Origin of the sequence: Pseudomonas sp. 7-41 (genome assembly GCF_021233075.1) — a bacterium.
Taxonomy (GTDB): domain Bacteria; phylum Pseudomonadota; class Gammaproteobacteria; order Pseudomonadales; family Pseudomonadaceae; genus Aquipseudomonas; species Aquipseudomonas veronii.
The window spans coordinates 1,782,420-1,897,762 of sequence record NZ_CP089551.1 but is presented as its reverse complement, the minus strand read 5'-3'; the positions used below and the strand labels follow the sequence as shown (position 1 = coordinate 1,897,762).

Genomic DNA, 115,343 nt, shown 5'->3' with positions numbered 1-115,343 from the left:
GGCACGTTTCGGCCTGGCGAACGCGGATCATGCCCTGGCGAGCCTGGGCCTGGAACTGCCGGCCGCGACCGACAGCGTCGTCCGCAGCGAACAATTGATCGCCATCCGCGTATCCCCTGGTCGCGTCGAACTCTGGGCGCCCGCCGAGCAAGCCGAAGCTGTGCGCAGCCAATTGGCCGCGCAGTTGCAAACGGCTGACTTGAATGACTGGCTGCTGGGCCAGGTGCGCGCCGGTATCGGCCAGGTCATGCCGCAGACCCGCGAGCTGTTTATCCCGCAGATGCTCAACCTGCAGGCCGTGGGCGGCGTCAGTTTCAAGAAAGGCTGCTACACCGGCCAGGAAATCGTCGCGCGCATGCAATACCTGGGCAAACTCAAGCGTCGCCTGTACCGCCTGAGCCTGAATGCCGCTGAATTGCCCGAGCCCGGCACGCCGCTGTTTTCTCCCAGCCACAACAGCTCGATCGGCGAAGTGGTGATCGCGGCAAAAGCTGACCAAATGGTGGAACTTCTGGCGGTTCTGCAAGCCGAAGCAGCCGAGAGTGGTGATGTGCATTTAGGCACCCTCGAAGGTCCCGGTTTGCAACTACTTGACCTGCCCTACCAATTGGATCGTGATCGAGAGATCCAGCACTGATCGTCGCACCCCTTTGCAACACCTTAGAGAGCATGAATGAACGAGCTGGCGGAAAAAGTCCAACAGGCTTTGATTGCGGCCATCGACAACGATGACCTGGTTCTGCCGACATTACCGGAAGTGGCCCTGAGCATTCGTCAGGCCGCCGAAGACCCGGAAATCGGCATCAGCCACTTGAGCAAAGTGATCGGTCGCGACACCGCGCTGTCGGCGCGCTTGATCAAAGTGGTCAACAGCCCGTTGTTGCGGGCGACGCAGGAAGTCACCGACCTGCACACCGCCATCACCCGGCTGGGCACCAACTACAGCAGCAACCTGGCGATCGGCCTGGTGATGGAGCAGATCTTCCACGCCCGTTCCGAAGTGATCGAACAGAAAATGCGCGACGTCTGGCGCCGCAGCCTGGAAGTGGCGGGCGTCAGCTACGCGCTGTGCCGCAGCCACAGCCAGCTCAAGCCGGACCAGGCAGCGCTCGGAGGCCTGGTGCACCAGATCGGTGTGCTGCCGATCCTGACCTATGCCGAAGACCATTACGAGTTGCTCTCTGACCCGGTCAGCCTCAACCATATGATCGAGAAAAGCCACCCAATGCTCGGCGACAAACTCCTGCGTGGCTGGGACTTCCCGGAGATGCTGGTGAAGCTGCCGGGCCAATACCTGGACCTGGAACGCGACTCCGCCAGCCTCGACTATATCGACCTGGTGCAAGTCGCCGTGCTGTATTGCCATCGCGGCACCGCGCATCCACTGGCGGATGTACCGATCACCAACCTGCCGGCAGTCAAGAAACTGCGCCTGGACCTTTACAGCGACAGCGTGCGTGCGGAACTGGATGAAGCGCGGTCGATGTTCTACTGATCAACCGGCGACAAAACTGACGCGCACTTTCAAGCCCGTCGGTTCACCATCATGCAGACTGATCTGGGCCAGATGCGCGCGACAGATTTCGCCGACAATCGCCAGGCCCAGACCGGAGCCCAGGCCCTGCTGACTGCGGCGATAGAAGCGTTCGAACACGCGGTCGCGCTCGTCCAGCGGAATGCCCGGGCCATCATCTTCCACTTCCAGCACCGCCGGTGCCGTCACGCGCAGGATCACATTGCCGCCAGGCGGCGTATGCGCCAGGGCGTTATCCACCAGGTTACTCAACAGCTCGTTGAGCAGCGTCGGTTCGCCGCGCAGCCACACCGGCTCGTCGGCTTCCAGCGCCAGCGCGACCCCACGCGCATGGGCCAACGGCGCCATGGCCATGCCCAGTTCGCGGGCCAGTTGGCTGAGGTCGAGCAATTGCGCCCCGCCTTCGGCAATCGCCCGTGCGCCGTTTTCGATGCGCGCCAAGGACAACAATTGATTGGCCAGATGGGTCAGGCGGTCGGTGCCTTGCGCGGCGGTTTCCAGGGTGCTGCGCCAGGTAGCCGGGTCTTCGGCGCGCAGGCCGAGTTCCAAGCGCGCCTTGAGCGCGGCCAGCGGCGTGCGCAGTTCGTGGGCCGCATCGGCGATAAACTGTGCCTGGCGCTCGAACTGGCCCCGCAGGCGTTCGGTGAAATGGTTGATGGAACGCACCAGCGGGCCGAACTCGAGCTGCACCTCGACCAGCGGCAACGGCCGCAGATCGTCGGGCTGGCGCTCTTCCACCGCCGTGCGCAAGCGCTCCAGCGGGCGCAACGCCGCGCTCACGGCAAACCACACCAGCAATAGCGCGCCGATGGCGAGCATGCCCAGGCGCAGCAAGGTGTCGGCCATCAGGCTGCGGGCCATGCTGACGCGGGCTTCATCGGTCTCGGCCACGCGGATTTCCGCCATGCCGTTCATGTTCGGTTCGGAAACCGCCTTGAGCAGGCTCACCACGCGCACGGCCTGGCCCTGGTACGTGGCGTTGTAAAACCGTGCCAATGCCGGGTAATCATCGGTGCGCGGCGTGCCAGGCGGCGGGCCGGGGAGGTTTTCGTAACCGGAAATCAGCTTCTGGTCGATGTCATTGACCTGGTAATAAATCCGCCCGGCGCTGTCGTAGGCAAAGGTGTCCAGGGCCACATACGGCACATTCGCGCTCAAGCTGCCGTCGACCTCGGTCAGGCCGGCGGCAATCGTGCGTGCAGAGGCCAGCAAGGTGCGGTCATAGGCGGTGTCGGCGGCTTCGCGGCCGTTCCAGTAGGCGCTCATGCCGCTGGCGACCATCAACAGCACCAGCAACAACGCCAGGTTCCACAGCAGCCGCCAGCGCAGACTGCTGGGCTTATGCATCGCGCGCTTCCAGCAGGTAGCCGAGGCCACGGAAGGTGACGATGGCGATGGGCTGGCCGTCGAGTTTCTTGCGCAGGCGGTGTATGTAGATTTCGATCGCATCCGGGCTGGCTTCTTCATCGAGGCCGAACACCTGGGCGGCCAGTTGCTCCTTGCTCATCACCCGGCCCGGGCGCGCGATCAGCGCTTCAAGCACGGCTTGCTCGCGGGACGTGAGGGTCAGCAGCTCGCCGCCGACCGTGAAGCGGCGGGTGTCGAGGTCGTAGACCAGCACGCCGCACGCCTGCTGGCGCTCGCCGCCGAGCACGCTGCGCCGCAACAGCGCCTTGACCCGCGCCTCCAGTTCCGTCAGCTCGAACGGCTTGGCCAGGTAATCGTCGGCGCCCAGGTTCAGGCCATGCACACGGTCTTTCACATCACTGCGCGCCGTCAGCATCAGCACCGGCAGATTTTTCCCACGCGCCCGCAAGCGCGCCAACACCTCGAAACCGTCCATGCGCGGCAAGCCCACATCGAGGATCGCCGCGGCGTATTCCTCACTGCCCAAGGCCAGGTCCGCGGCCACTCCGTCGTGCAGCACATCGACGGTCAGACCCGTGCTCTTGAGCGCCTGGGCGACACTTTCGGCCAGTTGCAAATGGTCTTCAACCAGGAGGACACGCATGGATTTCTACCTCATTCGGGGGTGGTCGGCGCCACGCTCTGCGAGGCAGTTTACAGGCGCGGCCTGGGCTGTGAAGCCCGAAAACATTGAAAGGCAACTGAAAGGTTAGTGAAAGCTTCACCCTTTAGCATCCAGCCACGGTAGGCCATGCCCGCCGAGCTGCCTGATCCGTAGCGCCCGAAAAACGCCTCGAAGCGTTTTCGTCAAATAAGAACAATAACGGAGTACTCAACGATGCTGTCGACACAGCCCCAGGCTTGCACGCCTGTGCGTTTTTCCCGCCTGACCCAAACCGCCCTTGCCAGCGCCGCCACCCTTGCCGGCTTTTCGCCGCTTGCCCAAGCCGCCTTCTTCGAAGACAGCAGCGCGACCCTGGAAACCCGCAACATGTACTTCAACCGCGACTTTCGCGACGGCACCAGCGCCCAGCAATCCAAGCGCGACGAATGGGCCCAGGGCTTCATGCTCAACCTGCAATCGGGCTACACCGATGGCACCGTCGGCTTTGGCGTGGATGCGCTGGGCATGCTCGGCGTCAAGCTCGACTCCAGCCCCGACCGCACCGGCACCGGCCTGCTGCCCACCCACGACGATGGCCGCGCCGCCAACGAGTATTCCAAGCTGGGCCTGACCGGCAAAGTGAAGATCTCCGCCACCGAGCTGAAAGTCGGCGCGCTGATCCCCGAGCTGCCGATCCTCAAGCCCAACGACGGCCGCATCCTGCCGCAAACCTTCAACGGCGGCCTGATCACCTCGAAAGAGTTCAAGAACCTGGTGTTCACCGGTGGCCGTCTCGACAAGGCCAAGGACCGCGACGACACCAACTACGAGGACATCGCCCTCAACAACAAGAACAGCCGTTTCCTCAGCGGCGCCACCGGCAAGCACTTCAATTTCGGCGGCGTGGACTACAAGTTCGCCGACAAGATCACCGGCAGCTATCACTTCGCCCAACTCGACGACGTGTACCGCCAGCACTTCCTCGGCCTGGTGGCTGCGCGCCCGATGGGCCCCGGCACCTTCGCCACCGATCTGCGCCTGGCGATCAGCGACGACACCGGCGCCGCCCGCGGCGGCAAGATCGACAACACCTCCCTCAACGGCCTGTTCAGCTATGCCCTCAATGGCCATAAGCTCAGCGCCGGCTACCAGCACATGTCCGGCGACAGCGCGTTTCCGTATGTGGATGGCAGCGACCCGTACCTGGTCAACTTCGTGCAGATCAACGACTTTGCCGGCGCTGAGGAACGCTCCTGGCAGGCACGCTACGACTATGACTTCGCCAAGCTGGGGATTCCCGGCCTGAGTTTCATGAGCCGTTACCTGTCGGGTGACCATATCAAGCTCAAGAACGGCGAGACCGGCAAGGAGTGGGAACGCAACAGCGAGATCAAGTACGTGGTGCAAAGCGGCACGTTCAAGGATGTCGCCGTGCGCCTGCGCAATGCGACCTATCGTTCCAACTATTCAGCGCGTGATGCGGATGAAGTACGCCTGCTGGTCAGTTACAGCGTCGCGCTCTGGTAAGCAGTGCCTGGTAATAGCCACTCATAACAACAACGATGGAGATAACCATGACCCTTTCATTGCGTAAATTCGCCCTCGCCGCCGGCTGCATGCTGTTCGCCGGCCAACTGCTGGCCGCCGACGAACCCAAGCGCCCGGAATGCATCGCCCCGGCCTCCCCTGGCGGTGGTTTTGACCTGACCTGCAAACTGGCGCAAAGCGCGCTGGTCAACCAGAAGCTGCTGAGCAAGCCGATGCGCGTGACCTACATGCCCGGCGGCGTGGGCGCAGTGGCCTACAACGCCGTGGTCGCACAGCGCCCTGCAGACGGCGGCACCTTGGTGGCCTGGTCCAGCGGTTCGCTGCTGAACCTGGCCCAGGGCAAGTTCGGGCGCTTCGATGAAAGCGCCGTGCGTTGGCTGGCGGCGGTCGGCACCAGCTACGGCGCCATCGCGGTGAAAAGCGATTCGCCTTACAAAAATCTCGACGACCTGGTGCAGGCGCTGAAGAAAGATCCGAGCAAAGTGGTCATCGGTTCCGGCGGCACCGTGGGTAGCCAGGACTGGATGCAAACCGCGCTGATCGCCAAGGCCGCCGGGATCAACCCGCGCGACCTGCGCTATGTGGCGCTGGAAGGTGGCGGTGAAATTGTCACCGCGCTGATGGGTAACCACATCCAGGTGGGCAGTACCGACATCTCCGATTCCATGCCCCATATCCAGAGTGGAGACATGCGCTTGCTCGCGGTGTTCTCCGAAGCGCGCCTGGACGAGCCGGAAATGAAGGATATTCCGACCGCCAGAGAGCAAGGCTACGACATCGTCTGGCCAGTGGTGCGCGGTTTCTACCTTGGGCCAAAAGTCAGCGATGCCGACTACGCCTGGTGGAAAGACGCCTTCGACAAACTGCTGGCCTCCGAAGACTTCGCCAAGCTGCGTGACCAGCGCGAACTGTTCCCGTTCGCCATGACCGGCCCGGAGCTGGACACCTACGTGAAGAAGCAGGTAGCGGACTACAAAGTGCTGGCCAAAGAGTTCGGCCTGATCCAGTAATCGCCCCTCTGTCGCGCGGCCACGCCCTGCTGAACCAGGGGCGTGGCCCAGGAGTTCAACATGCTCTTACAACGCATATTCGCCGCCGCGCTGCTGCTGGCCTGCGCGGGCCTGGCCTTGATGGCCTGGCCCTACCAGGCGTCGTTTTCCTACGAACCCGTGGGGCCTCGGGCCTACCCGCTGCTGATGCTCGGGCTGATGAGCCTGGCGCTGATCTACATGCTGTTTCGCCCGCAGCCGACCAAACACACTGAGGAAGAACCCGCGCTGGACCGCGCCACCCTGATCAAGATCGGCATCTGCGTGGCGCTGTTGATCGTGTTTGCCGCCACCTTCGAATCCCTCGGTTTCATTCTCAGCAGCATGTTGATCGGCATTCCGATGGCACGGCTGTATGGCGGCCGCTGGTTGCCCGGTGCGGTGATCATCACCTTGATGAGCGTCGGCCTTTATCTGCTGTTCGATAAAGCCATGGATGTTCCGCTGCCCCTCGGCCTGCTCGACGTTCTGGAGAACTGATATGGATACTTTCGGCTATTTGGGCCAGGGCTTCGGCGTGGCACTGTCCCCCTACAACCTGGTGACCGCGCTGTGCGGCACCTTGATCGGCACCGTGGTCGGCCTGCTGCCGGGCCTGGGCCCGATCAACGGCGTGGCGCTGCTGATCCCCATCGCGTTCGCCCTGGGCCTGCCGCCGGAGTCGGCGTTAATCCTGCTGGCGGCCGTGTACCTGGGCTGCGAATACGGTGGGCGTATCAGCTCGATCCTGCTGAACATCCCGGGCGAAGCCTCCACCGTGATGACCACCCTCGACGGTTACCCGATGGCCCGCAAAGGCCTGGCCGGTGTGGCCTTGTCGTTGTCGGCGTGGAGTTCGTTCATCGGCGCGTTTATCGCCACCTGCGGCATGGTGCTGTTTGCCCCGCTGCTGGCCAAGTGGGCGATTGCCTTCGGCCCGGCGGAATATTTCGTACTGATGGTGTTCGCGATTGTCTGCCTCGGCGGCATGGCCGGCGATAAACCGCTGAAGACCTTTGTCGCGGCGCTGATCGGCCTGTTCCTGTCGGCGGTGGGCATCGACGCCAACAGCGGCGTGTACCGCTTTACTGGCGATAACATCCACCTGACCGACGGCATCCAGTTCGTGGTGTTGGTGCTGGGCCTGTTCTCCATCAGCGAGATCCTGTTGCTGCTGGAAAAAACCCACCGTGGCCAGGAAGCAGTGAAAGCCACCGGGCGGATGATGTTTAACCTGAAGGAAGCCTCGTCGGTATTTGTGGTGAACATCCGGTGCGGCCTGCTGGGTTTCATCATGGGCGTATTGCCCGGCGCCGGCGCGACGTTGGCGTCAGCCGTGGCCTACATGACCGAGAAACGCCTGGCCGGGGCCAGCGGTAAATTCGGGCAGGGTGACATGCGCGGTCTGGCGGCACCGGAAACCGCCATCGGCGCCTCAGCCTGCGGCGCGCTGGTGCCGATGCTGACCCTGGGCGTGCCGGGTTCGGGCACCACCGCGGTGATGATCGGCGCCCTGTCGCTGTACAACATCACGCCGGGCCCGCTGTTGTTCCAACAGCAACCGGATATCGTCTGGGGCCTGATCGCCTCGTTGTTCATCGCCAACATCATGCTGGTGATCCTCAACATCCCGATGATCCGCATCTTCACGCGCATCCTCGCCGTGCCGAACTGGGCGCTGGTGCCGGTGATCGCGATCATTACCGCGATCGGCGTGTACGCGGTTCACGCCACCACGTTCGATCTGTTCCTGATGATCGGTATCGGCATCTTCGGCTACATCCTGCGCAAGCTCGACTTCCCGCTGTCGCCGGTGTTGCTGGGCTTTATCCTCGGCGGCCTGATGGAGCAGAACCTGCGCCGCGCGCTGTCGATCTCCAACGGTGCGCTGGAGATCCTGTGGTCCAGCCCGATCACCTTCGGTGTCTGGGTATTGACCGCCGTGATGCTGCTGTTACCGCTGGCGCGCATCTACCGCAAACGTGCGTTGCAGCGTCGTGCCGTGGCCGATGTCTGAGGCCAGCTTTAAACACTGGTGGGGAACACCGCTGGTCGGCCTGGCCGGCGGTTACCTGGCCAGCCAGATCGGCTGGCCGTTGCCGTATATGGTCGGTTCGCTACTGGCGATCATCCTCGTGCGTTGCCTCACGCCGTGGCAGTTGGCGGAGATTCCCGGCGGGCGCAAAGGCGGCCAATGGGTGGTGGGCATCGGCATCGGCCTGCACTTCACTCCGCTGGTGATCGAACAGGTGATGAGCCACTTCGGTTTGATCTTCTTCGGCGCGCTGGTCACCAGCCTGTCGAGCGTGGTCGGCGTGTGGTTGATGCGCCGCAGCGGCGAAGACCGCGCCACCGCGTTTTTCTCCAGCATGCCCGGCGGTTCCGGCGAGATGGTCAACCTCGGCGCACGCAATGGCGCGGTGCTCAGCCGGGTCGCGGCGGGGCAAAGCTTGCGGGTGTTGGTGGTGGTGCTGTGCGTACCGGCGATCTTCAAGTACGTGCTGGACGGTGGCGCGCCGCAGTTTCATCCCGCCCCCGTGAGCTGGGCCTGGCTGGCGCTGCTGTTTCCCGCCGGTGCGCTGGTGGCCTGGGGCTGGCAACGCTTGCGTCAGCCGAACCCATGGTTGTTCGGGCCCCTGTTGGTCAGTGCCACCGCCAGTGTGGCGTGGGACCTGCACATCGGCCTGCCCGACGGCGGCAGCCAGATCGGCCAGTGGCTGATCGGCAGCGGGTTGGGCTGCCACTTCAATCGTCAGTTCTTCCGCAGTGCGCCGTCGTTCATGGCGCGCACCTTGATCGGCACCGCCTTGACCATGGTGCTGGCGACGCTGGCCGCCGTGGGCTTGAGTGCGATGACCCAACTGGACCTGCGCTCATTGACCCTGGGCATGATGCCCGGTGGTATTGCCGAGATGAGCTTGACCGCGGAAACCCTGCAACTGTCGGTGCCGTTGGTGACGGCAATGCAGGTGATGCGCTTGTTGTTCGTGTTGTTTCTGGCGGAGCCGCTGTTCAGGCATTGGAACCGCCAAGGCTAGCGGCTGCCGAGGGCCGCTACCGCCTGTCGGCACTGTCATTTCTAACAGCTAGCCTGCTCGCTGCCCTTCTGCGTTCAATCCTTGTGTGCCCCGGACCTTTTCGGCTCCTTGGCCCAGCACGAGGTGAAAACCATGGCTCCAGACCGCAACGCGCCCCCTTTCGTCGCGCAGTTGTCGCCTTATATTCCCGGCCTGACGACCCCGGTCGTGGGCTTCTCCGGCGGCGTGTATCAACTGCTGCTGGAGAGCCATGGCAGCGCGGGCCTGATTTGCATCTTGCGCGCCTACGCAGGCCAGCTTGAAGGCGATTTCATCGAGTTGTTCTGTAGCGACCTGCTGGTCCCGGTCGACTTCCATACCGTAACCGAGCAAGAAGCGCGCGAAGCAAAGGCGATTACCCTGCACGTCTCCCTGGCCCGCTTGGTCGACGGCGCGGCCGGGCCCGTATTTTTCCGGGTGACGCACCTCGATCACCGCGTAGAAGAAACCCAACGCCTGACCCTCAAGATCGACACCGTGGCGCCAACCGGCAGCGACCCCGTTACCCGCCCGCCCTGGGTCAATGAACAACTGTCGCGACCGCAACCGGCGCAGGTCCTGATCGATTCGGCCGCAGCCGGGCGTGGGGTGGTGGTGAGAATCCCCTTTTACCCGCTGGACCTCAACCGGCCTCCCAGTACCTACCGGGCGGTACGCGATCGCATTCGCTTGATCATCGGCGGGCAAATCATCGAGCACATCGTCACAGAGAATGAGGCCAGCAGCCGCAACCCGATTTCAATCACGGTCTATTACGGCACCTGGCTGCGCATCGGCAGTGGCTTTCAGGCCTGCGCCTACGATGTCATCGATGAGGTCGGCAACTACGCGTCGGGGCGCTCGCCGATGCAACTGATCGAAGTGCGGCTGGATCCCAACGAACGGTTGCTGGACGCCGCCCAGATTGTCGAAGCACCGACCGGCACGCTGGATGCGGACACGCTGGCAGGCAAAGACGCAACCCTCAGGGTGGCTGTCGAGGGAAAAGGCTGGGCGTCGGGCGACGGTCTTCGACTGACCATTCGCGGGCGTTTGCCGGAAGGTGTCGATGTCGAACAGACCTACAATGCCAGTATCACATCGACCACAACGCCTTTCGTCGACGTCCCATGGCCCAATGCTGACGTGCGTATGCTTATCGGCGCCTTGATCCAACTGAGTTATGAGCGAATTCGCACAGGGCAAGTCAACCGCCCCTCGGAAAACACCTTCGTCCAAGTGAGCGGAACCCCCGAACAAACCGGCCTCGTGGCACCGCAAGTGCCGGCCGCCAGCGGCGGCGTTCTGCATCCCTTGACCGACCCGGTGACCGTTACGATCGCGGCTTACACCGGCCAAAAGCCCTTTGACCGCGTCACGCTGGTGCTGGAAGGCACCTACGCCAACGGCCACCGTTTTTATCAGGAGCACGGGTTGCCGGCCGGCGAAGGCAGCGTCGTGTTCGAACTGCACAATGGGATCGACGGTGACATCCGCCAGCTCGATGGCGGCGAGCTGATGCTCTACTACTACATCAACACCGCCGGGGGGCGCCCACCGTCGGCCATTCTGCAACTCAACATCGGCGAGCCCCAGGACGCCCTGCCCGCGCCTGAGGTGTTGCAAGCACCCGCCCCTGCCTTCAACTTCGACCCCGAGCAATCCCGAGGCAATGCCAACGTGAGGGTTGCGGCGCATGCCGCTTTCACGGAAGGCGCCACGGTCACCCTGTACGTCGAAGGCAGCGCCATGGGCGGCAGCGCCCCACCGGACCGGTTCCCTATCACCCGGCCGTGGGTCGGGCAGGACCTGGCGTTTGTCATCGCACGGGTGTTTGTCGTGGCCAACCTCAACGGCTCGGCGCGCATTTACTATCGGGTGGAGCACGCCGGCCAGCGCACCCGTTATTCCCAGGCGTTGGTGATGAGCGTCGGCAGCGGTCTGCAACTGCCGGTGCCGCATATTCTGGAAAGCACGATCAACATCGCCGACCCCTCCACCGCCCGGCTCAACCCGCAACATGTGCTGGAGCCGCCGGTCTGCACGTTTCGGGTGAGCTACAAGCCGATGCTGGCCAGCGATGATATCCAGCCCAGATTCACCGGCACCTACGGGCTCGGAACGCCCGTCATCAATCCACGGCCAGGCGACCCGATGAAAGGTTATGTCGACTTCATCATCAGTAATCGGGTGATTGCCGCCAACCTGGGCAGAGACGCTGCATTGTCCTATACCGTGACCCGTGCCGGTGCCACCAGCATCTCCCAGGTGTTGACCTTGACCATCGACCCGCTGGCCGAACAAGTGCTGGACCTGGTCAACGTGCCCCAGGCGTCGAACGGCATCATCAACGCCAACGTGGCGCATAGTGCAGTGATTCAGGCATGGCCGTTCATGCGGACCGGGCAGCCGGTGTGGCTCGAAATCAAGGCCGCGGCCAATCGGGTGCTGCGCGACGGCACGCCGCTGAGCGCCGCGGAGTTCAATGCCAAACGCGTGGAAGTCCGCTTACCCGCCGATTATCTGCAATCCTTGCCGACCCAGAGCACCCTGCGGGTTGAGGCGCGGGTATCGCTGAACGGCAGCGCCCATAAGGATTTCGCCATCGCCTTTCGCCCTGTCGACTACCGCATAAGCAACACCGTGGGCATCTTCGCCACAATCCCGGTGGGCAATTCGCCGAACGCCCTGGCGCTCAGCCCGGACGGTACGCGGCTCTACGTCGCCTGCACCTTCGGCCGCACTTCGATCTGGGTCATCGACACCCTGCGTAACCGCGTCATCGACAGCTTCGAGGTGCCGGGCTCGCCGTTGCGCCTGGCCATTCATCCAACGGCCGAGCGTCTGTATGTGACCGACAACAGCAGCGCCACCAACACCCCGATTCGCCTCTACAGCACGCGGGACTATTCGCTGATCGACACGCTGACCGGGTTCACCACCGTCCGAGGCATTCGCTTCAATGCCAACGGCTCGCGCCTGTATGTGGCCGATGAAGGTGCATCGCGCCTGGTCGTCATCGACACAAGCAACCACCAACGCGTGGCTTCGATCCCGGTGCGCGCGCCCATCGATGTCGCCGTCAGCCCTGATAACAACCGCGCACACGTGGCCACATTCTTCGACTGGTCCATCATCAATCTGCCGACCAACAGCCTGATCAACAGCGCCGACACCCGCTCCGCCCCCGTCGCCATTGCCCATAACCCCCGTGGCTCTCAGGTGTATATCAGCGCGCGCGAAGGCGGCAGCGTCACAATCGGCAACACCTCGACCCAGCGCATCGAGCAGACCTTGACCGGGTTGCTGGGCCCCTACGACATCGCCTTCGAACGCGGGCGTGATCGGGCCTACGTGTCGCAGACCGATGGCGACCTGCTGGGCATTATCGATACGCGCTCGCGACAGGTGATTGGCAGCTATGCCGGGTTTAACAAGCCGCGCGGGCTGGTGGTGGCTCCAGACGATTCCCACGGCTACGTGGCCAATATCGGCGGGGATTCAGTGTCGTTGGTGGTGTTTTAGCTGACGGACAAGTCGGGTTCACCATTCGTCGGCACTGTCATTTCTCACAGCTATCCAGCTCGATACCCACGGCGCTAAATCAGCCCTGCGACTGCCCATCCCGCGGCGGGTTCGCGTCCCTCAGGCATGACAAAGGATCTTATTTCATGAACCTGGAAAATGATCTCACCGAAAGCCAATCAACCGAGCAGTTCCCCATCGTCGCACGCTCGCAAGCGCAGGGCGACAACGATGAAAAAGACATTGATTTGGCCGCGCAACAACACCTGAACCGCGCGTACTTTTCGCCGCCGCAGCCGGGTTTAGGCTCATTGGTACCAGGCGACTTCATCAACACCCCGCTTGCCAACCTGCCCGCCTACATTCCCGGTTTGACGCAAAACGTCCAAAGCCATGACGGTGGTATTAACAAGGCTGCGCTGGACGTCCACCGGGAAGATGGGCTCCTGTTTAATCTGCTGCCTTACCTTGGCTGGGCCGCCGGAGATTTCTGCGAATTGTTTTGGGGAGACCTGATCACCCCTGTCACCCTGTACACCATTCGCCAAGATGATATCGATAACAATCGGATTGTCGCGCTGTACGTTCCCCCCGCGCGCATCATCGATGGGTCGATCAGCCCGGTATTTATCAGAGTCACTCCCGTGGGTGGGAACGCCCAGGAAACCAAGCGTTTCAACTTCAAGGTCGATACCGTTCGACCCGGTGGCCGTAACCCGGTAGCGAGCACCCTGCAAAATGAAAACCTGCCGAAGGCGATCTTCCCGCAGAACATCATCGACTTCGGGGTCAGCGAGAAAGATGCCCAAGACGGTGTGCAAGTCACTTTCAACTTCTACCCGGTCGACACCACCCAGCCCCCCGACACTCACCGCGCTGCGCGTGATCGTATTCGATTCAGCGTGGGCGGCGTGTTTGCCGACATCCCACCGATCACCGAAGGCCAGGCCGCAGGGCGCCAACCTATCACCATCACCCTCTATTACGGGTTCTGGCAGCAGGTGGGCAGCAGCTCCCGTGTATGCGAATACGAAGTCATCGACGAGTGCGGCAACGCCTCCGATGGCTGGTCGCCGGCACAGCTGTTGAATGTCCAACTGAACGATGGGGCTGAGCCGCTCTTGCCAGAGCCGTACTTTGACGAAGCTCCGGAGGACATCCTCGATCACGATAGTCTGGATGGGCAGGATGCTACGATCGTGGTCGCCATCAACCGTCTGGGTTACAACGTGGGAGACATCATTCGGGTGACTGTCAAGGGTCGCACAGTTGACGGGACGCAGATCATCACCTCTTACGACTCGGCCCCTCTCACCTCGACCACCGTTCGCCAGATCACACTGCCCTGCCCCAACGCAGACTTGCGCAAGTTGATTGGCGGCCGCCTGCAACTGTCCTATGTCCGCGTCCGCGCCAATTCGCCAGACCGCACATCAGATAGCATTCTGGTGACCGTGATCGGCACCCCTATCGAGACTGACCTTGCGCGCCCCATCATCGTCGAAGCCAACGGCGGGATACTCGACCCGCAACTGCTGACGGTCACCGTCGATATTCGGGTCTATGACGGTCGTGATCCATTTGACCTGGTGACCCTGATCCTCGACGGTACGTATCCCAACGGCGACCGCTACTACAACGAATTCGACAGAAGCGCTGGAACCGGCATCATACGGTTCCAGCTCAGAAATGGCCCCAACGGCGATATCGCCAAGCTGGAAGGCGGCTCCCTCAGGTTCCTCTACCGGGTGACCAATGCCGACGGTACACGCGTATCACTCGATGAGATCGTCCAGATCGGCAATGTCAGCGCCACGCTGCCGGAACCGCTGGTAGCGGAAGCCCCGGCACCACAATATCAATTCGACCCTACGGTCCACCTCAACGATGCCGCGGTAACGGTACCGAGCAACAGGGACTTCCTGGAAGGCGACACCGTCACCCTCTACTGCATAGGGACCGCTGCCGGTGGGACTCAGCCGGAGCAAGCCTTCCCGATTCTGCGCCACTGGGTCGGACGGGACCTGCCCTTCACCTTGGAACGCCGCTACATCACGCCCAATCTCGACAGGTCCATGAAGATCTACTACGAGCACAGCCGGCCCACCGTAGCGACACGCACATCGATCGCAGTGGACATGAAGGTCGGTTCAAGGCGCCAACTGAAGGTGCCAAGGGTAGTGGAAGCCACGGTCTATAACGAAAAGCTCTCCATCATCAACCCGCTGCACGTGTTGCCGCCCAATCGCGAAGAAGTGACGATTCGAGTAACCGTTGACGGCTTCCCGGCGAGCGCAAACATCAAAGTGTTTATCGTCGGCAAACCCGGCGTCGGCGCACCGGACATCCCGGAAAAACCGGCGCGCCCCGACCAGGGCGAAAACTACGTCAGCTTTACCGTCCCCAGCGCCTTTCTCGCCGCCTACCTGGGGGGCGAATGCACGGTGTTTTACTACCTCATTGAGTTCGGCCAGAGCACTAAATCCGATGAGCTGACGCTGGAGGTCGAGGACCTGTCGGAGCAGCATTTCGAACTGGTCAGCATCCCTGAAGCCTCAGGTGGGGCGATCAATACGACAGTGGCGAACAACGTGCGGATTGATAAATGGCCGTTTTTCAAGACTGGGGAGAAGGTATGGATTTACCTGACAGGTGCTCTCGACCTTGTGTTGCGCCCGGGCACAGGAGTGACGCCCGCTGAGTTCAGCGCCGGGAGGACAGTCGATCAGATTCCACGAACCTATCTAGACCAACTCAAGCATGGCGATGTGGTGAAGGTTAAAGCCTATGTATCGCTCGATGGAACCGGGGAAATAGATTCTGCGGTGTCCTTCAAAGAAGTCAGCTACTCAGCCAGCGCGCTAAACCTGAGGTTCGTGAACACGCCCTACATCGTCGGACCTGACGGTACTCTTAACAATGTCGAGCTGACTCTGGGCTCCGACAGTCGCAGTCCCTCCGCCATTGTGGTGACGATACCGACAGCCTTCCGCTATGCCGACGGAAGCACCGGTGCAAAGGCATTCCTGACCGACGAGAACGGCGTGCTCGCCATTCCAGGCATTCGGGGCCCCAACACGGCAGGCAGCTATACATTTACCGCCACCAGCGGTTCACACAGCGCTAACACCGATGTCCTGGTTAAACAGTTACTGCCCGCTGGCTCAGTCATCAATCTGCGAAGAGGACCTGCCGGGTTAGTATTTTTGCCGAACAACTTGTACTTTTATGCCACCCTTACGGCTGTCGGCGCAATCGTAAAAATAGACTCAAGTTCGGGAGAAGTATTAAAAGAAATAGACATGGGCATGACAGTCAGGGGCATCTATTGCTCGCACGATGGCAAAAAACTCTATCTCCCCGCAGCAAACTCTATTATCGTCGTCGATACCTCTGAAGATAAAATCACGAATACGATACCTGTCAACGGAATCACAGCAAATCACACGTTGGACTTAAGCCCAGACGGCAAGTATATATTTACCATATCACAACAATACATAATCAACAGCTCAAACATACTTAGAATCTCAACGGCATCCGAGACTTTTGACAGAGCCTATCGCATGAGCAATGTATACACAAACTTCGCACTTTGCTCTGCCGACAGTACGAGCTTTTACACCATGGATTATCAATATGGATACTTATATCGCGTCAACATCGAATCGGGGGCTGTAAGCTACATTTATTCAACTGGATCAAACGACAACAACATGATCTTGAGCCCCGACCGCAGCCTTTTGTATATCAACAATTGGACTGCGGGCAGTACCCGTTTGCTAATACTTGAGCTGCCAAACCTACGCGCAAAATCATTCACAATTAACCTCGGCTATGCCTATTGCATGAGCGGCAATAGACAAAACACCCGCTTGCTCAGTGCAAGTGACGCCACAAGAGTACTGATGGACACCCTCTCAGGTGCCAATACCAGGAGATATACTATTGCCGGCAGGGGGGCTTCACGGTTCGGCCCCGACGACGAAACCCTCTATCACTGCGAGGAGTTCGAATCTAGAATCTCCGTGACAAGCGCGCCTTGACACCCGCTACCTTCCAACTGACAGAAGTTATATAAAAAATCCCCGCCTCGATTGACGCGGGGATTTTTTCATTACCCAGAAAATTGGGTTTTACCATTTGTCGGTACTGTCATTTCTCACAGCTAGGCAGTCCCGGGTTCAGGACGTTGAATTGAGCGTGCCGACGCCTCGCGTCAGTCGTCCAATCAACTGCTCAGACAGGATTACGATCATGGCCACAGACTCCGATGATCAAGCGCTCATCCCCGCCGACAACGCTTTGCCCGTGTTGCCCTACGATCCTCCAAGCGATGAATTCAGTGCCCGCGAACCGGACGAGCCGCGATCGGAAGGTTTCACGCTGCCTCAGGTCGACGGCTCGACATTGACCCCTCAATCGTTTCGCCAGACGCCGTTCGCCGATCTTCCCCTGTACCTGCCGACGCTGAGCACCCCTGTCGTCAGTTTCGACGGCGGGCTCAACCGGGCGGCGCTGGAGGTGAATGAAAAAGGTGTCACGTGCATTTTGTTCAGCTACCTGAACCAGGCAGAAAACGACTTCATCGAGTTGATGCTCAACGACGAACGGGTTGTTTTTCACACCGTGACCGAAGACGAAGCCCTCAAAGGCACACAAATTGTCCTGTATGTGCCCAGCAAGCATTTCATCAGCGAGGCAGGCAATGCACTACAGGCATTCGTAACTCCTTTGGGAGGCAACACTCAACAGACCAAACGCTTCAACATCAAAGTTGATATCGAACACCCCGGTGGACGCGACCCGATAGCCAGCACATGGCAAAACGAAAACCTGCCCAAACCGATATTTCCCGACGACGTCATACAATTTGGCGTGGACAGCGACACCGCGGGTAAAGGCGTACCGGTGATCATCGACTATTACCCGGTGGATTCCTCGGCGCCCGTCGCCAACCGCCGCAAGGTGCGAGATCGCATTCGCCTGAGCATAGGCGGAGTCGTGGTTGAACACCGTGTCAGCGAATTTGAAGCAGCGGGTACTGCGCCCATTACCATATGGGTCTACGCGAACACCTGGGCCACCGTGGGCAGCGGGGTAAAAATCTGTGAATACAACCTATTCGACGAGGTAGGCAACGCGTCCCTCGGGTTCTCACCCGAACAAGAACTGACGGTGCGCCTTGACGATGGGGCGCAGCCGCTGCTGCGTGAAGCCTATATTGATGAGGCCGAACAGGATCCCGACGGTAACGATCAACTCGATGCCGATAGCCTCGGTGGCGAACCGGCGACCATTATTGTTCCCGTGCGCAATGAAGGTTATATCTCCGGCGATACGATTCGTGTGAGGGTCAACGGCCTCACCGCTGAGGGTATCCGGATCATCACATTTTACGATTTCCCTGTCGTATCACCGACCATCGTCACCGCGAAGATCCCCTGGCCGTTCGCAGACATCCTGCCGCTGGTCAACGGTCGCATTCAGTTGACCTATCAGCGCATACGCACAGGCGTTCTACCGCGCGACTCCAGAGGTGCCAACGTCAACATCGTCGGCACGCCTGGCGAGGTCGGCCTGGCAGCGCCCATTGTCGAGGCGGCCATGGGTGGCACGCTGCCTGATCCCACCGTCAATCCGTTTGAAGTGCTCATCAAGACCTACCCCGGCCAGCTATCCAATGATCGCGTCACGCTGGTACTGGAAGGTACCTTCGCCAATGGCAGGTCTTATTACGCCGAATACAGCGATATGGCAGGCATCGGTGACATTTACTTTGACTTGCCCAACGGACCCGGCGGGCCCATCGCCCAGTTGGAAGGTGGCTCTCTCATTACCTATTACAAAGTCAACAATCGGCCGCCGTCACGTCGACTCGAGCTGAGTATCGGCGAGACCCAGGCCTCACTGCGTGCCCCGACCACCCGGCAGGCTGTGCCGCCAAATCATGTGTTCGACCCGCTCGTCAGCAAGGCCAACCTGAACGTCACCGTTCACCACCATGCCAGTTTTGTACTGAATGCCGTAGTTACCCTGCACTTTGAAGGGAGCAAGGCGGGCGGCAGCAATCCGCCAATCGCCTTCCTGATCGATTCAAACTGGTTGGGGGCAGACCTGCCCTTCACGATTCCTCGAACTATCGTCCTGAACAACCTGAACGGCTCGGCACGCCTTTACTACACGGTCGATGCGCCTGGACAGCCACGCCAACTCATCTCCCATGATCTGGTGATTACGATAGGCAGCGCACTGGAGTTGCCAGAACCGGTCGTACTGGAGTCTACCCCGATCAAGCCGCCCAGCCTCGCCTCGATCAACCCCCTACATGTCCTGCCGCCGCGTCCTGCCGTTGTCACTGTCCGCGTGACCTATGCCATGCTCGCCAGCGATAACGTCAAAGTACATATCATCGGAGAAAGCGGCACTGGGATTGGAACACCGAATATCCCGATGAAACCCGGCATCCCTGATGCGGGGGAGGAGTACATCACGTTCACCACGTCCAACGTATTCGTGGGGGCGAACCTGGGTCGCAAGTGCCGGGTATTTTTCGAGGTGACCCGCGACAACGCCATCACCCAATCGCGGGAATTGACCCTGGAGGTCGAAGAGCTGCCAGAGCAGGAATTCGAACTGGTCAGTATCCCCGAAGCCTCGGGTGGGGCGATCAATACGGCAGTGGCGAACAACGTGCGGATTGATAAATGGCCGTTCTTCAGAGCCGGGCAACCCGTGTGGATTCAGTTACTCAGCACGACCAATCGCGACCTGCGGCTTGCGGTCGGCGTGACATCCGCGGAATTCAATGCCGGACGCACGCTCGACCTGATACCCGCCAGCTATTTGTCAGGCTTGGAGAACAACAGCGAGGTTGCGGTCAAAGCCTGGGTATCGCTGGACGGTTCCAACAGCCTGGAGACGGCCAAGTACTTCAAGGTGCCTACTTATGTGACGCGTAAGGGAAACGGGGAGATTATTCGTCATATTACAGCTGGGAATGGCCCGGCTAAAATCGTAATCAGTCGAGACGGCACAACGGCATGTGTCGCGAACTCGCGTACCAGTGCGATTTCAGTCATCAATCTTGCAACTGATGCAGTCAGAACACTGAGCACTCCCTATGCCTTTGCTATTTATAGATTGGCGTTGCACCCTACTGACTCAAGGCTCTTTATCTCGGCCTATGGCAGTTCTAGTAGCTACTCCAACATCCAAGTCTTTAATATCAGCTCTTTCAGCTTCTCTTACCCCTACAACTATGGCGCCATAACCCAGGCAATTTGCCTAAACCCCACCGGTTCGCGAGTACTTTTCGGCCCTAACACCGCATATGGTAACTATGCGCTGTTCGGCTACAATACAACAAGCAACCAGCTTTCAACTTACTATACTGGCACGTCCGCCCCTCGAGCTGCGATAGTCGACCCACAAGGCATATCGGTATTTACAACGGGCGTCAACACGGAACGATTTATTTTCAGCAGCGGGCTGCGTACCCACACCGTTGTCAACGGGGGAGTTGCTCAAGAACTTGCCCACAGCCCCCTTAACGCCCCCTTGGAACGACTCTATGTGTCGGTATCGGCCATAAACAGAGTTGAAATCTACAACACCGCCGATGAGGGTCTTACTCACGTCAAAACCCTAACCGGGCTGAGTGATCCAAGAGGAATTGCCTTCCATCCCACTCTCCCCCGGGCGTATGTAGCGGAACTTTCCGGTAACCGTGTCAGAGTCATTGATACGACCACCGAGACACTCGTTGGTACTATTACTGGTTTTGATCAACCCGATGGGGTGGCTTGCACACCCGATGGCCAATACTTGCTAGTCTGCAACTCTGGCAACACGACCGTGGCGGTGGTGAGCATTTAAAACCACCCCGCCCTGCCTTAAAGCAAAAAAATGCCCCGCCTCTTTCGAGACGGGGCATTTTCATTACCCGCACGGTTTATACCGCTACCGCGCTATACATCCAGCCCGTTAAAAATCGTAGCGCAAGCCCAGATTAACCCCATACGGCTGCTTGATGTTCTTGCCCGTGCTGTGTTCCAGATCCGCATGCAACTTCAGGTTCTGCGATACCGACATCGCCACACCCGCACCCAGCTTCAGGCGCGAACCCGACAAGTCGTTGTTGAACGAGTTGTCGTTGACGAACACTTTGTTGCTCTGATCGAACTCGTGGGCCACCGCCGCCTTCAAGTACGGCTGCAAGACGCCGCCGCTTTCCAGCTGGATATTGCGCCCCACGGTAGTACCGAGTTCACCGATCACCGTACTGGAGCGGTCACCCTTGGCGTCCAGGCCATTGTCCAGCGTGTAGCTCTGGCCCTGGGTAATCACCGCAGACAACTGGCCATATGGTTCAACGAAGAAACCGTCGTCCAGCGTGATGTGGCGACCGACTTCCGCCGACGCGCCCATTGCGTTTTGCGCATAGTTGCCCTTGCCTTTCTTGCCGTCGCTCATGGCCACATTGGACTCGTTGTGCATGCGGTTGAACTTGAGCACACCGTCAAAGTAGAACCCGCTCTCGACATCCAGCCAGGTGGCGTAACCGCCGACATAGTAGCTGTCGATAGTTGCACTGCTGCCACGGTTCAGGTCCAGGTCCGAGGTGCTGTGACCGACCATTGCACCGATCAGCCACTGGCCGTCACCACCCGATACCGGCGCGTCGGCACCGAGCGCGAAGCCGCGTTGCGACTGGCTGTAACCCAAGCCGGTCTTGTCGTTGGACACCTCATACTTGTTGCCATAGGCGCGGGTCCACAGCCCAGCCGACTGACCTTCGCTGAAGCGCAGTTCACCCATGCGGGTGCGCAGGGTGGTCATTTCGCCCAGCAATACAGTGGGGGCTGCGTTGAACAATGCCAACACCGAGTTGGTGCTCGGGCTGATCACCTTGCTGCCTGGGTCGAGCAGCCAGTCCTTGCCGTCGTTGTCATTGATCAGGCTGTAGGAATAGGTCCCGACATCCACGCGATCGCCGATCAGGCTGAACTGGGCGCCACCGTCGGCGGTGTGTACGACATGCAGGCGGTCATCGCTCAACGGGTCGGCACCGCTGCTGGCGATCAGCAGTTTGTGGTCGCCCGACGACGTGCCGGTCACATTAAGGAAATCGCTGCTCAGGGTGGCGAAATCCGCGCTCATGATGAAGGTGCCGTTGCCCGACAGGTTGGCCACGTCCAGCTGGTAGAACGTACCGGTCTCGCCGAACTTGACGTTGCCGCCGCTCAGGGACAAGTCACCCACCTGCTGATGGTCGACCATCACCCAGGTGGCGTCGCTGTTGATCGCCAGTTTATCGACGTGCTCCAGGCGCCCGGTGAGGACCGAGCCGTTGTTCAGGCCGACACTGGCGCTACCGCCATTGTTGATCACATCGCCCTTCATGATGGCGCCATCAAGGCTCAGGTCGAGGGCGCTGTCGGTGCCTACCTGGATGTTGCCGGCCAGGGCGCTGTTGTTGACACGCATGTTGGCATTGCCGCCGCCGGTCAGCTCCAGCATGTTGCCGTTGCCGCCGATCAGCGTGGAGCCGTTGTTTACATCGATCTCGGCGGTAATGGTCTGATTCACCAGAATGGCCGGGCCGCTCACGCCTTCGACACGCGAACCTTCCAGCACCAACACGGGAGATTCGTTTACCGTGCGATGCTCGCGGGTCATCGTGACGCCATTAGTCGCCCCGGTAATGGTACTGCCCACCACGGTGGCCTTGCCGCCCATCAACTTCAGGCCTTCCTGGCTGCCGCCGGTCAGCGTGGAGCCGTCGAGCAACTGCAGATGGCTGAACGCCGTGACCGTAGCGCCGTAGGTGGCACCCGTGATCTGGCTGTTGCTCACTACGGCTTCGGAGCCGATATCCTCCGACAGGCTGCGGGACATATCCAGGCCACCCTTGGAGTAGCTGGTAATCTGTGAGTTGGCAATGGTGGCGTTGCTTCGATTCAGAAGTATGGCTGCATCGAGAGTGGAGTAGCCGTCAACGCGGCCTCCATCCATGTTGAGGGTGGAGGCGCCGGTCACGAGAATCTCACGCGTGACACCACCTGGCTTCACATTCAAGACGCCTTCGCGTTGCACAATATAATTGTCGGTGTGCGAGCCAGGGACGACGTCGAAATAAGCCGGGCCAGTTTGCCCATCAATGACTTTTACGGCAAAGGCTTGCTCGCCCAACAGGCACAGAGGGGCGGCTGCAATGAGCTTGATCGCGGTGGACAAACGCGTACAACGAAAACGTGGGTGAGTAGAGGTATGGATCATGTTTTGCGACTCTCAGAAAAAAGTTCCAGTTCGAAACCGGAGCCGTATCGAGCAGGTTCCGTTTTCAAGAGCCGCAGAGACTAAAGATCCAAAAAGAAAGGATATGTAGGATATTCCTTATCTAATACCTACAAAAATCCCCTCAACGAGAGGGGACTTTTGATTACCTGGAGGCCCGAATAGGTGCGTATGAAGGCCTAGGCCAACGAGCCGTTTCTTAGGGTGATGGGGGCACAAGTCCCTGTTGAAGCGCTGCTGCGGATATCCCACTTCACCGCAACAGGGTCCGACGTTCCACTCTCTGGCGGCGGCCCCGAGCGGATGATGCTCCAACTGACTTCCAGCCAACCGCGCCGCCTTGCCGTATCGCCGTCGAAGTAAGAATTCAAGGCAAAATTATAGGTGAAACCGTTGATCCTTTCAGACGGCCCAATCCCTATAGGAGGACTGTTTATCTCACTGCCCGCCACCGGCGTTGGAGGCTTTGTCACACCTGAATAGAGATACCGCACAGCGTGAATAACGACGGTGTCACCATCCTGGAGCGTCACCGGATCAAAAATCCTGATGGGCACGCCGACCCAAGGTATTTGCTCACAGGAAATGAAGGGCGCGTCGGTGGAAGGCGGTGGCGGCGTGAACAGGTTGGTAAAGACAGGGTCCGCCAACCCGTCAAGCGAAAAGACGTTAACATTCACGTTCTGCTTACGGGACTCTTTGTAATTGTTAGCATTGCGTACCCGATACCAACAAGGAACTTCACCGTTCCCGTAGCTTTCAATGATATCCGACGCGATAGTTATCGATATCATGGTCCCTTCAGGTTCCGTACCCGTGACTCCATACGTACCGACAGCCGTCCCGTCCATGAACCCGTAATAGAGATCGATGAACTCAGTGCCCGGAGTCGTTGTACGCCCCGCATAGATGGGAAAGGTCGCACGAATCGTACCGTCCAGGTCGGACGCAATCAACGAGTTATCAACCGCCGAATCGCCTCTCACCACAGGCAATGCCAGCGCTGTATCCACCGGCCCCTCCCCGGGGATCGGCGTGCCGGGCTCCACAAAGTCGACGGGGACGTCGGTCTCCGGAGAGGGGTATGTATCCAGACCACGACGAACTTCATATTTGAAACTGGCGGTATACAGCACGCCACCTGCGCGCAGGGTGGAGTAACCAACGACAAACGGCAACGCAAATACTGGCGTGACGCCAAGGCGCTGACTACCAAACTCAATGCCGTTCATAAAGATATGTACCCAGTCGTTGGGGTGGAAGTTGTCGATGGTGGGCACAGTCACCAGCACCCCATCACGCGCCTCTTCCTTGTCGATCAGAGCGCCTGCATTGGGAACCAGCGGGGCCAGCAGCACAGGTGGATTGCTCGTTCTAACCGAGAGCGTGCGGGGTATCGACACTTGTGTGGCATTTCCTGCCCTGTCGGAGATCTGATAGCTGATTAAAAAATCGCCCTCTCCGAAGCCCTGAATTTCAAGCGTGTTATACGTGAGGGTAATCGGCCCTGTGGGCGGAACGTTAATCATCTTGCCCGTATCGTCCGTCTCGCCAAAAAACACCACAAGAGTATCCCCAGGTCTTGAATCCACTGGCCGGGGGAAGGTCAGCGTGACGCCACCATGTGCCGCCAGATACGCAGGTGTCACCCCTTCCGATGGCAAATCAACCGGCAGCGTGAGGGCACCCGGCCGGTTATTGCCATTGGGGTCGATCGCATCGACAAAGACGGTCTGCGGCAAGGAAAACTCGCCAGCGGGTAAGCCGCTTAGCGTAACGGAGTAGGTAATATCTTTCGGTCCATGGGTTCTAAGACGGCCCGACTTGATCACAATATCCACGTCAGCCGTGATAGGACCTTCGATCTCTTGAAGTTGAACTGCCTGTCCTTCAAGCGAAACCGTCAAGATATCGAACTCTCCCGGAAACTCGGCAGCATTCGGCCAGAGCCGTATCGTCGCGGGCAGCCCGTCCCTCTGTTGCTCGGCGCTGACTACAGCGAGTTGGTCATCCCCTACTACATCCGGCAGCGTATGAATATCAGCCGGCGCTGGCGGGGTCAGGATGGTGGGCCATGTGTTGGGTTTATTCGAAGACGCTTTAGACGCCTTTACATCTTTGAAACGTGCTGGGTTTGCCATTTTTACAAACTCCTGGGTAGACGGAGCCGAGGGCCCACCGCGAATGGACCTTCAGGAACTTCCGACAAATGTGTACTGCTGTTGATCAGTGCCACTCACAACGACTCAACGAACTCACACTGACAAGCGCAGTAAACTCTTTTCGAAAAGCCTTCGTAACTGTCAAACTTGACAGGTTGATATATGTAAAAATTGAGCGAAAGGCCGCCACTGGCCCCTTCGACGACAACCGTCCAAGCGGCTTTTTTTATTGCGAAATAGCGCAAAAAGGCAGGAATCCAACGTCTGAAAATGAAACCGGGAAGGCTTCATGCCCTCCCGATTGCACGTACAACATGCCAGGTTCAATCACTGATGCAGGGCGGCAGGGTGCCGAGGCGAGTCAGAGAAATGAACACCAGTTCCCGACGGGAATCCCCTATCCCCCCTCCGCCGCTTTTGATCAGCCGATACTGTATGACCGCCGAGCCATAGCGCGGATTGGTTTGCCCCTCAGGCGGCTTTACAAGTCCCGGCAGCAGGATATAGGGGTCAAACGGCACCCAAAAGTCATAGCCCTGCTCCGCCTCTTGTTGCGTCAGCGTATGGGAGAACGTATCGATCGTTTCTGGAATGACGCCATCTGAATTGCCGTTGGTATTGGCGTAGCTCGCCCAAGACAAGACAACCGTGTCCTGCTCCGACAACCGGCTGCTGTCGCCGGGAATTCTCACTCGGACGCCTCTGTCCCAAGGCCGCATGTCGCAGTTGATAAAGCCTGCATCAGGCGCAGGCCCATAGTTGACATCGGGAAATTCAGGGTCGCGCAACCCATCGATCGGTACAATATTGACCATCACATCCGTATGGGGCGAACGCTGTCTGTTGATTCCGTTAAACGTCCAATAGAACGTGGGGACAATGCCGCCCGGTGTTTGCTCGATCAGATCCCATGGGACGAAGAACGCAATCTCGTCCCCCGCCCTGTCTTCAGGCCGCACGGTATAGGTATCGGCAAGCACGGGAGGGTTGCCCCACATCAATTCCAACGACTGGTTCGCAACAGGGCCGACATAGAGTCGCACAATAACCCGCGCCGGCTGGCCCCGGTCGCTGATCGTCAACAGGTTGTCGCCGTCTCGGCCTTTGACAGTGACCCGTTCCAGCAACGGGTTCACCGGGTCAGGGTTGTTCGGGCTTACCGGCCCTGCGACGGTCAGATTGACCGGCGCAAACCTGGGAAGTGAACGTCTCGGCGTTCCGGTCCCGCGCTGCCAGGTGTAATCCGTCCTGATCGTACCGCCGATAAACTCGAAGCCGCCACTGGCCAGGGTTCCATAGTCGATCTGCACCACGATCGGCCAGACCTGGCCTACGCCGACGGTAATCGGGGGCAGAGCAATGAAGTCCCAAAATGGCTGCAGAACATCGCCGGGCGCGGCCCCGACCACTTCCAGGATGTGTATATACACACCGCCTGGAAACCCCGGGTCCCGAGCATCCTCCAGATCGATCCGCCCGTCGATCGCCAATTGGGGAACGTCGACAGCCCTGAGGGTGCCCGGCGTGGGTGTCAGGTCTATCAGCAGGACTGAAGTGCGTGAAGGCGGGCCTTCGTTGCCGCCCCTGTCGCTCAAAAAATAACGGGCATTGTATTCAGCGTTGACATGACTGCGCAGCACGTCACCGGTAAAGATCAGCTCAATGGGAGCGCCATCCAAGTGGGCCTGAGTGATCGTGGTACGGGCGATCCCGTCCGCAAGCACCCGACGCTTGCCTTTGGCCTTGCTCAGGGGCAAACGCACCAGGTCGGCCGTCACTTCATCCTCAAGCCGAATGTCCGGCCAGCGCGGAACCCGTGCCACGACGCGATCACCGTTAGACACCAGGTACGCATCCGTCACTCCGCCGCTTTCTATCTCTGATGGAAAAATCAACGGTGCCCTCCGGTTATTCTGATTAGGCGCCTCCTTGTCGATATTAATGAGAATCGGACTGGACGGGCCGGCCGTATCGCCCGGCACCAACGTCACGGTGTAGCGCAGCAAATGCAGGCCGGGTGAGTTCAGTTTTATCTGCGGCACAAGCCCGACCACCGGCAGGTCGCTCTCATCATAAAATGCGGTACGGGACGCGGTAGCGAACGGCGTCGATTCATCATCCCAATAAAATCTGATGACGGTCACCTCGCCAGGATCCAGCCCATCCCCACCGGCCCATAACGTCTGGACTTCTACCGGCAAGTCCGCCGCCTGCGCCGAACGTGGAATGGTGTACGCCGTTTCATCACTCAATAAAGGCAACGCGAAAGGTGGCGGTACCACGGGTTCAGCCGCCATTTTCGGAGTAGGAAGGCCGCTTTTGGATAAGCGCTTGTCCGATGGTGTGTTATTAGGCATTTCCACTCTCCTCAACACTGGGTTCAGTGACTGGCCGCTGGCTGCGTGCTGCTGAACAGCAGAGCGATAAGGCCGGGAGAACAGTTAATTAGGAAACGCGGTGGTTGGATACTGTCAAAAGTAACAGGTAGGGCGGACACAAGACCGTTGCCCCCCACAGACGGTGTGCTCCCGCTAACCCGGGAACACAACGCGCCGGCCCCTCAGACGGGTGGCAACACCCAATCAATCGGCGTCTCGCCATTCTGCTCAAGAAACTTGTTGGTGCGGCTGAAATGCCCGCAGCCCAGAAAGCCGCGATATGCCGACAACGGCGACGGGTGGACCGACGTCAGCACCAGATGCTTGGTCGCATCGATCAGCTTCTGCTTGCTCTGTGCATGCGCGCCCCACAGCAGGAACACCAGGTGCGGCTGGTGCTCGCTGACGACTTCGATGATCCGATCGGTAAAAAACTGCCAGCCCTTGCCCGCATGGGCGTTGGCGTTGGCGCGTTCCACGGTCATGGTGGTGTTGAGCAGCAATACGCCCTGGTCGGCCCAGCTTTGCAGGCAACCGTGGTTGGGGATGTCGATATTCAGGTCGCGCTTGAGCTCTTTATAGATATTGACCAGCGACGGCGGCGCCGGCACGCCCGGTTGCACCGAGAAACACAGACCGTGGGCCTGGCCGGGGCCGTGGTAGGGGTCCTGGCCGAGGATCACCACCTTGACCTTGTCCAGCGGCGTGGAGTTGAGCGCGTTGAAGATCAGCGGGCCAGGCGGGTAGATCTCCTTGCCGGCCGCGTGTTCCTGGCGCAGGAACTCACGCAACTGGGCCATGTAGGGCTGCTCGAACTCATCGCGCAGGGCGTGTTTCCAGCTGGGTTCGAGTTTGATACGGTCGCCTTCGCTCATGATTGACTGGTCTTGTAAAAAAGAATGAGGCGAACCCTAGGAAAGCCGACCCCGCTTGTCAATTGATCTGACACACAACCGGCACTTTCCCATGAAGGGATCATACTCAACCTTCACCTTCCCGATTGAGGTCACGATGAACCTGCACTTCGAAGAGCTGACCGGCAGCGGCGGCGCGCGCATCGGCATCGCCAGCCTGGACGCCGAAAAGGCCCTCAACGCCCTCTCCCTGCCGATGATCCTGGCCCTGGGCGATCGCCTGGACGCCTGGGCCAAAGACCCGAACATCGTCTGCGTGCTGTTGCGCGGCAAGGGCCCCAAGGCATTTTGCGCCGGCGGCGAAGTGCGCAGCCTGGCCATGGCCTGCCGTGAACAACCCGGCGTCGTGCCGGAGCTGGCCGCGCAGTTTTTTGCCGCGGAATATCGCCTCGACTATCGCCTGCACACCTACCCCAAACCTTTGATCTGCTGGGGTCACGGCTATGTGCTGGGCGGCGGCATGGGCCTGCTGCAAAGCGCCTCGGTGCGTATCGTCACCCCCAGCAGCCGCTTGGCCATGCCCGAGATCAGTATCGGCCTGTACCCGGATGTGGGCGCCAGTTGGTTCCTGTCACGCATGCCGGGCAAACTGGGGTTGTTCCTTGGCCTGACCGGGGCGCACATCAACGGCCGCGACGCGCTCGATTTGGGCCTGGCCGACCGCTTCATGCGCGACGACCAGCAAGACGAACTGCTCGAAGGCCTGTTGCAACTGAACTGGCAGGAACAGACCGCGATGCAGCTCAACAGCCTGCTCAAGGCCTTGGCCCAGGAAGCCATCGACCAGCAACCCGAAGCGCAATGGCTACCACGCCGGGCGCAGATCGATGAGTGGCTGGATGTCAGTGACGTGCGCAGTGCCTGGCGGGCCTTGAGCCCGTTGCGCGAGCACGCCGACCCGTTGCTCAGCCGCGCCGGCAAGACCCTCAGCGAAGGCTGCCCGCTGACCGCGCACCTTGTGTGGGAACAGCTCCAGCGCGCCCGCCACCTGTCGCTGGCCGAGGTGTTCCAGATGGAATACACCCTGAGCCTCAATTGCTGCCGCCACCCGGAATTCAGCGAAGGGGTCCGCGCGCGGTTGATCGACAAAGACCAGCAGCCTCATTGGCATTGGCCGGATATCAATGCCATTCCGCAGGCCGTGGTGCAGGCGCATTTCAACAAAGCCTGGGAAGGCCGCCATCCGCTCGCGGATTTTTCCTACTTTTGACAGTCAGTTTTTTGGCTTTTTAACCGTGAATGCGCAATTGTCCGGCTGACTGTCCTGGCAGATATACACCGGCAGGCCGAAGGGGTCGCTGGCAAGGTGCCAATGCAAAGTACCGGTCAGCGACATCGTCTCCACCTCTGCCGATTTGCCGTACCGCAAGTCCACTCTCTGACCGTCACCGGTCAGGTAGCTGCACTTGTCTACATAGCCGTTTTCCCGATCCTGTGCCTTGCCCGGGGTAAAAATGGCGCCAATGAATTGGTCGACAAACTCCCGATAGCCGATCTTCGGGCTTTGCCAGACGAGTGTTCCTACCGTCGCCTGGAAGTAGCCATCAACGTACTTGATTGCCGAGGGATAAGGGCAGCCTTGGTTCGCTTGCACGTGTGCAACGCCGCCGACCATGAGGAGTAAAACGCACATCAATTGTCTGATCATCGGGGGTTCCTTCGCTCACTGGGCGGTCGAAGAGACACAACGGCCGCTCCCAGTTGAATACACTAGAAACCCAAACGATAGCTGTTAAATCTGACAGTACTGCTAAATGCTACGAAAAAGCGGCGCTGCCTGCGCCGCTTGCCTTCAAGAGCGGTCAACGATGACCGCCGCGACCAGCGCCACGATCGCCACCGCGACCGTGCCCGCCATTGCCCCAGCGATCCCCCCAACCCTGGTTTGGATAAGGCCGGTAACCCATGCGGGGCGCCGGCTGGTAATAACGCGGCGCCGGCGCGTAGTAACGCGGCGCCGGGTAATAGTCACGCCGATATTGATACGCCGGGCCGCCGCCGTAGTAATACACCGGCGCGGGCGCGGTATAGACCTCGGAACGGTAATAACCTGGGCCCCCATCGTAATAGGGCACGCACGCAGAAAGGGACAGACCGAGCACAGCGATAAGAAGCAGTCGTCGATACATGGCGGCCTCCTGGACCGCGAAAGAGCACCGCCAGCGACGCTGGCGGGCGGCATTCAACTTTTGCTGAATGACGAAATATCTGACATCAAAAAGCGAAACTGGTGCGATTTCGACACAGACTGAAACATCTGTTTCAGACGAACCGAATGCCTCATTGCAGTGCGACGGCGCACCAGTGCAACGCAGCCGCACGCACTCGAGCGTCGGGCGTTGCGCGCAAACCCGCGACCTACACGCCCGCGCCCTACTTGGCATGACTCTCGCTTAACCTCTTGCGTGCAGGATTCATCACAGGTTCGCGGCACCACAATTTGCAATGGCTGACTAGGGTTCCGGCTCGCGAAACGCGAGTGGCTGGTCCGAGAGTCGGCGACCTCCAGTTGAGGTTACACGGCGGGATAAAAGCCCGGGAGACAAGCCACCGTTCACGGTGCCGCGTTGCTCCTGCTCGCCCTCGATCAACTGGAGAAGCCCCATGCCCTCAATCCGTTTACCCGCCCTGCTCGCCGCCGCCTTTGCTGCTGTGCTGAGCGTCCAGACCCAGGCCGCCGTCAAAGACCACTTCAGCGTGTGCTGGACGATCTATGCCGGCTGGATGCCGTGGGAGTATGCCGGCAGCCAAGGCATCCTCGACAAGTGGGCCAAGAAGTACGGCATCACCATCGACGTGGTGCAACTCAATGACTACGTCGAGTCCATCAACCAGTACACCGCCGGCCAGTTCGACGGCTGCACCATGACCAACATGGACGCCCTGACCATCCCCGCCGCCGGTGGCGTCGACAGCACCGCGCTGGTGGTCAGCGACTTCTCCAACGGCAACGATGGCGTGGTGATCAAAGGCAGCGGCAAGACCGTCGCCGACCTCAAGGGCATGAACGTCAACCTGGTGGAACTGTCGGTGTCGCACTACCTGCTGGCCCGCGCGCTGGAGTCGGCCGACCTCACCGAAAAAGACCTGAAAGTGGTCAACACCTCCGACGCCGACATCGCCGCTGCCTTCAACACCGACCAGGTGCAAGCGGTGACGACCTGGAACCCGATGCTCTCTGCGATCAACGCCAAACCCGGCGTCACCCAGGTGTTCGACTCCAGCAAAGTACCCGGCGAAATCATGGACATGATGGTGGTCAACACCCAGACCCTCAAAGACAACCCGGCCCTGGGCAAAGCCCTCACCGGCGCCTGGTTCGAAGTGGTCGCCCTGATGAACGCCAAAGGCGCCGCCAGCAGCGAAGCCCTGGAACACATGGCCAAGGCCTCGGGCACCGACCTCAAGGGGTTCCAGTCGCAACTGGACACCACCAAGTTGTTCGCCACGCCCAAGGAAGCCCTGGCCTTCGCCACCAGCACGCAGTTGCCAGCGACCATGCGCAAGGTCGCCGAGTTCTCCTTCCAACACGGCCTGTTGGGTGAAGGGGCCAAGGACACCAGCGCCGTGGGCATGAGCTTCGCCAATGGCGTGACCAGCGGCGACAAGGCCAACCTCAAGCTGCAGTTCGACCCCCGCTACGTGCAGATGGCCGCCGACGGCACGTTGTAAGAGGACCCGGCCATGCGCCTGATCAACCGTCACCCGGACCGCTCCAGCCGCCTGTTGTTGGTGCTGCTGCCGTTCGCCCTGCTGCTGTTCGCCTACTTCGTGGGCTCGGCCGAGCGCCTGGCGGATAACCCCAACGACAAACTGCTGCCCAGCGCCGGGCAAATGCTCGAGGCGGTCAAGCGCCTGGCGTTGAGCGCCGACAGCCGCACCGGCGAATACGTGCTGTGGCAGGACAGCGCGTCGAGCCTGCGCCGCCTCGCGCTCGGCCTGGGCATCAGTGCCCTCGCCGGCCTGTGCCTGGGCATCGCCGCCGGCACGTTGCCATTGTTCGGCGCGCCGTTGTCGCCGTTGCTGACGGTACTGTCGATGGTGCCGCCGCTGGCGATCCTGCCGATCCTGTTCATCGTGTTCGGCCTGGGGGAATTGTCCAAGGTGATGCTCATCGTCATCGGCGTCACCCCGTGCCTGGCCCGCGACCTGGAACAGCGCGCACGCGAAATTCCTGTGGAACTGCTGGTGAAGGCACAGACCCTCGGCGCGTCGACCTGGACCCTGATGCTGCGCGTGGTGTTGCCGCAATTGCTGCCGCGCCTGCTGATCTCGCTGCGGCTGATGCTGGGCTCGGCGTGGTTGTTCCTGATCGCCGCCGAAGCCATCGCCTCCACCGACGGCCTGGGCTACCGGATCTTCCTGGTGCGCCGCTACCTGGCGATGGACGTGATCCTGCCCTACGTGGTGTGGATCACCCTGCTCGCCTGGCTGATGGACTGGGGCCTCAAGGCCCTGACCCGGCGCGCGTTCCCCTGGTATGAAGGAGCGCGGGCATGAGCTTTATCAGCGTCAACAATGTGTGGCAGCGCTACGGCGATCAGGTGGTGCTGGAGGGTTTGAATCTGCAGGTCGCCGAGGGCGAATTCTGCACCCTGGTCGGCACCTCCGGCTGCGGCAAATCGACGTTTCTGCGCCTGCTGCTGGGCCAGGAAACCGCGAGCAAGGGCCACATCCTGCTCGACGGCCAACCGCTGGCCGGCGAACCGGATGCCAGCCGTGGCGTGGTGTTCCAGCGCTACTCGGTGTTCCCGCACCTGAGCGTGCTCGACAACGTCGCCCTCGGCCTCGAACTGCCGCGCGCGCCGTTGCTCGGACGGCTGTTCGGCAAAGCCAAAAAAGCCGCGCGCGAACAGGCCGCCGCGCTGTTGCACAAAGTCGGCCTCGGCCACGCGTTGGACAAGTACCCGGCGCAACTCTCCGGCGGCATGCAACAACGCCTGGCCATCGCCCAGGCCCTGATCATGAAACCGCGCGTCTTGCTGCTGGACGAACCCTTCGGCGCCCTCGACCCGGGCATCCGCAAAGACATGCACCAGTTGCTGCTGGAGCTGTGGCGCGAAACCCGGCTGACGGTGTTCATGGTCACCCACGACCTCAGCGAAGGCTTCAGCCTCGGCACGCGCCTGCTGGTGTTCGACAAGGTCCGCGTCGACCCCCACGCCCCCGGCGCCTATGGCGCGCGTATCACCTACGACATCCCTTTGAACAGCGCACGCCGCAAGGCGCTCGCTGCCGAACTTGGAGCGACTTCCCAATGACCGATTCGACTCAACTGTTCCCGCCGTTCGCCGAAGAAATGCTGCCCGGCGGCGGCCACCGCTCCTTCGTGCTCAAGCGCGGTCAACTGCTGCGCCTCACCGACCTGCGCGGTGGCGCCAACGTCAGCCTGACCCTGCTCAACGCGAACGAAAAAACCGAACGCCTGAACCTGCCCGACAGCCTCAAATGCCAACACACCGCCAAGCTCACCCGCGGCCATTGCCTGTACTCGGACATGGGCCGCGTGCTGGCCGCCATCACCGCCGACACCTGCGGCTGGAGTGACAGCATCGGCGGCGTGCTGTGCGCGGCCGAGGTGGCCGAGAAGTACGGCCAGGGGCGCTACCAGGAACTGCGCAACGGTTTCTATCGCAACGGCACCGACAACCTGCTGGTGGAATTGGGCAAGTGGGGCCTGGGGCTGTCCGACCTGCTGATGACCCTCAACCTGTTCAGCAAAGTCAGCGTGGACGACAACGGTGGCCTGCACTTCGTGCCGGGCAATTCCAAGGCGGGCGACTACATCGAACTCTACGCACCGATGGACACCCTGGTGGTGCTCACCGCGCTGCAGCATCCGATGGACCCCAACCCCGACTACGCCCCGCAACCGCTGAAACTGAGCTGGATGAACGCCGACCCAAGCGTCGCCGAACACTGCCGCATCTCGCGCCCGGAAAACGCGCGCGGTTTTATCAACACCGACCGTCTGTTCGCCTGAGGAGCTGCCATGTCTATCGCACTGAAACAACCCGACACGGCGGTGTACCGCGCCACCATTCCCGCCGGCGAGCCGTGGCTGATGGAGGTCAAGGCCGGGCAGACCCTGCGCATCCTTGACCTGGAGGGCAACCAGGCGGTCGACACGCTGTTCTACAGCGTGAAAAACCCGCGCGAGCGCTACGACGTGCAACGCACCTTGCGCCGCCAGAACAGCGTGTACCTGGGCGCCGGCAGCGTGCTCTATTCCAACCTCGGCCAACCGATGCTGACCCTCGTCGCAGACACCTGCGGGCGCCACGACACCCTCGGCGGCGCCTGCGCCCAAGAGAGCAACACCGTGCGCTACGCCCTGGAAAAACGCTACATGCACAGCTGCCGCGACAACTACCTGCGGGCCTGCGCCCATGACGGTCGCCTGGGCAAACGCGACATTGGCCCGAACATCAATTTCTTCATGAATGTGCCGGTCACGGCCGACGGCGGGTTGACCTTCGAAGACGGCATTTCCGCCCCCGGCAAATACGTCGACCTGCGCGCCGAGATGGACGTGATCGTGCTGATCTCCAACTGCCCGCAATTGAACAACCCGTGCAACGCCTACAACCCGACGCCTGCGGAGTTACTCGTATGGAACTGACACTCAAGCGCTTGCGCAGTTGGCTGTTCGCCCTGTGCCAGGCCCGCAGCGGGCAGTGCCTGCGCAACCACTGAACCCTGTGGGAGGGGGCTTGCCCCCGATGGCGGCAAGTCAGCCAAACACGCACCCACTGGCTCACCACCATCGGGAGCCCCCCCTCCCACACTCACGACATGCACTGCGGACGACCGTAGTGCTCCTTCACTTTGCGGGACGGCCCGCAGGGTTTTGCCATGTTCGAAAAACTCTTGATCGCCAACCGTGGCGCCATCGCCTGCCGCATCCTGCGCACCTTGCGCGAGCTGCATGTAAAGGGCGTCGCCGTGTATGCCGAAGCCGATGCGGCCAGCCTGCACATCCAGCACGCCGACGAAGCCTACAGCCTCGGTGAAGGCGCCGCGGCCGGCACCTACCTGGCGGTGGACAAAATCCTCGCCATCGCCAAGGCCAGCGGCGCCACGGCGATTCATCCCGGCTACGGCTTTCTCTCGGAAAACGCCGCCTTCGCGCAAGCCTGCGAAAACGCCGGCATCGCCTTTATCGGGCCGACCCCGCACCAGCTGCGCGTATTCGGCCTCAAGCACACCGCACGGGCGCTGGCCAAGCAACACCACCTCCCCTTGCTCGAAGGCAGCGAACTGCTCGACAACCTCGACGCCGCCATGCTCGCCGCCGACCGCGTGGGCTACCCGGTCATGCTCAAGAGCACCGCCGGCGGCGGCGGCATCGGCATGCGCGTATGCCGCCACGCCGCGGAGTTGAACGAGTGCTTCGACGCCGTCAAGCGCCTGGGCCAGAACAACTTCAGCGATGCCGGCGTGTTTATCGAGAAGTACATCGAGCACGCTCGCCACCTGGAGGTGCAGGTGTTCGGCGACGGCGCGGGCGAGGTGATCGCCCTTGGCGTGCGCGATTGTTCGGTGCAGCGGCGCAACCAGAAAGTCCTCGAAGAAACCCCGGCGCCGAACCTGCCCGAAGGCATGGCCGAGGCCCTGTGCTCGGCCGCCATCACCCTGGCCAAGGCGGTCAACTACCGCAGCGCCGGCACCGTGGAATTCATCTTCGATAGCGCAGACAGTCGCTTCTACTTCCTGGAAGTGAACACGCGGTTGCAGGTGGAACACGGCGTCACCGAACAAGTGTGGGGCGTGGACCTGGTGCGCTGGATGGTGCAACTGGCGGCGGGAGACATGCGGCCATTGAGTGAGCTGGCGTTGAAGCCCCAGGGCCACGCGATCCAGGCACGCTTGTATGCGGAAGATCCAGGCCGCGATTTCCAGCCGAGCCCGGGGCTGTTGACCTGCGTGGATTTTCCGCAGGCCGAAGGCTTGCGCATCGACACTTGGGTCGAGGCCGGCTGTGAGATCCCGCCGTACTTCGACCCGATGATCGCCAAGCTCATCACCTGGGCGCCCACCCGCGAACAGGCGCGCCTGGATTTGCATCGCGCCTTGAGCGACAGCCAGCTCTACGGCGTGGAAACCAACCGCGATTACCTGCGCCAGATCCTGCTGGCCGCGCCCTTTGCCGGTGGCCATCCGTGGACGCGCTGCCTGGAAGATCTGGTCTACGTTGCCCACACGTTCGAAGTGCTCAGCGCGGGCACGCAAACCAGCGTGCAGGACTATCCCGGACGCCTCGGTTATTGGGCCGTGGGCGTACCGCCGTCGGGGCCGATGGACAGCCGCGCGCTGCGCCTGGGCAATCGTCTGCTGGGCAATCGCGAAGGCGCGGCAGCCTTGGAGATCACCATGAGCGGGCCGCTGTTGCGCTTCAACTGCACCGCCGTGGTGGCGGTGACCGGGGCGGATATTCCGCTGCTGCTGGACGATCACCCCGTGCCGATGAACACCACGCTGCGGATCGAAGCCGGATCGCTGTTGAGCCTCGGCACCCTCGCCGGGGCCGGCGCACGCAGTTACCTATGCCTGCGCGGCGGGCTGCAAGTGCCGGACTACCTGGGCAGCCAAAGCACCTTCACCCTGGGCCAGTTCGGCGGGCATGGCGGGCGGGCGTTGCGCGCGGGCGACGTGCTGCATCTGTTGCCGCTGGTCGACGTCACCGCAGGCCGGCAACTGGTCGCGCAACCGCTGGCGCAGGTCCGCACGCTACGGGTGATTTATGGCCCCCACGGCGCGCCGGAATACTTCCGGCCCGAGTACATCGACACCTTCTTCGCCACACAGTGGGAAGTGCATTTCAACTCCAGCCGCACCGGCGTGCGGTTGATCGGCCCCAAGCCGTTGTGGGCGCGCACCGATGGCGGCGAGGCCGGGCTGCATCCGTCGAATATCCACGACAACCCTTATGCGATCGGCGCGGTGGATTTCACCGGGGACATGCCGGTGATCCTCGGGCCGGACGGGCCGAGCCTGGGTGGGTTCGTGTGCCCGGTGACGGTGATCGAAGCCGACCTGTGGCAACTCGGGCAACTCAAGGCCGGCGACAAGCTGCGCTTCGAACCGGTGAGCCTCGAGACCGCCCGCGATCTCGCGCTGAAATGGGATCAAATGCCGGAGCCAGGCTTGCCCGCGATGCAGGCGACGCGCGCTCACAGCAACACCGAGGCGATGCCATCGCGAGCAAGCCCCCGCCCACATTGGCCCGCGTCGCCTGTGGTGTTGGATATCGGCCAGGAAGATACGCGTCTGGTTGCCCGATTGGCCGGCGACACCCACCTGCTGCTGGAAATCGGCGCGCCCGAGCTCGACCTGGTGCTGCGCTTTCGCGCCCACGCGCTGATGCAGGCCCTCGAAACCCACGCACGGCACAGTGTGATCGACCTGACGCCGGGCATCCGCTCGCTGCAGGTCCACTACCAGCCGGAACAATTGCCCCTGGCCGACCTGCTGGCGCTGATCAGCGGCGAATGGACGGCCGTGTGCGCCACGCCCAACCTGCAAGTGCCTTCGCGCATCGTCCACCTGCCGCTGTCCTGGGATGACCCGGCGTGCCAGTTGGCCATCGACAAATACATGACCACCGTGCGCAAGGACGCGCCGTGGTGCCCGAGCAACCTGGAGTTCATCCGTCGCATCAACGCCCTGGCCGACCTCGACGCGGTGCGCCACACCGTGTTCGAAGCGAGCTATCTGGTGATGGGCCTGGGCGATGTCTACCTCGGCGCCCCGGTGGCCACGCCGCTGGACCCGCGTCATCGCCTGGTGACCACCAAATACAACCCGGCCCGCACCTGGACCGCCGAGAACTCGGTGGGCATCGGCGGCGCGTATCTGTGCGTGTACGGCATGGAAGGCCCCGGCGGCTATCAGTTCGTCGGGCGCACGTTGCAGATGTGGAACCGCTATCGCGAAGTCGCGGCCTTCGACGGCAAACCGTGGCTGCTGCGGTTTTTCGACCAGATCCGCTTCTACCCGGTGAGTGCCGAAGAACTGGTAAAGATTCGTCGGGACTTTCCGCTGGGGCGCTTTGCGTTGCACATCGAGGACAGCGTGTTGAACCTGGCGGACTACCAGGATTTTCTGGCGCGTGAAGCCACCGGTATCGATGCGTTTCGTGACCACCAGCAACAGGCGTTCAATGCTGAGCGCGAACGCTGGATCGCCAGCGGCCAGGCGCACTTCGACAGCGAGGAAGCGCCAGCGCCGCTCGCGCAGGACACGCCGCTGAAGGCCAATGAGCACAGCATCGACAGCCATATCGCGGGCAATCTGTGGCAGGTCCGGGTGGCGGTGGGCGAACGCGTCGCGGCCGGCGATGTGCTGGTGGTGCTGGAGTCGATGAAAATGGAGATCGCGCTGCCGGCGCCGTTCGCCGCAGTGGTGCGGGAAATCACCGTGCAGCCCGGCAGCGCGATTGGCGCCGGCCAGCGGGTCGTGGTGCTGGAACGGGACTGAGCGGCGCTGTATCGTGCAGGGACCTTCGGCGCCCTGCCCGATCCAGCCTGAACCGAACGATGACCACAGCCACCCTCTGCCCCGCCTGCGGCGCCCGCAACGACTGCACCCTGGCCGACCCGCGCACCGCCGACCAGGCCTGCTGGTGCTACAGCGTCACCATCGACCCGGCGGTGCTCGAAGCCCTGCCCGATGCATTGCGCAACCAAGCCTGCCTGTGCCCACGCTGTGCCCAGGTCGACGCACAGTTGCGCGGGGCTGAGCCGTTGTAATGCGGGTTGATCGATTCCTCAGCAACCTGCCGCGCTTCAATCGCCAGCAAGTGCGCCTGCTGTTGGTGGAACGGCGGGTGAGCGTCGATGGCGTGCCCGTCAGCGATCCTCACCACGAGGTGCGCGAATTCAGCCGGGTGTGCGTGGACGATGAGGTGCTGCAGGCGGGTAAACCGGCGCGCTATTTCATGCTGCACAAACCCCAGGGCTGCGTCAGCGCCACCTGCGATCCCCAGCACCCGACCGTGCTGGATTGGCTGGACGAACCGGACAAGGACGAGCTGCACATCGCCGGCCGCTTGGACTTCAACACCACCGGGCTGATGCTGATCACCAACGACGGCCAGTGGTCGCGGCGCCTGACGCAACCGACGACCAAACTGCCCAAGGTCTACCTGGTGGAGACCGAACAACCGATCGGCGCGGAATACGCCGCCACCTTCGCGGCGGGCGTGTATTTCGCGTTTGAAGACCTGACGACTCAACCGGCCCAGCTGGAGCTGTTGGCGCCTCGCCTGGCACGCTTGAGCATCATCGAAGGTCGCTATCACCAGGTGAAACGCATGTTCGGGCACTTCGACAACAAGGTGCTGCGCTTGCATCGGGAACGCATGGGGCCGCTGGCGTTGGATGACGCGCTGGCGCCCGGTGAGTATCGAGCGTTGAGCGCCGATGAAATCCGCCAGGTCTGACGACCGTTCGGCCGGTGATGGCTAAAACCCATCCCTGCGACTTGCGACATCCCGAACCGACTGCTTGAATCAAAACGTCAGCCAAAAGATGACTGGCGAGTCGCCTATAACCTCCAAGAAACACCTTGCCGCGCCCGCGCTTGATCCACGGGCCTTCCCGGCAAACAACCCGCCCTGGTAACACCCGTCGGCCAGCCGTCATCGGCGCGACATGGGCGCTCATCTTCAAGGCGTATGCCTACCTGTCACAAAGCTCGTGCAGAGTGATCTGCGCGCCCTACCCGCTTGCCAGGAGTCTTACGACATGAGGCCAGAAATCGCTGTGTTGGATATACAGGGTCAGTATCGGGTTTACACGGAGTTCTATCGCGCGGACGCGGCTGAAAAGACCATCATCCTGGTCAACGGCTCCATGGCCACCACGGCCTCCTTCGCCCAAACCGTGAAAAGCCTGTACCCGCAGTTCAATGTGGTTTTGTACGACCAGCCCTACGCCGGTCGCTCCAAAATCCATAACCGCCACGAGCAGATGCTGACGAAGGAAGTCGAAGGCCAGATCCTCCTGGAACTCATCGACCACTTCGCCGCCGAACACGTGTTGTCCTTCTCCTGGGGCGGCGCCGCCACCCTCGTCGCCCTCGCCCAGCGCCCGCGCCGCGTGGAAAAGGCGGTGATCAGCTCGTTCTCGCCGGTGATCAACGCGCCCATGCGCGACTACCTCGAACGCGGCGTCGACTACCTCGGCAAGCTCGACCGCGACCGCGTCGGCCACCTGGTCAACAGCACCATCGGCAAACACCTGCCGTCGCTGTTCAAGCGCTTCAACTACCGCCACGTCAGCAGCCTGGCCGAGCACGAATACGGGCAGATGCACTTCCACATCAGCCACGTACTCAACAGCGACCGGCTGTGCTACCTCAAGGCCGCGCGCCAGATCACCGTGCCGGTGCTGTTCATGAACGGTGAATGGGACGAATACACCAGCGCCGAGGATGCCCAGCAGTTCGGGCAATACGTGCCAAACAGCAGCTTCAGCACGATCCAGGCGACCGGGCATTTTCTGGACATGGAGCACAAAGCGGCCTGCCGCGACAGCCGCGACGCCGTGGTCGGCTTTCTGAAGCCCGCGCGGCAGACCAGCCGATTGCGCTATCACCAGGGCCAGGCGCAGCATGCCTTTGCGCTCTGAAACACAGCCGACTGTAGGAGCGAGCATGCCCGCTCCTACAGTCGGTCGGCGCGTTGCCTACGCAAACACACGCAACCTGCACATTTCTCAAAGAAAAACTTCAAATCGCGGCGCACATCTGGTACAAAGTCAGCCGCTCTGAGCGGGTGTCGTATAATGGCATTACTCCAGCTTCCCAAGCTGATAACGAGGGTTCGATTCCCTTCACCCGCTCCACTCAGATATTGATCTCGCGTCAGGATGGTTTTGACGGGGGATGTAAAAACCGGTCCTTGGTGGCCGGTTTTTTTATGGGTGGAATATAGAGTCGGGCGCTTCAAAGCCTCGGAAGCCTTCAAAATAAACACCGCAAAACATGTACAAAACAATATTTTTGTACAACTATCAATCCTTGAACCTCAGTACCCCGCCCCACACGATCAAGGAGCCGGTCCATGGCACGCCTACTGGTTTCACTGCTTCTGGTATTGAGCCTGTGCAGTTGCGGCAACGTAGAGGTCGACCACTACGCCGATCAGCAACCGCAGTTGGACCTGGAGCGTTTCTTCAGCAAACCCGTCAAGGCCTGGGGCATATTCCAGAAGCGTTCGGGGGAAGTGACCAAGCGCTTTGAGGTGGATATCGCCAGCCGACGCGAGGGCGATGCGTTGATTCTCGACGAGCGTTTTCTCTACAGCGATGGCACGCGCCAGCAGCGGGTGTGGACGTTGACACCGGATGGCCCTGGGCGCTGGCGCGGGCGCGCGGGGGATGTGGTTGGCGAGGCGATTGGCGAGGTGGCCGGCAACGCATTGCGTTGGCGCTACCGCCTCAACCTGGCGGTGGATGGCTCGGTCTACGAAGTCAGTTTTGACGACTGGATGTACTTGATGGACGAAGACACGTTGATCAACCGTTCGAGCATGTCCAAGTTTGGCGTCGAATGGGGCCAGGTCACGCTGTTCTTTCGTCGCCAATGAACGACCCACTGCGAGGCTGAATCATGAATATGCAAATGCTGACCGAACTGGCCGTGAAGGGTGAGATACGCGAGCTGGAGCTGCTGTCGCTGGAGGGCGGTTTCTACATCGCGCGCGTCAGGCTCGAGCATACGGCGATGACGCTGCTGGACGAGGATGCGAAACCGATGCGTATCGGCTCGACCACGCATTTGCGCGACCTGTTGCAACGGGTTCCGGCGTTTCCTTGTGTGCTGGTGCAGCACTGCGTCCACGATGAAATGTGCGGTACACGTGAAGGCCCCATCGGTGCGTTGCGTATTCCGTTTACGTTGGCCCAGTCCTTCTAGGGTGCATTTCATTCTTTGGCTGGCCTTCCCCTTGGTATGGGTGGGCTGGAAAGGGAAACCTACCGCACGCGATCCTGTGCCGCTTCTGTCAGTAACACCTCCTACACGCTAATTCTCTGCTCCCCACACTCCAAGTCAACGTCGACGGACAGATTCAAACGCCCATAGATCTGAAGATCAGCGGTCCCGACAACCGCTTTTATATACATATAAAATATGCATAATTAAAACCTTCAGAATTCAATATGACGCCGCGAAAAACACGCTCAATAAAAGCAAGCACAACGGCTTGAGCCGGGCGGATACGGAACCGGTGTTTTATGACGAATCAGCACTGGTATGGCAAACCCATGACCATGACGAGTATCGCTGGTGCATCATCGGGAAGGACGCGAAAGGAAGAACATTGGTGCTCGCCTATACCTATCGGGACCCGAATTTTGTGAGACCTATCAGCGCAAGACTCGCATCCAGAAATGAACGACCGGAAGTATCTGGAGGCTTGAATCATGAAAGACGAATACGACCTCAGCACCACTAAACGCGGCGCTGTCGCCAGCAGTAAAGGCAAAACCCGGATCACCATCATGCTCGACGACTCAGTGATCGAGGCGGCTCGCGAAAGGGCTGAAAATGCCGGTACGGGTTACCAGACCGTCATCAACAACATTCTTCGGCAAGCGCTGATTTCTCAGGATTTTCATGATCTGGCGCCCACGCCTAAAAAACCGCTGAAGACACTTCAGGTCATCAACAGCGGAATCAGTCAATCCGAAGTGGAGGCGCTGGAACAGCAATTGATCGCCGTTGCAGGAGAGCTGAATCGCGTGTTGGGTACGCCTAAGCTCGGCAAACAGAAAAACAAACCCTCGCTGTGATAGATAAAGCCCTACGCCCTTCCAAATAAAGACAGCGAGGGGCGAGGCGAACAAGCACCGACGGCCGTAAGCCAAACCCGCTTAAACCTCGTTTCTTAAACTCCTTCGCACCTCCCACACCAACGGCAACGTCACCAGCAACATCCCCGCCAACACCATCACCGCCACCGGCACGCCCAGCGCATCGCCTACGCCCCCCATCAGCACCGGCGCCAGCGCTCCGCCGCCAATGGTGCCGGTGTAGAACAGCGCAAAGGCCCGTTCCCGTTTGCCGGGGCTGACCAGGTCCGGCACGGCGCCGTACAGCACCGACGAGGTGCCATTGAGCACCAGCCCCAACACCGGCAACATCAGCATCAGCCCAGCCAGCGGCAGATACAGCGCGGCGACGATCAGCAGCGCCGTGCTGGTTTCCGTCAGCCAGACGGTTTTCATCATGCCGATACGCACGCCGAGATAGCCGCAGAACAGTTTGCCGAATGCACCGCCGATGAACAGCAGCGTCAACGCCAGGCCGATACCGGCCGTGCCCGCGCCTTTGGCTTGCAGCAGGAACGGCAGGAAGGTGAGAAAACCCATTCGCACGGCGCTGTCGATAGTGCCGGTAAGGATCAATGCGCGCAGGCCGGCCGCGGAGCCGGTTGCGGTGCAAGGCTGGGGCTTGGTTGTGGATGCGGCTGCGTGTGGCTGACCGGGGATCAGCCACCACAGCAACCCCGCCGCCGCCAGGCCGAGCAGCCCCAACAGTGTGGCGCTGGCCCGCCAACTGATCAGCGTGAGCAACAGGCCAACCAGGCCGGGAATCAGGGTTTTGCCGATGTCGCCGGAAAAGTTGTAGTGGGCCAGCGCTTGCTTGACGCCACCACCCTCCTCATACGCGTCCGTGATCATCGAGGATGCCAGCGGGTGCTGGGTGCTGGCGCCCAGGCCGCCAAGCAGCAGCGCCAACAACAGCACGGTCAACCCGCTGGCTTGCCCGACCAACAGGTAAGCGACACCCGCCAGCGCGGTGCCGCCCACCAGCATCGGAGTACGCCCCCAGCGTGTGGCGGCGCGGCTGGCCATCAGTTGGAACACCGCCATCATCCCGGAATAGGCGCCGCGCAACAGGCCGATCTGGACGTAGGACAAGGCGAATTGAGCTTGCCAGATAGGCAGCAGAACGTAGATCACATCGGTGAGGCCATCGTGTACGGCATGGGCGCTGCAGCCGGCGATGAGCGCGCGGCGGCGGGTGGATGTTTCAGCAGCAGGCAAAGCGACGGTGTCGTTCATGGTGTGCGGATCAATTGAGGTTTAAGGGGCTTCCAGCCAGTCAAGGCGATCAGCAACGTCAGCAGTTGGAACACGATGATCAGCGCCACACACCCGGCCCAGCCCCAGCGCTCCCAGATCAGCGCCGGGACGACGGCCCCGCAACTGCCGCCCAGGTAGTACGCGGTGAGATAGACCCCCACGGCCCCCGCCTTGTTGTCGCGAGCGCTGCCGGCAATGAACGCATTGGCGGCAGCCTGGGCCAGAAACACACCGGTGGAACTGAGCGCCAGCCCGATCACGATGCACCACAGCGACGGCATCAGGGTCAGCGCCGAGCCGCTGATGCCAAGCACCGCCGCGACACTCAGCAGTTCGGCGGGTGGGCGGGCTTTGCTCAGGCGCCCGGCGATGGGGATCACAACCAGGGCCAGCAAGAACACCATGTACAGCGTTCCCAAGGCCGCAGGCCCCAAGTTAAAAGGCGGTAGGCCAAGGTACAAACCTGCGTAGGTAAACGCCGCAACCTGGGAAAACAGCACGCAAAAACCTACGGCATACGCCGCCACCAAGGGTTTGCGAAACAGCCCCGACGAAAACGCTTCAACCTGCATCGCTCGCGGCCGACCGGCGGGCAGCAGAAACTGGATAAACCCGCCCACCATCAGGCTCAACACGGCCAGCAGCTCAAAGGCTTCGCGCCAGCCCACGTACTCGGTCATCACACCGGTGACGAACCGCCCCGCGAACCCTCCCAACACGGTGCCCGCGACATACAGGCTGGTGACTTCAGTGACCGTCCCACCACGCCAGCGCTCGCCGATATAGGCCACGCTGGTGGCGAATACCACCGGAATCAACATGCCTTCGACAAAGCGCCACATCAGCACTTCGGCGAAGCTATCGGCATAGGCAGTCATCAACGTCGGCAGCGCCAGCAGCAGCGCGGCCGTGCTGATCACGCTGCGCGGCTCCAGGCGTGCGGTCAGGCGGCTGACGAAAGGTGCGGTGATCGCCACCGCCAGCGTGGTCACAGTGATGCTCCAGCCCGCCGTCCTGGCGCTGATCTGAAAGTGCGCGGCAAACGTCTGCAGGATGCTCTGGGTCGCATACAGGTTGAGAAACGCCGCGCAGCCACACAGGAACAGGGCAAGGCGGGCACAATGCAGGCGCGCGTTCATGAAACCTCTCGTTTTATTTTGAAAGGTCTTTATAGAATGGCGGGCGGGGCTTAAACCAATACCGAATTCGCACCGATTGATACCCAAGGATCAGGATGCTCGACCTACGCAAGCTGCGTTACTTTCTGATGGTCGCCGAAGAATTGCATTTCGGCCGCGCCGCCCTGCGTCTGCACCTGGCCCAGCCGCCATTGACCCGGCAGATTTCCGCGCTGGAGGCAGAGCTGGGTTTCAAACTGTTCGATCGCACCAGCCGCACGGTCGCCCTCACCGCCCAGGGCCGGGCGTTTTTGCCCTATGCCCGGGGTGTGCTGGAACAGGTCGAATTGGCCCACGTCATCGCCGGCAAACTCGCGGCCGGAACGGCCGGGCAATTGGCGTTGGGGTATGTCAGTTCAATCGCCCTGTCGGATCTGTTCAGCCAGGCGATCCAGGCTTTCGCGCAACGCTTCCCGGATGTGCAATTGACCCTGGTGGAATGCGCCTCCGGCAGCCTCGGCGCGCAGGTCGCCGATGGGCGGCTGGATATCGGCTTGAGCCGGCTGTTACCGCAAAACGACCACGTGCAGGCGCTGTCGCTGGGCGAAGAGCGGCTGGTGGCGGCGGTATCCAGCGACAGCCCGCTGGCCGAGCAGGCAACCGTCAGCCTGGCGCAGCTCTGCGCGTACCCGGTGATACTGTTTCCCGCAGACTACGGGTCAGGGCTGAACCAGACCGTCGAGCAGCTTTATCGCCAGCATGGCGTGCCCCTGCGCGCGGGGCCAACGGGGCGCCAGATCACCTCGATCATCGCCCTGGTGGCCGCCGGGCAAGGGGTGGCCTTGGTGCCGGCCTGCACGCAGAGCTTGATGAACAAGGGCGTGACGTACAGGCCGTTGGTGGAGGTGGATGCGTGTGCGCGGTTGTTGGTGCTGACCCCGACTGAAAGACCGAGTGCATTGGTTGATGCGTTTCTCTCCGTCATCGGAGAAGCGTCACTCCTGCGAAAACCCCAGTAATACCTCTGACCGACGCCCGTCCTGCGCGCTCATACGCTTGATTCGCCCCCCACCGAACTATCGCTCACCGACCGCTGGTAGGTAGAGTGTTGATAATTTATCTTCAGTGGTTATAGCCACCACCAACACACACCACAAGGAGGTGCTGTGGATAGCCGATATTTAATAGGCCATATCGTCGCCGACGGCTGGTATCTGGTGCGCGTCAGAGGTAGCCATCACCCCTTCAAGCACCCGACGAAACCGGGGCTGGTGACAATTCCTCATCCGAAGAAGGACTTGTTGGACAAGACCGCCAAAAGCATGTTGAAACAGGCACTGCTGAGTTAACTGTCCTTGGAGGACAACGAACATGCTGTACCCCATCGCAATTTCTACTGGTGACGAAGACCATGCCTGGGGCGTGGAAGTCCCGGACATTCCTGGTTGCTACTCCGCCGGTGACGACTTGGACGACGCCATGGCCATGGCCCGTGAAGCGATTGAAGGCCACTTCGAAATTCTCGCCGAAGACGGTGCGCCGATTCCCAGCGCGCAGAAAGTCACCCTGCATGCAGCCAACCCCAAGTACGCCGGTTGCATGTGGGCAGTGGTGGACATCGATGTCACCAAATACCTGGGCAAGGCGCAGAAACTCAACATCACCCTGCCAGGCTATTTGCTCAATCGTATCGATGAATACGTACTGCACCATCCCGAGGAAAAAAGCCGTTCGGGGTTCCTCGCGTCCGCAGCGCTCAAGGTGCTGCAACAGGATCGATAGCGGCATCTGAATGCGCCGACAGACTCGTTCCGGCGGAATTTGACCGCAAGAAACGTAGTTTTCCTCCAGGTCGATGGAACTACCGTAGCGCTGTACCCTTTTACGTCCGTTCTCCGAGGAGCCCGTTGATGGCCTACGAATACACACTCATGCCCTCCCCCGTCGGCGAACTGACCCTGGTGTCCCGCCATGGCAAACTCAGCGCCATCCTATGGGAAACAGAGCGCGCGAACCGTGTACGCCTGGGGGAATTGCGCGAAGTGAAAGACAACCCCGTGCTGTTGGAAACCGAGCGCCAGTTGCAGGAATACTTCGCCGGTGCCCGTCATCGGTTCGAGCTGGAGCTGGACTTCACCGGCACCGACTTTCAGAAACAAGTCTGGCAGGCACTGCTGACCATCCCCTTCGGCGAAACCCGCAGCTACAGCCAGATCGCCCAGCAGATCGGCAACCCGAAAGCCGTGCGCGCCGTGGGCGCGGCCAATGGGCGTAATCCGATCTCGATCATTGCGCCGTGCCATCGGGTCATTGGCGCATCGGGCGGCTTGACCGGGTTTGCCGGCGGGCTTGCGGCCAAGCAGTATCTGCTCGCACTGGAAGGCACAGGCCAGGCGGAACTGCGGTTCTGAGTGCGCCGGCGACCAGGACCGACTTGAACCCGGCATAAAAAAACGGCGGTTGGATGGGCGCCAACCGCCGTTTTGCATATCGAGTGCAAGCCTCAACCGTCGCCTTGACGGCCTTTACCGTAGGTAGATGCCAGGGCGCGGGCCTTTTGCAGACGCTCTTCCAGCTTGGGCAGCGTCTCATCCACCAGCGCTTTTATTTCCGGGACATCCGACGCGGCACCTTCCTGCTTGAACAGCGCGATGGCGTCTTCGTTTTCCTTGACCTGTTGCGCGGTGTAGGCAGCATCGAAGGAATCACCGTCCTTGAGCTCGGGCATGAGGGTTTCGGCTTTGTCGACGATCTTCTCGCGCGGCGCCACGGGCAGGTCGAGCTTCTTGGCGATGGCCGCCAGATGCTGGTTGGCCAGGGTGCGCTCGTTGATCACCTCGATGGTGTAGTCCTTGATTTCCTGGGACGAGGTCTTGGCGTGGGCCATGCGGCTGGTTTCGATATCGGCCATGCCTTTGGCCGAAGCCTGCTCGATGAATTCAGCCGGCGACTGGGCGAAAGCATTGCTGGCGCCGAGGCCCAGCAGCATCGCGAAACTGGCGGTGCGTAACCGGATAGCCATGCGGCTCATGATGGGTTCCTCCAGGGCAAAAATAGGTGCGAGAACATACGCCCCGCTCTGAATTCGAATTTTAACCGCCGCAAAGGTTTAGAAAAAACTTGCCAGTGCGACGAACGGTCGCCGCCTCACGCCGGTTTACTGCCGAACAGGCCCGGCAACGCGTGGGCCAGCGCATTGATGGCGAAGCCGATGAACATCACCCCACAGAGCTTGGTGATGAGGATTTCGTGACGCTGATACACCGTGCGTACCCGCTGCGCGCCCACCACGCCGATCAGAATCGCGTAGGCCAACAGCCCGCCGATAAAGCTCAGCAAGATCAACGATGGCAGCATCGCCCAGGTCAGCAACTCGGCACGGCTGGACAGCAAGGCGGTAAACGTGGCGACGGCCACCGGGTAGGCCTTGGGGTTGGTCAGGCCGAACAGGATGCCGTGCCAGAACGGATGCCGCGCCGCGCCCTGGGGTGCCTCGCTACTGCGGCGCTGGGTACGGATCGCGCGCCAGCCCAGCCAGAACAAGTACGCGCCACTGAGCACGCCCAGCACATCGAACGCAGTGCTGCCGACTTCCCGCGCCCCCACGATCGCAATCAGCGCGGTGCTGCACCACAGCACATCGCCGAGCAAATGCCCGCACAGAAAACCGGCCCCGGCGCGACGCCCCCGGGCCGCGCCGATACCGAACACGGCCAACACCCCCGGGCCAGGCGTAATACCGTAGATAAAACCCGAAGCGAGGACGGCGAGCAGCAAGGATGGGGTCATGGGCGTGACTCTGACTGACGGTTGAGAGGTGGAAGGATTCTGCACGTTCCCGCGCTACGGGTAAAACTGCATGCCGGCATAAGGCTTGGCGCGACAGGCTTGCAGGCGCGAGGCCAGATCACCGACATGGGCTTCGAGCTTGTGGCCATCGGGGTCGAGAAAATAGAACGAAGCGCCCTCGCTGCGGTTGTCGCGCCACTCTGCTACGCCGGCGGCTCGCAGGCGTTGCACCAGCGCGGCGAAGTCGCTCGCGCCTACCGTGAAGGCAAAGTGGGTGTATTCAGCCGCCGGCACCGACGGGCGCAGTGGGTCGAGGCACAGGCACAGCCACAAGCCGGGCAATGACAGGTAGGCGCCGTTGTCCCAGGTGGCGTCGAGGCGAAGTTGCAGCAGGTCATGGTAGAAGCTGACGCTGCGCGGCAGATCGGTGACAGCCAGGGTCAAGTGGTTGAGGCCGGTGAGCATGGGGTCGTTCCTGTTAGTGGCAACCTTCGGACAATACACCCTGCACCTGCGCCTTCAACCACTGCAACCCCGAATCCCCACCCCGCCGCGCATGCCACGCCAGCTCAAAGGCGAACGACGGAATATGAAACGGCGGCGGCACCGTCGACAGTTGCTCACGGTCGATGTTGAGCACGCCCCTCGACGAGACGGTCAGGATCAGGTCCGTGCCCTCGATCAACTGCGGCGCCACGCCCCAATGCGGCAGGCTGATCGCCACATGCCGCCGCTCACGGATCACGCTCAGCGCCCGCTCGATTTCCGGGGTGCCGCTGCCGCGCATTTCCAAGAGCACATGGGGCCGCGACAGGTAGGTGGGCAGGTCGAGCGTGCCGCTGGGTGGCAGGCTGGCGCGGTCGACCAGGCAGGTGTAATGCTCTTCGAATAACGGCGTAGTACGCAATTCAGCAGGCATGTCAGGGAAGACCCCGGCAGCCAGGTCGATATCGCCGCTGAGCACGCCATCCACCATGCCTTCGCGGCTGGCCTGGATGATCTGCAGATCGATGCTGGGCGCTTCACGGCGCAGGGTTCGCACCAGCCCCGGCAGAAAAATCGCCGCGCTGTAGTCCGACATCGCCACGCGAAACTTGCGCGTGGCCGAGGCCGGATCAAAGCGATTCGGCGCCAGCAGCGCCTGCACCTGGGCCAAGGCCTGCGCCAACGGTATCGCCAACTCCAGCGCGCGGGCAGTCGGCAGCAACCTGCCGCCGTGACGCACCAGCAGCGGATCACCGAGCATGTCGCGCAGGCGCGCCAGAGCGTGGCTGACCGCCGGCTGGCTCAGGTGCAAACGCGCAGCGGCGCGAGTGACGTGCTGCTCGCTGAGCAAGGCGTCGAGGATCACCAACAGGTTGAGATCGATGCGGCGCAGATCATTCATCAGCTGCATGCCCTGCATAAAAACTTGGAATTTAAATTTGCGCGACGAATAGCCTAGAGTCCAGCAAAACCTCTGGGAGATTCAACATGACGACGTTGCAGTGGGCAGGTTTATTGCTTTTGGCGGTGATCGCCGGGGCGGTGGTGCCGTTTCAAAGCGCGATCAATGCCAACCTCGGGCGCGGGCTCGGTCACCCGTTGTGGGCAACGCTGGCGTCGTTGCTGGTGAGCATCATCGTGCTGCTGCCAGTGATCATCGCCTTGCGCCTGCCGTTGCCGAGCCTGGCGTTTATCGGCAAGGCGCCGCTGTGGATGTGGGCCGGCGGTGCATTTGGCGTGTGCTTTATCTCGTTGGCGTTGATGCTGCTGCCCAAGCTGGGCGCATCGGGCTTTATCGCGCTGGCCATGGCCGGGCAACTTCTCGCCTCGCTGCTGCTCGATCACTTCGGCCTGTTCGGCCTGGTGGAACGCCCGCTGACAACGCCCCGGGTACTGGGCGCGTTGCTGTTGATCGGTGGCGTCGCGTTGATTCAGTTCAGCGCCACCCCCGCCCGCGCACTCGCGACGACGAGCTGATCAGCGGTTGTTCAGAGAGGCCAGGCGATGGATCTCGGCTTGCTCCACCACCGGCTGTGGTGCGCCGTGACGCACCGCCGCCAACATCGCACGGCCAACGGTCTCGGTGCTGACTACCCAACCTGGCTTTATCCGACGCACCAACGAGAGCAACGGCCCGAGTACCGTATAGAACAACGCGTATAACGGCGTCTTCGAACGCACGTCGTGCAACGGCTGAATCAGCCCCGGCCGGAACACATACACCGCCTTGAACGGCAGGCGCAGCAAGGCATTTTCGGTCTTGCCCTTGACCCGCGCCCACATCGACTGGCTCGTTTCGGAACTGTCGGTGCCGGCGCCGGACACATAGATAAACGTCATTTGCGGATTAAGCCGCGCCAGGGTGCTGGCGGCGACCAGGGTCAGATCATAGGTGAGATGGGTGTAGCGGGTTTCATTCATCCCTGCCGATGAAACACCGAGGCAAAAGAAGCAGGCATCGAAACCTTGCAGCAAGTTCTCCAGAGCCTGCAAATCCAGCATGTCCGCGTGCAGCACCTGATGCAGTTTGGCGTGCTCCAGGGTCAACGGCGTGCGGCCGACGGCGACGACTTCCTGCACGTCGGCGGCCAGCAGGCACTCGCGCAGAACGCCTTGACCGATCATGCCAGTGGCACCGAATAACAGAACTCTCATCAAATCCTCCTTCATCCCGCTAGATTTACCTAGCCGACAGACAAGTCTTTTGAACGCTATCGGCACATCCGTTTGCACGCTGACACCTTACCTAATCGCGTGACGCACAACCTGAATAAATTGCATGCCCCCACGAAAACGCCACACTCTAATACTCCTCTGACGCAAAGGGCACAGATTAGAAAGCGTCTATCGAGACATCTATTCGCCATCATAAAAAGTAGGACCTTACTCACACAAATAACTCCATTTTGAGTTACGAGCACGGGAAATGTCTGACTTACTTCACAATGGTTTCCCCGCTACTGTTTTCCGCCAACGCCCAAGGACGAATAGGCAAATGGAAAACACATCATTCACAAACAAATTTTCAAACTACAAAAAACTAATTGAGCTGGCTGAAACAGATTGGCACTTTGCAAAGACAGGCAGAATATGCGAACTCAACGTCACCATCAAAAACAACAACTACCTGACCGACCAGCACGGACGTGAATTCCATCACTTCTGCACAACCTCATATCTCGGCCTTGATTATCATCAAGACATAATAGAGGGAGCGATTTGCGGAATAAGGGAGGCTAAAACCCTCCGAATTGCAAACTCAAAAAACCGATGCAAACTTGAAATCCTGGAACGGTACGAACAGGAGCTTTCGACTCTCTTCGACTCCATCTGCTTGAGTACTTTATCGTGCAGTTCAGCCAGCTCGGGGCTACTCCCCTTGCTCGCCAGCGGAGTGCTTACAAATAACTGTTCGCCAACAATGGTTTTCGACAAGCATTCTCACTATTCCATGAACCATATCAAAGCCTCATGCGCTGATGAGACCGAAGTTAAAACAGCGCCACATAATGACCTTTCCTTCATTGAGGAATTATGTAAAAAACGAAAAAAAGTCGCCTATGTATGCGATGGAATATATAGCATGGGTGGAATAGCGGACATCGATGGGTTACTTTATTTGAAATCGCGTTACGGACTATTTCTTTACATGGACGACTCCCATGCGCTATCGGCATTCGGAGAGAGAGGAAGAGGTTTCATCCGGCCGCGCATACAAACGCTAGACGATCAGACGTTAATTGTAGCCTCTCTAGGTAAATCCTTTGGTGCTAGTGGGGGGTTAATCATGTTTGGTAGCGAAAGACAAAAGAGCCTGATGCACCGATACGGAGGCCCTAGCAACTGGTCTCAAAGCCTAAATTCGGCAGCTATAGGTGCAGGACTAGCCTCAATAAAAATACATCAAACGGAAGAACTGTGTTCACTTCAAGAGAAACTCCTACTCAACATAAAATTATTTGACAGCCTGATACATACCGACCAATCCGGTACAGATGCTGCAATACGGCTGATCACCTGTGGCAAAGCGGAAAAAGCAAACACCCTCACCATTCATCTTGCGGAAAAAGGCTTTTTTACATCCTCCGTATTTTTCCCAGTGGTGCCAAGAGGAAAAGCTGCAATACGCGTCACTCTTCGAGCAGACATGGACCCTGCGACAATAATATTATTTTGCTCGTACCTCACCACTCTACTGAACAAGCACGAAATCAATAATTAACACTCACATCAGCTAAAAAACAACATTCACTTACTCGCATTGATTATTAACCCCTCTAAAAACCAGGCACCTGTGAACACCACGATAATCAGATAAGACGCATAACAATCCCCTTGAAACCTGGAGTGAAGGACAATACTTATTGAAAAATACCACCCCCCTAGCCCTCGCCTGCAGCGCCGCATTCCTTTCCCAAGTGGGCATCAGCAGCTACCTGCCGGCAGTCCCGGCCATCGCCCAGTCTCTACCGGCCGCCGAAGATCAGGTCGCCCTGGCCTTGGCTGCATATCTGGTGGGCATGGCACTTCCGATGTTGCTGTGGGGCAGCCTGGGCGAACGCTTTGGCAGAAAGCCGGTGTTGCTGGTGGCGCTGGCGGTGTACGCCTCGGCGAGTGTCGCGATTGCGTCGGCGTTCAATGTTGAGTCTTTTCTGGCACTGCGCCTGATTCAAGGCCTGGGCGCGGGCGGCATATCGGTGATGGCGCGAGTATTGGTGCGGGACAGTTTCAGCGGCACGCTGTTGGCCAAAGGCTTGTCGTGGTTGGGGATGACCTTTGTGATCGCCCTGGGCATCGGCCAATTCCTGGGTTCGCTGTTGCAGGCAGCATTTGGCTGGAAGGCGATCTTTTATAGCCTAGCGATCGGCGCCGTCATATTAATGCTGGTGTTGCCGCGCGTGATTTTTCCAACATTGGTGAAGGCCGATTCGTCGGCGTCAGCCTGGCGCATTTACACCCAGATTCTGCGACACCCCGCGTTCCTGCATGCAGCATTAGCGGGTGGGTTGGGTTATGCGGTGATCATTGCGTTCAACACCTGTGCGCCGATGATTCTGCAGGGGCGTTTCGAGTGGAGTGCCGCGCAGTACGGCTGGCTGGGCTGGCCGATCAGCGGGGCGTATCTGGCGGGAGCGTTGATGGTCAATCGCTTCGTCGCGCACACGGGCCGTTTGATGATGATGGGCTGGGGCGTGGGGTTAGTGTTGCTCGGCACAGCGATCATGCTGCTTGGCTGTGTGTTTGCCAGCGGGCTCGCATTGCTGCTGTGGTTACCGTATTGCCTGGCGGTGCTGGGGCAATCAATGAGTTACCCCATCAGTTTGTCCGTGGCCAATGATGAGTCACCGATCAGCGGCTCCTACGCCATGGCGTTGAGCGGCTTTATGCATCAGTTGATAGCGGCATTGATCGGTGGTGTGGCAAGCCTGCTAGTGAGTCAGCAGGCATGGCCGTTGGCGCTGTTGTGCGTGGCCTTGGCGGGCGGCGCATGTGCGTGTGTCGCCTGCTGCCGGTCGGATCAGAACGCGCTGCGGAAAATCTCCTCAATCTGACGCTGATCAGCCCGGCGTGGGTTGGTCAGGCCGCAGGCGTCTTTCAACGCGTTGGTGGCCAGCAGCGGAATGTCCTGCAACTTGGCGCCCAGTTCGCGCAGGCCGGCGGGGATGTCGACGTCCTGGGACAGGGTACGGATGGCGGCGATGGCGGCTTGGGCGCCCTCTTCCGGCGAATTGCCGTTGATGTCCGCACCCAGCGCACGGCCGACGTCGCTCAAGCGCTTGGCACTGACGCTGGCGTTGAAACTCTGCACATGGGGCAGCAATACCGCGTTGCACACGCCGTGGGGCAGGTCGTACAGGCCGCCCAGTTGGTGGGCCATGGCATGCACGAAACCCAGGGAGGCGTTGTTGAACGCCATGCCGGCGAGGAACTGCGCATAGGCCATGTTTTCCCGCGCGGCCTTGTCGGTGCCGTCGCGTACCGCCAGGCGCAGGTTGGCGCTGATCAGTTCGATGGCCTTGATCGCGCAGGCGTCGGTGATCGGCGTGGCGGCGGTGGATACGTAGGCTTCGATGGCGTGGGTCAGGGCGTCCATGCCGGTGGCGGCGGTGAGGCCCTTGGGCATGCCGACCATCAGCGACGGGTCGTTGACCGACAGCAGCGGCGTGACGTTGCGGTCGACGATGGCCATTTTCACGTGACGGGTTTCGTCGGTGATGATGCAGAAACGGGTCATCTCGCTGGCGGTGCCGGCGGTGGTGTTGATGGCCACCAGCGGCAGTTGCGGCTTGCTCGATTGATCGACGCCTTCGTAGTCGCCGATATGCCCGCCATTGGTCGCGCACAGTGCGATGCCCTTGGCGCAGTCATGGGGCGAGCCGCCGCCCAGGGACACCACGAAATCACAGGCGCTCTGCTGCAACAGCGCGAGGCCTTTCTCGACGTTGTCCACATTGGGGTTGGGCTTGGCGCCGTCGTAGATCACCGAATCGATGTCCTGCATCGCCAGTTTCTCGGCGATCATGCTGGCCACGCCCGCCTTCGCCAGGCCGGCGTCGGTAACGATCAGGGCCTTGCGAAAACCGTAGTTGCGAATGGCGACCATCGCGTCGTCAAGGCAGTCAGTGCCCATGATGTTAACGGCGGGGATGAAGAAGGTACTGCTCATGGCGAATCCTCAGAGGCGTTATGCCGACAGCATCAACGTTCATCACAGGGCCCACCTTGATCAGGATCAACCCTCGCTCGTGATAAAGTCACCGACCCGCCGATTTCGAGTAGACCCGCCGCGATGAAGGATTTTCAGGATATTGACGCCCACCTTGAAGACTGGAGCGCACTGCGCAGCGCCATCGACTTCAGTGGAATTCTGATCGGCAACGGCGCCAGCCGAGCGATTTGGGAAGACTTTGCCTACGACTCGCTGTTCGAAAACGCACGCACCGTTGAAGAAAAACCCTTGAGCCAATCCGAGCTGAGCGTGTTCGACGCCCTGCAGACCCGCAGTTTCGAGCAGGCCCTGAGCGCGCTGAAGACCACCAGCCGGGTCAACAAAGCCCTGGCGGTCAGTTCGGCGGCGCCGCGCAATCGCTACTATGCGATCAAGGAAGCATTGATCAATACCATCCACGCCGTACACATCCCGTGGCGCCTGGTGCAGCCGTCGACATTGGCGACGATCAACGCGGAACTGGCCAGCTACTCCACGGTATTCACCAGCAACTACGACTTGCTCAACTACTGGGCGATCCTGCACACCCCCGGCATCGACGACCTGTTCCGCAGCGCCGACGCCAGCTTCGACCTGCGCGACACCCGCACCGACGCCACGCGCATCCTTTACCTGCACGGCGGCCTGCACCTGGTGCGCAACCTCGACGGCACCGCACGCAAATTGCCGACCACCGACAGCACCCTGCTCAGCAGTTTTGCGATCAACAACACGATCAAGACCCTGGACGATGTGCCGTTGTTTGTCAGCGAGGGCAAGGTGGAAGAGAAGCTCAAGACCATCCGCAGCTCGGATTATCTGTCGTTCTGCTACGAGCAGTTACTCGGCCATGAAGGGGCGCTGTGCATCTTCGGCCACGACCTGGGAGCGCAGGATAAACACTTGGTGGATGCAATTCGCCAGGCCCGGGTGACGACCCTGGCGATCGCGGTATCGGGGCGCAGCGATGGGTTTATCCGCCAGCAGAAGCGGCGGTATTCGCAGTTGTTCGATGGCAGCGGCGTGGCGTTGAGATTCTTTGCCGCGCGCAGCCATGCGCTGGGGCATCCGGCGCTGTCGGTGCCGGTCGAACGCTGAGGTCCTGAGCCGCTTGCGCAGGATCAGTGTATTTGCCTGGAGACAAACGACAATAATTCTCGATATCATTCACGACTTTTCTACATCGTGCTTCGCCAAGAAGGATATCCATGTCGCGTCCCAAATCCGACCCGCTGTCGGACGATGCCTTTCGCGGGTTTTATGCAGACATTCTGTATTTCCTGCGCAAGCGCACGGACAACGCCAGCGACGCGGCGGACATGACCCAGGATGTCTTCACCCAATGGCTGGACTACCGCGACCGGGCCAAGGTCGAGCAGCCACGGGCGTTTCTGTTCCAGATGGCGCGCAACCTGTTGCGCGATCACTGGCGCAAACAGAAGGTACGGCAGGCCGTCCACGCCGATCAGGTTGAAAGGGATGCCGAGCCGGTCATTGACGAGCACAACCCGCCGATGGCCGCCGCGCTTCGCTTGCAACGCCTGGAACAGTTGAAAGAAGTCCTCGCCGAACTCTCGCCGCGCAGGCGAGAAGCCCTTATGCTGCATCGCTTCGAAGGCTTGAGCCAGGCGCAGATCGCCGAGCGCATGGGTATTTCGACCAGCATGGTGGAAAAACACATCGCTTTTGCCCTGCTGCATTGCAAGCGACGCCTTCAACCTGACCCCGGCACGGAGCAGCCAGCATGAACCGCCTGAGCGACATCGACGCCCCGGACATCGAAACGAGCGACGCCGTCGATGCCCAAGCCGCCAGCTGGTTTGCACGCAACCGCAACGCCACCGCACGCGCCGACCGCAAGGCCTTCGCCGCCTGGCAGGCGGTGCCGGCCCATGCCCAAGCCTATGCCGAATTCGAACAACTGTGGGCCGACCTCGCCCAGTTGCAGCAACTGAACACGCCCGTGGCGCTGCCCAAGCGCACCGCCGTGATCTGGCGCCCGGCCCTGGCCGTGGCGGCCGCCCTGCTCTGCGCGGTACTGACCACGCCCCTCGGCGCGCCGCGCGAGTTGTATCACACCCAGGTCGCAGCCCACGCCAAGGGCATGCGTACCCTGAACCTGCCCGATGGCAGCCGCCTCTACGTGAATGCCAACACCCGCCTGCGCGTAGATTTCAGCGCCCACCAACGCATCGTTCACCTGGACAAGGGCCAGCTGTATATCGAAGTGGCGGCCGACAAGGAACGGCCGCTGTACGTGCAAGCCGGCGAAGCGACGGTGCGCGTGGTGGGCACCGCTTTCGATGTGCGACGCGGCCAGCAGCAACTGGTGGTGAGTGTTGCCCACGGCCAGGTGGCGTTCGCGCCGGATGCGACCAAACCGGTCGCGTTGCTCGGCGCCCAGCAACGCGCCAGCTTCGACTACGCCAAGGGCACCGTGCAACAACAAACCCTCACCGCCGAGGAGGTTGCCGACTGGCGCAGCGGGCACTTGTCGTTCCGCAATCGCGAGCTGGCCAGCCTGATCGATGAGTTGAGTTTGTACCGTCCCCAACCCCCGCTGCAGGTGAGTCACGCCGTGGCGCACCTGAAGGTGTCAGGCAACCTGGATGTGCATGACCCGGATGCCTTGCTCAACGCCCTGCCCGCCTTGTTGCCGGTGAAAACCGTGACCTCGGCCGATGGCATTGTCCGGATCGAACCCCGAAAATAGCCCCGAAGCAGACACATGAGAATATTTTTCATTCGCATGTGTGGTTTTTTTCCTCGGCCCCGTCTTCCTCCTGATTGTGTTCGATCCGCACACCTTTTTGGCTGTTTGGCCACCCCGGGGGATTTCATGTTTCGCGCGCCTTGCCACGCTTCGCACCTGCTTTTTCGACCGAGTCTAATGGCGACATGCCTGGCCTTCAGCCTCAGCGCCCATGCGCAGTCGTTCACACTGCAACTGCCCGCCCAGGCGTTGGCCACGTCCCTGAGCCAGGTCGCGCAACAGGCGAAAATCCAGCTGCTGTTCGATGAAAAGCAGCTCAAGAACGTCCAGGCGCCGGCGCTCAACGGTGACTTCACCGCGGAAGTAGCGATTCGTACCCTGCTGAACAATGGCGCGTTCACCCTGATCAAGGTCGGCAGCACCTACGTCGTGCGCCCCGATGAGGGCAAGACCACCAGCAGCGGCGCGATCCAGCTGGACGCCTTGAGCGTGATCGGCACCGGCAATCAAGTCGACTCCAGCACCGTCGGCCGCTCGACCCTGAGCCAGGCGGACATCGACCGCTACCAGGCCAACAACATCCCCAGCCTGCTGCAGACGTTGCCTGGGATCAGCCAGGGCGGTTCGCTCAAACCCGGCGGCCAGACCATCAACATCCGCGGTTTCGGTGACGCCGAAGACGTCCCGCTGACCGTCGACGGCGCCACCAAGAGCGGCTTCGAGCGCTACCAGCAAGGCACGGTGTTCATCGAGCCCGAGCTGATCAAGAGCATCGAAGTGGAGAAAGGCCCCAACTCGCCGTTCAGCGGCAACGGCGGTTTTGGCGGCACGGTGAACATGACCACCAAGGATGCCCCGGACCTGCTCAAGGACGGCCGCAACAGCGGCGCGATGCTCAAGTACGGTTATTCCAGCAACGACCACGAACAGGTCTACAGCAGCGCCGTGTATGGCCGCACCGACGATGGCCGGTTCGACGCCCTGGCCTACCTGACCCAGCGCGACGGCGGCGACATGAAGGTGGCCGCCAAGTTGCCCAACGAGAACAACCAGTACCCGATCAACCCCCAGCGCCTGCCCAACACCGCCCAGGATGTGGACGGCAAGCTGTTCAAGGTCAACGCGCACTTCACCGATGAGCACAGTGTCGGCCTGTCTTACTCGAGCGCCCGCAGCAACCGGTGGACGCCGTTTTCCGCCGCGAGCTACCCGACGCCACCGACCCAGGCCAACATCGACCGCTACGGCTACGAAGGCGCGTTGAAACGTTTCCTGGCCAACCGCGACACGCTCGACACCACTTGGTCGGGCAAGTATGAATACCAGCCCCTGGACAACCCGCTGGTGGACCTGACCGTCAAATATTCACAGTCCGACACCCAGCAGACCGACGAGCGCGACGCCACCGCGTTTTTCCAGTTGGCCACCGGCGGGCGCAAGATGGACACGGCCTACACCGACAAGCATCTCGACATCCGCAACGTCAGCCTGTTCGACACCGGGCCGTTGCAACACGCACTGACAGTCGGCGGGCAAATCCGCAAGCACACCCGCGAAACCGAGATGTGGATGCCCGGCGCCACCTACAACACGCCGCGCTACAACTATGGGCATTTCCAGCCGAGCTTCATGCCCCATGGCAAGGTGGATACCAACAGCTTCTTCATCCAGGATGCGCTGACCCTGGGCGACGTGACCGTCACGCCATCGCTGCGCTACGACCATGTGCGCAACCGCGGCGAGGCCAACGATGCGCCGTACTACAGCAACCCCGACCCGGCCGTCGGCCACGACTACAGCGATCGCACCTACACCGGCTGGTCGCCGCGCCTGGCGCTGTTCTGGACCGTCACCCCGAACGTCGCCCTGTTCGCCAACTGGAGCCAGACCTGGCGCGCCCCGGTGATCGACGAACAGTACGAAGTGCAGGGCCTGGGCAGCCGCACCGCCACCAGCGTCGACCTCGACCCCGAGCGCATCACCTCGATCACCGTGGGCAACATCACCCGCTTCGACAACCTGATCGCCCAGGACGATAACCTGCAACTGCGCACCACCCTGTTCCACAACAAAGTCGAAGACGAAATCTTCAAGGCCACGGGCGTGGGCTGCCAGAACCAGGCTATCAACGGCGGCACCATCGCCACCGCGTGCCCGCCGGGGCCGAGGTCCAATTACCGCAACATCGGCGGCCTGACCATCAAGGGTTTCGAGCTGGAATCGTTCTATAACTCCACCTACCTGTTCGGCTCGGTGTCGTTCGCCTACGCCACCGGCAAGCACGAAGGCGCCTACACCAACCCATGGGGCCCGGATGTGTCGGCCCGCGACATTCCGCCGACCAAATGGGTGCTGGTCATGGGCACCCACATCCCGGCCTGGGATGCCCAGGTGGGATGGATGGGGCAATTCATCGGCGCGACCGATCGCCTGCCCAGCGATAAATACTCCGGCGGCCCCGGCTCCGGCGTCGGCGACTTGTTCTACGACCAGTACGGCAACAAGCGCTACAACACCCAGGGCCTGTTCGCCAAATGGGCGCCGCAACAGGCTTACCTGAAAGGCACCGAGGTGAACTTCACCGTGGACAACCTGTTCAACAACAACTTCCGTCCGGCGCTGAGCGGCGACCGTGCCTACACCAAGGGGCGCGACGCGAAGATCAGCGTGACACGGTTCTTCTGACAGCGGCCTAGCGGTTGCGCACCAGGCTCAACTCGGCCGTCGGTGTGCGCTGCTTGCTCAAGTAGCGGGTACAGCTGACGCGCAGAAACGAGGCAAAATTGACCACCTCGCCGCGGTAGTCCATGACTTCCTCGTACAGCTTGGTGATCAGTTGATTGGTGGTCATGCCATCCACGCTGGCGATTTCGCTGAGGATGTCCCAGAACTGGTTCTCCAGGCGCACGGTAGTGACGACGCCGCAGATGCGCAGGGAGCGCGAGCGAGACTCATAGAGAATCGGGTCGGCCTTGACGTACAGCTCGCACATGGCGATGACCTCCGTTGCTTACAAGGTGATTGTCGTGCCCAGCAGGCCGAGGAACCCGGCCAGCCAGCTTGGGTGCGCCGGCCAGGCCGGCGCCGTGGCCAGATTGCCTTGAACGTGGCTGTGGGTCACTGGAATATCGATGAACGAACCGCCCGCCAGGCGCACTTCCGGGGCACAGGCCGGGTAGGCACTGCACTCGCGACCGGCGAGGATACCGGCCGCCGCCAGCAGTTGCGCGCCATGGCACACCGCAGCAATCGGCTTGCCGGCTTGATCGAAGGCGCGCACCAGTCGCAGGACTTTTTCATTCAGGCGCAGGTATTCCGGCGCACGACCACCGGGCACCAGCAGCGCATCGTAGTCGGCGGCTTCGACCTGGGCGAAATCCGCATTCAGGGCGAACAGGTGACCGGGCTTTTCGCTATAGGTCTGATCGCCTTCAAAGTCATGGATCGCGGTTCGCACGGTCTCGCCGGCCGACTTGTCGGGGCACACCGCGTGGACGATATGACCGACCATCAGCAGCGCCTGGAAGGGCACCATCACTTCATAGTCTTCGACATAATCGCCGACCAGCATCAGGATCTTTTTCGCAGCCATGGGGCATTCCTCCAGTTCAACGGTTGGGCAGACAAGAGTAGTCAAGATAGGCGCGTGCCGACGGGCCGGGTAATCCCCCGCTACTACAACTGTACGGATCAATCCGCACCCAGCTGTAGACCCCCAATTCGCGGAGGTTGTGGCTAGATGATCGTCCACTTCCGACCACTCGATTCCGGTTCCCGCCATGAACTCGCGCGAAAACACCGGCATGGCCCTCGGCCTGCTGGGCGTCATCATCTTCAGCCTGACTCTGCCCTTCACGCGTATCGTGGTGCAGGAAATCCACCCGCTGCTCAACGGTCTGGGCCGTGCGTTGTTCGCCGCGATCCCGGCGGCGGCGCTGTTGCTGTGGCGCCGCGAGCGCTGGCCGAGCTGGCGCCAGGTGCGCGGCCTGTGCCTGGTGATTGCCGGGGTGATCTTGGGCTTTCCGGTGTTGTCGGCGTGGGCCATGCAGACGCTGCCGGCGTCCCACGGCGCGTTGGTCAATGGCCTGCAACCGCTGTGCGTTGCGCTGTACGCCGCGTGGCTGTCCCACGAACGGCCGTCAAAAGCCTTCTGGGCCTGCGCCGCCTTGGGTAGCGCGCTGGTGCTGAGTTATGCGTTGATCAGCGGTGCCGGCAGTATTCAAGCGGGGGATCTGTTGATGCTCGGCGCGATTGCCGTGGGCGGCCTGGGTTATGCCGAAGGTGGGCGCTTGGCCAAGGAGATGGGCGGCTGGCAGGTGATCTGCTGGGCGCTGGTGCTGTCGACGCCGCTGTTGATCGGCCCGGTGGCTTACCTGGCGGTGCAGCATCAAGGCGCGATTTCCATGGGCACCTGGTGGGCGTTCGGTTATGTGTCGCTGTTCTCGCAGTTCCTGGGGTTCTTTGCGTGGTACGCCGGGTTGGCCATGGGCGGCATTGCGCGGGTCAGCCAGATTCAGCTGTTGCAGATCTTCTTCACCATCGCGTTTTCGGCGTTGTTCTTTGGTGAACACATCGAGCCGATCACCTGGCTGTTCGCCTGCGGGGTGATCGTGACGGTGATGCTGGGGCGCAAGACCGCGGTGCAGCCGGCGCCAATCTCGAAGGCCAATGCGATTTAACGGTGGGAGGGGGCTTGCCCCCTCCCACATTGGCTTCGTGTTCAGCCGAGGTAACCGTCGGTGCGCAACAGGGTTTCCAGGCAGTGCTCGGTGATGTGATAGAAGTCCTTGAGTGCCTGAATCTTGTCCAGTAGCTGCGCGTTGTCCACCGGTTCGGCGCGTTTCACCGCAAGGATCATCTTGTTCTTGTTGGTGTGTTCCAGGGAGATGAACTCGAACACCTTGGTCTCATAACCGCAAGCCTCCAGGAACAAGGCGCGCAGGCTGTCGGTGACCATTTCCGCCTGCTGGCCCAGGTGCAAACCGTATTGCAGCATCGGCTTCAACAGCACCGGGCTCTGGATCTGCAGGCGGATCTGTTTGTGGCAGCACGGCGAGCACATGATGATCGAGGCGCCGGAACGGATGCCGGTGTGGATCGCATAATCGGTGGCGATGTCGCAGGCATGCAGGGCGATCATCACGTCCAGCTCGCTGGGCGCGACGCTGCGCACGTCGCCGCAGGTGAACACCAGCCCCGGGTGTTCGAGGCGGGCGGCGGCGGCGTTGCACAAGCTGACCATGTCTTCGCGCAGTTCAACACCGGTGACCTCGGCCTCGACATTGAGGGTGTTGCGCAGGTAGTCGTGGATGGCGAAAGTCAGGTAGCCCTTGCCCGAGCCGAAATCAGCGACGCGCACCGGTTGGTCCAGCCTCAGCGGGGACGCGATCAGCGCATGGCTGAACACTTCGATGAACTTGTTGATCTGCTTCCACTTGCGCGACATCGACGGGATCAGCGCGTGCTTGGCGTCGGTCACGCCCAGGTCGGCGAGGAACGGCCGGCTCAGGTCGAGGAAGCGGTTCTTCTCGCGGTTGTGCTCGGCCGACGGCGCCTCACGCAATTGCTGCGGCTTGCTTTTGAACAGCGAGCTTTTGTTCTTCTTGCTGTATTCCAGCTGGGCTTCGTCGGTCAGCGCGAGCAAGTGTGCGTTCTTGAACGAGGTCGGCAACAACTCGGCAATCGCCGCCACACCGTCGGCCACCGGGAGGTTCTTGGTGATGTCGCGGGTTTTGTAGCGGTAGACGAAGGACAGGCAGGGCTGCTCCTTGACCGTCACCGCCTTGATGATCAGCCGTTGCAGCTCGGCTTCCTCACCGACGTACTTGGCCAGCACCAGCTTGATGAAGGCGTTGTGCGCAAGGCTTGCGCTGAGCAGTTCGATGAACTGGGCGTGATGATCCGGCGCAGGGCGGGCAGGTTGAGCGGTGACGGACATGAACAAAAACGCCTCGGGCTGGGAATGCCGGGCATTTTAGGGGGGATGGGGGCTGAGGGCACGGGGTTATTTGATCAACGGTAAGATTGGGGGCCCCACCGCAGATCCAAATGTGGGAGGGGGCTTGCCCCCGATAGCAGTGGGTCAGCCATGAAGATGTTGACTGACTCACCGCCATCGGGGGCAAGCCCCCTCCCACATGGGTTATTCGAGCACGATCAGGCGATTGGGCAATTCATTGCGCGCGTGCGTCAGCGGCACATGCACCTTGAGCAACTCTCCGCTGGCTTCGATGCAGGCAATGAACCCGGCCAATGTCTGGCCCTGTTTCACCTGCTGGGTAAACGCCTTGACGATACCATCCCAACTGCTGTCATCCAGGCGTTTGGAAATCCCGTCATCCACCAGGATCTCCACATAGCGCTCGGCCTCGCTGACAAAAATCAACACCCCGGTGCCGCCCAGCGTGTGGTGCAGGTTCTGCTCGAGGAACTGACGCCGCGCCAGGTTCGACGCGCGCCAGTGGCGTACCGAGCGGGGGATCAAGCGGGTAGTGACTTTAGGCAGGCGAAACACCAGGCACAGCACGATGAATGTCGCCCACTGCGCCAACAACAAGGTGTACATGCTCAGGTAGCCCGAGAAGTAATGCACCACCCCCGGCACCACCAACGCGATCAGGCTGGCCCACAGCAACGGGATGTAGGCGTAATCGTCGGCACGCGCGGCCAGCACGGTCACCAGCTCGGCGTCGGTCTGTCGCTCGACCCGGGCGATCGCTTCGGCGACCTGGCGTTGTTCGTGTTCAGTCAGTAGTGCCATGGTTGTAAACGCTCGTTTTTAGTTATTGTCATCACCAGCCGCCCGAAGCCCCGCCACCGCCGAAACCGCCACCGCCGCCGCGAAAACCACCGCCACCGCCGCCGCCTCCCCCACCGCCACGGCCGCTGCTGCTGAGAATCGCCAACAGGATCGCCCACACGGGCAGGCCCAGGCGATTGCACAGCCACAACACGCCGATCAGCAGGACGAACAAGCCGATGGAAAACCCCGGATTATCCTTGGCGAAGTTGGCATCCGCCACATGGGCCGGCACCGCCAGCGGCTCGCCGCCCACCACCTGGATCATCGCGGCGACGCCGTCGCTGATGCCCTGGCTGAACTTGCCGGCCTTGAACTTGGGCGCAATCACCTGATTGATGATCACCCACGACTGCGCATCGGTCAGCGTGCCTTCCAGGCCATAACCGACTTCGATGCGCAATTTGCGCTCATCGCGGGCGACGATCAACAGCGCACCGTTGTCCTTGCCCTTCTGGCCGATGCCCCACTGGCGCCCCAACTGATAACCGTAGTCTTCAATCGGCACGCCCTGCAGGTCAGGCACGGTGACCACCACGATCTGGTCGCCACGGCTTTGCTCCAGCGCCTGCAATTGCTGGGTCAACTGCTCGCGCACCGCCGGGTCGATCATCTGCGCAGTGTCCACCACCCGCCCGGTCAACGCCGGGAAGGTCAACGCCGCCTGGGCCACGCCCGCGCAGGCCAACAGCCATAGCGCCAGGCCTATCCGTAATAAACGCATCGACACCTCAATGCAGCTTTATTTGAACTTCACTTGCGGCGCTTTATCGGCATCGGCAGTGGTGGCTTCAAACGTGGCGCGGATCGGCAGATCGCTGTACATCACGCTGTGCCACAGGCGTCCCGGGAACGTGCGGATCTCGGTGTTGTACGCCTGCACCGCCTGGATAAAGTCGCGACGCGCCACGGCGATACGGTTTTCCGTGCCTTCCAGTTGCGACTGCAGGGCCAGGAAGTTCTGGTTGGCCTTCAGGTCCGGGTAGCGCTCGGACACCACCATCAAGCGGCTGAGCGCACTGCTCAAACCGTCCTGGGCTTGCTGGAACTGCTTGAGTTTTTCCGGGTTGTCCAGGGTGCTGGCGTCGACCTGAATCGACGTGGCCTTGGCCCGCGCTTCAATCACTGCGGTGAGGGTGTCTTGTTCATGGGTTGCGTAACCCTTGACCACTTCCACCAGGTTGGGGATCAGGTCGGCACGCCGTTGATACTGGTTCTGCACCTGGCCCCAGGCCGCCTTGGCCTGTTCATCCAGGGTCGGAATGGTGTTGATGCCGCAACCGCTCAACACTGTGCTGATCAATAGCAAAGCCGCGGCCTTCAAGCCCCAGCGGTAACCTTGTGCTGCTTGCATGGTGTTTCTCCTGCCCAACCTTGATGGAATTTGACGACTCGCCCTATAAACCGCGCACATGGGGCATAATCCGCCCCCACTACTGGAATGCATCGAGCCAATCAGCTAAAAAGATGCCCAGCGCGATAAAGAGTTCAGAGTGTGCTGCATTTTTCTGAACGACACCCGAACAACAATAGACGCTCCCCACATTTTGGCCGATCAGCCTAACCGCTGTGCAGTGCGCCGAAAAAGGATATTCATGAAGAAGCTGTGTTTGCTCGGCCTTGTTGCCACTCTGGCCACCCACCCCGTCTGGGCAGAAACAAAGCCTGCTGCGCTTAAAGACAAGGACGCCTTCGTCAGCGACCTGCTCAAGCAGATGACCCTCGATGAAAAGATCGGCCAATTGCGCCTGATCAGCATCGGCCCGGAAATGCCCCGCGAGCTGATCCGCAAGGAAATCGCCGCCGGCCGCATCGGTGGCACCTTCAACTCCATCACCCGCCCGGAAAACCGTCCGATGCAGGACGCGGCCATGCGCAGCCGGTTGAAGATCCCGATGTTCTTCGCCTACGACGTGATCCACGGCCACCGCACGATTTTCCCGATCAGCCTGGCCCTGGCGTCCAGCTGGGACATGAACGCCATCGGCCGCTCCGGGCGCATTGCCGCCCAGGAAGCCGCAGCCGACAGCCTCGACATCACCTTCGCGCCGATGGTCGACATCTCCCGCGACCCGCGCTGGGGCCGCACCTCCGAAGGCTTCGGTGAAGACACCTACCTGGTGTCGCGCATCGCCGAAGTGATGGTCAAGGCCTTCCAGGGCAGCAGCGCGGCGAATGCCGACAGCATCATGGCCAGCGTCAAGCACTTCGCCCTGTACGGTGCGGTGGAAGGCGGTCGCGACTACAACGTGGTCGACATGAGCCCGGTCAAGATGTACCAGGACTACCTGCCGCCCTACCACGCGGCGATCAAGGCCGGTGCCGGCGGTGTGATGGTCGCGCTCAACTCGATCAACGGCGTGCCCGCCACCGCCAACACCTGGCTGATGAACGACCTGTTGCGCAAGGACTGGGGCTTCAAGGGCCTGGCCGTCAGCGACCACGGCGCGATCTTCGAGCTGATCAAGCACGGCGTGGCCAAGGACGGACGTGAAGCCGCCAAGCTGGCGATCAAGGCCGGCATCGACATGAGCATGAACGACTCGCTGTATGGCAAGGAATTGCCGGGGCTGCTCAAGTCCGGCGAGATCGAGCAGAGCGACATCGACAACGCCGTGCGTGAAGTGCTCGGCGCCAAGTACGACATGGGCCTGTTCAAAGACCCGTACCTGCGCATCGGCAAGGCCGAGGACGACCCGGCCGACACCTACGCCGAAAGCCGTCTGCACCGCGCCGATGCACGAGACATAGCACGCCGCAGCATGGTCCTGCTGAAGAACCAGAACGACACCCTGCCGCTGAAAAAATCCGCGACCATCGCCCTGGTCGGCCCACTGGCCAAGGCCCCCATCGACATGATGGGCAGCTGGGCCGCCGCCGGTAAGCCGGCACAATCGGTGACCCTGCTCGACGGCCTCAACGCGGTGATCGGTGAAAAGGGCAAGATCATCTATGCCCGTGGTGCCAACATCACCAACGACAAGGCCGTGGTCGACTACCTCAACTTCCTCAACTTCGATGCCCCGGAAGTGGTGGATGACACCCGCCCGGCCCAGGTGATGATCGACGAAGCGGTCAAGGCCGCCAAGGATGCCGATGTGGTGGTCGCTGCCGTGGGCGAGTCCCGTGGCATGTCCCACGAATCGTCCAGCCGCACCGACCTGAACATCCCACAAAGCCAGCGCGACCTGATCAAGGCCCTCAAAGCCACCGGCAAGCCACTGGTGCTGGTGCTGATGAACGGCCGTCCGCTGTCGATTCTCGAAGAAAACCAGCAAGCCGACGCGATCCTGGAAACCTGGTTCGCCGGCACCGAGGGCGGCAACGCCATCGCCGACGTGCTGTTCGGTGACTACAACCCGTCGGGTAAGCTGCCGATCACGTTCCCACGTTCGGTGGGGCAGATTCCGACCTACTACAACCACCTGACCATCGGCCGGCCGTTTACCCCAGGCAAGCCGGGTAACTACACCTCGCAGTACTTCGATGACACCACCGGGCCGCTGTTCCCGTTCGGCTATGGCTTGAGCTACACCACGTTCAGCCTGTCGGACATGGCGCTGTCGTCCACCACCCTGAACAAGAGCGGTAAGCTCGACGCCAGCGTCACCGTGAAAAACACCGGTAAGGTCGACGGCGAAACCGTGGTGCAGCTGTATATCCAGGACGTGGCCGGCTCGATGATCCGCCCGATCAAGGAGCTGAAGAACTTCCAGAAAGTCATGCTCAAGGCCGGCGAAGAGCGCACGTTGCACTTCACCATTACCGAAGAGGACTTGAAGTTCTACAACAGCCAGCTCAAGTTCGCGGCGGAACCGGGTGAGTTCAATGTGCAGATCGGCTTGGACTCCCAGGATGTGCAGCAGCAGACCTTCGAGCTGCTCTAACGCCCGCCCCCGCCCTCTGTAGGAGCGAGCTTGCTCGCGAAGACCGTTAACGATGACGCGCTCATGCTGAATGAACGCGTTGTTCTCAGGTTTTTCGCGAGCAAGCTCGCTCCTACAGTTAAGCGAATTGAGCGAATTAAGCGCGTTGAGCGCGTTGAGCGAATTAAGCGAATTAAGCGAGTTGAGCGCGTTGAGCGAATTAAGCGCGTTGAGCGAGTTGAGCGAATTAAGCGCGTTGAGCGAGTTGAGCGCGTTGGGTGAGTTGGGCGCGTCAGTCGCGTCGATTGAGCAGGTTCACCACCAACCGATCGATCCACCCCCACACCCGCTGCTTCACCCGCCGCCATAACGGCCGCGACTTCCACGCCTCCAGGCTCACCGCCTGGCTCTGGGCAAAATCCCGTTCGAAACTGCCGGCCACGGCCAGCGTCAGCGCAGGGTCCAACGCTTCGAGGTTGGCTTCCAGGTTGAAGCGCAAATTCCAGTGGTCGAAGTTGCACGAGCCGATGCTGACCCAATCGTCCACCAAGACCATCTTCAGGTGCAGGAAGCACGGCTGGTATTCAAATATCTGCACGCCCGAGCGCAGCAAACGCGGGTAATAACGGTGCCCGGCGTAGCGCACGGACGGGTGATCGGTACGCGGGCCGGTCAGCAGCAAGCGCACGTCCACGCCGCGCCCCGCCGCCCGGCGCAAGGCCCGACGCACGCCCCAGGTGGGCAGGAAATACGGGGTCGCCAACCAGATGCGCCGGTGGCCGCTGCTCAGCGCGCGGATCAGCGAGTGCAGAATATCGCGGTGTTGGCGCGCGTCGGCATAGGCAACACGGCCGAGACCAGACCCGGTCGGCGGTACTTTGGGCAAGTGCGGCAAGCCGAAATGGGTGGCCGGTTTCCAGGCGCGGCGGTCGTCGTTGGCCAACCATTGCCGGTCGAACAGCGCTTGCCAGTCGAGCACCAGCGGGCCGTCGATCTGCACCATCACTTCATGCCAGTCGGCGCTGTCCTGCCCCGGTGTCCAGAACTCATCGGTGACGCCGGTGCCGCCGACCACGGCGATGCCTTGATCGACCAGCAATAATTTGCGGTGGTCGCGGTACAGGTTGCCCATCCAGCGCCGCCATTCCAGGCGATTGTAAAAACGCAGTTCCACACCGGCGTCGGTCAGGCGCTTACGCAACCCGAGGGTGAACGCCAGGCTGCCGTAATCATCGAACAGGCAGCGCACCCGCACGCCCCGCTCAGCCGCCTGCGCCAGCGCCTGCACCAAGACTTCGGCGCAGGCGCCGGCTTCCACCAGGTATAACTCCAGATCCACCTGATGCTCTGCCCGGGCAATGTCCACCAGCATTTGCGGGAAAAAGCTCGGCCCGTCGATCAACAACTCGAAACGGTTGGCGCTGCGCCACGGGAACACTGCGCCGCTCATGTCAGCGCGCCGTAAAGATCAGTACCGCACCCACCGGCACCGCCAAACTGATCGACGCCAGCCCAGCCGCGTTGCGCAACGCCGTCACACCCGGCACCAGCTCAAAATCCTCGGCGCGCAACACCAGCGGTTCCAGGGTCACCACCTGGAAACGCCGATCATCCAGGCGCGTGGCCAACAGCTCGGCGTTGTAGGTGTGGGTCTTGCCATGCAGCGTGACGCTCAATGGCAGGCGCAACTCCAACTGCGCGCCGGGGGCCAGGTCGTTGATCGGTTGCAGGTTGATCTGCGTGCTGATCAACGCTTCGGGGAAGGTCTTGATCTCGAACAGTTGATTGCGCATGCGCTCATCGCGCAGCGGGATGCCGCTGTTGACCGACTCCAACTCCACTTCCACCTGCGCCGCACCGTTGCGGTCGACCTTGCCGTGCAGCACCAGGAAGCGCTGCACCTCGGCAATCTCGGTGTTTTTGGTGGTGACGAACGACAGCCGCGAGGACTCGTTGTCCAGGTACCAGTCCGCGTGGGCAGGCACGGCGGCGGCGGCCAGCAGGGCGAAGGCCAGGGGTTTGATGACAGACGCGTTGAACATTAAAGACTCGTGGGGCGGAAAACCTGAACGAACCTTAACTGTGCCGCCTGCCGGGCGCAATGTAGCTGACAAAGCCGCCCCCACCTCGGAGATGACGTGTCAGGGGTTGAGGCGGCAGCCCTGATGTTCGCCCAACCATCTGGCCGTATGGGTACGCCCCAATCCACTGGCGCTGACTTCACTGCGCTCCGGGTCATCGGTGAACGCACTGATCGGCACGTACTGCTTCACATACCCCCGGCAATACTCGGCGGGATTATTCTGCACATACCGGCACGAGCAGTACTCCTTGGCCGTATACGCCGCGATGATGTCGGGGAAGGCTTGCAGGTTGACGCGCTCGTGCCAGCCCCAGCCCAGCACGGTGAGCAACAGCAGCAGGAAAAGACTGGTAAACGGCCGACGACGGATCATGGCTGCACCGCCGCCAGCACGCGTTTGAGCAGTTCGTTGTGGCGGTAGCTGTCGTCGCGGTCATCGCCGTAGCGCACGATCACCAGGTGTTCGTCGGGCATGACGTACAGCGCCTGGCCCCAGTGGCCGAGGGCGGCGAAGGTGTCGGCGGGGGCGTCGGGCCAGGGTCTTGGGGCGCCCTGCACGGCGCGGTTGAGCCACCAATGGCCGCCGGGCACGGCTTCGTCCTGGCCGGCCTTGTAGTGATCGAACGGTTGTCGATTGAAATCGACCCAGGCTTTCGGCACCAACTGTTGCTCCCGCCAGCGACCGTCGCGCGCCATCAGCAGGCCGACGCGCGCCAGGTCGCGGGCGGTGAGGTAGGCGTAGGACGAGGCGACGAAGGTTTCATCGGCATCGGTTTCCCAAGTGGCGTTGTGAATGCCCAGCGGCTTGAACAGCGCATCCCACGGGTAACTCATGTAGGCCTTGTGGCCGAGCATGCCCTTGAGCGCGGCGGAGAGCAGGTTGCTGTCGCCGCTGGAATAACGGAAGGCCTCGCCCGGCGCGCGGGCGGTGTGCATGCCGGCGACGAACTCCGCCATGTCGGCGCGGCCGCGGGTGTAGAGCATCGCGACGACCGAGGATTTCAGCGGGGCATATTCGTAATCTTCCTGCCAATCGAGGCCCGAGGCCCAGTGCAGCAGGTCGGCCATCGTCACGCTTGGATGCTGTTTCATCGGCGGGTAGAAACGTGCGACGGGGTCGCTCAATTTGAAGCGGCTTTCGCCGTAGGCCACGCCCAGCACGGTGGCCATCAGGCTTTTGCTGACCGACCAGGTCAGGTGCGGCGTGCTCGCGGTGGTGGGCATGGCGTAGCGCTCGTAGATGACTTCGCCATCGCGGATCACCAGCAGCGCGTCGGTGCGGATGCCTTGGCGCGTGGCGTCGTCACGCCGGGGAAACGCGTAGGCATTCAGGGCATCGACAGCGGGACCTTCGATCGGCGTGCCCTTGGCCCAGTCTTTGTCAGGCCAGGTTTCGGCGCGGGTGGTGACGGTGGCTAACAACAGGGCAACGCACAACAAGCCTCTGACCATGGACACGAACTCAAGGGGGCATTCAAGCCCGCGAGCCTAGCCGAGGCCGATGACAGATTGGCGACATAAGTGCCTGTCATCTAAGCGTCACCGTAACTTCATGGAGATGACACCGAGCCTACATAGCCTGAGTTTGGACAAACAAGTCGACCGGCCGGAACGTGGCTGGCACTCGGAGATTCGCCATGACTCAGATCGCCCGCATCAGCGACACCGGCAATGAACGCCGTCTGCAAGCCGAACGCCTGATCGGCGCCCAGGCTTTGCAAGAAGCACAGGCCCTGCGGTTCAACGTGTTCAGCGGCGAGTTCAACGCCAAGCTGAAAGGCGCGGAACTGGGCCTGGACATGGATGACTATGATGTTCACTGCAGCCACATCGGCGTGCGGGATTTGAACAGCGGTCGACTGGTGGCCACCACCCGTTTGCTCGATCACCAGGCCGCCAGCACCCTGGGCCGGTTCTACAGCGAAGAAGAATTCAGCCTGCATGGCCTGCTGCACTTGCAGGGCCCGATCCTGGAAATCGGCCGCACCTGCGTCGACCCGGCCTACCGCAACGGCGGCACCATTGCAGTGCTGTGGGGCGAGTTGGCCGAAGTGCTCAACGAGGGCTGCTACAGCTACCTGATGGGTTGCGCGAGCATCCCGATGCACGATGGCGGCATCCAGGCCCACGCGATCATGCAGCGCCTGCGCGAACGCTACCTGTGCAACGAACACCTGCGCGCCGAGCCGAAAAAACCGCTGCCGGCGCTGGACCTGCCGTCCAACGTCATCGCGGAAATGCCGCCGCTGCTCAAGGCGTATATGCGCCTGGGCGCGAAGATCTGCGGCGAGCCGTGCTGGGATGAAGATTTCCAGGTAGCCGACGTGTTCATCCTGCTCAAGCGCGATGAGCTGTGCCCGCGTTATGCGCGCCACTTCAAGGCGGCCATGTGATGGGCCGCGTGCGCGTGTACGCGCGGATCGCCCGGGTACTGTTGGTGGTGGCGCTGGGCTTGAGCATGGCCAGTGTGTTCGGTGTGTTCGAGCGCCTGGGGGTGGCCAACTCGATGGTGCGCCGCCAGCGTTGGTCGCGGTTCTTTATGTCGCGGCTGACCAACGCCCTGCCCTTTCGCGTGACGGTACACGGTGAATTGCCGCAGACACCGATGCTGTGGGTGAGCAATCACGTGTCCTGGACCGACATCCCGCTGCTGGGCATGGTCACGCCGATGTCGTTCTTGTCCAAGGCCGAAGTCCGCACCTGGCCGGTGGCCGGCTGGTTGGCGGCGAAGGCCGGTAGCCTGTTTATTCGCCGCGGTTCAGGCGACAGCCAACTGATCCGCAAACAGATGACCCGTCACCTGGAGCAGCAACACCCGCTGCTGATGTTCCCCGAAGGCACCACCACCGACGGGCGCAGCCTGCGTACCTTTCACGGGCGCCTGCTGGCCAGTGCGATCGAGGCGGATGTGTCGCTGCAACCGGTGGCGATCCGGTATCTGCGCGATGGGCAAGTGGACCCGCTGGCGCCGTTCATTGGCGATGACGATTTGCTCTCGCACCTGATGCGCCTGTTTGCCAACGACCAGGGCGATGTGGAAATCCATGTGCTCACGCCGATTGCCTGTGCCGGGCAGGAACGCGCGGCGCTGGCGTTCCAGGCGCAGCAGGCGGTGCAGAAGGCGTTGTTCGGGCCGCTGCCGGAAGCAGAACAGATTGCGGTTCGGCCGGCATTCGCAGCCTGAAGCGAGCACAGTCAACAATGTGGGAGGGGGCTTGCCCCCTCCCACATTTAGATCTCAGTGGTCAGTTGGGTTTGTGCAAATTTTTGCAACTCTGGATAGAACAGCCGGAAGTCTTCACTCAACGGTTCGTATAACGTGCGCAATTCCTGCATCGCATGGCCCAGTTCCTCAGGCTGCGTCAGGCGCCGCGAGATCCCCCGCAATACCGGCTCCATCACCGCGAACTCGCGGTATGAGCCCAGCCAATCATCCGCCGCCATGTACGGCGCAATCTGCGCCAGCCGCCCCGGCAACTGCGGTTCGGCCGCCAGCACGCGGTACACCTGGGAGGTGAAGTGTTCCAGGGGCTGCTCGGCATACAGCGCCCAATCCCGCGCCAGGCAGTGATCGAAAAACACATCGAGGACGATCCCGGCATAACGCCGGCGCGTCAGGCTAAAGCGCGACAACGCTTCGCCGACCTGCGGATGGCTGTCGGTGAAACGGTCGATTGAGCGATGCAACTGGATGGCCGCTTCGATCGGCGGGCTGAACTGGCCTTGCAGGCGACCTTTGACGAAGTCGCCATACAGGCTGCCCAGCAGTTGCGCAGGAAGTTGGCCGCCCAGGTGCAGATGTGCGAGATAATTCATGGTGTGCAGTCTATCACTGCCGTCAACGCATCGTTATAACCCGATATACAGATTCAGTCTGGCCTAAGACCGAAATCATATTGGAATATCGGGATATACCGATTTAAAGTTCGCCTCATCGCGATATAACGCTTTACGACACCGAGCAACCGCCATGTCCATCGACCTCGACGAAATAATAAAAGCCCTGGCGCACCCAGTACGGCGAGACATCCTCACTTGGCTGAAAGACCCGAAAGTGCAATTCCCCGAGCAACTGCACAACCACGAATACGGCATCTGCGCCGGGCAGATCGACCAGCGCTGCGGCTTGTCCCAGTCGACCGTGTCGGCCCACCTGGCGACCTTGCAACGGGCGGGATTGATCAGCAGCCAGAAGGCCGGGCAGTGGCACTTTTTCAAACGCAACGAGGAAACGATCCAAGCCTTCCTCACTGCGCTCATCACTGAGCTCAGTTCTGAAATCCGCGCACCACTGTAACAAGGACACGCACATGCCCCTCTCGCTCCTCATCCTCGCCCTGAGCGCCTTCGCCATCGGCACCACCGAGTTCGTCATCATGGGCTTGCTGCCCGATGTGGCGGCGGACTTGGGCGTGTCGATTCCCGGCGCCGGCTGGCTGGTGACCGGCTACGCTCTCGGCGTGGCCATCGGCGCGCCCTTCATGGCGCTGGCCACCGCCAGGCTGCCACGCAAGGCCGCGCTGGTCGCGTTGATGGGCATTTTCATTATCGGCAACCTGCTCTGCGCCCTGGCCAGCGACTACAACGTGCTGATGTTTGCCCGCGTGGTCACTGCGCTGTGCCACGGTGCGTTCTTCGGGATCGGTTCGGTGGTCGCCGCCAACCTGGTGCCGGCCAACAAGCGTGCGTCCGCCGTGGCCTTGATGTTCACCGGCCTGACCCTGGCCAACGTACTGGGCGTGCCCTTGGGTACGGCGCTGGGCCAGGAAGCCGGCTGGCGCTCGACCTTCTGGGCGGTGACCGTGATCGGCGTGATCGCGTTGATCGGCCTGATCCGCTTCCTGCCGGCCAAGCGCGATGAAGAAAAACTCGACATGCGCGCCGAACTGGCCGCCCTCAAGGGCGCCGGCATCTGGTTGTCGCTGACCATGACTGCGCTGTTCGCCGCGTCCATGTTCACCCTCTTCACGTATGTCGCGCCGCTGCTCGGCGACGTCACCGGCGTATCGCCCAAGGGCGTGACCTGGACCCTGCTGCTGATCGGCCTGGGTCTCACCGTGGGCAACATCATCGGCGGCAAGCTGGCGGACAAACGCCTGGCCGCCACCCTGATCGGCGTGTTCATCAGCATGGCGGTGGTCTCCACCGCGCTGACCTGGACCAGCATCGCGGTGATCCCGACCGAAATCACCTTGTTCCTCTGGGCCACCGCCTCGTTTGCCGCCGTGCCCGCGCTGCAGATCAACGTGGTGACCTTCGGCAAGGCCGCGCCGAACCTGGTGTCCACCTTGAACATCGGCGCCTTCAACATCGGCAATGCCCTCGGCGCCTGGGTCGGCGGCAGCGTGATTGCCCACGGTTTCGGCCTGACCAGCGTGCCCCTGGCCGCCGCGGCCCTGGCGATCCTCGCGCTGCTGGTGACCCTGATCACTTTCCGTCAGAGCGGCGATGCCGACCTGGCCCCTGCGACCAACTGATCAACTTAAAGAGAAGGGTGTTATCCCATGACGACTATTTTCGATCCGATCACACTGGGCGACCTGGAACTGTCGAACCGCATCATCATGGCGCCGCTGACCCGCTGCCGTGCCGACGCCGGTCGCGTGCCCAATGCGCTGATGGCCGAGTACTACGTACAACGCGCCTCCGCCGGGCTGATCCTCAGCGAAGCCACGTCCGTGACGCCGATGGGCGTGGGCTACCCGGACACCCCGGGCATCTGGTCCAACGATCAGGTACGTGGCTGGGCCAATGTGACCAAGGCCGTACATGCCGCGGGCGGCAAGATCTTCCTGCAACTGTGGCACGTCGGCCGGATCTCCCACCCTTCTTACCTGAACGGTGAAACCCCGGTGGCGCCGAGTGCGATCCAGCCTAAAGGCCACGTCAGCCTGGTCCGCCCGCTGGCCGACTACCCAACGCCTCGCGCCCTGGAAACCGCTGAAATCGCCGACATCGTCGACGCCTACCGCACCGGTGCCGAGAACGCCAAGGCCGCCGGTTTCGACGGCGTGGAAATCCACGGCGCCAACGGCTACCTGCTCGACCAGTTCCTGCAAAGCAGCACCAACCATCGCACCGACAACTACGGCGGCTCCCTGGAAAACCGCGCGCGCCTGCTGCTGGAAGTGACCGACGCCGCCATCGAAGTCTGGGGCGCCGGCCGCGTGGGCGTCCACCTGGCACCGCGCGCCGATTCCCACGACATGGGTGACGACAACCTGGCCGAAACCTTCACCTACGTCGCCCGCGAACTGGGCAAACGCGGCATCGCCTTTATCTGCTCGCGTGAAAAAGAAGGCGCTGACAGCCTCGGCCCGCAATTGAAAGAAGCCTTCGGCGGCGTGTACATCGCCAACGAACGCTTTACCAAGGACAGCGCCAACGCCTGGCTGGCCTCGGGCAAGGCGGATGCGGTGGCCTTTGGCGTGCCGTTCATTGCCAACCCGGACCTGCCGGCACGCTTGAAAGCCGATGCGCCGCTGAACCAGGCGCACCCGGAAACCTTCTATGCCAAGGGCCCGGTCGGTTACATCGACTACCCGACGCTGGCGCTGTGATGCGTTGAAACGAAAAAGCCCCGGCTCGCAAGAACCGGGGCTTTTTTTCGCCGATCGGGAAAACACCGCGGATCAAATGTGGGAGAGGGCTTGCTCCCTCCCACATTAGATCTCAGCGGTCCGGAGAAACATTCCTTCACAGCCTTGCAACAAAATCGCTACAAAATACTTAGGCGGCTATCTTTCAACCACCCGCCAGCCCGTATATAAAGTCATCCTACCAATAGTCAGCAGGACGATTGCCCGCCCTTAGGCTTTACTGTTGAAACAATTGGATGCAATTACATATTTTGACTTAATTGCGCAGGCTAGGGCTCAAGCGCAGCATGTCCAGCCCTGCATCGACCCAACGCTCAGCCTCCTGGTGCAGCTCAAAACTGTCCGGCACCAGCAGCCATTGGCCCAACAAGCCATTGATGTAGGCATGAATGCACACCGCTGCGCGCGTGGTGTCGAGGTTTTCCGGGAGTTGCCCGCGATGGACCGCGTTACGCAAGGTCAGGCTGATACGCAGGTTGCACTCCAGGCTGTGGGTCTGGCGTTGACGGCGCATGTCGCACATCTCATCGGTGAACTCGCACTTATGAATCAGGATTTCGTTGATGCGCCGGGTTTTCGGGTCCAGGACCACTTGATGGAACAGATGAATCAACAGCTTGCGCATACACCCCAGCGGGTCGACTTCATCCTCGCTTTCACTGGCCCTGGCCAGCTCGTCCAGGGGTTCGTGCAGGGTGTCGAGCAATGCCTGCAACAGGTCGGACTTATTGCTGAAGTGCCAATAGATGGCGCCTCGCGTTACCCCGGCCAGCGCGGCGATGTCCGCCAGTGTGGTCCGCGCTACACCCCGCTCATAAAAGGCCTGCTCAGCGGCGTCGAGAATCTGGCTGCGCGTTTCCTGAGCTTCCTCTTTGGTGCGACGGACCATGGCAATAAAACCTCAATCAAAACATGTGGGACTATCGGTAACGCTGCTTTAATAGGCGCTAACGAGCATCTGAATAATTGTGGGACGACACCGTCATGGGCGCCGAACGTACTAAAATCGAGGCTCGGGGCGGTGCTGTGTCAACACCGCGCGAAGCCTGTCAAGAGTTTACAAACAACCATGAACGTAAGTATATTGCGTAGCAAGCTACTTATCTACTCACAGCTTGTTTTTTACCCTTCCACCCTTCTTGTGCGCAATCTGCGCGCCTGACCCGAGGATCTTCATGCAACTTAAGCCAGCTGTTACCGCTCTGGTCACTGCCGTCGCCCTGGCATCGCTGCTCAGCGGATGTAAAAAGGAAGAGGCGGCTCCGCCCGCTCAAACTCCTCTGGTCGGCGTGGTCACCCTTCAACCGCAAGCCTTTACCCTGACGTCCGAGCTGCCAGGCCGCACCACCGCCTACCGCATCGCGGAAGTCCGTCCGCAGGTCAATGGCATCATCCTCAAGCGCCTGTTCAAGGAAGGCGGGGATGTAAAAGAAGGCCAGCAGCTTTATCAGATCGATCCGTCGGTCTATGACGCCACCCTGAAAAGCGCACAGGCCAGCCTGTCCCAGACCAAGTCGATCGCCGACCGCTACAAGCAGTTGGTCGATGAGCAAGCCGTCAGCCGTCAGGAATACGACACGGCCGTGGCCAACCGCATGACCGCCGAAGCCAATGTGCAAACCGCCCAGATCAACGTGCGCTACACCAAGGTGTTCGCGCCGATCTCCGGGCGTATCGGGCGTTCCTCGGTCACCGAAGGCGCGCTGGTCAGCAATGCCCAGGCCGATGCCATGGCGGTGATCCAGCAACTGGACCCGATCTACGTCGACGTCACGCAGTCTTCGGCTGAAATGCTGAAACTGCGCCGCGACCTGGAAAGCGGCCAACTGGAGAAAGCCGGCGCCAATGCCGCCAAGGTCAAGCTGACCCTGGAAGACGGCAGCAGCTATGGCCTGGACGGCAAACTGGAGTTCTCCGAAGTGTCGGTTGACCAGACCACCGGTTCGGTCACTCTGCGCGCCGTGTTCCCCAACCCTGACCACACCCTGCTGCCTGGCATGTTCGTACACGCCCAGTTGCAAGCCGGTGTGAACAGCAAGGCGATCCTGGCACCGCAGCAAGGCGTGACCCGAGACCTCAAGGGTATCCCGACGGCGTTGGTGGTCAACGCGGACAACAAAGTTGAGCAGCGCGTGCTGGTCGCCAACCGCACCGCCGGCGCTTACTGGCTGGTGGAAAAAGGCTTGAACGCCGGTGACCGTGTGATCACCGAAGGCTTGCAGTACGTCAAGCCGGGCGTCCAGGTCAAGGTCAAGGACGCCGACAACGCCCAGCCTGCCGGTACCGCCGCTCCTGCTGCCGCTGCTGCTGGCAAAGGGGAGTAATCCATGTCGAAATTTTTTATCGACCGTCCCATTTTCGCCTGGGTGATTGCCCTGGTGATCATGCTGGTCGGGGCACTGTCGATCCTGAAGTTGCCCATCAACCAGTACCCGGCGATTGCGCCGACCGCCATTGATATCCAGGTGACCTACCCAGGTGCATCCGCACAAACCGTGCAGGACACCGTGGTGCAGGTGATCGAACAACAGCTCAACGGTATCGACAACCTGCGTTATGTGTCATCGGACAGTAACTCCGACGGCAGCATGACCATCACCGTGACGTTCAACCAGGGTACCAACCCGGACATCGCCCAGGTCCAGGTGCAGAACAAACTGAACCTGGCGACCCCGCTGCTGCCGCAAGAAGTGCAGCAGCAGGGTATCCGCGTGACCAAGTCGGTGAAGAACTTCCTGATGGTGATCGGTCTGGTGTCGGAAGACGGCAGCATGACCAAGGACGACCTGTCCAACTACATCGTGTCCAACATCCAGGACCCGATTTCCCGTACTGCGGGTGTAGGTGACTTCCAGGTATTCGGTTCGCAGTACGCCATGCGTATCTGGCTCGATCCGGCCAAGCTGAACAACTATCAGTTGACCCCGGTAGACGTCAGCACCGCGATCTCGGCACAGAACGTACAAGTGGCCACCGGCCAATTGGGCGGCCTGCCTGCCCTGCCCGGCACCCAATTGAACGCGACCATCATCGGTAAGACCCGCCTGCAGACCACTGAGCAGTTCGGCAATATCCTGATGAAGGTCAACACCGACGGTTCACAGGTTCGCTTGAAGGACGTCGCGCGTATCGAGCTGGGCGGCCAGACCTACAGCATCAGCGCGCAGTTCAACGGCAACCCGGCGTCCGGTATGGCGATCAAGCTGGCCTCCGGCGCCAACGCCCTGGACACCGCCAAGGCCATCCGTGCCACGGTCGCGTCCCTGGAACCGTTCTTCCCGCCAGGCATGAAGGCGGTGGTGCCGTATGACACCACTCCAGTGGTGACCGAATCGATTTCCGGTGTGGTACACACCCTGGTCGAGGCGATCGTGCTGGTGTTCCTGGTGATGTTCCTGTTCCTGCAGAACTTCCGCGCCACCATCATCACCACCATGACTGTACCGGTGGTATTGCTGGGTACCTTCGGGATCCTGGCCGCGTTCGGCTTCACCATCAACACCCTGACCATGTTCGGCATGATCCTGGCCATCGGCTTGCTGGTGGACGACGCCATCGTCGTGGTGGAGAACGTCGAGCGGGTGATGGCCGAGGAGCACCTGTCGCCGAAAGAGGCGACGGTCAAGTCCATGGGCCAGATCCAGGGCGCCCTGGTGGGTATTGCCCTGGTGCTGTCGGCGGTACTGTTGCCGATGGCATTCTTCGGCGGCTCCACCGGTGTGATCTACAAACAGTTCTCCATCACCATCGTTTCGGCCATGGCGTTGTCGGTACTGGTTGCGCTGATCTTCACCCCGGCCTTGTGCGCCACCATGCTCAAGCCGATCGACCCCGAGACGCACGGCCAACCCAAGCGTGGTTTCTTCGGCTGGTTCAACCGCACCTTCGACCGTAGCGTACTGAGCTACGAGCGCGGCGTGGGGAACATGATCAGGCACAAGATTCCGGCGTTCCTCGTTTACGTGCTGATCTTTGCCGGCATGATCTGGTTGTTCATGCGGATCCCGGCAGCGTTCCTGCCCGACGAAGACCAGGGCGTGATCTTTGCCCAGGTGCAGACGCCGGTCGGCTCAACGGCCGAGCGCACGCAGAAAGTCATCGACGACATGCGTATCTTCCTGCTCAACGACAAGGAAGGCGAACCCGGCGAAGGCAAGGGCGTGAAATCGGTCTTTACCGTGAACGGCTTCAACTTCGCGGGGCGTGGTCAAAGCTCGGGCCTGGCATTCGTGATGCTCAAACCGTGGGATGAGCGTGACGCGTCCACCTCGGTGTTCGAGATCGCCAAGCGCGCCCAAGGTTACTTCATGCAGACGTTCCAGGACGCCATGGTGTTTGCCATCGTGCCACCGTCTGTACTGGAGTTGGGTAACGCGACCGGTTTCGACGTGTTCCTGCAGGACCAGGGTGGCGTCGGCCATGACAAGTTGATGGCTGCGCGCAACCAGTTCCTGGGCATGGCCGCCCAGAGCAAGATCCTCGCCGGTGTGCGCCCCAACGGCGTGAACGATGAGCCGCAGTACGAGCTCACCGTCGACGACGAGAAGGCCAGTGCCCAGGGCATTACGCTGTCGAGCATCAACCAGACCCTGGCGATTGCCTTGGGTGGCAGCTACGTCAACGACTTCATCGACCGTGGTCGAGTGAAGAAGGTGTACGTGCAGGGTGATGCCGCCAGCCGGATGTCCCCTGAAGACCTGAACAAATGGTTCGTGCGCAGCGACTCCGGGAAGATGGTGCCGTTGTCGGCCATCGCTTCGGGCAAATGGATCTACGGTTCGCCGAAACTCTCGCGCTATAACGGTGTGGCGGCGATGGAAATCCTCGGTACCCCGGCACCGGGCTACAGTACCGGTGAAGCCATGGCCGAAGTCGAACGCATCGCCAAGCAATTGCCGGCGGGTGTCGGCTACGCCTGGACGGGCCTGTCGTATGAAGAACGTCTGTCCGGCTCCCAGGCGCCTGCGCTGTACGCCTTGTCGCTGCTGGTGGTGTTCCTCTGCCTCGCGGCGCTGTACGAAAGCTGGTCGATTCCGATCGCGGTGGTACTCGTCGTGCCGCTGGGTGTGGTGGGTGCGTTGATCGCCACCAGCCTGCGTGGCTTGTCCAACGACGTGTTCTTCCAGGTGGGCTTGCTGGTGACGGTGGGCCTGGCGGCGAAGAACGCCATCCTGATCGTGGAATTCGCCAAAGAGCTTCACGAACAAGGCAAAGGCATTGTCGAGTCGGCGATCGAAGCGTCGCGCATGCGTCTGCGACCGATCATCATGACCTCCATGGCGTTCATCCTCGGCGTATTGCCGCTGGCGATCTCCTCGGGCGCCGGCTCAGGCAGCCAGCATGCGATCGGTACCGGCGTTATCGGCGGTATGATCACCGCCACGGTCCTGGCGATATTCTGGGTGCCCCTGTTCTTCGCAACCGTGTCCGCCATGGGCGAACGCAAAAAGACTGAACCCAAGCAAACTCCTAAAGAGGCTGGCCAATGAGCAAGTCGCTACTTTCCTTAGCCGTCACGGCATTCGTGCTCAGTGGCTGCTCGCTGATACCTGACTATCAGCGCCCCGAGGCGCCGGTGGCCGCGCAGTTCCCGCAGGGCCCGGCGTATTCGTCGGCCCAGGCTCCGAACCAGGCCGCCGCCGAACAGGGCTGGAAGCAGTTTTTCCATGACCCTGCCCTGCAACAGCTGATCCAGACCGCACTGGTGAACAACCGCGACCTGCGCGTCGCGGCCTTGAACATCGATGCTTACGCGGCGCAGTACAACATCCAGCGCGCCGACCTGTTCCCGGCCGTATCGGCCACTGGCAGCGGCAGCCGCCAGCGCGTACCGGCACGCTCGTCGCAAACCGGTAAAGCAGGCATCAGCAGTTCGTACTCGGCCACCCTGGGCATCAGCTCCTATGAGCTGGACCTGTTCGGCCGTGTCCGCAGCCTGAGCGAGGAAGCGCTGCAGAAATACTTCGCAACCGAAGAAGCGCGGCGCAGCACCCAGATCAGCCTGGTGGCCAGTGTGGCCACCGCCTACCTGACCTGGCAGGCCGACAAGGAATTGCTCAAGCTGACCCAGGAAACCCTGGGCGCATACGAGCAAAGCTACAAGCTGACCTCGCGCAGCAACGAAGTCGGCGTGTCCTCGGCCCTCGACCTGAGCCAAGCGCGCACCTCGGTGGAAAACGCCCGGGTGGCCCTGGCACGCTATACCCGCCAGGTGGCCCAGGACGAAAACAGCCTGACCCTGCTACTCGGCACCGGCCTGCCGGCGAATCTCGTCAGCAAGCCGCTGTCGGATAACCTGCTCAGCGAAGTGCCGACCGGGTTGCCATCGGACCTGTTGCAGCGTCGCCCCGACATCCTGCAGGCCGAGTACAACCTCAAGGCAGCCAACGCCAACATCGGCGCCGCCCGCGCGGCGTTCTTCCCGAGCATCAGCCTGACAGCCAACGCCGGGACCATGAGCCCGGACCTGGGCGGTCTGTTCAAAGGCGGCTCGGGCACCTGGTCGTTCGCCCCGCAGATCAACATCCCGATCTTCAACGCCGGCAGCCTGCGCGCCAGCCTGGACTACTCGAAGATCCAGAAAGAGATCAACGTGGCAAACTACGAGAAGGCCATCCAGACCGGCTTCCAGGAAGTTTCCGACGGCCTCGCCGCGCGTGAGACCTACAAGGAGCAGTTGGAGGCCCAGCGTGGTTTCGTCGCCGCCAACCAGGATTACTACCGCCTGGCCGAGCGTCGCTACCGCATTGGTGTCGACAGCAACCTGACGTTCCTCGACGCCCAGCGCCAGCTGTTCAGTGCCCAGCAATCGCTGATCACCGACCGCCTCGCGCAGTTGACCAGCGAGGTCAACCTGTACAAGGCCCTCGGCGGTGGCTGGAATGAACAGGCGGCGAGTAACCAGCCGCTGAAAGAAGAAGCGCCAAAGATGAAGTTGTTCTGATAGTCGCGCTGTAAACCAAACCGTTTCCCTCACCGGAAGCGGTTTTTTTATGCCTGAGCGGTACCCACCGCGCCCGGACAACTTGCGTTCGATCATCGCCCAAAACCCGCCCTCCCCCGATTGAACCACCCCCGCACTGCCCCGCACCATGGCCGCCACCTGCATAACCCCAATAACAACAGGTCCAATGCCATGAGCACTTTTCACCCTCGCCAGCTATTGCTGGCCACCGCAGTCGCCAGCCTCGCGTTTCCCGTCGTCGCCGAAGAACACGGTTTTATGGAGGACGCCAGCGCCAACCTCAACCTGCGCAATTTCTTCATCAACCGTAACTTCACCAACCCGACCAAAGCCCAGGGCGGCGCGCAGGAGTGGACGCAAAGTTTCATTCTCGACGCCAAGTCCGGCTTCACTCAGGGCACCGTGGGGTTTGGCGTGGATGTACTGGGGCTGTACTCGCTCAAGCTTGATGGCGGGCGCGGCACTGGCGGTTCACAGTTATTGCCGCTGGACCACGACGGCCGCCCCGCCGATGATTTCGGGCGCCTGGGTGTGGCGTTCAAGGCGCGGATTTCGAAGACCGAACTGAAGGTCGGCGAATGGATGCCGACGCTGCCGATCCTGCGCGCCGACGACGGCCGTTCCCTGCCGCAAACCCTGCGCGGCGGGCAGATCACCTCGAAGGAAATCGACGGCCTGACCCTCTACGGCGGCCAGTTCCGCGCCAACAGCCCGCGGGACGACAGCAGCATGTCGGACATGTCGATGTTCGGCAAAGCCGCCTTCACCTCCGACCGCTTCAACTTCCAGGGCGGCGAATACACGTTCAACGACAAACGCACCCAGGTCGGCCTGTGGAATGCCCAGCTCAAGGACATCTACCGCCAGCAGTTCGTCAACCTGGTCCATAGCCAACCCGTGGGCGACTGGACCCTGGGCGCCAACCTCGGGTTCTTCTACGGCAAGGACGACGGCAGCGCCCGCGCAGGCGAGCTGGACAACAAAACCTGGTCCGGCCTGTTTTCGGCCAAGTACGGCGGCAACACCTTCTACGTCGGCCTGCAAAAACTCACCGGCAACAGCGCCTGGATGCGCGTCAACGGCACCAGCGGCGGTACCCTGGCCAACGACAGTTACAACTCCAGCTACGACAACGCCCAGGAGAAATCCTGGCAAGTGCGGCACGACTATAACTTTGCCGCCCTCGGCGTACCGGGCCTGACCTTGATGAACCGCTATATCAGCGGCAGCAACGTGCATACCGGCACCATCACCGACGGCAAGGAGTGGGGCCGCGAAAGCGAATTGGGCTACACGCTGCAGAGCGGCGCCCTGAAAAACCTCACGCTGCGCTGGCGCAATTCCAGCATCCGCCGCGACTTCAGCAACAATGAGTTCGATGAAAACCGTTTGATCGTCAGCTACCCGATCAGTCTGCTGTAAAGCCGTATTACACCTTGGCGGGAACGATTTGCTGCGGGTGGTCACTGTTAAGCGCCAGAGCTGATACCTGGCGCTTAAACAAGGACCACACATGGATGTTTTCAACGGTAGTACCCGCCTTCTCCCACGCCTCCTCGATGGCGTACCGCCCTTACCTGCAGCGCGCCCAGTAGCAACGTTCGACACTGGTCACTACGGGCTGGCCAAACCTGCCCATTTGCAGTTCCTCCCAGGCACATCGATCCAGACCTATCTGCACCCGTTCCTGAATGACGGCAATCTAAAAGCCAGCGGACAGTCGATATGGGAGCGCGGCTATTCCTTCAGCCTGAACAACAGCCTGCTCCTGGAAACCGGCAACGACGCGGACCAGGTCCACATCAGCCAGGCTTCTGACGATCAGTTGAACATTCGCCTCAATGGCCGGTTGTATCGTTTTGCCAGCCACGATAACGATGGCAAACCGCTGACCCTGTACCTGAAGACCCACGGCGGCAATGACCACGTACACATCGATGCCAACGTCATGCAGCCCATCGTGATTGAAGCGGGGAACGGCAATGACCGAATCCAGGCCGGCGGTGGCGACACCCGCGTATTCGGCGGCAACGGTAACGACGTCGTGCGCCTTGGCAGCGGCCTTGGCTACGCAGAGGGCAATGACGGTGACGACCGGCTCATGGGCGGCAGCGGCGACAGCGTGCTCTATGGCAACAACGGCAATGACCGCCTCTATGCGGGCGCGGGATCGCGCCGAAAAGCCAGCTATCTGGATGGCGGCAACGGCAATGACCGGCTGTACGCCGGCTCCGGCCACACGGTGTTGCATGGAGGCACCGGGCACGATCGCTTGATCGGCCACGACCGAAGCACCTTCTACACCGGCGACGGTTACGACACCGTCATTGCCAATCGACCGGGCGACCGGATCTACGCCCAGCCCGGCGATTCGATCAACCCTCTCAATGGCTCGCTATTGACGGCCGTGTCTGCCCACGCCGGCCCAATCAAGGGGTTTGCGATCAAGGGATCTGCCGCGTTCATCCAACGGGTCGAAGACGATTTGGCGCTGTTACGCCACTCTCCCCAAGGCCAGCAGATGCTCGCAGAGATGGACGCGGCTGCCGATCGCAACGGCGCCCCGGTAACGATTGTGGAAGATCGGCAGGAGAACGGCAGCGGGTACATCTACGGCAGCCAGGAACTCCTGGCCCTGCTGCAGGACGAACGTGCGCCGGTAGTCGGCGACGATCCCAAGTGGGGGTTCATGGTCGACGGAGTACCCGGGTCTCGGGCTGACCGCGCGCACATTGAATACAACCGGTCCCAACTGAACCCCTCGGCGGGCACGACTCACCCGCCCATCATCGGGCTCTACCACGAAATGGCTCACGCCTATAACGCCGCCAACGGCACCGCCTTCACGGGTTCCACGCAGGAAGTATTCGAGGGGCAGGCGCACGAAGTGCCTAACAGTGAACGCCAGGCCGTCGGCCTTGAGAGCAGCGCAGCCGCCTTTGATTTTGACAACGACCCTGCCACGCCGGCCATCACCACCAACCCCAAGCCCTTCACTGAAAACGCTTTGAACGAGGAAATGGGTAGGCCACTGCGAGCGCAATACGTAGGTTAAACCAGATCGCGTTTGTCAGCCTTTAACCCCACGCCGAGCATCTTGCGGTATCGTGCGCGCCTGCCGCTGCTGACCCATCCAGCAGCGGGTTTTATTCGAGCCTGCGCACCCATGAAATCTTTCGCCATCGCATCCGCCTTGCTTGCCCTGGCCTTGAGCCTCAGCGGCTGCATCAGCGCGCCCATCACGCTGACGCCGCAGACCGAACAACGCCTGCAGGCCCAGGCGCCGATCCGTTTTCTGCTGACGTTCGATGACGGTCCCAGCGCCTCGGGGTACAACAACCCGACCCGCTCGGTGATGGCCGACCTGGCAAATAACCCGGTATTGCCGGGCATCAAGGCGGTGTTCTTTCTGCAGACCGAAGCCTCGCGCTCCGGCGGCAGTTCACGGGGCCGCAAGACCATGGAACGTGAGTTCGCGGCCGGGCATGTGCTGGCGTTCCACACGGCCACGGCCTTTCATACCAACCATCGCTGGTTGAGCGACGCCGAGCTTGAACGCACCCTCAGCCAGGGCGCTGCGGATATCGCCGCGATCACCGGCGTGTCGCCGACGCTGGTGCGCCCGCCCTTCTGGAACTACGACCGGCGCACCTTCGCCGCCTACCAGCGCCACGGCATGAAGGTGTTGTTGACCGACCTGAGCGCCAACGACGGCAAGATCTGGGGCTTCAACGCCAGCCCGCGCCGCCGCGAGAACCTGATCCGCCAGCTGTCGGTGGTACGCGAACGCATCGCCTTGGGGGAATTGCCGACAGTCGACGGCGTGATACCGGTGGTGGTGACCTTCCACGACATCAACCGCTACACCGCACGGCATCTGCAAGAGTACCTGCAGATCCTGATGGACAGCGCCCGGATCGACGGCCTGAAGACCGCCGCCGAGCCGTTCTACACCGATCACGCAGCACTGGAGCGGGCGGCATTGGCGCGTACCGTGAAACAAGCGAGTGAAGAAGTGCATCTGCCCGGGGTGTGGAATTGGGTGTGGGACGCCGATTCCAAGTGATGTGCGTTATCGGGCTGTGCGTTGTCTTTTTTCATACATGCTGTAATGAAGTAGTTATCGTCATGCGGGAACCCCTCCAACTTTTTCACCACTGATCGGCGGTAAATCACCGACGCTCACAAGAAAGAGTATTGACGATGCAAACCTCTTCCGTTGCGCCTAAAGCGCCCGAACCTAATGCCCTCCCCGGCGGATCGCCAGCTCCAGGCGCCACTGCACTCGTAAACAGCCCTCCCCCCCAGACCAGCAAGATTGTCAGTGACAAAAATGTCGATATCACACTGACAACCACGTCGTATCAGGGGGAAAGCGGGAAAAAAAATGTGACGATTCTAAAAATCGATACTGCCGATGGCGCGGACGACATTCACATCAGCAAAGGCGAACGCGGCCAACTCAATGCCGTGATAAATGGCAAAAGTTATTTACTGCCCGCTGCTAACAGCGATGCGACAGCGATAGCCATCAGGGCGAACAAAGGTGACGACACCGTTCGCATTGATCCTGATGTGATGGCTTACACCCTAATCCATGGAGGTGAAGGTAACGATCATATACAGACCGGAGGTGGTAAAAGCCAAGTTTACGGCGGCGCGGGTAATGACATCATCCAACTGGGCAGCGCAAGCAGTTACGCCGGCGGTGACGACGGCGATGACACCATGATGGGCGGCACAGGCAATAACACCATGTACGGCGGGAACGGTAACGACCGCATGTATGCGGGTTACGGTCCTGACAGCAAAACCAGCTACATGGACGGGGGAAACGATGACGACCTGATGCACGGCGGAAGCGGCCACAACATCATGCACGGCGGCAAAGGCGATGATCAGATAAACGCTTATGGCCGAAGCCATATCTACACGGGTAGAGGTCAAGACAGCGTCTATTCCAACTCAAGCGACGACGTTGTGTACGGTAAACGCAGCGATCACCTGGGATTGCCATTCGGATTCAAGTTTATCGAGACCGTGCCATTGCCCGAAAATGCAGGGCGCAAGGCGATTGATATCGAAGGTTCCCCGGCATTCAAGCAACGGGTTGAGGATGACCTGGAGTTTTACCGAGGCTCTCCCAACAGCCAGCACATGTTGAATGAACTGGACGCCGCCGCAGAGCGCAGCGGAGCCAAAGTCACGATAATGCAAGATATCACTGATACTCACATCGTCGTGCCGCCGGAGGGCGTTCCCCTGGAAGAATGGCAGGACCCCACGATCATCCGCGATGGGGTCCGTGGCGCGGGCACGACAGAATCGTTTGTGACCTATAACCCGGTCATCCCCAGAGAAGCCTCGGACGAGTCGCGTGTGTTTCTGCCGACCACCACGACCCTGTACCACGAACTGGGTCACGCTTATAACGCAGCCACAGGCAGCACATTTCTCGGCAATACGGAAATTATCCGCCCGGACGGCACACGCACCCAGGAGCCCAATGATGAACGCCAGGTCGTCGGCCTGGAAACTGCCAGTCCGCCCTTCGACTTTGACAACGACCCCGCAACCGCGCCAACCACGTCAAATCCTTACCCACTGACCGAAAACGCGTTACGAGAAGAAATGGGCCTGCCCCTGAGAAAAAGCTACGGCTCCCTGTGAGTCGACCTGACCGCTCAGCCCCGTGACGGTCAGCGACCGCTCCTCGACAACCTGTTGCCTCTCGCCAGGAGTGCAGTGCCGAGTCGCACTAAGCGCGCGACTCGACCCCCAATTCATCCCACACCGATTCGGCTAGATGAAACGTCGCATTCGCCGCCGGAATCCCGCAGTAGATCGCGCTTTGCATCAGCACTTCCTTGATCTCGGCACGGGTCACGCCATTGCTGGCGGCGGCGCGCAGGTGCAGTTTGAGTTCTTCGCCGCGGTTCATGCCGATCAGCATGGCGATGGTGATCAAACTGCGGGTGTGCCTGGGCAGGCCGGGGCGGGTCCAGATATCGCCCCAGGCGTGGCGGGTGATCATGTCCTGGAATTCGCTGTTGAACTCGGTCAAGGCATTCAGGCTGCGGTCGACATGCGCGTCGCCCAGCACTTCGCGGCGCACTTGCAGGCCGTCGGCGTAACGTTGTTTCTCGTCCACAAAAGACTCCTCAGCGGGCCAGCAGAAATTGAATGACCCGGTCGCTGAACGCGGCACCGGCTTGCACGTTGGACAGGTGGGCGGCGTAGAACTCGGCGTACTCGGCCCCCTGTACCTGGCGCTGGATAAAGTGGCTGCCGGCGGGCGGTGTGACAGCGTCTTCAGTGCCGGCGATCACCAGGGTCGGCACGTGGATCGCCGACAGTTGCTCGCTAAAGTCTGCATCGCGCACCGCTGCGCAATTGGCGGCGTAGCCCTGGGGCGAGGTGGCCGCGAGCATGTCGGTAATGCGCTTGGCCTGCTGCGGGTTGGCCGCCGCGAAATCGGCGGTGAACCAGCGCGCAATCGACGCGTCGCGCAGCGCCACCATCGCGGCCGCACCGTCGCGCAGGACCATCTCGATACGCGGGTTCCACACGTCTGATGTACCGATCTTGGCCGCAGTGTTGCACACCACCAGGCGCTGCAAACGATCCCCCGCGTGAATCCCCAGCCATTGGCCGATCAGCCCGCCCATGGACAGCCCGCAGAAATGCGCGCGCGGGATGTCCAGCGCGTCCAGCAGCGCAATCACGTCGCGGCCGAGTTGTTCGATGCTGTAGGGGCCTTCGGTCACCAGGGATTGGCCGTGGCCACGGGTATCGAAGCGCAGCACGCGAAAGTGCTCGGCAAAGGCCGGGACCTGGGTGTCCCACATATTCAGGTCGGTGCCCAGCGAATTGGACAGCACCAGCACCGGTGCATCGATGGGGCCATCCAGTTGGTAATGCAGTTCGCCCTCGGCGAGTTGTACAAAAGCCACAGCAATCTCCTCAGGCAGTCAGTGCAAAGTGTTCGGTTACAGCGCGGCTGACCCAGGTTTGGGCCTGGCCCAGGTAGTGCGCCGGGTCGAGCAGGCGGTCCAGGTCTGTCGCCGACAACTCGGCGGTAATGAGCGGCTCATCGGCGAGGACGGCGCGCAGATGGCGTTGTTCGGCCACCGCGCGTTTGCAGCACTGCTCCAGCAGGTGGTGCGCGGTGTCGCGGCCCAGGCGCTGCGCGAGCACGATGCTGACGGCTTCGGCCAGCACCAGGCCCTGGGTCAGGTCGAGGTTGCGCGCCATGCGCTCGGGGTCGACTTCCAGCCCTGCGCTCACCAGCAGCGCCTGTTGCAATGCGCCAGAGACCAAGCGGCAAATCTCCGGCAGGGTTTCCCATTCGGCATGCCACAGGCCCAGGCTGCGTTCGTGTTCCTGGGGCATGGCGCTGAACAGCGTCGCCACCAGGCCAGGCACGCGGGTCGCAGCGCTGATCAGCACGGCGGCGCCCACCGGGTTGCGTTTGTGCGGCATGGTCGACGAGCCGCCTTTGCCGGGCGCCGCCGGCTCGAATACTTCCGCCGCCTCGGTCTGCATCAGCAGGCTGATATCGCGGCCCAGCTTGCCAAGGCTGCCGGCGATCAGACCCAACACGCTGGCGAACTCCACCAGGCGATCACGCTGGGTATGCCAGGGTTGCTCGGGCAAGGTCAGTTGCAACTGCGCCGCCAACGCTTGGGCAACGGGCATTGCCTGTTCGCCAAGCGCAGCCAACGTGCCGGAGGCGCCGCCGAATTGCAGCACCAGCAAGCGCGGTTTCAGCTCGATCAAGCGCTGGCGGCTGCGGGTCACCGCGCCCAACCAACCGGCGATTTTCATGCCCAGGGTGACCGGCGTGGCATGCTGCAACCACGTCCGCCCGGCCAACGGTACAGCCGCATACCGCTGGGCCTGGGCTGCCAGAATATCGCCGAGGCGAGCCAGGTCGGCTTCGATCAACGCCAGCGCGCGCCGCAGTTGCAGGACCAGGCCGGTGTCCATCACATCCTGGCTGGTCGCGCCCAAATGCACATAGCGTTCGGCACTCGGGTCTTCACCGGCCACCCACTTGCCCAGCGCCTTCACCAGCGGAATCGCCGAATTGCCCGCCGAGGCAATCGCCACACCGAGGGCGTCGACGTCATACAGCGACGCCAGGCACGCCTGGGCAATCGGCGCGACGGCCGCCTGCGGGATCAACCCGACCTGGGCCTCGGCCCGTGCCAGTGCGGCTTCGAAATCCAGCATGCCCTGCAGGCGCCCCTGGTCGCAGAACACCTCGGCCATGCTCTCAGCGCTGAAGTAAGCGTCGAACAGTTGGTTGCTCGTGCGCAGCGTCATAACGCCTCCTTTATAAATCGTGATGCAGGTACGCCGCCTGTTTCGGCAGGCGCAGGCTGAACAGGAAAGCCACCGCCATCATGCCGGTGACGTACCAATAAAAGGTGTTCTCCATGCCCAAGGATTTCAAACCCAAGGCCACGTATTCCGCCGACCCGCCGAAGATTGCGTTGGCCACCGCATAAGCCAGGCCCACACCCAGAGCGCGCACCTGGGGCGGGAACATTTCCGCTTTCACCAGGCCGCTGATGGAGGTGTAGAAACTGACAATGGCCAACGCCAGCGTGATCAGCACAAACGCCAGGAACGGACTGCTGACGGTTTTCAGGCTGAGCAGGATCGGCACCGTAAACAAGGTACCCAGCGCGCCGAACCACAGCATCGAATTACGGCGACCGATCTTGTCGGCCAGCATGCCGAACAGCGGCTGCATGCACATATAAAGGAACAGCGCGCCGGTCATGATGTAGCTGGCGGTCTTGGCGTGCATCCCGGCGGTGTTCACCAGGTACTTCTGCATGTAGGTGGTGAACGTGTAGAAAATCAGCGAGCCACCGGCGGTATAGCCGAGCACGGTGATAAAGGCCGCTTTATGGTCACGGAACAGCGCGGCGATGCTGCCGGCGTCCTTGTCTTCGCGCATTTCCTTGCTGGTGGTTTCTTTCAGGCTGCGACGCAGCAGCAGGGAGATCACCGCCGCGATGGCGCCGATCACGAACGGAATCCGCCAGCCCCAGGCGCGCAGTTCGTCTTCGCTGAGGATCTGTTGCAGGACCACCACCACCGACACCGCCAGCAGTTGCCCGCCGATCAGGGTCACGTACTGGAAGGAGGCGAAGAACCCACGCTGGCCCTTGAGCGCGACTTCACTCATGTAGGTCGCGGTGGTGCCGTATTCGCCGCCCACCGACAAGCCCTGGAACAGCCGCGCCACCAGCAGTAACGCCGGGGCCCAGGCGCCGATGTCTTTGTAGGTGGGCAGGAAGGCGATGACCAGGGAACCGGCGCACATCATCAGCACCGAGATCATCATCGAGTTTTTGCGCCCGTGCTTATCGGCCACCCGGCCAAACAGCCAGCCGCCGATGGGCCGCATCAAGAACCCGGCGGCGAACACGCCGGCGGTGTTGAGCAGTTGCACCGTGGGGTCGTCCGAGGGGAAAAACGCCGGGGCGAAGTAAATGGCGCAGAAGGCGTAGACGTAGAAGTCGAACCATTCGACGAGGTTGCCGGAGGATGCCCCGACAATCGCAAAAATCCGTTTGCTGCGCTCTTCTCCGGTGTAGTGACTGGTTGTTGTTGTCATGTTTTTTTCACTCAGTGGGAACGGTTATAGCCTAGACACACTTTGCAACAACCATGTTCCGCTTGTAGACATTTACATAGGTGTTGCCTGAAATGGCCTCATCGGGGGCAAGCCCCCTCCCACACTTGAATGTATTCACACATCAAAGGTGGGAGGGGGCTTGCCCCCGATAGGTTCTCAAGCCAACTCAGTAATCAAAGAACACCGTTTCCTTATCTGTCCCCTGCAACACCACATTCCACTGATGCACACCGTCCGCATCCGGCTTGGCAATCAAGGTACTGCGCCGCTCTGTGGGCACGCGCGCGAGCAACGGGTCATCCGCATTCAGCACCTCACCGTCAAAATAAATCCGCGTAAGCAAGTGTTTCACCAGGCCACGGGCAAATACCAGCACCACCAGGTGCGGCGCCTGGGTCGTGCCCGCCAGCCCCGGCACGCTGCCCGGCTTGACGGTGGTAAAGCGGAAGCGCCCTTCAGCATCCACCGGCACCCGGCCGAAGCCTTCGAAGTTCGGGTCCAGCGCTTTGTCCTGGTCGTCCTCCGGGTGGTCGTACTTGCCGGCGGCATTGGCCTGCCAGACTTCCAGCATGGCGTCGTTGACGACATCACCGTTGCCATCCACCACTTGCCCGCTGATCGCCACGCGTTCGCCGAGGGTCGCGGCGTTGGCCAGGGCTTCGCGGTTCAGCCAGGTCAGGCCGATGTGGTAATACGGCCCGACGGTGTGGGACGTAGTCGCGTAAAGGCTCATCTCATTTCTCCATCGGCGTGGCGTCGCGGCCGCGCAGGACGATGTCCCAGCGGTAGCCGAGGGCATAGGAAGGAATGGTTTTTTCCAGGTCGAACGTGGCGATCAGGCGTTGCTTGGCCGAGGTGTCCGGTACGCAGTTGTAGATCGGGTCGTACTCGAGCAGCGGGTCGCCGGGGAAATACATCTGCGTGACCAGGCGCGTCAGCACGCTCGGGCCGAACAGCGAAAAATGGATATGCGCCGGGCGCCACGCATTGTGGTGGTTGCCCCACGGGTAGGCGCCGGGCTTGATGGTCTGGAACTGGTACCAGCCCTCGGCGTCGGTGACGGTACGCCCGGTGCCGGTGAAGTTCGGGTCGAGCGGCGCGTCGTGCAGATCGCGCGCGTGGTTGTAGCGGCCGGCCGCGTTGGCCTGCCAGATCTCCACGAGGATGCCCGGCACCGGCAGACCGTTTTCATCGAGTACGCGCCCGTGAACGATGATGCGCTCGCCCTGCGGCTCGCCGTCGTGCTGCGCAGTCAGGTCGTTGTCCTTCTCGTTGATGCGCTCGGCGCCGATGGTCGGGCCGGTGATTTCCGACAGGGAATGGGGCAGGAACACCAACGGCTGAGACGGCGAACGCAGGTTCGTCGACTGGTAGGCCGGGTGCAGGTAATCAGGTTGAGTGCCCGCTTGCGGGCGCCGGTAACCGGGCTTGTCACTCATGGGGCGGTCCTCTCTTATTAGATGCGTTCAATCGCCAGCGCCAGGCCCTGACCCACTCCAACACACATGGTCGCCAGACCTTTGCGGCCGCCGGTTTTTTCAAGTTGATGCAGAGCCGTCAGCACCAGTCGCGCACCGCTCATGCCCAGAGGATGGCCGAGGGCGATGGCGCCGCCGTTCGGGTTGACCTGGGGCGCATCGTCGGCGATGCCCAATTCACGCAACACCGCCAGGCCCTGGCTGGCGAAGGCTTCGTTGAGTTCGATCACATCGAAATCGGTGACGGCCAGGCCCAGGCGTTCCACCAGCTTGCGAACCGCCGGCACCGGGCCGATGCCCATCACCCGTGGCGCGACACCGGCGCTGGCCATGCCCAACACTCGGGCACGGGCGGTCAGGCCATGTTTTTTCACGGCCTCGGCAGACGCAAGAATCAGCGCCGCCGCCCCGTCGTTCACACCCGACGCATTGCCGGCGGTGACGGTCTTGTCCGGGCCGTTGACCGGTTTGAGTCGGGCCAGGGTTTCCAGGGTGGTGTCGGCCCGTGGATGCTCATCGTGTTCCACCACGGTTTCGCCTTTTTTATGGGCGACCCGCACCGGCACGATTTCTTCGGCGAAGAACCCGGCGGCCTGGGCGGCGGCGGTGCGTTGCTGGCTGCGCAGGGCGAAGGCGTCCTGGTCGGCGCGGGACACATGGTAGTCGTCGGCGACGTTATCGGCGGTCTGCGGCATCGCATCCACGCCGTACTGGGCCTTCATCAGCGGGTTGATGAAGCGCCAGCCGATGGTGGTGTCTTCGAGCTTCATATTGCGCGAAAACGCCGTGTCAGCCTTGCCCATCACGAACGGCGCGCGGGACATCGACTCGACGCCGCCGGCAATCGCCAATTCCATTTCACCGCTGGCAATCGCACGAAAGGCGGTGCCGATCGCGTCCATGCCCGAAGCGCACAAACGGTTGAGGGTCACGCCGGGAATGCTCGAAGGCAGGCCCGCCAGCAACAGCGCCATGCGCGCGACGTTGCGGTTGTCTTCACCGGCCTGGTTGGCGCAGCCGAGGAACACTTCATCGACTGCGTGCCAATCCACGCTAGGGTTGCGTTCGATCAGCGCCTTGATCGGCAGTGCCGCCAGGTCGTCGGCGCGCACCGTGGACAGGCCACCGCCGAAACGGCCGATGGGGGTACGAATTGCATCGCAGATAAATACGTCGCGCATCAGGCTTCTCCGGGTGCTTGGCCGTGGGCGGCCGCTGTGCGGGCTTCGAGATCACGCAGGGCGGTCAGCTCGACTGCCGTCGGTTCCGCGGTGGTGCTGACCTGATCGGCAAAGCGAATCGCCCAGCCGGTGGCCGCGACCACTTGCTCACGGGTCACGCCGGGGTGCAGCGCGGTGACCACGAACTCATGGCTGCCCTCTTCCGGCTCCATGATGCACAGGTCGGTAATAATCCCGACAGGGCCGGCGCCGGGCAGGCCCAGGCGCTTGCGTGAATCGCCGCCCTCGCCGTGGCCGACGGAGGTGATGAAGTCCAGCTTGTCGACAAACGAACGCGCCGACTGCTTGAGAATGATCAGCACGCTCTTGGCCGAGCCGGCAATCTCCGGCGCGCCACCGGCACCCGGCAGGCGCACTTTGGGCTGGTGATAATCGCCGACCACGGTGGTGTTGATATTGCCGAAACGGTCGACCTGGGCCGCGCCGAGAAAACCGACGTCGATGCGCCCGCCCTGCAGCCAGTAGCGAAAGATCTCACCGGTGGGGACGACAGTGTCGGCAGTCTCCGCCAACTCGCCGTCACCAATGGACAGCGGCAATACGCTGGGCTTGGCGCCAATCGGGCCGGACTCGTAGATCAGCACCACATCCGGCGAGGACGTCAGGCGCGCCAGGTTGGCCGCCTTGGACGGCAGGCCGATGCCGACAAAACACACCGAATCATTCTTCAGGCGGCGTGCAGCGGCGACGGTCATCATTTCATTGGTCGAGTAAGCCATTACTTGGCCTCCTGCGCGGCGGCCAGCTTGGCCTGGAATTCACTGAAATCGGCAGTGCCGTGGATGTATTCGTCGATCCAGGCGGTAAACGTCCCACGGTCGCGAGCGATCGGGTCCCAGGCCTGGTAGAAACGGTTATCGCGTTGGTTATAGCCATGGGCATAGGACGGATGCGCGCCACCAGGCACATGGCACACCGCCGTCAGCGCCCAGGTCGGCAGCACGCAGCTGTTCATCGGCGCGTTGAGGTCGTCGACGATTTCTTCGACGGTGACGATGCAACGCTTGGCGGCCAGCGCCGCTTCCTTCTGTACGCCAAGAATGCCCCAGAGCAGCACATTGCCCTTGCGGTCGGCCTTTTGCGCGTGGATCACGCTGACGTCCGGACGTACCGACGGCACCGCCGCCAGCACTTCGCCGGTGAATGGGCAGGTGACGGTCTTGATCAGCGGGTTGACCTTGGGCAGATCGGAACCAGCGTAGGCACGCAACACCGCGAACGGCAGGCCGGAAGCACCGGCGACGTAGGCATTGGCCAGGTCGGCGTGGCTGTGTTCCTCAATCTCCAGGGGTTGCGGCCAGTGTTTCTCGACCGCATCACGCAGGCGATGCAGGGAACCCACGCCAGGGTTGCCGCCCCAGGAAAAAATCAACTTGCGGGCGCAGCCGGCGCCGATCAACTGGTCGTAGATCAGGTCAGGCGTCATACGTACCAGCGTCAGGTCTTTCTTGCCCTGACGAATGATTTCATGACCCGCCGCCGTAGGGATCAGGTGGGTAAAGCCTTCCAGTGCGACAGTATCGCCGTCGTTCACAAATCGCTTCACCGCGTCACGCAGCGCAAGAATTTCAGCCATGGGTTCGGGCTCCCGGTGTGGATCGAAAAAGGCGCGAAGGTGGCGCCGAAGTACTTGAAGGTTAAGCCGGGGCAAAAAGCCAAACAATCCGATAATCGACACAGCGTTCGATTATCGAACCGATTGTTGTCTAGCTAATCTTTCTTGCGCCCACAGGAAATGCGCGTGTCTTCAGGTGGCGTCGGCATGGCTGACCATGCCTTTGATCACCACGGCGGCCGTGGCCAATGCGGCGGGGATCACCAGCGCGGTGAGCACCTGCTCGAAGTTCCAGCCCAGGCCCAGCAAGGTGGCGCCCATCCACGCGCCGAGGATCGCACCGAAGCGGCCGATACCGAGCATCCATGACACGCCGGTGGCGCGGCCCTGGGTCGGGTAGAAGCGTGCGGCCAGGGACGGCATCGCCGATTGCGCACCGTTGACGCACATCCCGGCGATCAGCACCAAGGTCGCCAACACGGTGATATTGCCCAGGCTCTGCCCTACCGCGTAGGCAAATACCCCGGCCAGCAGGTAGAACGTGCCGATGACCTTGTGCGGGTTGAACCGGTCCATCGCCCAGCCCACCCCGACCGCACTCAACACGCCACCAAACTGGAATAGCGCACCGATGAACGCGGCCTGTTCCATGCTCGCGCCACTGTCGCGCATCAGCGTGGGCAGCCAACTGGTCAACAGGTACACAATCACCAGGCCCATGAAGTAGGTGAGCCAGAGCAACAAGGTGCCGGCGCTGTAGGTGCCGGAGAAGATCACCGCGAATACGTTGCGCGCCTTCACGGTTTTTTGCTCGGGCACGCTGAAACCGCTGGCTTGGGCGACGATGCCGGGCTCGATGGGTGACAAGGCTTTGCGCACCTTGTCGGTGCCGCGGTTGCGCACCACCAGGTAGCGCGCCGATTCCGGCAGCCATCCCCACAACACCACCGCAAGGATCAACGGCAAAATACCGCCGATGAGCAGCAAGCTGTGCCAGCCGAATGCCGGGATCAATTTGGCCGAGATAAACCCGCCACCGGCCATGCCCAGGTTGAAACCGCAGAACATGCTGGTCACCAGCAGCGATTTATGGCGTTCGGGGGTGTATTCGGACAGCAGCGTGGTGGCATTCGGCATACCGGCGCCCAACCCCAGGCCGGTGAGGAAGCGCAACACCAGCAACTGATCGACGTTGCTGCTGTAGGCCGAGGCCAGGCTGAAGGCGCCAAACACCAGCACCGCACTCACCAATACCACTTTGCGCCCGAAACGGTCCGCCAGCGGGCCGGAACCCAGGGCGCCGAATACCATGCCGATCAGCGCGGCGCTCATCACCGGGCCGAGGCTGGCGCGATCAATGCCCCAGTCCTGGGACAGCGCGGGCGCGATGAAGCCCATGGCGGCGGTGTCGAGGCCATCGAGAAAGACAATCAGGAAACACAGGATCACCACACGCCACTGATAGCGTGACAGTGGCTGGGCATTGATGAAGGACTGCACGTCCAGGGTGGTAGCGACAGAAGGTTGATTCATTATTGTTATTCCACACCGATGGCGGGCCAACGACCTGGGGTCGTCATTATTATTGGGCGGCGCTCAGAGCGCTGCCGCACAGTAATAACCCAGGGGAAACAACGTCAATTGATCGAACCGGGATCTGTGCGGTCACCGAACAGCTTAGGCAAACAGTTGCGCACTCAACTCACGGCTGGCGCTGAGCATGCTCGGCAGGAAGCGCTGCTCCAGTTCGCTGCGGCTGACACGACCGGCATGGGTACTCACGTTGAGCGCCGCCAGCACCTGGCCGGACGCGTCATACACCGGCACTGCGATGGAGCGCAGGCCTTGTTCCAACTCCTGATCGACGATGCACCAACCCTGCTGGCGCACGTGTTGCAGACACTCGAACAAGGCTTCGGGCGTGGTAAGGGTGCGGCTGGTCTTGGTTTGCAGGTCGGCGTGGTCGAGGTAGTCCTGCAGCGACGCATCGTCCAGCGCCGCCAGCAGGATGCGGCCCATGGAAGTGCAGTACGCCGGCAAACGCCCGCCTACCGAGAGGTCCACGGAAATCAGGCGCTGCGTGGTGGCCGACCGGGCGATATAGAGGATGTCGTCGCCTTCCAGGGTGGCCATGTTGCAGGCTTCGTGAAGCTGCTCGCTCATGCGGTCCAGGTACGGTTGAGCGGAGACCGCCAGCGGCGTCGAGGACAGATAGGCATGCCCGAGGGTCAGCACCTTGGGCAACAGCGAATAGGTGCGCCCGTCAGTGGTGGCGTAGCCGAGCTTGATCAAGGTGTGCAGGCAACGGCGCACGGCGGCGCGGGGGATTTCGGTACGGTGGCTGATTTGGGCGATGGTCAAGTGACGCTTGCGTTCCTGGAACGCCTGCACCACGGCCAGGCCACGGGCCAGGGAGGTCATGAAGTCCGGATCACCGGTGAATGCCTGGATGCGTTTGGCCGGTGAAGCCACGATCGGCGGCGCCGCTGACGCAAAGGAGTTGCGCAATTGATCGTTCATTTCAAGGTCCTCTTTATTATTTTCAACCGCTGGCGCTTATCGGCAACCGCGAAGGTTGCTCGCTATTGAAAGCCGCCCCAACCGGGATGCACAAGGTTGGGTCAGCAACGTTGGGCGATTATCGGACGATCATGCGATTATCGCAATTTTGCCGGCGCGATCATAAAAACCGGATTGCATGACAGCATTGGGCTTACGCCGGCATTTATGTCGGCCACTTCCCAACCAAGACTGACGCGTGCATGTAACAAAAGCCTCACACAACGTTGACGCTTTTTAACTTTATGATGATAGTGTTATTAAAATACGCCGCTATAATGCAACCTGTGCAGAGGTCAGCCCGATATCCATATCGGGATGGGAGCTCGCCCGGCATCGTATGTTGATTATGCTGCCGTTTATAAATACCGGTTCAAGGAAGTCACCGCTGGCAATTCGTCTAAAGTTGAAGGGTTCACCTGCTCAACTTAAAACATGCCGAGGGCAATATTCGGGTGTAGCACTGCACGTTAATTAAACTCAACTCAAATTAGGTAACACTGTGACGAAAGATGAACTGCGCGCGGAACTTGAGCGCCAGGAGCAACGTTACAAGGACGTATACGGCGGGGAAGTCACCACCTACGCCGCTCAGCCTGAACCAGAGCGCAAGCCATGGCGCAAACGAGCGAGTCTGCTCGATCAGGCCTTTGCCCAGGAGATCCAAAAGATTGAACAGGAACTCAAAGCCGAAGAGCCATAAGCATCGAGGTTTGAGTCCAACGGGTTCTGCTGTCTCCGCCGGCTCACCGCCGGCGGAGGGCACCTCGCTCGTGGGTCAATTATTCAGCGTCCTGCTGCGACCAACGAAATTTCGTACAAATGTTTCAGAGATGACGTTTAGGTGACAAAACCCCACCTCTACGACGCCTCGCTTTGTAAATCAAAGACTTGCCGAGCCCCCGAAAACCCTGGGATGCGCGCTGCTGCCCGGCTTTTTTTCAATGAAGATTGTTACCGATGAGCAGCTAGTGCATCGATTACCGAGGTTTTCTGGCATAATCGCGCCCCCTTACGACCGGGTCAGAAAACCTTCATGATCGATTTATTCAGCGGACTGGATGCTTGGGTTCTCGTGAGCCTGCTGCTCGCCCTGGCCTTTGTCCTCGCCTTCGAGTTCATCAATGGCTTTCATGACACCGCTAACGCGGTGGCCACAGTCATCTATACCAAAGCCATGCCGCCGCATCTGGCCGTGTTCTTCTCCGGGTTGTTCAACTTCCTCGGCGTATTGCTCGGCGGTGTCGGTGTCGCCTACGCCATCGTGCATTTGCTGCCGGTGGAATTGCTGATCAATGTGAACACCGGCCATGGTCTGGCGATGGTCTTCTCTTTATTGGCCGCGGCGATCACCTGGAACCTGGGCACCTGGTACTTCGGTATTCCCGCCTCCAGCTCGCACACCCTGATCGGCTCGATCCTGGGCGTCGGTCTGGCCAATGCGCTGATCAATGACATTCCCCTGGCTGACGGGGTGAACTGGCAGAAGGCAATCGATATCGGTTCGTCCCTGGTGTTCTCGCCAATCGCCGGTTTCCTGGTCGCGGCCCTGGTGTTGCTGGTCCTGAAACGGTGGCGCCCACTGTCGAAGATGCACAAGACCCCGGACCAGCGCCGCAAGGTCGACGACAAGAAGCACCCGCCGTTCTGGAACCGCCTGGTCCTGGTGATTTCCGCCATGGCCGTGAGTTTCGTCCACGGTTCCAACGACGGTCAGAAAGGTATCGGCCTGATCATGCTGGTGCTGATCGGTATCGTGCCGGCGCAGTTCGTACTCGACCTGGGCAGCACCACTTACCAGATCGAGCGCACCCGCGACGCTACCCTGCACCTGAACCAGTTCTACCAGCGCAACCACGAAACCCTGGGCGAATTCCTGGCCCTGGGCAAAAGCGTGAAGGACGACCTGCCGGGCAAGTTCCGCTGCAACCCGCAGCAGACTGAACCGACCATCGACGCGCTGCTGGGCACCTTGAAAGGCGTTTCCGACTACCACGCGCTGTCGTCCGACCAACGCATCGAAGTCCGTCGCTACCTGCTGTGCCTGGACGATACCGCGAAGAAAGTCGGCAAGCTGCCAGGCCTGGAGTCCCGTGAGAAGTCCGACCTCGACAAGCTGCGCAAAGACCTGACGGCCACCACCGAATACGCACCGTTCTGGGTGATTATCGCGGTCGCACTCGCCCTGGGCCTGGGCACCATGGTTGGCTGGAAGCGCGTGGTACTGACCATCGGCGAGAAGATCGGCAAGCAGGGCATGACTTATGCCCAGGGCATGTCGGCGCAAATCACCACCGCCAGCATGATCGGCCTGGCCAACATCTTCAGCCTGCCGGTGTCGACCACCCACGTGTTGTCGTCCGGTGTTGCCGGCACCATGGTTGCCAACAAGAGCGGCCTGCAAGGCGGTACGGTGAAGACCATCCTGATGGCCTGGGTATTGACCCTGCCGGCGACCGTAGGCCTGTCGGCCGGGTTGTTCTGGATGGCGTCCAAGGCGCTGGGCAGCTGATAGCCCGCCGGCCATGACAAAGGTGCGATCCGCGAGGGTCGCACCTTTTTTTATGCGGTCGATCTCAAGCCGAACGCCGTTCAAAAGTGAGAGCGGTGTTGATTAAATCGCGGGCAAAAAAAAGGGCGACCGAAGTCGCCCAAAATGCCTTGCGTGCTCATGTAACCTGGAAAAACCTATGGTTTTTTACGCTTGTTCGCGTCTCTCCAGATAAAAAATCCAAACCCTACGAAGAACAGCACCATGAGGCCAACTGTCAGCACTCCGGCAAACACCACATTATCGAAAAACATGACTGGCCTCCTGCTGTTGCCTTGTTGCGATAGGGCTAAGTTAAAGGAGAAGGCGGGATGGGAAATTGACGAGGATCAATGTCGCCCACGACGGGGCGTAAAGAAGGGAAATAACTGACCTGCATCAATAGATGCAGGCTGTTTCAACGCTTTTTCGGTTTGTTTTTCGGTTTTTTCTTAACTTTTCCGAGCGGCATCGCCTGTTCAAACGCCTGGCGAACCTCATTCAGACGTTTATCGTTGAGGTCATGCACCCGTTTAGCGCGTTCGGCGTTCAGGTCGATCAGTTTGTCGTCATCACTCATGGCTTGGCTTACGTCGTGGCGGGGATCGCTTAATAATGCGGCCTCACTTGCCCGACAGCAAATCAGCGGGCGACAAAATGCAGGTCATCGCCCAAAATCGGCACTTCTCCCTTACCCAAGAGGCGCACACAGGTGGCACTGCACAAGGACCTTCCGCCGTTGCTGGCCCTGCGCGCCTTCGAGGCCGTGGCGCGGCACTTGAGCTTTATCAAGGCGGCCCATGAGTTGTCAGTGACCCAGAGTGCGCTCAGCCATCAGGTACACAAGCTCGAACAGTACCTGGGCAAACCACTATTTGTCCGACGCACCCGCGCGATTGATCTGACCGCAGACGGCCAACACTACTACGAGCAAATCCGCCCTGCCCTCGACCTGATCGCCGCCGCCACCCGCAGCCAACGGGTGGTGTCCAGCGTCACGGTGTTGCGCATCGGCTTGCTCGCATCCTTTGCCACCTTATGGCTGGCGCCGCGCCTGGCGGGTTTTCTGCAACGCTACCCGCAGATCCAGGTGGAGCTGGTGCCAGCGATTCAACTGGCGAACGTCGCGGCGGCCGAGGTCGACCTGGCCATCCGCTATGGCAAGGGCGACTGGCCTGACGTGCAGGCCACGCGGCTGATGCCGGAAGTGCTCTCCCCCGTGTGCAGCCCGGCGTTCAAGGCCAGCCGGCAGCACAACGGCGCTCTGCTGATGGCCACCTCGCACCGCCCGTTCGAATGGACGGATTGGTCCGGCCATTATCAAGTCGACCTCAGCCCGCATCCGCGCGTGGTGCTGCATGACTACAACATCGTGGTCGAAGCCGCCGTGGCCGGCCAAGGTATCGCCATGGGCCGTCACCGCTTGATCGAGCGCCGGCTCCAGGACGGCAGCCTGGTAGAAGCCTTCGACTGGCCGCCGTATCGCAGCGAAATCGGCTACTGGCTGATCGCGCCCCAAGGCCCCGCCAGCGCGGCGGCCGAATGTTTCAGCGCGTGGTTGAAGGCTGCCTGCGCCGACGCGTGAGTTACTTCGATACGTCGAATGATATCTATGCGTTTGCCGTCCATCACCTTGATCAACATGCTGAAACCTCTCAACCCAGAGGATTCAACATGCGCGATTCCATCCGCCAACGCGTGCAGGCCCTCGGCCTCACGCTGCCGACGCCCAGCCAGCCGATTGCCAATTACATCAACCACGTGATCAGCCGGAATCAGTTGTTTATCTCCGGGCAAATCCCATTGCTGGGCGGCAAACCGGCCTATGTCGGCCGCCTGGGCGAACCCCTCGGCGACAAAGGCCGGCATGTACGCACGGCTGTCGGTGTGTCCAGCCTGCCGGGGGGCGTGGCGGTGGAAGTCGACGCCATGTTCGAGCTGCAGCCATGAGCCCGCTCGACGTCCAGCGCCTGCGCGAGGCCACGCCGGGTTGTCGGTCCGGTCTCGTACACTTCAACACGGCCGGTGCTGCATTGCCGAGCCAGGCGACCCTCGACACCATCATCGAGCAACTGCAACGCGAAGCGTGCGACGGCCCGATGGAGGCCAGCGAGCATGGCGCCATCCTGGTGGAAAAAGCCCGCCGCGCCGCCGGCCAGTTGCTCAATGCACCCACCGCGTCGATTGCCTTTGCCGGCAGCGGCTCGACCGCCTGGAGCCTGGCGTTCCAGGCGCTGGGCCGGTGGCAGCCGGGCGACAGGATTCTGGTGGGGCGCCACGAATGGGGCGGCAACCTGGCGAGCATGGAACTGGCGGTGCAGGCCGGTGCGCGAATCGAGGTAATCCCCTGCGATGAAACCGGTGCAGTCTGCCCGGTAGCCCTGGAAGCGATGATCGACGCAAGCGTGAAACTGATCGACCTGACCTGGCTCCCCGCCAATGGCGGCCTGATCAACCCCGCCCAGGCGATTGGTGAAGTGGCCAGGCGGCATGGCATCCCCTACTTCATCGATGCCGGCCAGGCGGTCGGCCAGGTGCCGGTGGATGTGCAGGCGCTGCACTGCGACGTGCTCAAGTCGGCGGGCCGCAAGCACCTGCGCGGGCCGCGGGGCACGGCGCTGCTGTACGTGCGGCCGGACTTTCTGGCGCGGTTGAACCCTGCGCAGCGCGATGTGTTTTCAGCGCCGTGGAGCGCCCAGGGGTTCGGCCTGCGCAACGATGCCCGACGCTTTGAAACCAGCGAAACGTCCTACGCCTTATTGGCAGGTTTGGGCAATGCGTTGCAGGAACTCAATCAACTGGGGATTGAGCGGGTGTGGGACCGGGTCCGGCAGACCAGCGAGCGAATCCGCGAAACGTTGCGTCAGACTCCGGGAATCTCTCTGCATGACTTGGGCACCAGCCAATCAGGCTTGATCGCCTTCAACCTCGCCGGCTGGGACGCCTTCGAGCTCAAGCGTCGCCTGGAGCTCAAGCGCATCAATATCGGCGCCAACGATGTGGCGTATACCCCACTGGATATGCAGGCACGAGGCCTGGCCAGCATTGCGCGAATCTCCGTCAGCCCGCTCAACACCGATCAGGACATTGAACGGCTGATGGCGGCCTTGCGCGAACTGCGCGATTAAACCTCGACGTCCACCCACAACCCCTGGCGCGGCGCGTCTTCGATCAGCGGCGCCACGGGCACGGTGTTATCGGCGTTGAGCTCGTCGCCCGGGATCGCCAAGTGCGCCTCCGGGTCGTCATCGGCTTCACGCCGGCGTTTCTGCTGCTCCTGCTGGCGACGTTGCTCCTCGCGCAGCAAAAACGTCGACTGCTCGGCATCGCCATTTTTCAGGTCGATCGTGCTCTCGTTGGAACTCGCTTGTACGGGCACCACGGGCGGAATATCGGGTTTTTGACGCACCGGGTCGAGTTGCGACGTGACCGGCACAACGCTGACGGGCAGCATAGGTGGCAGCATAATAGTTGTTCTCCTGTCAGCAGGCTGTCGGCGGGCGGCGGGCGGACTTGAGCGCAGGCTTGCCAACCTGTGACCCAGTCGACACTCACAAGTGCCCGCCATCTGTCGACTCAACATTCGATGCACGGCGCAAACCGCGTAGTTTTTGTCAGAGTCCTTTGGATGAGGGCCTTGTTCCGTTAAGATAGTCGGCTTTTTCACGGCGGGAGTCAGGCAGCATGGCGCAGCAGTATCAACCGGGGCAACGCTGGATTAGTGACAGCGAAGCAGAGCTGGGTTTAGGCACCGTTCTGGCACAGGACGGCCGCTTGCTGACCGTGCTCTATCCGGCCACTGGCGACACGCGCCAGTATGCGCTACGGAATGCGCCCCTCACCCGCGTGAGGTTCTCGCCGGGCGACAGCATCACCCATTTCGAAGGCTGGAAAATGACCGTGCAAGAAGTCGACGACGTCGACGGCCTGCTGGTCTACCACGGCCTCAATGGGCAGAACGAGCAGGTCACCCTGCCGGAAACCCAACTGTCGAACTTCATCCAGTTCCGCCTGGCCAGCGACCGTCTGTTCGCCGGGCAGATCGACCCGCTGGCCTGGTTCTCGCTGCGCTATCACACCCTGGAACACACCAGCCGCCAGTTGCAATCTTCGCTGTGGGGCCTGGGCGGCGTGCGGGCGCAACCGATTGCCCACCAGTTGCACATCGCCCGTGAAGTCGCTGACCGTATCGCGCCACGGGTATTGCTGGCCGACGAAGTGGGCCTGGGCAAGACCATCGAAGCCGGCCTGGTGATCCATCGCCAGTTGCTGTCCGGGCGCGCCAACCGCGTGCTGATCCTGGTTCCGGAAAACCTGCAGCACCAATGGCTGGTGGAAATGCGCCGGCGCTTCAACCTGCAAGTGGCGCTGTTCGACGAAGAACGCTTCATCGAAAGCGATGCCGCCAACCCGTTCGAAGACACCCAACTGGCCCTGGTGGCCCTGGAGTGGCTGGTGGACGACGAGAAGGCCCAGGACGCACTGTTCGCCGCCGGCTGGGACCTGATGGTGGTCGACGAAGCCCACCACCTGGTCTGGCATGAAGACAACGCCAGCGCCGAGTACTCGCTGGTCGAGCAGCTGGCCGAGGTCATCCCTGGCGTGCTGCTGCTCACCGCTACCCCGGAACAACTGGGCCAGGACAGCCACTTCGCGCGCCTGCGCCTGCTGGACCCGAACCGCTTCCACGACCTGCAAGCGTTCCGCGCCGAAAGCGAGAACTATCGCCCGGTGGCCGAAGCGGTGCAGGAACTGCTGGACAAGGGCCGTCTCTCCCCGGCCGCGCACACCACCATCCAGGGTTTCCTCGGCAACGAAGGTGAAGCGCTGCTCACCGCCGTCAACGATGGCGACACCGAAGCCAGCGCGCGCCTGGTGCGCGAGCTGCTCGACCGCCACGGCACCGGCCGCGTACTGTTCCGCAACACCCGCGCCGCGGTGCAGGGCTTCCCGGAGCGCAAGCTGCACGCCTACCCGCTGCCGAACCCGGACGAATACCTCGAATTGCCGCTGGGCGAACACGCCGAGCTGTACCCGGAAGTCAGCTTCCAGTCGCAGCCGGACATTGAGGAAGACAATCGCTGGTGGCGCTTCGACCCACGGGTTGAATGGCTGATCGACCAGCTGAAAATGCTCAAGCGCACCAAGGTCCTGGTGATCTGCGCCCACGCCGAAACCGCGATGGACCTCGAAGACGCCCTGCGCGTGCGCTCCGGCATCCCGGCCACGGTGTTCCACGAAGGCATGAACATCCTCGAACGTGACCGCGCCGCCGCCTACTTCGCCGATGAAGAATTCGGCGCCCAGGTGCTGATCTGTTCGGAAATCGGCAGCGAAGGCCGCAACTTCCAGTTCTCCCACCACCTGGTGCTGTTCGACCTGCCGTCCCACCCCGACCTGCTGGAACAGCGGATCGGCCGTCTGGACCGGATCGGCCAGAAACATGTGATCGAACTGCACGTGCCGTACCTGGAAACCAGCCCGCAAGAGCGCCTGTTCCAGTGGTACCACGAAGCGCTGAATGCGTTCCTCAACACCTGCCCGACCGGCAACGCCTTGCAGCATCAGTTCGGCCCACGCCTGCTGCCGCTGCTGGAAAACGCCGACGACGGCGAGTGGCAAGCCCTGATCGACGAAGCCCGTGCCGAGCGCGAGCGCCTGGAACAGGAACTGCACACCGGCCGCGACCGTCTGCTGGAGCTCAACTCCGGCGGCGCGGGTGAAGGCGATGCGCTGGTGGAAGACATCCTCGAGCAAGACGACCAGTTCGCCCTGCCGATCTATATGGAAACCCTGTTCGATGCGTTTGGTATCGACAGCGAAGACCATTCGGAAAACGCGCTGATCCTCAAGCCCAGCGAAAAAATGCTCGACGCCAGCTTCCCCCTGGGCGACGACGAAGGGGTGACCATCACCTACGACCGTAACCAGGCGCTGTCGCGTGAAGACATGCAGTTCATCACCTGGGAACACCCGATGGTGCAGGGCGGCATGGACCTGGTGCTGTCCGGTTCCATGGGCAACACCGCCGTCGCGCTGATCAAGAACAAGGCGCTCAAGCCCGGCACCGTGTTGCTGGAGCTGCTCTACGTCAGCGAAGTGGTTGCCCCGCGCTCGCTGCAACTGGGCCGCTACCTGCCGCCGGCCGCCCTGCGCTGCCTGCTGGACGCCAACGGCAACGACCTGTCCGGCCGCGTGTCGTTCGAAACCTTGAACGACCAGCTGGAAAGCGTGCCACGGGCCAGTGCCAACAAGTTCGTCCAGGCCCAGCGCGACCAACTGACGCCACGCATCAACGCCGGCGAAGAGAAGATCACCCCGCGCCATGCCGAGCGCGTGGCCGAGGCCAAGCGTCGCCTGGCAGCCGACACCGACGAAGAACTGGCGCGCCTGACCGCGTTGCAAGCGGTCAACCCGACCGTGCGCGACAGCGAACTGGTTGCCCTGCGCCAACAGCGCGAGCAAGGCCTGGCCATGCTCGACAAGGCCGCGCTGCGCCTGGAAGCGATCCGGGTGTTGGTGGCGGGTTGATTGCTGCGTTGCTCAGCTAAAAAGAAGGCCCGCGCAATGCGGGCCTTTTTTATTCACTGAAGAAGGTCTTCGCCAGTCATGGCCTCATCGGGAGCAAGCCCCCTCCCACACTTGGATGCAGTTCCAGTGTGGGAGGGAGCTTGCTCCCGATGGCGTCAACGCGATCTCAAGCCGTCGCAGCAGCAGCCGGCACCGCCACCTCCACCGCCACCAGCCCGTCTTTCATCCGCTTGGCATCCCGCACAAAACTGCGCGACGCCTGAAACAGAAACAGCATGGTCAAGAACAGCGCCACCGGAATCAGGTACATGGCGTCATGCAACCCCACCGCTTTATAAGCCTCGGTCATCTGCTCCGCCCCGGCGGCATACATCGCCGAATGGGCAAAGTGATCGGACAAGCCCCCCACCACCACCGGCCCCATGCCGCCACCCAGCAAGTACAGGCCGGCAAAGAACAGCGCCATCGCCGTGGCCCGCAGGCGCGGCTCGACCACGTCCTGGATCGCCGTGTACACACAGGTGTAGAAGTTGTAGGCAAACAACCAACCCACACTGAACAGCGCGACAAACACACCGATCTCGATACGCCCGGCGTGCAAGGCCCAGGCGGTGGTGACGGTGGAAATGATCAGGCTGAACGCGGCAAACAACAGGCGGCCATTGGCAACCCGTTGATGGATCTTGTCGGCGATCCAGCCGCCCAACGTCAGGCCGACCAGCCCGGTCAACCCGACGATCACCCCGGTGGCAACCGCCGCGTCCTGCAACGGCATCAGGAAATAGCGCTGCAGCATCGGCACCAGGAACGAGTTACACGCATAGGTTGCGAAGTTGAAGCACAGCCCGGCCAGCACCAACCAGAGAAAGGTCGGCACCGCCAGCACGCGGCGGATCGGGCGGTCGACGCGTTCCTGGGAGACTTGCACGGTTTCTGCCGCGCCGCGCTTGGGTTCTTTGATAAAGAACATGAAGACCGCGAGGATCAGCCCCGGCACGGCCGCGATAAAGAACGGCGCGCGCCAGCTGTCGAACGCCTTGACCATCGCGCCAATGGTAAAGAACGCCAGTAACAGGCCCAATGGCAGGCCCAGCATGAAAATGCCCATGGCCCGCGCACGGCGGTGGGCCGGGAACAGGTCGCCAATCAGCGAGTTGGCCGCCGGCGCGTAGCTGGCTTCGCCGATGCCGATGCCCATACGCACCAACAGGAACGTCCAGAAACTGCCGACCATGCCGTTGATCGCCGTCAACCCGCTCCACGCGAACAGGCCCCACCCCATGAGTTTGCTGCGCGAACCGGTATCGGCCAGGCGCCCGAGCGGCAGGCCGGCAATGGCGTAGACAATGGTGAAGGCGGTGCCGATGATGCCCAGCTGAAAGTCGCTCAGGTGCCACTCCATGCGGATCGGCTCGATGATGATCGCCGGAATGGTGCGGTCGAAGAAGTTGAACAGGTTGGCGAGGAACAGCAGGAACAGAATGCGCCAGGCATTCGCCGCTTGGGTCGAGTTCTGCATGGGTCCGTCTCTTTTATTGTTATGAGAGCTGCGATGCCCGATGCATCCTGCTCAGGTATCTGCAACATAGTCAGGCCGGCGACGCTTGTCTGTAATGATTCGTAACGCTGATAGGGCATGATTTCACCCGAAACTACGGGACTTTCCCTACGAAAAATATAAGTGTGCCCTCCTCTTCCCAACGGCCATGGCGCGATTAGAATGGCGAGCCTTCCTGTCACAACCCTTCTTACTTTCCTTATCGAAGACGCCCATGTCCGAAGCCAGTCCGTGTCTGAATTGCGGTGCCTGCTGTTCACACTTCCGTGTGTCTTTCTTCTGGGGTGAGTGCGCCTCGGCGGGGGGCACGGTGCCCGATGACCTGGTGGTGCAGATCAACCCCACACGCGTGGCGATGATCGGGACCGACCAGAAACCCGCGCGCTGCTGCAGCCTTGAGGGCGAAGTGGGCAAAGGCACTCATTGCACGATCTATGAGCAGCGCTCCAGTGTGTGCCGCGAGTTCGACGCCTCCTGGAGCCAAGGTGTGCAAAACACCGATTGCGATGCCGCGCGCGCAGCATTTGGTCTGACGCCGCTGGAGCCACCGCCTTTCGAGCTGGACCTGCCGATCAGCGCTTAGCATCAATCGCTATAGGCAAGATGCCGAAATCATAGCGAGCAACCTACCATTCGTCCTGGCGAAACCCGCGAGGCTTCTATACTCGACCTCATAGGTCACCGCCGGAAGCAGTGACGTAATGACGGGGCATGCAATGGAATTGCTGGGTCTGCATTTTTTTTCTGACCTCCCCGAGAATGGGCACTTGTTACTCAACTGCAGTCATAACCCCTTTCTGGTGCTACTCGCCTACCTGGTTGCGTGTGCGGCGGGGTTCGGCACATTGGACATGGCCGAACGCGTCGGCCATGTCGAGGACCCCACCGCCCGCCGTCACTGGCGCTGGCTGGGTGCCGTTTGCCTGGCAGGCGGTATCTGGTCGACTCACTACATCAGCGTGCTGGCTTTCGAAGCACCGGTCGTCATTCACTACGAATGGATCATGACGCTCGTGTCGCTGCTGATCGCTCTGGCCGCCGCGTGGTTCGCCATGCAAACCCTCAGTCATCCCCACCCGCGGGTGCGCCAGTGCCTGGCGGCGGCGGTGTGGATGGGCCTGGGCATCGCGCTGATGCATTACGTCGGCATGTCGGCCATGCGCTCCCAGGCCCAGGCGTACTTCGACTCGCAACTGTTCATGGCCTCGGTTGCGATCGCCATCGGCGCCAGCCTGGCGGCATTGTGGCTGTCGATCGCCCTGCGCAAAGGCGCGGGCGTGTTTCACCAATTGCTCAAATACGCCGCCAGCCTGGTACTGGGTGCAGGGATTCTGAGCATGCACTTCACCGGCATGGCCGCCATGCAACTGGTAGTGACCGCAGGCGCTGATCTGTTATTGCCGCAGGACAACCACCCCATTCAACTGGGGCTGTCGGTGGCGATCATCACCCTGCTGGTGATCGCCAGCAGCATCAGCGCCGCCCTCGCAGACAAGAAGTTACAACACAAGGAGCGCGACCTTCGCCGGGTCAACGCCCTGCTCGGCGAGCTGGACCAGGCCCGCGCCTCGCTGCAACAGGTGGCGCATTACGACGCCTTGACCAGCTTGCTCAATCGCCGTGGTTTCAATCTGATTTTCGCAGAGAAAATCGCAGAAAAAACCCGAAGCAACGGCATGATGGCGGCGATTTTCCTCGATATCGACCATTTCAAGCGTATCAACGACAGCCTCGGGCATGACGCCGGCGACCAGTTGCTCACCGTGTTGGCCGGGCATATCAAGGGCTCGGTGCGCAGCCATGAAGACGTGGTCGCGCGTTTTGGCGGCGATGAGTTCTGCATCCTGATCAGCATCCACCACCGCGATGAAGCGCGGCATTTGGCCCAGCGCATCATGCAAAAAATGAAAACCCCGATCGAACTGGCCGGGCGCCGCATGGTGATGACCACCAGCATCGGCATCAGCCTGTTTCCCGAAGACGGCCTGACCTGCGAAGAATTGCTGAAGACCGCCGACCTGGCGCTGTACCAGTCCAAGGATACGGGGCGTAACAGCCTCAACTTCTTCAGCTCCAACCTGAAAACCCGCGCGTTCATGGAGCTGCAACTGGAAGAGGAACTGCGCATGGCCCTGCGCGCCCGTAACGAACTGGTGTTGTTCTATCAGCCGATCTTCGATATGAAGCGAGGCAGGATCACCCGCCTGGAAGCCATGGTGCGCTGGCAGCATCCGCACCATGGCTTGCTCGCGCCCGACCGTTTTATCGGCATTGCCGAAAGCAACGGATTGATCGCCGAACTGGACCACTGGGTATTGCGCCAGGCCTGTCATGACTTGAGCCTGCTGTCCGACAAGGGCTACGGCGAATTGACCATGGCCGTGAACTGTTCGACGTTGAACCTGGGCCGCGACGAGCTGGTCGATGAGATCGAAGACGCCCTGCGATCCAGCGGGATTGGGGCCAACCGCCTGGAGCTTGAAGTCACCGAAAACGCGCTGATGGGCAATATCAGCAGCACTTTGGCGAAGCTGCGGCAGATCCGCGCGCTGGGCGTGTCGCTGGCGATCGATGACTTCGGCACCGGCTACTCCTCCCTCGCCTACCTCAAGCGCCTGCCGCTCAACACACTGAAGATCAATCGCTCGTTTATCCAGGACATTTCCCAGTCGAGCGCCGACATCGAGATCGTCGAGGCGATTGTCGGCATGGCCCACACCCTGCACTTGCAGGCGGTAATCGAAGGCGTGGAAACCCAGGCCCAGTTCGAGCTGCTGCTTAAACATGGCTGTGACTTCGTTCAGGGCTACCTGTTGAGCCCGGCAGTGCCCGTCGACGAGGTCATCAGCGTGATCCAGGGCATCGATCGGCGCCCCCTCCTGCCGCCGGTCAACGTGGCGGCGGCCAAGGAAGCGCTGTCGCCAAACGAGCTTCGCCCAGACCGAAGCTGTCCCGCCTCGATCATCAGGCCAATTCGCTGACGTCTAAATCTTTGGCATTTCGCCATCAATTATCTAAAGAACGCCGGTAAACGGCCGATTCATCAGAGTCGGGCCGGGATT

At 61.3% G+C, this 115,343-nt stretch carries 99 protein-coding genes, 1 tRNA gene, 1 pseudogene and 1 riboswitch (1 of these 102 only partly in view); of the genes and pseudogenes, 58 read left to right on the top strand and 43 right to left on the bottom strand.

The genetic code is table 11. From position 1 onward, the window contains the following. Positions 1–637, top strand: partial view of a CAF17-like 4Fe-4S cluster assembly/insertion protein YgfZ gene (ygfZ, locus tag LQ249_RS08500; RefSeq protein WP_108524273.1) — the 3' portion only. It extends 305 nt beyond the left edge of the window; the window shows 637 of its 942 coding nt (coding positions 306–942); the start codon falls outside the window, past its left edge; it ends in the stop codon at positions 635–637. A 36-nt stretch (positions 638–673) separates the two neighbouring features. Continuing rightward, positions 674–1,495, top strand: coding sequence for an HDOD domain-containing protein (locus LQ249_RS08495; RefSeq protein WP_017844907.1), 822 nt, complete (start codon positions 674–676; stop codon positions 1,493–1,495). Here the strand turns inward: LQ249_RS08495 and LQ249_RS08490 are convergent, their stop codons facing one another. Beyond that, complete coding sequence (locus LQ249_RS08490) at positions 1,496–2,881, bottom strand: sensor histidine kinase (protein ID WP_017844906.1); 1,386 nt, start codon at positions 2,879–2,881, stop codon at positions 1,496–1,498. After that, complete coding sequence (locus tag LQ249_RS08485) at positions 2,874–3,545, bottom strand: response regulator (RefSeq protein ID WP_017844905.1); 672 nt, start codon at positions 3,543–3,545, stop codon at positions 2,874–2,876. The genes LQ249_RS08490 and LQ249_RS08485 overlap by 8 nt, the downstream gene beginning before the upstream one ends. Positions 3,546–3,779: 234 nt before the next feature. Here LQ249_RS08485 and LQ249_RS08480 point away from each other — a divergent pair, with 234 nt between their 5' ends. From LQ249_RS08480 to LQ249_RS08445, 8 genes are all read left to right on the top strand, one after another. Next, complete coding sequence (locus LQ249_RS08480) at positions 3,780–5,072, top strand: OprD family porin (RefSeq protein ID WP_046384374.1); 1,293 nt, start codon at positions 3,780–3,782, stop codon at positions 5,070–5,072. A gap of 41 nt (positions 5,073–5,113) precedes the next feature. Continuing rightward, the gene (locus LQ249_RS08475) at positions 5,114–6,103 is read left to right on the top strand and encodes a Bug family tripartite tricarboxylate transporter substrate binding protein (RefSeq protein ID WP_164887021.1); all 990 of its coding nucleotides are present in this window, start codon (positions 5,114–5,116) and stop codon (positions 6,101–6,103) included. 60 nt (positions 6,104–6,163) lie between these two features. After that, complete coding sequence (locus LQ249_RS08470) at positions 6,164–6,622, top strand: tripartite tricarboxylate transporter TctB family protein (protein WP_046384376.1); 459 nt, start codon at positions 6,164–6,166, stop codon at positions 6,620–6,622. Position 6,623: 1 nt separating this feature from the next. After that, entirely contained in the window at positions 6,624–8,138 is a 1,515-nt protein-coding gene (locus LQ249_RS08465; RefSeq protein ID WP_046384377.1) for a tripartite tricarboxylate transporter permease, read from the top strand. Further along, positions 8,131–9,159 carry an AbrB family transcriptional regulator gene (locus LQ249_RS08460; protein ID WP_057005007.1) on the top strand — a complete coding sequence of 343 codons (1,029 nt, stop codon included), beginning with the start codon at positions 8,131–8,133 and terminating at the stop codon, positions 9,157–9,159. The genes LQ249_RS08465 and LQ249_RS08460 overlap by 8 nt, the downstream gene beginning before the upstream one ends. A 132-nt stretch (positions 9,160–9,291) precedes the next feature. Beyond that, positions 9,292–12,702, top strand: coding sequence for a YncE family protein (locus LQ249_RS08455; RefSeq protein ID WP_232566357.1), 3,411 nt, complete (start codon positions 9,292–9,294; stop codon positions 12,700–12,702). Between the two features lie 146 nt (positions 12,703–12,848). Next, positions 12,849–16,748 carry a YncE family protein gene (locus LQ249_RS08450; RefSeq protein WP_232566356.1) on the top strand — a complete coding sequence of 1,300 codons (3,900 nt, stop codon included), beginning with the start codon at positions 12,849–12,851 and terminating at the stop codon, positions 16,746–16,748. Positions 16,749–16,959: 211 nt separating this feature from the next. Continuing rightward, positions 16,960–20,580 carry a YncE family protein gene (locus tag LQ249_RS08445; protein ID WP_169865043.1) on the top strand — a complete coding sequence of 1,207 codons (3,621 nt, stop codon included), beginning with the start codon at positions 16,960–16,962 and terminating at the stop codon, positions 20,578–20,580. A 108-nt stretch (positions 20,581–20,688) separates the two neighbouring features. On the opposite strand, the gene LQ249_RS08440 is transcribed toward LQ249_RS08445, so the two are convergent. The 4 genes from LQ249_RS08440 to ung form a co-directional block, all read right to left on the bottom strand. After that, the gene (locus tag LQ249_RS08440) at positions 20,689–22,983 is read right to left on the bottom strand and encodes an autotransporter outer membrane beta-barrel domain-containing protein (RefSeq protein WP_057004965.1); all 2,295 of its coding nucleotides are present in this window, start codon (positions 22,981–22,983) and stop codon (positions 20,689–20,691) included. Between the two features lie 197 nt (positions 22,984–23,180). Continuing rightward, positions 23,181–25,142, bottom strand: a complete 1,962-nt coding sequence (locus tag LQ249_RS08435; protein WP_057004964.1) for a hypothetical protein — start codon at positions 25,140–25,142, stop codon at positions 23,181–23,183. 344 nt (positions 25,143–25,486) lie between these two features. Then, complete coding sequence (locus LQ249_RS08430) at positions 25,487–27,520, bottom strand: hypothetical protein (protein ID WP_232566355.1); 2,034 nt, start codon at positions 27,518–27,520, stop codon at positions 25,487–25,489. Positions 27,521–27,723: 203 nt separating this feature from the next. Next, positions 27,724–28,416: a uracil-DNA glycosylase gene (ung, locus tag LQ249_RS08425; protein WP_017844892.1), complete on the bottom strand. Its 693-nt coding sequence runs from the start codon at positions 28,414–28,416 to the stop codon at positions 27,724–27,726. A gap of 136 nt (positions 28,417–28,552) precedes the next feature. On the opposite strand from ung, the gene LQ249_RS08420 reads away from it, so the two are divergent. Further along, positions 28,553–29,665 (top strand): enoyl-CoA hydratase/isomerase family protein, encoded by a 1,113-nt coding sequence (locus tag LQ249_RS08420; RefSeq protein WP_017844891.1) that lies wholly within the window; start codon positions 28,553–28,555, stop codon positions 29,663–29,665. Positions 29,666–29,668: 3 nt separating this feature from the next. Here LQ249_RS08420 and LQ249_RS08415 read toward each other — a convergent pair whose 3' ends face one another. Then, entirely contained in the window at positions 29,669–30,103 is a 435-nt protein-coding gene (locus tag LQ249_RS08415) for a DUF3757 domain-containing protein (RefSeq protein WP_046384380.1), read from the bottom strand. Positions 30,104–30,257: 154 nt separating this feature from the next. Beyond that, positions 30,258–30,584 (bottom strand): hypothetical protein, encoded by a 327-nt coding sequence (locus tag LQ249_RS08410; RefSeq protein ID WP_082643854.1) that lies wholly within the window; start codon positions 30,582–30,584, stop codon positions 30,258–30,260. A 313-nt stretch (positions 30,585–30,897) separates the two neighbouring features. Further along, a riboswitch (guanidine-I (ykkC/yxkD leader) is annotated at positions 30,898–30,999 on the top strand. A gap of 60 nt (positions 31,000–31,059) precedes the next feature. Between LQ249_RS08410 and LQ249_RS08405 the strand changes: the two genes are divergently transcribed. The 14 genes and pseudogenes from LQ249_RS08405 to LQ249_RS08340 all read left to right on the top strand — a co-directional run bounded on the left by LQ249_RS08405 (position 31,060) and on the right by LQ249_RS08340 (position 43,253). Further along, positions 31,060–32,127, top strand: a complete 1,068-nt coding sequence (locus LQ249_RS08405) for a putative urea ABC transporter substrate-binding protein (RefSeq protein ID WP_057004961.1) — start codon at positions 31,060–31,062, stop codon at positions 32,125–32,127. Between the two features lie 12 nt (positions 32,128–32,139). Continuing rightward, the gene (locus LQ249_RS08400) at positions 32,140–32,955 is read left to right on the top strand and encodes an ABC transporter permease (protein WP_046384383.1); all 816 of its coding nucleotides are present in this window, start codon (positions 32,140–32,142) and stop codon (positions 32,953–32,955) included. Next, complete coding sequence (locus LQ249_RS08395) at positions 32,952–33,716, top strand: ABC transporter ATP-binding protein (protein ID WP_232566354.1); 765 nt, start codon at positions 32,952–32,954, stop codon at positions 33,714–33,716. Before LQ249_RS08400 ends, LQ249_RS08395 begins: the two co-directional genes overlap by 4 nt. Beyond that, positions 33,713–34,438 (top strand): urea amidolyase associated protein UAAP1, encoded by a 726-nt coding sequence (locus LQ249_RS08390; RefSeq protein ID WP_232566353.1) that lies wholly within the window; start codon positions 33,713–33,715, stop codon positions 34,436–34,438. Before LQ249_RS08395 ends, LQ249_RS08390 begins: the two co-directional genes overlap by 4 nt. A gap of 9 nt (positions 34,439–34,447) precedes the next feature. Continuing rightward, a complete protein-coding gene (locus LQ249_RS08385; RefSeq protein ID WP_046384385.1) occupies positions 34,448–35,077 on the top strand; it encodes an urea amidolyase associated protein UAAP2 in 630 nt (209 codons plus the stop codon). Between the two features lie 233 nt (positions 35,078–35,310). Further along, entirely contained in the window at positions 35,311–38,934 is a 3,624-nt protein-coding gene (uca, locus tag LQ249_RS08380) for an urea carboxylase (RefSeq protein ID WP_232566352.1), read from the top strand. A gap of 59 nt (positions 38,935–38,993) precedes the next feature. Next, a complete protein-coding gene (locus LQ249_RS08375; protein ID WP_017844882.1) occupies positions 38,994–39,206 on the top strand; it encodes a cysteine-rich CWC family protein in 213 nt (70 codons plus the stop codon). Continuing rightward, positions 39,206–39,898, top strand: a complete 693-nt coding sequence (locus LQ249_RS08370; protein ID WP_017844881.1) for a pseudouridine synthase — start codon at positions 39,206–39,208, stop codon at positions 39,896–39,898. Before LQ249_RS08375 ends, LQ249_RS08370 begins: the two co-directional genes overlap by 1 nt. A 304-nt stretch (positions 39,899–40,202) precedes the next feature. Further along, positions 40,203–41,087: an alpha/beta fold hydrolase gene (locus LQ249_RS08365; RefSeq protein ID WP_057004957.1), complete on the top strand. Its 885-nt coding sequence runs from the start codon at positions 40,203–40,205 to the stop codon at positions 41,085–41,087. Positions 41,088–41,229: 142 nt separating this feature from the next. After that, positions 41,230–41,303 (top strand) — tRNA-Gly (locus LQ249_RS08360). 218 nt (positions 41,304–41,521) lie between these two features. Then, positions 41,522–42,046: a DUF3833 domain-containing protein gene (locus LQ249_RS08355; protein ID WP_046384389.1), complete on the top strand. Its 525-nt coding sequence runs from the start codon at positions 41,522–41,524 to the stop codon at positions 42,044–42,046. 23 nt (positions 42,047–42,069) lie between these two features. Then, entirely contained in the window at positions 42,070–42,375 is a 306-nt protein-coding gene (locus LQ249_RS08350; protein WP_017844869.1) for a DUF6482 family protein, read from the top strand. A 223-nt stretch (positions 42,376–42,598) separates the two neighbouring features. Further along, a pseudogene (locus LQ249_RS08345) lies at positions 42,599–42,881 on the top strand (BrnT family toxin). A gap of 3 nt (positions 42,882–42,884) precedes the next feature. Further along, entirely contained in the window at positions 42,885–43,253 is a 369-nt protein-coding gene (locus LQ249_RS08340; RefSeq protein ID WP_232566351.1) for a BrnA antitoxin family protein, read from the top strand. A gap of 81 nt (positions 43,254–43,334) precedes the next feature. On the opposite strand, the gene LQ249_RS08335 is transcribed toward LQ249_RS08340, so the two are convergent. Further along, positions 43,335–44,528 (bottom strand): MFS transporter, encoded by a 1,194-nt coding sequence (locus tag LQ249_RS08335; protein ID WP_126589324.1) that lies wholly within the window; start codon positions 44,526–44,528, stop codon positions 43,335–43,337. After that, complete coding sequence (locus LQ249_RS08330) at positions 44,525–45,688, bottom strand: MFS transporter (protein WP_126589325.1); 1,164 nt, start codon at positions 45,686–45,688, stop codon at positions 44,525–44,527. The genes LQ249_RS08335 and LQ249_RS08330 overlap by 4 nt, the downstream gene beginning before the upstream one ends. Before the next feature lie 95 nt (positions 45,689–45,783). Between LQ249_RS08330 and LQ249_RS08325 the strand changes: the two genes are divergently transcribed. The 4 genes from LQ249_RS08325 to LQ249_RS08310 all read left to right on the top strand — a co-directional run bounded on the left by LQ249_RS08325 (position 45,784) and on the right by LQ249_RS08310 (position 48,078). Next, positions 45,784–46,686, top strand: a complete 903-nt coding sequence (locus tag LQ249_RS08325) for a LysR family transcriptional regulator (RefSeq protein WP_046384393.1) — start codon at positions 45,784–45,786, stop codon at positions 46,684–46,686. A gap of 147 nt (positions 46,687–46,833) precedes the next feature. Continuing rightward, on the top strand, positions 46,834–47,016 hold the full coding sequence (locus LQ249_RS08320; RefSeq protein ID WP_057004762.1) for a type II toxin-antitoxin system HicA family toxin: 183 nt from the start codon (positions 46,834–46,836) through the stop codon (positions 47,014–47,016). A gap of 22 nt (positions 47,017–47,038) precedes the next feature. Continuing rightward, positions 47,039–47,449 (top strand): type II toxin-antitoxin system HicB family antitoxin, encoded by a 411-nt coding sequence (locus tag LQ249_RS08315; RefSeq protein ID WP_079443027.1) that lies wholly within the window; start codon positions 47,039–47,041, stop codon positions 47,447–47,449. Positions 47,450–47,577: 128 nt separating this feature from the next. Beyond that, a complete protein-coding gene (locus tag LQ249_RS08310; protein WP_046490294.1) occupies positions 47,578–48,078 on the top strand; it encodes a methylated-DNA--[protein]-cysteine S-methyltransferase in 501 nt (166 codons plus the stop codon). A 92-nt stretch (positions 48,079–48,170) separates the two neighbouring features. Here the strand turns inward: LQ249_RS08310 and LQ249_RS08305 are convergent, their stop codons facing one another. The 4 genes from LQ249_RS08305 to LQ249_RS08290 all read right to left on the bottom strand — a co-directional run bounded on the left by LQ249_RS08305 (position 48,171) and on the right by LQ249_RS08290 (position 50,852). Beyond that, positions 48,171–48,698, bottom strand: coding sequence for a DUF4142 domain-containing protein (locus tag LQ249_RS08305; protein ID WP_017844866.1), 528 nt, complete (start codon positions 48,696–48,698; stop codon positions 48,171–48,173). A gap of 116 nt (positions 48,699–48,814) precedes the next feature. Then, positions 48,815–49,456, bottom strand: coding sequence for a LysE family translocator (locus tag LQ249_RS08300; RefSeq protein WP_046384396.1), 642 nt, complete (start codon positions 49,454–49,456; stop codon positions 48,815–48,817). 54 nt (positions 49,457–49,510) lie between these two features. Further along, entirely contained in the window at positions 49,511–49,921 is a 411-nt protein-coding gene (fos, locus tag LQ249_RS08295) for a fosfomycin resistance glutathione transferase (RefSeq protein ID WP_017844864.1), read from the bottom strand. Positions 49,922–49,934: 13 nt separating this feature from the next. After that, positions 49,935–50,852, bottom strand: a complete 918-nt coding sequence (locus LQ249_RS08290) for a LysR family transcriptional regulator (protein ID WP_442962250.1) — start codon at positions 50,850–50,852, stop codon at positions 49,935–49,937. 77 nt (positions 50,853–50,929) lie between these two features. Here LQ249_RS08290 and LQ249_RS08285 point away from each other — a divergent pair, with 77 nt between their 5' ends. Further along, positions 50,930–51,418, top strand: a complete 489-nt coding sequence (locus LQ249_RS08285) for a DMT family transporter (protein WP_046384399.1) — start codon at positions 50,930–50,932, stop codon at positions 51,416–51,418. Here the strand turns inward: LQ249_RS08285 and LQ249_RS08280 are convergent, their stop codons facing one another. Further along, complete coding sequence (locus LQ249_RS08280; protein WP_126589327.1) at positions 51,419–52,096, bottom strand: NAD(P)H-binding protein; 678 nt, start codon at positions 52,094–52,096, stop codon at positions 51,419–51,421. 340 nt (positions 52,097–52,436) lie between these two features. Between LQ249_RS08280 and LQ249_RS08275 the strand changes: the two genes are divergently transcribed. Together LQ249_RS08275 and LQ249_RS08270 are read left to right on the top strand one after the other, a co-directional pair. Next, a complete protein-coding gene (locus LQ249_RS08275; protein ID WP_079443023.1) occupies positions 52,437–53,663 on the top strand; it encodes an aminotransferase class I/II-fold pyridoxal phosphate-dependent enzyme in 1,227 nt (408 codons plus the stop codon). Positions 53,664–53,805: 142 nt separating this feature from the next. Beyond that, positions 53,806–54,993: an MFS transporter gene (locus LQ249_RS08270; protein WP_232566349.1), complete on the top strand. Its 1,188-nt coding sequence runs from the start codon at positions 53,806–53,808 to the stop codon at positions 54,991–54,993. On the opposite strand, the gene yiaY is transcribed toward LQ249_RS08270, so the two are convergent. Continuing rightward, on the bottom strand, positions 54,960–56,108 hold the full coding sequence (yiaY, locus tag LQ249_RS08265; protein WP_017844859.1) for an L-threonine dehydrogenase: 1,149 nt from the start codon (positions 56,106–56,108) through the stop codon (positions 54,960–54,962). The genes LQ249_RS08270 and yiaY overlap by 34 nt on opposite strands. A 123-nt stretch (positions 56,109–56,231) precedes the next feature. Here yiaY and LQ249_RS08260 point away from each other — a divergent pair, with 123 nt between their 5' ends. From LQ249_RS08260 to LQ249_RS08245, 4 genes are all read left to right on the top strand, one after another. After that, positions 56,232–57,248, top strand: a complete 1,017-nt coding sequence (locus tag LQ249_RS08260) for a DUF4917 family protein (protein ID WP_017844858.1) — start codon at positions 56,232–56,234, stop codon at positions 57,246–57,248. A 110-nt stretch (positions 57,249–57,358) separates the two neighbouring features. Continuing rightward, a complete protein-coding gene (locus LQ249_RS08255) occupies positions 57,359–57,898 on the top strand; it encodes an RNA polymerase sigma factor (protein ID WP_017844857.1) in 540 nt (179 codons plus the stop codon). Continuing rightward, positions 57,895–58,863, top strand: coding sequence for a FecR family protein (locus LQ249_RS08250; protein ID WP_057004757.1), 969 nt, complete (start codon positions 57,895–57,897; stop codon positions 58,861–58,863). Before LQ249_RS08255 ends, LQ249_RS08250 begins: the two co-directional genes overlap by 4 nt. A 126-nt stretch (positions 58,864–58,989) precedes the next feature. Next, positions 58,990–61,548 carry a TonB-dependent receptor gene (locus LQ249_RS08245; protein ID WP_169882123.1) on the top strand — a complete coding sequence of 853 codons (2,559 nt, stop codon included), beginning with the start codon at positions 58,990–58,992 and terminating at the stop codon, positions 61,546–61,548. Between the two features lie 7 nt (positions 61,549–61,555). Here the strand turns inward: LQ249_RS08245 and LQ249_RS08240 are convergent, their stop codons facing one another. Beyond that, positions 61,556–61,855 (bottom strand): ribbon-helix-helix domain-containing protein, encoded by a 300-nt coding sequence (locus tag LQ249_RS08240; RefSeq protein ID WP_017844854.1) that lies wholly within the window; start codon positions 61,853–61,855, stop codon positions 61,556–61,558. Positions 61,856–61,873: 18 nt separating this feature from the next. Further along, positions 61,874–62,455 carry a DJ-1/PfpI family protein gene (locus tag LQ249_RS08235; protein WP_102618437.1) on the bottom strand — a complete coding sequence of 194 codons (582 nt, stop codon included), beginning with the start codon at positions 62,453–62,455 and terminating at the stop codon, positions 61,874–61,876. Between the two features lie 187 nt (positions 62,456–62,642). Here LQ249_RS08235 and LQ249_RS08230 point away from each other — a divergent pair, with 187 nt between their 5' ends. Next, a complete protein-coding gene (locus LQ249_RS08230) occupies positions 62,643–63,542 on the top strand; it encodes a DMT family transporter (RefSeq protein ID WP_057004755.1) in 900 nt (299 codons plus the stop codon). A gap of 41 nt (positions 63,543–63,583) precedes the next feature. Here LQ249_RS08230 and LQ249_RS08225 read toward each other — a convergent pair whose 3' ends face one another. The 4 genes from LQ249_RS08225 to LQ249_RS08210 form a co-directional block, all read right to left on the bottom strand. Next, positions 63,584–64,801 (bottom strand): class I SAM-dependent methyltransferase, encoded by a 1,218-nt coding sequence (locus LQ249_RS08225; protein ID WP_017844851.1) that lies wholly within the window; start codon positions 64,799–64,801, stop codon positions 63,584–63,586. A 204-nt stretch (positions 64,802–65,005) separates the two neighbouring features. After that, on the bottom strand, positions 65,006–65,623 hold the full coding sequence (locus LQ249_RS08220) for a TPM domain-containing protein (RefSeq protein ID WP_057004754.1): 618 nt from the start codon (positions 65,621–65,623) through the stop codon (positions 65,006–65,008). Between the two features lie 31 nt (positions 65,624–65,654). Then, on the bottom strand, positions 65,655–66,386 hold the full coding sequence (locus LQ249_RS08215) for a TPM domain-containing protein (RefSeq protein ID WP_079443018.1): 732 nt from the start codon (positions 66,384–66,386) through the stop codon (positions 65,655–65,657). An 18-nt stretch (positions 66,387–66,404) separates the two neighbouring features. Next, positions 66,405–67,016, bottom strand: coding sequence for a LemA family protein (locus tag LQ249_RS08210; RefSeq protein ID WP_017844848.1), 612 nt, complete (start codon positions 67,014–67,016; stop codon positions 66,405–66,407). Positions 67,017–67,257: 241 nt separating this feature from the next. On the opposite strand from LQ249_RS08210, the gene bglX reads away from it, so the two are divergent. Then, the gene (gene bglX / locus LQ249_RS08205) at positions 67,258–69,549 is read left to right on the top strand and encodes a beta-glucosidase BglX (RefSeq protein ID WP_057004752.1); all 2,292 of its coding nucleotides are present in this window, start codon (positions 67,258–67,260) and stop codon (positions 69,547–69,549) included. A gap of 271 nt (positions 69,550–69,820) precedes the next feature. Here the strand turns inward: bglX and LQ249_RS08200 are convergent, their stop codons facing one another. The 4 genes from LQ249_RS08200 to LQ249_RS08185 form a co-directional block, all read right to left on the bottom strand. Continuing rightward, a complete protein-coding gene (locus LQ249_RS08200) occupies positions 69,821–70,978 on the bottom strand; it encodes a phospholipase D-like domain-containing protein (protein WP_057004751.1) in 1,158 nt (385 codons plus the stop codon). A gap of 1 nt (position 70,979) precedes the next feature. Beyond that, positions 70,980–71,570 (bottom strand): YceI family protein, encoded by a 591-nt coding sequence (locus LQ249_RS08195; RefSeq protein WP_017844844.1) that lies wholly within the window; start codon positions 71,568–71,570, stop codon positions 70,980–70,982. Positions 71,571–71,669: 99 nt separating this feature from the next. After that, positions 71,670–71,984, bottom strand: a complete 315-nt coding sequence (locus LQ249_RS08190) for a hypothetical protein (protein ID WP_046384411.1) — start codon at positions 71,982–71,984, stop codon at positions 71,670–71,672. Further along, entirely contained in the window at positions 71,981–73,063 is a 1,083-nt protein-coding gene (locus LQ249_RS08185; RefSeq protein WP_108526009.1) for a serine hydrolase domain-containing protein, read from the bottom strand. The genes LQ249_RS08190 and LQ249_RS08185 overlap by 4 nt, the downstream gene beginning before the upstream one ends. 185 nt (positions 73,064–73,248) lie before the next feature. Between LQ249_RS08185 and olsB the strand changes: the two genes are divergently transcribed. Then, positions 73,249–74,004, top strand: coding sequence for an L-ornithine N(alpha)-acyltransferase (gene olsB, locus LQ249_RS08180; protein ID WP_017844841.1), 756 nt, complete (start codon positions 73,249–73,251; stop codon positions 74,002–74,004). Beyond that, on the top strand, positions 74,004–74,795 hold the full coding sequence (locus LQ249_RS08175) for a lysophospholipid acyltransferase family protein (protein WP_057004749.1): 792 nt from the start codon (positions 74,004–74,006) through the stop codon (positions 74,793–74,795). Before olsB ends, LQ249_RS08175 begins: the two co-directional genes overlap by 1 nt. 47 nt (positions 74,796–74,842) lie before the next feature. Here the strand turns inward: LQ249_RS08175 and LQ249_RS08170 are convergent, their stop codons facing one another. Beyond that, entirely contained in the window at positions 74,843–75,427 is a 585-nt protein-coding gene (locus LQ249_RS08170; protein ID WP_017844839.1) for an acyl carrier protein phosphodiesterase, read from the bottom strand. 154 nt (positions 75,428–75,581) lie between these two features. Between LQ249_RS08170 and LQ249_RS08165 the strand changes: the two genes are divergently transcribed. Genes LQ249_RS08165 through LQ249_RS08155 form a run of 3 tightly spaced genes read left to right on the top strand, consistent with a single transcriptional unit; the run spans position 75,582 to position 78,171 of the window. Continuing rightward, positions 75,582–75,908: an ArsR/SmtB family transcription factor gene (locus LQ249_RS08165; RefSeq protein ID WP_017844838.1), complete on the top strand. Its 327-nt coding sequence runs from the start codon at positions 75,582–75,584 to the stop codon at positions 75,906–75,908. 13 nt (positions 75,909–75,921) lie between these two features. After that, entirely contained in the window at positions 75,922–77,088 is a 1,167-nt protein-coding gene (locus LQ249_RS08160; protein ID WP_017844837.1) for an MFS transporter, read from the top strand. A gap of 27 nt (positions 77,089–77,115) precedes the next feature. Then, positions 77,116–78,171, top strand: a complete 1,056-nt coding sequence (locus LQ249_RS08155) for an alkene reductase (protein ID WP_017844836.1) — start codon at positions 77,116–77,118, stop codon at positions 78,169–78,171. A 295-nt stretch (positions 78,172–78,466) separates the two neighbouring features. Here LQ249_RS08155 and LQ249_RS08150 read toward each other — a convergent pair whose 3' ends face one another. After that, positions 78,467–79,099, bottom strand: a complete 633-nt coding sequence (locus LQ249_RS08150) for a TetR family transcriptional regulator (protein WP_108526007.1) — start codon at positions 79,097–79,099, stop codon at positions 78,467–78,469. 286 nt (positions 79,100–79,385) lie between these two features. On the opposite strand from LQ249_RS08150, the gene LQ249_RS08145 reads away from it, so the two are divergent. The 7 genes from LQ249_RS08145 to LQ249_RS08115 all read left to right on the top strand — a co-directional run bounded on the left by LQ249_RS08145 (position 79,386) and on the right by LQ249_RS08115 (position 90,844). Next, positions 79,386–80,534 carry an efflux RND transporter periplasmic adaptor subunit gene (locus LQ249_RS08145; protein WP_232566347.1) on the top strand — a complete coding sequence of 383 codons (1,149 nt, stop codon included), beginning with the start codon at positions 79,386–79,388 and terminating at the stop codon, positions 80,532–80,534. 3 nt (positions 80,535–80,537) lie between these two features. Next, the gene (locus tag LQ249_RS08140) at positions 80,538–83,699 is read left to right on the top strand and encodes an efflux RND transporter permease subunit (protein ID WP_057004746.1); all 3,162 of its coding nucleotides are present in this window, start codon (positions 80,538–80,540) and stop codon (positions 83,697–83,699) included. Further along, positions 83,696–85,153 carry an AdeC/AdeK/OprM family multidrug efflux complex outer membrane factor gene (adeC, locus tag LQ249_RS08135; protein WP_057004745.1) on the top strand — a complete coding sequence of 486 codons (1,458 nt, stop codon included), beginning with the start codon at positions 83,696–83,698 and terminating at the stop codon, positions 85,151–85,153. Before LQ249_RS08140 ends, adeC begins: the two co-directional genes overlap by 4 nt. A gap of 192 nt (positions 85,154–85,345) precedes the next feature. Then, a complete protein-coding gene (locus LQ249_RS08130) occupies positions 85,346–86,596 on the top strand; it encodes an OprD family porin (protein WP_169864469.1) in 1,251 nt (416 codons plus the stop codon). Positions 86,597–86,687: 91 nt separating this feature from the next. Further along, a complete protein-coding gene (locus LQ249_RS08125) occupies positions 86,688–88,229 on the top strand; it encodes a M91 family zinc metallopeptidase (RefSeq protein ID WP_232566346.1) in 1,542 nt (513 codons plus the stop codon). A gap of 111 nt (positions 88,230–88,340) precedes the next feature. After that, entirely contained in the window at positions 88,341–89,240 is a 900-nt protein-coding gene (locus LQ249_RS08120; protein ID WP_046384422.1) for a polysaccharide deacetylase family protein, read from the top strand. Between the two features lie 137 nt (positions 89,241–89,377). Next, on the top strand, positions 89,378–90,844 hold the full coding sequence (locus tag LQ249_RS08115; RefSeq protein ID WP_108525998.1) for a M91 family zinc metallopeptidase: 1,467 nt from the start codon (positions 89,378–89,380) through the stop codon (positions 90,842–90,844). Positions 90,845–90,932: 88 nt separating this feature from the next. On the opposite strand, the gene pcaC is transcribed toward LQ249_RS08115, so the two are convergent. From pcaC to pcaR, 11 genes are all read right to left on the bottom strand, one after another. Further along, on the bottom strand, positions 90,933–91,325 hold the full coding sequence (gene pcaC / locus LQ249_RS08110) for a 4-carboxymuconolactone decarboxylase (protein WP_017844824.1): 393 nt from the start codon (positions 91,323–91,325) through the stop codon (positions 90,933–90,935). A 10-nt stretch (positions 91,326–91,335) separates the two neighbouring features. Further along, on the bottom strand, positions 91,336–92,127 hold the full coding sequence (pcaD, locus tag LQ249_RS08105; protein ID WP_046384423.1) for a 3-oxoadipate enol-lactonase: 792 nt from the start codon (positions 92,125–92,127) through the stop codon (positions 91,336–91,338). A gap of 10 nt (positions 92,128–92,137) precedes the next feature. Beyond that, positions 92,138–93,502, bottom strand: a complete 1,365-nt coding sequence (locus LQ249_RS08100; protein ID WP_046384424.1) for a 3-carboxy-cis,cis-muconate cycloisomerase — start codon at positions 93,500–93,502, stop codon at positions 92,138–92,140. A 10-nt stretch (positions 93,503–93,512) separates the two neighbouring features. Beyond that, a complete protein-coding gene (locus LQ249_RS08095) occupies positions 93,513–94,808 on the bottom strand; it encodes an MFS family transporter (protein ID WP_017844821.1) in 1,296 nt (431 codons plus the stop codon). Between the two features lie 187 nt (positions 94,809–94,995). Next, positions 94,996–95,562, bottom strand: coding sequence for a protocatechuate 3,4-dioxygenase subunit alpha (gene pcaG / locus LQ249_RS08090; protein ID WP_232566345.1), 567 nt, complete (start codon positions 95,560–95,562; stop codon positions 94,996–94,998). Between the two features lies 1 nt (position 95,563). Continuing rightward, positions 95,564–96,268 carry a protocatechuate 3,4-dioxygenase subunit beta gene (pcaH, locus tag LQ249_RS08085; RefSeq protein ID WP_017844819.1) on the bottom strand — a complete coding sequence of 235 codons (705 nt, stop codon included), beginning with the start codon at positions 96,266–96,268 and terminating at the stop codon, positions 95,564–95,566. Positions 96,269–96,285: 17 nt separating this feature from the next. After that, positions 96,286–97,491: a 3-oxoadipyl-CoA thiolase gene (gene pcaF, locus LQ249_RS08080; protein ID WP_169850589.1), complete on the bottom strand. Its 1,206-nt coding sequence runs from the start codon at positions 97,489–97,491 to the stop codon at positions 96,286–96,288. Next, positions 97,488–98,267: a CoA-transferase subunit beta gene (locus LQ249_RS08075; RefSeq protein ID WP_017844817.1), complete on the bottom strand. Its 780-nt coding sequence runs from the start codon at positions 98,265–98,267 to the stop codon at positions 97,488–97,490. The genes pcaF and LQ249_RS08075 overlap by 4 nt, the downstream gene beginning before the upstream one ends. After that, the gene (locus tag LQ249_RS08070) at positions 98,267–99,124 is read right to left on the bottom strand and encodes a CoA transferase subunit A (RefSeq protein ID WP_017844816.1); all 858 of its coding nucleotides are present in this window, start codon (positions 99,122–99,124) and stop codon (positions 98,267–98,269) included. Before LQ249_RS08070 ends, LQ249_RS08075 begins: the two co-directional genes overlap by 1 nt. Before the next feature lie 171 nt (positions 99,125–99,295). Then, entirely contained in the window at positions 99,296–100,636 is a 1,341-nt protein-coding gene (locus LQ249_RS08065; protein WP_046384428.1) for an MFS transporter, read from the bottom strand. 144 nt (positions 100,637–100,780) lie between these two features. Next, the gene (pcaR, locus tag LQ249_RS08060; protein WP_017844814.1) at positions 100,781–101,623 is read right to left on the bottom strand and encodes a pca regulon transcriptional regulator PcaR; all 843 of its coding nucleotides are present in this window, start codon (positions 101,621–101,623) and stop codon (positions 100,781–100,783) included. 541 nt (positions 101,624–102,164) lie between these two features. Between pcaR and LQ249_RS08055 the strand changes: the two genes are divergently transcribed. Next, positions 102,165–102,365 (top strand): hypothetical protein, encoded by a 201-nt coding sequence (locus LQ249_RS08055; protein ID WP_003172389.1) that lies wholly within the window; start codon positions 102,165–102,167, stop codon positions 102,363–102,365. A gap of 333 nt (positions 102,366–102,698) precedes the next feature. Beyond that, positions 102,699–104,174 (top strand): inorganic phosphate transporter, encoded by a 1,476-nt coding sequence (locus LQ249_RS08050; protein ID WP_057004740.1) that lies wholly within the window; start codon positions 102,699–102,701, stop codon positions 104,172–104,174. A gap of 176 nt (positions 104,175–104,350) precedes the next feature. On the opposite strand, the gene ccoM is transcribed toward LQ249_RS08050, so the two are convergent. Beyond that, complete coding sequence (gene ccoM, locus LQ249_RS31615) at positions 104,351–104,467, bottom strand: cytochrome c oxidase subunit CcoM (protein WP_017844812.1); 117 nt, start codon at positions 104,465–104,467, stop codon at positions 104,351–104,353. Positions 104,468–104,610: 143 nt separating this feature from the next. Beyond that, positions 104,611–104,772 carry a hypothetical protein gene (locus tag LQ249_RS08040; RefSeq protein ID WP_017844811.1) on the bottom strand — a complete coding sequence of 54 codons (162 nt, stop codon included), beginning with the start codon at positions 104,770–104,772 and terminating at the stop codon, positions 104,611–104,613. Between the two features lie 132 nt (positions 104,773–104,904). Between LQ249_RS08040 and LQ249_RS08035 the strand changes: the two genes are divergently transcribed. The 3 genes from LQ249_RS08035 (at position 104,905) to LQ249_RS08025 (ending at position 107,320) form a co-directional block, all read left to right on the top strand. Further along, complete coding sequence (locus LQ249_RS08035) at positions 104,905–105,777, top strand: LysR substrate-binding domain-containing protein (protein WP_046384429.1); 873 nt, start codon at positions 104,905–104,907, stop codon at positions 105,775–105,777. A gap of 89 nt (positions 105,778–105,866) precedes the next feature. Continuing rightward, positions 105,867–106,142 carry a RidA family protein gene (locus tag LQ249_RS08030; RefSeq protein WP_057004739.1) on the top strand — a complete coding sequence of 92 codons (276 nt, stop codon included), beginning with the start codon at positions 105,867–105,869 and terminating at the stop codon, positions 106,140–106,142. Beyond that, entirely contained in the window at positions 106,139–107,320 is a 1,182-nt protein-coding gene (locus tag LQ249_RS08025) for an aminotransferase class V-fold PLP-dependent enzyme (protein ID WP_108525988.1), read from the top strand. Before LQ249_RS08030 ends, LQ249_RS08025 begins: the two co-directional genes overlap by 4 nt. Here the strand turns inward: LQ249_RS08025 and LQ249_RS08020 are convergent. Continuing rightward, entirely contained in the window at positions 107,317–107,658 is a 342-nt protein-coding gene (locus LQ249_RS08020) for a hypothetical protein (RefSeq protein ID WP_046384432.1), read from the bottom strand. The two genes, LQ249_RS08025 and LQ249_RS08020, sit on opposite strands and share 4 nt — an antisense overlap. Before the next feature lie 218 nt (positions 107,659–107,876). Here LQ249_RS08020 and rapA point away from each other — a divergent pair, with 218 nt between their 5' ends. Then, a complete protein-coding gene (gene rapA, locus LQ249_RS08015) occupies positions 107,877–110,723 on the top strand; it encodes an RNA polymerase-associated protein RapA (RefSeq protein WP_057004737.1) in 2,847 nt (948 codons plus the stop codon). Between the two features lie 166 nt (positions 110,724–110,889). Here the strand turns inward: rapA and LQ249_RS08010 are convergent, their stop codons facing one another. Further along, the gene (locus LQ249_RS08010; protein ID WP_057004736.1) at positions 110,890–112,242 is read right to left on the bottom strand and encodes a spinster family MFS transporter; all 1,353 of its coding nucleotides are present in this window, start codon (positions 112,240–112,242) and stop codon (positions 110,890–110,892) included. Positions 112,243–112,495: 253 nt separating this feature from the next. Here LQ249_RS08010 and LQ249_RS08005 point away from each other — a divergent pair, with 253 nt between their 5' ends. Beyond that, positions 112,496–112,864: a YkgJ family cysteine cluster protein gene (locus LQ249_RS08005; protein ID WP_108525986.1), complete on the top strand. Its 369-nt coding sequence runs from the start codon at positions 112,496–112,498 to the stop codon at positions 112,862–112,864. 133 nt (positions 112,865–112,997) lie between these two features. Continuing rightward, positions 112,998–115,262 carry a putative bifunctional diguanylate cyclase/phosphodiesterase gene (locus LQ249_RS08000; RefSeq protein WP_079443005.1) on the top strand — a complete coding sequence of 755 codons (2,265 nt, stop codon included), beginning with the start codon at positions 112,998–113,000 and terminating at the stop codon, positions 115,260–115,262. Positions 115,263–115,343 lie beyond the last annotated feature (81 nt).

Bases quoted from the DNA above. Each gene is read 5' to 3' on its own strand.
- LQ249_RS08495 (WP_017844907.1), top strand. From the start codon at position 674: ATGAACGAGCTGGCGGAAAAAGTCCAACAGGCTTTGATTGCGGCCATC.
- LQ249_RS08490 (WP_017844906.1), bottom strand. From the start codon at position 2,881: ATGCATAAGCCCAGCAGTCTGCGCTGGCGGCTGCTGTGGAACCTGGCG.
- LQ249_RS08485 (WP_017844905.1), bottom strand. From the start codon at position 3,545: ATGCGTGTCCTCCTGGTTGAAGACCATTTGCAACTGGCCGAAAGTGTC.
- LQ249_RS08480 (WP_046384374.1), top strand. From the start codon at position 3,780: ATGCTGTCGACACAGCCCCAGGCTTGCACGCCTGTGCGTTTTTCCCGC.
- LQ249_RS08470 (WP_046384376.1), top strand. From the start codon at position 6,164: ATGCTCTTACAACGCATATTCGCCGCCGCGCTGCTGCTGGCCTGCGCG.
- LQ249_RS08465 (WP_046384377.1), top strand. From the start codon at position 6,624: ATGGATACTTTCGGCTATTTGGGCCAGGGCTTCGGCGTGGCACTGTCC.
- LQ249_RS08460 (WP_057005007.1), top strand. From the start codon at position 8,131: ATGTCTGAGGCCAGCTTTAAACACTGGTGGGGAACACCGCTGGTCGGC.
- LQ249_RS08455 (WP_232566357.1), top strand. From the start codon at position 9,292: ATGGCTCCAGACCGCAACGCGCCCCCTTTCGTCGCGCAGTTGTCGCCT.
- LQ249_RS08450 (WP_232566356.1), top strand. From the start codon at position 12,849: ATGAACCTGGAAAATGATCTCACCGAAAGCCAATCAACCGAGCAGTTC.
- LQ249_RS08445 (WP_169865043.1), top strand. From the start codon at position 16,960: ATGGCCACAGACTCCGATGATCAAGCGCTCATCCCCGCCGACAACGCT.
- LQ249_RS08440 (WP_057004965.1), bottom strand. From the start codon at position 22,983: ATGATCCATACCTCTACTCACCCACGTTTTCGTTGTACGCGTTTGTCC.
- LQ249_RS08435 (WP_057004964.1), bottom strand. From the start codon at position 25,142: ATGGCAAACCCAGCACGTTTCAAAGATGTAAAGGCGTCTAAAGCGTCT.
- LQ249_RS08430 (WP_232566355.1), bottom strand. From the start codon at position 27,520: ATGCCTAATAACACACCATCGGACAAGCGCTTATCCAAAAGCGGCCTT.
- ung (WP_017844892.1), bottom strand. From the start codon at position 28,416: ATGAGCGAAGGCGACCGTATCAAACTCGAACCCAGCTGGAAACACGCC.
- LQ249_RS08420 (WP_017844891.1), top strand. From the start codon at position 28,553: ATGAACCTGCACTTCGAAGAGCTGACCGGCAGCGGCGGCGCGCGCATC.
- LQ249_RS08415 (WP_046384380.1), bottom strand. From the start codon at position 30,103: ATGATCAGACAATTGATGTGCGTTTTACTCCTCATGGTCGGCGGCGTT.
- LQ249_RS08410 (WP_082643854.1), bottom strand. From the start codon at position 30,584: ATGTATCGACGACTGCTTCTTATCGCTGTGCTCGGTCTGTCCCTTTCT.
- LQ249_RS08405 (WP_057004961.1), top strand. From the start codon at position 31,060: ATGCCCTCAATCCGTTTACCCGCCCTGCTCGCCGCCGCCTTTGCTGCT.
- LQ249_RS08400 (WP_046384383.1), top strand. From the start codon at position 32,140: ATGCGCCTGATCAACCGTCACCCGGACCGCTCCAGCCGCCTGTTGTTG.
- LQ249_RS08395 (WP_232566354.1), top strand. From the start codon at position 32,952: ATGAGCTTTATCAGCGTCAACAATGTGTGGCAGCGCTACGGCGATCAG.
- LQ249_RS08390 (WP_232566353.1), top strand. From the start codon at position 33,713: ATGACCGATTCGACTCAACTGTTCCCGCCGTTCGCCGAAGAAATGCTG.
- LQ249_RS08385 (WP_046384385.1), top strand. From the start codon at position 34,448: ATGTCTATCGCACTGAAACAACCCGACACGGCGGTGTACCGCGCCACC.
- uca (WP_232566352.1), top strand. From the start codon at position 35,311: ATGTTCGAAAAACTCTTGATCGCCAACCGTGGCGCCATCGCCTGCCGC.
- LQ249_RS08375 (WP_017844882.1), top strand. From the start codon at position 38,994: ATGACCACAGCCACCCTCTGCCCCGCCTGCGGCGCCCGCAACGACTGC.
- LQ249_RS08370 (WP_017844881.1), top strand. From the start codon at position 39,206: ATGCGGGTTGATCGATTCCTCAGCAACCTGCCGCGCTTCAATCGCCAG.
- LQ249_RS08365 (WP_057004957.1), top strand. From the start codon at position 40,203: ATGAGGCCAGAAATCGCTGTGTTGGATATACAGGGTCAGTATCGGGTT.
- LQ249_RS08355 (WP_046384389.1), top strand. From the start codon at position 41,522: ATGGCACGCCTACTGGTTTCACTGCTTCTGGTATTGAGCCTGTGCAGT.
- LQ249_RS08350 (WP_017844869.1), top strand. From the start codon at position 42,070: ATGAATATGCAAATGCTGACCGAACTGGCCGTGAAGGGTGAGATACGC.
- LQ249_RS08340 (WP_232566351.1), top strand. From the start codon at position 42,885: ATGAAAGACGAATACGACCTCAGCACCACTAAACGCGGCGCTGTCGCC.
- LQ249_RS08335 (WP_126589324.1), bottom strand. From the start codon at position 44,528: ATGAACGACACCGTCGCTTTGCCTGCTGCTGAAACATCCACCCGCCGC.
- LQ249_RS08330 (WP_126589325.1), bottom strand. From the start codon at position 45,688: ATGAACGCGCGCCTGCATTGTGCCCGCCTTGCCCTGTTCCTGTGTGGC.
- LQ249_RS08325 (WP_046384393.1), top strand. From the start codon at position 45,784: ATGCTCGACCTACGCAAGCTGCGTTACTTTCTGATGGTCGCCGAAGAA.
- LQ249_RS08315 (WP_079443027.1), top strand. From the start codon at position 47,039: ATGCTGTACCCCATCGCAATTTCTACTGGTGACGAAGACCATGCCTGG.
- LQ249_RS08310 (WP_046490294.1), top strand. From the start codon at position 47,578: ATGGCCTACGAATACACACTCATGCCCTCCCCCGTCGGCGAACTGACC.
- LQ249_RS08305 (WP_017844866.1), bottom strand. From the start codon at position 48,698: ATGAGCCGCATGGCTATCCGGTTACGCACCGCCAGTTTCGCGATGCTG.
- LQ249_RS08300 (WP_046384396.1), bottom strand. From the start codon at position 49,456: ATGACCCCATCCTTGCTGCTCGCCGTCCTCGCTTCGGGTTTTATCTAC.
- fos (WP_017844864.1), bottom strand. From the start codon at position 49,921: ATGCTCACCGGCCTCAACCACTTGACCCTGGCTGTCACCGATCTGCCG.
- LQ249_RS08290 (WP_442962250.1), bottom strand. From the start codon at position 50,852: ATGCAGCTGATGAATGATCTGCGCCGCATCGATCTCAACCTGTTGGTG.
- LQ249_RS08285 (WP_046384399.1), top strand. From the start codon at position 50,930: ATGACGACGTTGCAGTGGGCAGGTTTATTGCTTTTGGCGGTGATCGCC.
- LQ249_RS08280 (WP_126589327.1), bottom strand. From the start codon at position 52,096: ATGAGAGTTCTGTTATTCGGTGCCACTGGCATGATCGGTCAAGGCGTT.
- LQ249_RS08275 (WP_079443023.1), top strand. From the start codon at position 52,437: ATGGAAAACACATCATTCACAAACAAATTTTCAAACTACAAAAAACTA.
- yiaY (WP_017844859.1), bottom strand. From the start codon at position 56,108: ATGAGCAGTACCTTCTTCATCCCCGCCGTTAACATCATGGGCACTGAC.
- LQ249_RS08260 (WP_017844858.1), top strand. From the start codon at position 56,232: ATGAAGGATTTTCAGGATATTGACGCCCACCTTGAAGACTGGAGCGCA.
- LQ249_RS08255 (WP_017844857.1), top strand. From the start codon at position 57,359: ATGTCGCGTCCCAAATCCGACCCGCTGTCGGACGATGCCTTTCGCGGG.
- LQ249_RS08250 (WP_057004757.1), top strand. From the start codon at position 57,895: ATGAACCGCCTGAGCGACATCGACGCCCCGGACATCGAAACGAGCGAC.
- LQ249_RS08245 (WP_169882123.1), top strand. From the start codon at position 58,990: ATGTTTCGCGCGCCTTGCCACGCTTCGCACCTGCTTTTTCGACCGAGT.
- LQ249_RS08240 (WP_017844854.1), bottom strand. From the start codon at position 61,855: ATGTGCGAGCTGTACGTCAAGGCCGACCCGATTCTCTATGAGTCTCGC.
- LQ249_RS08235 (WP_102618437.1), bottom strand. From the start codon at position 62,455: ATGGCTGCGAAAAAGATCCTGATGCTGGTCGGCGATTATGTCGAAGAC.
- LQ249_RS08230 (WP_057004755.1), top strand. From the start codon at position 62,643: ATGAACTCGCGCGAAAACACCGGCATGGCCCTCGGCCTGCTGGGCGTC.
- LQ249_RS08225 (WP_017844851.1), bottom strand. From the start codon at position 64,801: ATGTCCGTCACCGCTCAACCTGCCCGCCCTGCGCCGGATCATCACGCC.
- LQ249_RS08220 (WP_057004754.1), bottom strand. From the start codon at position 65,623: ATGGCACTACTGACTGAACACGAACAACGCCAGGTCGCCGAAGCGATC.
- LQ249_RS08215 (WP_079443018.1), bottom strand. From the start codon at position 66,386: ATGCGTTTATTACGGATAGGCCTGGCGCTATGGCTGTTGGCCTGCGCG.
- LQ249_RS08210 (WP_017844848.1), bottom strand. From the start codon at position 67,016: ATGCAAGCAGCACAAGGTTACCGCTGGGGCTTGAAGGCCGCGGCTTTG.
- bglX (WP_057004752.1), top strand. From the start codon at position 67,258: ATGAAGAAGCTGTGTTTGCTCGGCCTTGTTGCCACTCTGGCCACCCAC.
- LQ249_RS08200 (WP_057004751.1), bottom strand. From the start codon at position 70,978: ATGAGCGGCGCAGTGTTCCCGTGGCGCAGCGCCAACCGTTTCGAGTTG.
- LQ249_RS08195 (WP_017844844.1), bottom strand. From the start codon at position 71,570: ATGTTCAACGCGTCTGTCATCAAACCCCTGGCCTTCGCCCTGCTGGCC.
- LQ249_RS08190 (WP_046384411.1), bottom strand. From the start codon at position 71,984: ATGATCCGTCGTCGGCCGTTTACCAGTCTTTTCCTGCTGCTGTTGCTC.
- LQ249_RS08185 (WP_108526009.1), bottom strand. From the start codon at position 73,063: ATGGTCAGAGGCTTGTTGTGCGTTGCCCTGTTGTTAGCCACCGTCACC.
- olsB (WP_017844841.1), top strand. From the start codon at position 73,249: ATGACTCAGATCGCCCGCATCAGCGACACCGGCAATGAACGCCGTCTG.
- LQ249_RS08175 (WP_057004749.1), top strand. From the start codon at position 74,004: ATGGGCCGCGTGCGCGTGTACGCGCGGATCGCCCGGGTACTGTTGGTG.
- LQ249_RS08170 (WP_017844839.1), bottom strand. From the start codon at position 75,427: ATGAATTATCTCGCACATCTGCACCTGGGCGGCCAACTTCCTGCGCAA.
- LQ249_RS08165 (WP_017844838.1), top strand. From the start codon at position 75,582: ATGTCCATCGACCTCGACGAAATAATAAAAGCCCTGGCGCACCCAGTA.
- LQ249_RS08160 (WP_017844837.1), top strand. From the start codon at position 75,922: ATGCCCCTCTCGCTCCTCATCCTCGCCCTGAGCGCCTTCGCCATCGGC.
- LQ249_RS08155 (WP_017844836.1), top strand. From the start codon at position 77,116: ATGACGACTATTTTCGATCCGATCACACTGGGCGACCTGGAACTGTCG.
- LQ249_RS08150 (WP_108526007.1), bottom strand. From the start codon at position 79,099: ATGGTCCGTCGCACCAAAGAGGAAGCTCAGGAAACGCGCAGCCAGATT.
- LQ249_RS08145 (WP_232566347.1), top strand. From the start codon at position 79,386: ATGCAACTTAAGCCAGCTGTTACCGCTCTGGTCACTGCCGTCGCCCTG.
- LQ249_RS08140 (WP_057004746.1), top strand. From the start codon at position 80,538: ATGTCGAAATTTTTTATCGACCGTCCCATTTTCGCCTGGGTGATTGCC.
- adeC (WP_057004745.1), top strand. From the start codon at position 83,696: ATGAGCAAGTCGCTACTTTCCTTAGCCGTCACGGCATTCGTGCTCAGT.
- LQ249_RS08130 (WP_169864469.1), top strand. From the start codon at position 85,346: ATGAGCACTTTTCACCCTCGCCAGCTATTGCTGGCCACCGCAGTCGCC.
- LQ249_RS08125 (WP_232566346.1), top strand. From the start codon at position 86,688: ATGGATGTTTTCAACGGTAGTACCCGCCTTCTCCCACGCCTCCTCGAT.
- LQ249_RS08120 (WP_046384422.1), top strand. From the start codon at position 88,341: ATGAAATCTTTCGCCATCGCATCCGCCTTGCTTGCCCTGGCCTTGAGC.
- LQ249_RS08115 (WP_108525998.1), top strand. From the start codon at position 89,378: ATGCAAACCTCTTCCGTTGCGCCTAAAGCGCCCGAACCTAATGCCCTC.
- LQ249_RS08100 (WP_046384424.1), bottom strand. From the start codon at position 93,502: ATGACGCTGCGCACGAGCAACCAACTGTTCGACGCTTACTTCAGCGCT.
- LQ249_RS08095 (WP_017844821.1), bottom strand. From the start codon at position 94,808: ATGACAACAACAACCAGTCACTACACCGGAGAAGAGCGCAGCAAACGG.
- pcaG (WP_232566345.1), bottom strand. From the start codon at position 95,562: ATGAGCCTTTACGCGACTACGTCCCACACCGTCGGGCCGTATTACCAC.
- pcaH (WP_017844819.1), bottom strand. From the start codon at position 96,268: ATGAGTGACAAGCCCGGTTACCGGCGCCCGCAAGCGGGCACTCAACCT.
- LQ249_RS08075 (WP_017844817.1), bottom strand. From the start codon at position 98,267: ATGGCTTACTCGACCAATGAAATGATGACCGTCGCCGCTGCACGCCGC.
- LQ249_RS08070 (WP_017844816.1), bottom strand. From the start codon at position 99,124: ATGGCTGAAATTCTTGCGCTGCGTGACGCGGTGAAGCGATTTGTGAAC.
- LQ249_RS08065 (WP_046384428.1), bottom strand. From the start codon at position 100,636: ATGAATCAACCTTCTGTCGCTACCACCCTGGACGTGCAGTCCTTCATC.
- pcaR (WP_017844814.1), bottom strand. From the start codon at position 101,623: ATGAACGATCAATTGCGCAACTCCTTTGCGTCAGCGGCGCCGCCGATC.
- LQ249_RS08050 (WP_057004740.1), top strand. From the start codon at position 102,699: ATGATCGATTTATTCAGCGGACTGGATGCTTGGGTTCTCGTGAGCCTG.
- ccoM (WP_017844812.1), bottom strand. From the start codon at position 104,467: ATGTTTTTCGATAATGTGGTGTTTGCCGGAGTGCTGACAGTTGGCCTC.
- LQ249_RS08040 (WP_017844811.1), bottom strand. From the start codon at position 104,772: ATGAGTGATGACGACAAACTGATCGACCTGAACGCCGAACGCGCTAAA.
- LQ249_RS08030 (WP_057004739.1), top strand. From the start codon at position 105,867: ATGCGCGATTCCATCCGCCAACGCGTGCAGGCCCTCGGCCTCACGCTG.
- LQ249_RS08025 (WP_108525988.1), top strand. From the start codon at position 106,139: ATGAGCCCGCTCGACGTCCAGCGCCTGCGCGAGGCCACGCCGGGTTGT.
- LQ249_RS08020 (WP_046384432.1), bottom strand. From the start codon at position 107,658: ATGCTGCCACCTATGCTGCCCGTCAGCGTTGTGCCGGTCACGTCGCAA.
- rapA (WP_057004737.1), top strand. From the start codon at position 107,877: ATGGCGCAGCAGTATCAACCGGGGCAACGCTGGATTAGTGACAGCGAA.
- LQ249_RS08010 (WP_057004736.1), bottom strand. From the start codon at position 112,242: ATGCAGAACTCGACCCAAGCGGCGAATGCCTGGCGCATTCTGTTCCTG.
- LQ249_RS08005 (WP_108525986.1), top strand. From the start codon at position 112,496: ATGTCCGAAGCCAGTCCGTGTCTGAATTGCGGTGCCTGCTGTTCACAC.
- LQ249_RS08000 (WP_079443005.1), top strand. From the start codon at position 112,998: ATGGAATTGCTGGGTCTGCATTTTTTTTCTGACCTCCCCGAGAATGGG.